Origin of the sequence: Campylobacter sp. BCW_6889 (assembly GCF_001762535.1) — a bacterium.
In the GTDB taxonomy this organism is placed as follows: Bacteria; Campylobacterota; Campylobacteria; order Campylobacterales; family Campylobacteraceae; genus Campylobacter_D; species Campylobacter_D jejuni.
Genome location: NZ_MJWZ01000064.1, coordinates 1 through 107,962, shown reverse-complemented (window position 1 = coordinate 107,962; position 107,962 = coordinate 1). Strand labels below are relative to the sequence as shown.

Sequence of the window (107,962 nt, the reverse complement as noted above, 5' to 3'; positions counted from 1 at the left end):
ATCAAAGCTTAAAGATATTTCTCCACCTCCATTGGTTCCTATATTGCCAATATTGTTTTGATTAACACCTGAGATGATATCATTTATATTATCAAGTTGTCCTAGATCGAGATTACTCTCATCTATAGTAATTTTATCAGCACTTACATTTCCATTTCCACTTCCACCTACAACTATAGTGTCTAATTTACCCGTATCTTTATCTGTAGTAACAAGCCAATCTTCTATGACTATGCTACCAGATCCGCTGTTAGTTAAATGATTGCCACTATTATCTTTATCTATGGTTCCTTGGTTATTAACAAAGATGGTTCCACCACCTTCATTTTTAATACCACTTGTAATAGTCGCATCAGAATCATTTTTTAAACTTAAATTATTATTACTTTTATTGAAAATATTACCATAAATAATTCCATTGTCAGTATTTAAAATACCACTTCCTTTTGCAGAAGCAATAAGACCTTCATTTTCAATAGTGATACCGTGAGTTTGAACTTCTGTATCTTTTTGTCCAATGGTTCCAGTATTTATAATACCCCCATTACCACCTTGGATAGTTCCAGATACATTGATACTAGTATTTACTTGCTTACCACCGCCTATATAAATACCTGCATTACCACCTTCTAATCTACCCCCTTCTTTAACTTCAATACCTTCACCCTCAATACCATTTTTACTTCCATCTATATGGATTGCATCATTGCCTGCTTTAATAACACCACCTTCTTCTATAGTGATTTTACCAATATTAACGGGCTTTTTATTTGTATCAAATGCATAAAAAGTTATACCATTGTTGCCTGCTTCTATAGTTCCTTTATTTGTAAGGGTTTCTATCTTGTTGCCATCACCTATGAAGATAGCATTGCCGTTTTGATTTTTGATTAGGCCTGTGTTTTCAAAATTTTTAATAGTGGAGCTTGAAGTTCCCCAACTTTGAATGAATACTGCTCCTGATAATTGTTTGGCTCCAGATGTTCCTTCTATAGTACCAGTGTTTTTAAAATTATCTATAGTGGTACTTGATATATTTATACCTACTCTTCCTGAAAGAATGCCTGAGTTATCAAAATTTGTTATAGTAGAACCAGAAAGATTTACCCCAGAGCTAGCAAACATAGCCCCATTAGGTCCTCCTGGATCTTTTCTTCCATCACCTTTTAAGATTCCGTTTTTGCTATTGATAAATGTTTGGATTGTAGAATTGCCAATATATATTGCTTGTGTATCCCAGTTTTTTACATCTTGATTGCTGGTTTGAATAGTGCCACTATTATTAAGAGTTTGTACACTTGAATTATTTATGCTTATACCTCTATGTCCTTCGCTTTTAATGTTTCCATTATTGGTAATGGTTTTAACATCGGTATAATTAAACTGGACAGCTTCTTTATTTGTTGAACTTATAACTCCAGTATTGTTAAAATTATTAATCGTAGATTTATTATTAGCACCGCCTTCGAAAAAAACTCCTTTATCGCTTGAAGCTATAGTTCCACTGTTATCAAACTGATCCACAGTGAGAGTTCCCTGACCTCCCCAAACTCCCATATAAATTTGACCATTAACTTGACCTGTATTTTCAAAGGTGTTAACAGTGATGGTTCCTGTAAAACCTCGATCATGTTCTACAGCTACCTTACCGTTAATAGTTCCTTTATTGGTAAGATTAGCAAGAGTAAGAGTGTTGTTACCACTAGCATGGGCATAGATGATTTTATTGTTATTACCTATACTACCTAAAGTTCCACCTGCTTCAATTATTATGGTATGCACACCTGAATCAGAAATGTTGATTTGATTGTTGATTGAACTACTTACAGTCGTATTAATCCTAGCTTGAGGAGCATAAACACTTGCTGAACTAGCTTTAGTATTTTTACTTATTTCATCATAAGTTTTTATTTCAGGAGTAGGTGCAGCATTTGCACAACTAGCTAAGAAAGAAATAGCAGCCAAAGATAAAACTATCTTTTTAGAATTTAAACAGGATTCTTTACCCTCTCCTATAGGTGTTTTAGTTAATGTGATATTTTTCATAAGAATTTCCTCCCTTTATAATTTGTTCTATATATTATATTTTTTAAAAATAATATAAAATACAAAATAAAACGACAGAATATTAAAATAGTTATACTTAAAATATTATTAAATACTTATTATAATAAAACTATATTGTTTGAATTTATGTTTTATTTAAAGTTAGATTAAGAGTAAATTTTTAGACTTTTATTGTTTTCTGTGTTTAGATTATAATTACTTCATTTTCTAAGTTTATGCCAAATTCTTCAAAGACTTTTTTTCTAGCTAATTCGATAAGAAAAAACGCATCTTCAAAACTTGCATTTTTTTTATTGATTAAAAAATTTGCGTGTTTGTCGCTTAACATAGCATCTCCCTTGCTAAATCCTTTAAGTCCTACAGCTTCGATTAAACGTCCTGCAAAGTCGTTTTTTGGATTTTTAAAGATAGAGCCAAAGCTTGCCCCACTAGGTTGGTTGCTCCTTGCATTTTTTAAAGTTTTATCTTTAAGGGTATCAAAGCCAAAATTTAGTTTAAATTCAGCCCAAAAAAAAGGCATATTTAAAGGACAAAAACGATAATCAAAATTTATATTTTCTCTTAAAATTTCGCCTTGAAAAGTAGCAATTTTGATTAAATTTTGACTAATGCACTCTCCTTTAAGTCCTGCATTCATCTTCAAAAGCCCGCCAAGTGTACCAGGAATTTTGCTTAAATACTCAAAACCCTTAAGATTATTTTCTTTGGCAAAACGATACATTTTGCTTGATTTTGTTTTGCAGCCTATGCGAAGATGGGTGAAATCTTTATTTTGATCTAAAATTTGTATAAAATCAAAACTATCTCCTAAAATTCCTATATTTTTAGGTTTTGGGCTAACTAAAAGGTTATTTGCGCCGCCTATTAAAAAACCATCAAAATCACAAATTTGATCCAAAACTAAAACTTCAAATTTATTTCCTATACGCACAGAAGAGTATTTTTTAAAATCAATGATCATTTGATAAAAGTTGGAATTTGATTTAGTATGTTTTCGGTAAAGTCAATCATAGTTGTAGTCATCCAAGGCATTAAAAAGATTAAAATAACTACAACCAGGATGATTTTAGGAACAAAAGAAAGTGTCATTTCGTTAATCTGTGTAGTTGCTTGAAAAATACTGATTACAAGCCCTGCAATAAGCCCTGCTAAAAGCATAGGCAAGGAAAGTAAAAGTGTGATTTTAAAGGTTTGCACTCCAAGAGCAACCAAGGTACTTTCATCCATTTTTATCCTTTTTAAGAATTTCTAGCTTCTTCGTATTCGCTAGGGATAAGATAATCATTTACATGTATGATTTTATCATAAAATTTATAATCATATCCTAGTTTAAAAAGCGTATCTACAGCTAAAAGTTGAGTTTGATTCATGCTAATGGAGTTTTTATTGGCATATAGATTAAGATAAGTATCCAGTTTTTCTTCATCAACACGGATAAGTTTTCTTTCCATAAGCATAGGGGTTAAAATTTTACGATTTGCATCGGCGATTTTTACAGCATTGGTTAAATCCTTTTCGATTTTAATCGCATCGCTTAAAGGCAAAGAGCGACGCAAAGCCATTCCACCTAAAGGCAAAGGTAAATTTTCTTTAGCAAATTCAAGCCATATATCCCAAAGTTCTGCTTCCACGCAAAGACTTTGATCAAATTCTAAAATGCTTTCATGGATCAAAACTCCTGCATCTACTTCACCACTTAAAACTGCATTTTCAATGTCTAAAAAATTCTTATAAATAATTCTAGCTTCAGGGTATTTCATACGAAAAATCAAAGCATTGGTGGTATTTGCTCCACTCAAAGCGATTTTAAAATTTCTTTTTAAATGCGTATCTTTTTTCTTGATGAGTTTTGGCCCATAACCTTCGCCAAAACTCACTGCTGTGCGTAAAAGTGCATACTCAGAAGCGATTAAAGGATAAAGCCCAAAAGAAATAGCCGTAGCATCAAATTCATTTTTCAAGGCAAATTCATTTAGAGTTTGTATATCTAAAGCTGTATTTTCATAAGCAAAATCATTCCCCATCCACCCAAATTTAATAGCCATATACATAAAAATATCATCAGCATCAGGAGAATGTGCAATAGTAATTTTTTTCATCTATGTTTCCTTTAAATCTTTGCTTTAATTCTAGCAAAATAAATCATTATTTAATTTTATTTTGTTAGAATTCTAACTAAAAATTTAGAATTTTTAAGGAAAGTTATGGATGATAATAAAAGAAAATCTCTAGACGCTGCCCTAAAAAGTTTAGATAAAACCTTTGGAAAAGGCACTATCTTAAGACTAGGGGATAAAGAAGTTGAGCAAATCGATAGCATAGGCACAGGTTCAGTTGGACTTGATCTTGCTTTAGGTATAGGCGGTGTTCCAAAAGGAAGAATTATAGAAATTTATGGGCCTGAAAGTTCAGGTAAAACCACTCTAACTCTACACATTATCGCAGAATGCCAAAAAGCAGGTGGAGTTTGTGCTTTTATCGATGCAGAACATGCGCTTGATGTAAAATATGCTAAAAATTTGGGTGTAAATACAGATGATTTGTATGTTTCTCAGCCTGATTTTGGAGAACAAGCCTTAGAAATTGTAGAAACTATAGCAAGAAGTGGCGCAGTAGATCTTATCGTAGTAGATAGCGTTGCAGCACTTACCCCAAAAGCAGAAATTGAAGGCGATATGGGTGATCAACATGTAGGACTTCAAGCAAGACTTATGTCTCAAGCTCTAAGAAAACTTACAGGTATAGTTCATAAAATGAATACCACAGTAATTTTCATCAACCAAATTCGTATGAAAATCGGCGCTATGGGTTATGGTACTCCTGAAACCACAACAGGTGGAAATGCGTTAAAATTTTATGCTTCTGTGCGTTTAGATGTTAGAAAAGTAGCAACCTTAAAACAAAACGAAGAACCTATAGGAAATCGTGTAAAAGTAAAAGTAGTTAAAAATAAAGTTGCTCCTCCATTCAGACAAGCTGAATTTGATGTGATGTTTGGAGAGGGTTTAAGCCGTGAAGGTGAGTTGATTGATTACGGTGTAAAACTTGATATCGTAGATAAAAGTGGTGCGTGGTTCTCTTATAAAGATAAAAAACTTGGACAAGGTAGAGAAAACTCAAAAGCTTTTTTAAAAGAAAACCCTGAAATTGCAGATGAAATCACAAAAGCGATTCAAAATTCTATGGGAATAGAAGGTATGTTCAGCGGTAGCGAAGATGACGAAGGAGAAGAATAATGTTAGTAATTGAAGATGTTAGAGCCTATGAAGTTCTTGATAGCAGAGGAAATCCAACCGTAAAAGCTGAAGTTACGCTAAGCGATGGAAGTGTAGGTGCAGCCATAGTTCCAAGTGGTGCAAGTACAGGTTCAAAAGAGGCTTTAGAATTGCGTGATAATGATGAAAGATTTGGTGGAAAAGGCGTTTTAAAAGCTGTTGCAAATGTCAATGAAACCATTGCAGATGAAATTTTAGGGCTAGATGCTTTTAATCAAACTCAACTTGATGATACTTTGCGTGAGCTTGATGGAACAAATAATTACTCAAATTTAGGCGCAAATGCGACTTTAGGCGTATCTATGGCAACAGCTCGTGCGGCTGCGGCTGCTTTGGGAATGCCTTTGTATCGCTACTTAGGTGGTGCAAATGCAAGCATTTTGCCTGTACCAATGTGTAATATCATAAATGGTGGTGCTCATGCAAACAACAATGTAGATTTTCAAGAATTTATGATCATGCCTTTCGGTTTTACCAGCTTTAAAGAAGCTTTGCGTTCGGTTTGTGAAATTTATGCGATATTAAAAAAAGAACTCGCAAATTCTGGACATTCTACGGCTTTAGGTGATGAAGGCGGTTTTGCTCCAAATTTAGCTAACAACACAGAACCTATCGATCTTTTAATGACTTGTATCAAAAAAGCAGGTTATGAAAATCGTGTAAAAATCGCTCTTGATGTAGCAAGTACAGAATTTTTCAAAGATGGCAAATACAACATGGAAGGCAAGGCTTTTTCAAGCGAGGATTTGATCGAACGCTATGTAGAACTTTGTGCGAAATATCCAATTTGTAGTATCGAAGATGGTTTAGCTGAAAATGACTTTGAAGGTTGGATCAAGCTTACTGAAAAATTAGGCAATAAAATTCAACTTGTGGGTGATGATTTGTTTGTAACTAATGAAGATATTTTAAGAGAAGGCATCATCAAAAAAATGGCAAATGCTGTGCTTATTAAACCAAATCAAATCGGAACTATTACCCAAACTATGAGAACTGTGCGTTTAGCGCAAAGAAATAACTATAAATGCGTGATGAGTCATAGAAGTGGCGAAAGTGAAGATGCTTTTATAGCAGATTTTGCTGTAGCTTTAAATACAGGACAAATCAAAACAGGAGCCCTAGCAAGAGGCGAAAGAACTGCAAAATACAATCGCTTGCTTGAAATTGAACTTGAAAGTGATGAATACTTAGGAGAAAAGCTCTGAGCGATTTACTTAAAGAATACGACGAAAGCACAAGAAAAAAAAGTTTTTATACCCATGTTATAAAAATGATTTTTTGGGCTTTTCTTGTTGTAATTGGAGCGATTTATTTTGGCAATATGTTTTTTGGGCAGTATTCTTTAGACACTTTATTAAGCTTAGAAAATACCAAAGAAGAGCTTAATAAAAAGATTATTTTGCTCAAAGAACAAAATGCTAAAGCACAAAAAGATTATTTTGAATTAAAAGGATTATACCCAAATGAAAACTAGAATTTTGGCAATATTTTTTATTTTTACCTCTCTTTTATATGCTGATGAAAATCCTTTCAAGACAGATCAAAATATAACCTTGGTTGCTCCACCTGAATTTCAAAAAGAGGAAGTTAAATTTAATTCTAGTGCAAGAATTTTAAAAAGCATCACTTTTAATTATATCAATTTAGACGGAAGTGAAGATAAGATCGATTTAGATATCAATAAAAGTATTGATTGGCACGATACTTATACTATATCAAGATTTAAAAGCCCTGATCCTTCAAAAGTACTTGATGTTTCAGTTACTATACCTGAAAAAAATAGCTCTAAACAAGAATCAAACTCAACAGCCAATGTTGAAATACCTTTACAGGTTGCAAAGATTTATGATTTTATTTCTTACGCGGTTTATAAAAACAAAATAAAACTTAACACTAGTGATGAAATGATCACAGATTTTTCAGTAGGAAATCCAAGCAAAATCGTTATAGATTTTAGATCTAACTTGATTAGTCCTACAAAAAACATACGCCTTAGCAATTCTATTTTTAAACGCATAGACTTTGGATCTCACAAAGGATATTATCGACTTGTAATATATCTTGATGGAACTTATAATTATAATATTCAAAAAGATGCAACTGGATATATGATTAATCTGCTTTGATGAGATTTATTTTTTTAATATGTTGTGCTTGTTTAGTTTTTGCTAATGAAATTTTACTTCTTAGCAAATTCGATAAGCAAGATTTTAACTCTAAAGATTTTAATGCTTACTTGATGAGCGAAAAATTTGATGGAGTACGTGGAATTTGGGATGGAAAATATCTAAAAACTCGCCAAAATTATAAAATAAAAACTCCTGACTTTTTTACAAAAAATTTCCCTCCTTTTGCTATTGATGGTGAGCTTTGGATAGCAAGAAATAAATTTGATGAAATTTCAGCTTTAATTCGTAGTGGCGATAGCAATTTGACCTTATGGAAGGAAGTAACTTATAATATTTTTGATGTGCCAAATGCTTGCGAAGAATTTCAAATTTCTACTTGTACTCTTAAAAATCGTTTGGCTGTTTTAGAAGAGTATTTGCAAAAATATCCTAGTGCCTATATAAAAATTATTCCTCAAATTCCAGTTGAAAATCAAAATAATTTAAATCAATTTTACGAAAGCATTATAAAAAATCAAGGTGAAGGTATTGTCATACGCAAAAATTTAAGTCCTTATGAAAAAGGCAGAAGTAAAAATGCTATGAAATTAAAACCCTATGATGATGCAGAATGTGAGTTGGTAGGATTTCGCAAGGGTAAGGGTAAATTTGAAAATCAAGTAGGTGCCTTACTTTGTAAAATGCCTAATGGACAAATCATTAAAATAGGCAGTGGTTTAAAAGATGAAGATAGAAAAAATCCTCCAAAAATTGGTAGTATTGTGACTTATAAATTTAATGGATTGACCAAAAATTCCTTACCTCGCTTTCCGGTTTTTTTAAGAATAAGAGATGAAAATCCTTGACTTTAAAATTATTTTGTGATAAAATATTTCCTTTTATTTATTCGGGGTGTAGCGCAGTCTGGTTAGCGCACTTGGTTTGGGACCAAGGGGCCGAAGGTTCGAATCCTTTCACCCCGACCATTTTTTATAAATTTATACAAAATGGTGAGTGTAGCTCAGTCGGTTAGAGCATCAGATTGTGGTCCTGAGGGTCGTGGGTTCAATTCCCATCACTCACCCCACTAAGCGCTCGTAGCTCAACTGGATAGAGCAACAGACTTCGGATCTGTAGGTTATGGGTTCGATTCCTATCGGGCGCACCACCAAGATTTTATATGCGTTCATAGCTCAGCTGGATAGAGCAACGGCCTTCTAAGCCGTAGGTCAGAGGTTCGAATCCTCTTGGGCGTACCACTTTAGCGGATGTGGTGAAATTGGCAGACACGCCAGACTTAGGATCTGGTGCAGCAATGCGTGAAGGTTCAAGTCCTTTCATCCGCACCACTTACTTTTATCATTTTCAAACAAGAGTTGATTTCTCATAAATTTTTATTTCATTTTAAAATTTCTTATGATTGTTAGATAAAATGTAAATTTAATTTAGATAAATTTAAAAATTATCTTGCAAAAGATTTGAAAAATAATTAAAATATACAAAATTCAATTCAAGGAGATAAAATGAAAAAATTAGGTTTAGCTTTAGCAGCTTTAGTTGCTTTAAATGTGTCAGCATTTGCAGGGGTTATCACTATACATGATTCTAATTTAGTTAAAGTATCAGGAGGAGATGATGCCTATGCAAAAATAGCTTTAGAAGATGCTAAAGAAGAAATGAAAAATCAATTTAACACTGATAACTTAGAGATTTACGCTATAGAAAGTATCAAGAAAGATGATCCAGAACACTATAATGTTATTCAAAGGGGTGTTTTTAAAGTAATGAAACAAAAGATAGCAAAAGGAAAGATTATTTATTATAATGAATTCTTAGTTGTAGATAGAAAAACAAATTGGGCTGCTGAATGGAATATTGAATGTGTTAAAGGGGATAAATATACAAAATCAAACGATAAGGTTTCTTGTGATGGTGGCGCTGCTGATAAGTTCTATAATTTCAAATAATACTTGAAAGCTCTATTATTTTAGAGCTTTCACACCATAAAGGTTTTAACTATAAAAAAACATAGTAAGTATAAAATATATCTAAATTTTAAGCTTTTTAAGTTAAAAATTTCTAGTTTTTTAAATCGTTTTATCTTTTATATCTTTGCTGTAAAGACAAAATCAGTACTCATTAAAAATCTTTTTCTTGATTAAATTTTTGTAAATTCATTTTTAGTGTTAAAAATGTGATGATATTAACTTTATAAAAGTATTATTATATATTTTTTACTTAGGATAGCGATTATGAAAAAAACAATTTTAACCATTCTTTTTTTACTCACTCTTACGCAAGCTAAGGAAATACAAGTTTATGAAAGTCCTACTTGTGGCTGTTGTGATTTTTGGGCTGATTATATGAAAGCTAAGGGTTATGAGGTTAGTGTTCATAAAACCAATGATTTTCTTAAAATCAAAGAAAAAATGGGTATAAAAGATGAGTATCAAAGTTGCCATACAGGTGTGATTGAAGGTTATGCTATTGAAGGGCATGTTCCTGAAAGTGCTGTAAGCTGGTTGCTTGAAAACAAACCTAAAGATGTTATAGGAATTTCAGCTCCTGGCATGCCGCAAGGAAGCCCAGGAATGGAACAAGGTTATAGTGAAAAATATCCTGTAATTTTGATGAAAAAAGATGGAAGCTATGAGCTTTATGGATATTTTATAGGAGATAAAAAGCTTTAAAGTAAATTTTTAGCTTTTTACTTTTTTGATTTCTTTTTCAAGTATGCTATAAGGAGTTAAGCCTATGAATTTTTCATCCATTTTTCCTTCTTTGAAAAAACTAAGCACAGGTACTCCATATATTTCCCCAATGGCACTTGAAAGGTATTTAGCTGCTCTTTTTTCATAAAACATTGCTAAATTAGATAAACCTTTTTCATCAGCCCAAGCTTTTGCATCATTTGCATCATTTGCATCACCTAAAACCACAAAGATACTAAAATCATAATTTTTAGCCAAATTCTGCAAAATAGGAATTTGTTCTTTGCAAACTCCGCAATCTTTTGTGAAAAATACTAAAGCAAAATTTTGTGCTTTATCATTTAGTTTTAGGCTTTTTTCAAAACCATTGTAGGCAAAATTATAGGTTTTATCACTATTTAAAGCTTTAAAATTTTCTCCACTATCACAAGCTACAAAAAATAAAGCTATGATTAAAGCAAAGAAATAAGCTTGGATTCGAAAAATTCCCATGGTTTTTCTCCTAAAATTCTATCTTTTATCATCCCATCTTTAATGATGATGGTAGTAGGGGTTGTAAACACAGCGTAACGATCATTGGTGATTTTAAGATCGTCTTTTAAAACTTTTACATTTTTAAAGTCAAATTGTTCGGCTAAAACCTTAACCACATTGGCATTATCGATGGAATTTATAGCATAAACACTGATTTTATTGGGGTGATTTTGTATGAATTCATCTAAAGAAGGGAGTTCTTTTAAGCAAGAAGGGCAGCCATTTTGAAAAAAGACTAAGACTTTTAAACTTGTATTATCATCAGCAAGTTTTACAGCTTTTCCTAAGGTATCTTTAGCTGAAATTTCAGCGCTTTTTTCTCCAACTTTTCCAGTATCTTTTGAATTTTCAAAAGAACAAGCATTGAGCAAAAACAAAATGCTTAAGATTAAAAGGCTTTTTTTCATTTTAACACCCCATGTTGTAAGATAAGGGTTCGATCTGCGAATTTGGCTAAATCAGGATTGTGTGTGATTAAAACTATGGTTTTACCTTCATTTTTTAATTTTTGCAAGGTTTGAAGAACGATTTGTTCATTGGCTTCATCTAAATTTCCTGTGGGTTCATCTGCAAGTAAAAGCTCTGGGTTGTTGATCAAAGCTCTTGCTATGCAAACTCTTTGTTGCTCCCCGCCACTTAATTGGCTAGGTAAATGAGTGAGTCTATGTGAAAGTCCTACTTTTTCAAGAACCATTTTGGCATCTTCTTCATCTACGCTTGAGTGATAATACTGAGAGAGCATAACATTTTCTAAGGCGTTAAGATAGGGGATAAGATGAAATTGTTGAAAGACAAGTCCTATTTTTTCACGACGCAAGGTGATTTTTTGCTCTTCATCCATTTGCTCTAGGTTTTCATTATCCAAGATATACTCTCCAGAGCTTGGAGTATCCATGAGTGATAGTATGTTTAAAAGCGTTGATTTTCCACTTCCTGATGGACCCATGATGGCAAGCCATTCTCCTTCATAGACGCTTAAGTTGATATTGTTTAAGGCTTTAACTTTGCCAAATTCTTTATTTAAATTGTTTATTTTAATAAGTTCTTTTTTCATCATTCACCTTTCAAATTTTCACACACATTGATTTTTAATGCTCTTTTTATAGGAAAAAATGCAGCCAAAAAGGCAAAAATCAAAGAAATGATTAAGGCTATAAAAACAGCTATAAATCTAAAATCAATACTAGAATTAAAAATCAAATAACCAAAGACATTGGCTAAAAATATCCCACAAAAAGCTCCGATTAAACTAGCAAAAAAACTTACTATAAAGCATTCACTAGCAAAAAGTTTAAAAATTTCACTTTTTTTTGCACCCAAGGCTAAACGCAGTGCGATTTCTTTTTTGCGAGAAAATATAATAGAGCTTAAAGTTGTATTAACGCTAGTAGTGACTATGATCAATACTACAAGTATGATTAAAAACATTAAAGCTTTGATTTTTCCAAGCACTAAACCTTCACTTAAGGATACTGAAGATATAGGTTTTACATCGATGAATTCATTGTTGATTGCTTGTGTTTTGGCTTTAACTTCATCAAAATTTCCATAAACTACAGCATTAGCATAGTTAATACCGGCTCTATCGCTTAAATTTTGCACCACGCTTAAAGGGGCTAAAACAATGCTATCAAATTCATCATTGCTTGAAAGTATGCCTTTTATGGTAAGTTTTATGCTTTTTCCGTTGTTTGGATTGTAAATTTGAAGTTCATTGCCTGTTTTTAGGCCTAGTTGCTTGGCTAAATTAACCCCTAAAAAGGCTGAATTTTCATCAAAATCATTTAGAGAAAAGCTTCCTTCTTTAACTTCTAAAAAAGGTTTAGTGATTTTTAAAGCCCTAAAATCAGTGCCTAAAACCACTCCGCTTGTACTGCCTAAATTTAAAAAATCATACAAAAAAGGAGTTAAAGCTCTAGCCTTTAAATTTTCTTTTATTTTTTCATACTCAGCATTGGAGATAAAATTTTCATCCTGCTTCGGGCTTATCATTACATTTGCTCCATAAGCTTTTAATTCTTTAGAAAGTTTGGTATCAATATCAAAATAAATATTTAAAAAAGCTGAGCAAGTAAGTGCTCCTATAAAAACACTTAAAACTATAATAAAAAGTCTTTGATAAGAAAAGCTAATGCTTTTAAAAAGCTCATTAAGGAAAAACTTATCTACCATAAAGCACTCCTGCAGCTGAAAGTTGTGTGATATTTTTTATAGGAAGCAAGCAACCTAGTAAGGCAATAAGTCCTGCAAAAATAAAGCTTAAAGGTAAAGCTACAAAGGCTATATCAATAAAATATCCAAAAATACCAAGACTGATGATTTGAGAAAGTGCTGTGCCAAAAATAAATCCAAATAAAGCAGCAAATAAAGCTACGATTAAATTTTCACTAGCAAAGATGAGATAAATTTGAAAAGTATTAGCACCAAGCACTTTTAAAAGTCCTATTTCTTTTTTTCTACGATGAATTTCAGAACTCATCAGGCTTGAAATCGCAATACTTGCAACAATAAGACAAATAATGCAAGTAATGCCCATTAAGGATTGGATCTTTTTAACCACCAAGCTTTGAGCATCGCTTATAGCATTTAGAGCTTTTGCATCAGCACCTGGTAAGCCATCACTAATTTGACTAGCGATTGAGCCTACATAAGCTGAGCAATACCATTTGTCATATTCTAACTGATCTAATTTTTCTTCGCCCATGCGACGCACTTTTTCAGAAAGGGCTGATTCAGGTATGGTAAAAGCTCTTACTTCTGCACTTGAGTAAAGCCCTTGTTTGTTGAGTAAATCTTGAGCTAAATTTAAAGGAGTGATGATTTTATTTGACATTTTAGGATTGGCATGAAGTAAAATGCCTACAATTTTTGCTTCTTTGCTTTGATTGTTTTCTCCTATGAGTTTGATAGTATCTCCTAATTTTAATTTATTGTTTTTAGCAAAGTCTTCACCTAGCATGATTTCATTGCTATCATCTTTTGCCCATTCTCCTTGCACTGCTAAATAAGGATAAAGACTTTTTATACCTGTGATAAAATCATCATCATCTTTAATTTTTATGGCTTTTTGAAAATAAGTCCCATAAATAAGTGCTTTTTGCTGGGAGTTTTCAATTGTGATTTTACCTTCTAAAAAAGGAGCAAGTGCGGTGATGTTGTTACGCCAATAAATGTCTTTAATCATATATAAATTTTTTTCTTCTAGATAGTTTTTGTTTTTTAAGGGTTCATAAAGTTCATTACCTATTTCTATACTAAGACTTGAGCCTTTGGGTAAAACAAGGATATTAGAGCCATAGCTTTTGAGTTGTTTGGTTACTTCATCGCCTATACTTAGGGTAATATTTAGCATAGTAGAGAGTAAAAGCGTGGCTAAAAAACAAGTAAGAAAGGCTAAAAATTTTTGAATTTTGTTTTTAAATATAGAGTTAAAAATCATTTTAGCCAACATCATTTCTCCTTTGGATTAAAAATTTCGCTTCGTTTTCTTCTACATATTTTGTAGGATCTTTTTTAAATTCTTCATAGTTGTTTTGATTTGAAAAATAATAAGTAATCCCTTTATAGCTATAAGAAAAAGGAGCTTGGGTGTTTATAACCTTTGTTTTTGATACAGGATCTTGCACTTCAATTTCTTTGATTTGACTAAAATAATTAGATCCTGCTATTACATCTTTAACATCTATGGTAATTTTTTTACCATCGTATTCGTATTTGAGTGGGATAGGATTGCAACCCCCGCTTTTGCCTACACTAGGCAAGAAAATACGCACATTGCAAGAAATGCAAATGAGTTGTCCATCTTTTTTGATATAGCCCATATCTCCACAAATCATACAAGCATCAAAAACAGCTACAGGAGAATCCCTATCTTCTCTTTTGTTGATAAGAAAAAACCTTATCACTTTGCCTTCAGCGCTGATATAAGCAAAGCGGTGGAGTTTGTTGTCCCTTAAAAGAGCTATATCAAAGATAAATTTGCCATTCTTATCGGGTAAAATTTCTTTAGGCTCATCTATGGTTAAAGGCTTAGAGCTTACCATAAAAAAGTATAAAATAATGCAAAAACTTATAACACAAGAGATAAAAACACTGGAAAAATAGCGATTAATAAGACTTGTTTTAGCTTTGTTTTTGCGATAATTTATATCTAAAATTTGTTTTTTGCTTATATTTTTTTTGCGAATTTTTAAGCTTAAGAATGCTAAAAAAGTGATGAAAATTAAATAAACATAAATTCCAAAAACACCAAAATAATTACTTTTTCCTACAAAACTCACTAAAAAAGTATGAGTTTCTATGATGGAATTTCGCATTAAGGTAAGCAAGATATTGGCTAGAGCTTTATCGCTTTCTATAAGGATAAGCAGTAAAAACAGCATAAAGCTTGTTTTTTGATTAAAATTTTTTTGCCATTTTAAAAAGAAGAAAATCAAAATACAAACAAGCAAGGCTAAAGCAATAAAACCTAAAGAACTTATACCTTCGCTATCGATTAAAGAGCTAGTAAAAATAGGGAAATCTTGACTTAAAAAATAATAATGCAAAGCGGTGCAAAAACTTAAAATTCCCAATAAAATAAAATTTAAAATTTCAATTTTTTTCCAAAAATAAAATATAAAGCTTACTAGCAATAAACCTATAAAAACAAAATCAAAATTAAAGATTAAATTTTCGGTTTTTAAAAATTGTGCTGCGATAAAAAAAGCAAAATATCCAAATAAAAAGCCCAAAAAAACTACTAAAAAACTTTTAAAAATATATTTTTTATCAGGAGTGATAAAGGCTATTAAAATACTTAGTGGCAAAACACTGATAAGAAAATGCACAAAATATATACTCATAATTTACTCTTTAAACATTGTTATTTTAATTTTTCAATAAAAATAAAAATATTTAAACACTCGGAAAATCCGAGTGTAAAATCATTTTGGCGTGCCTGTGTATTTGAATTTATAATCTACTTTAAAAGGTTCAAACCACTTACCCACGCCTGTTTCTTCATCAACATGGCGTCCAAAACCTTGTTTTTCTGGATTTGAGATATAAAAAGTAAGTTCATAATTTCCTACGCCAAAGCCACCTTTTTTATCTTTTTCCATAGCGATATTTGCGCCATAGTGAGGACCATCATCAGCCACCATAGGCATCAAAGTTCCGCGTTTAATCGCACCTGTGTCGGTATTTTTAAGTTCATAAGCTATAGTTAAATAAGGCATCCAAAAACCTTCTGGAAAACCATTTGGATTGTTTTTAAGTGCGTGAATGTCAGCTTCTAGGTGAATATCTGCTAAAGATGCAGCTAAATCAATACCTCTTGGCTCCATTTCAATAGGTTGTAAATAAACAGCGGCTATTTCCATACCATTAAGTTCTTTTGGATCACCGATTGGCACTTCGCCTGCAAATAAATTTGTACTAATAACCGCAGCTGCAGCAACTACTGATAAAACTTTTTTTATCATGATTTTACTCCTTTTTTTGAAATTTGTTTTGTTATTAAAATGCCAATAATTAGCATGATCAAAACTATAAATTGAGGGATTAAAGTTTCATAGTAAGGATAAATTCCAAGCCATAAAATCGGTTCAAAATTCATAGGTATAAGACTAGGAATGATGACTTTTCCTTCTATGAGTTCGGCTATGCCTTTGCCTGTAAAAACAAAAACCATGTAAAAAATAATGTAAGAAGTGATATAGAAAAATTGTTTTACAGGTATGCGAATGGCTCCTGCTTTTAAAAGAAAATATAAAACAATAAGTATTAAAATTCCAAGTCCAAGCCCACCAAAAACAGCACTAAAATCAGTGCTTGTTTTAGCATCAAAAAGCAAGGCTTGATAAAAAAGCACAGTTTCTGCACCTTCTCTATAAACAGCTAAAAATACGGTGATCCAAAGGGTTTTTGCACTATTGTTTGATATAGCATCTATAGCACCTTGTTTGATATAGCTTGTCCATTTTTTATTTTGTGCGTTTGAAAGTAGCCAAAAGCCCACATAAAAGAGTAGTAATACGGCTATAAGCATGGTAATACCCTCTATAAGCTCTCTACTTTGTCCTGCATTTTCTTTGAATAGCCAAGAAACTCCAAAAGCGGTAATAAAACTTAAAATCACTCCTGTAAAAAGAGCACTATAGGCGATATTTAGACGATTTTTGTTGCCACTTTGCACAAGATAAGAAACAATGGCTACAACGATAATCAAAGCTTCCAAGCCTTCACGCAAAATAATGCCTAAAGCCCATATAAACAACGAATAAGGGGTGGAATCTTGAATTTTATCTACACTGTTTGCTATGAGTTGTTCTAAGTCATTAAAAGTAGCTTCAAGCTCTTTTTTATCTGCACTTGCTTTAATCAGTGCTACGCCTTTGGAAAATAAACTTTCTATTTTAAGTTTTAAGCCGCTATCTACAGCACCGATTTTATTTTCCATACCGCTTGCTTCAAAAGTATCTAGATAAATTCCTTGCAAATCATCTACTATAGAAGCGCTAAAGCCATCATAATTTTTCAAAATTCCATCTAAGGCAAGTTTGATATCATTAGAAACTTTGGCATAATCTTTGCCTTTTGTTTCATCATTAAAGCCTGAAATTTGCAAACTTGAAAGTTCTGAATTTGGAATTTGTAAGAAAACATCAAAAATTTGTTCTTCTATGTTATCTAAGCCATCTCTTAAGTCTTTTTCATCTATTTTTGCATCGTTGATTTGGCGTATAAGGGTGCGTATGGCTTGTTGAATTTTTTGATCGTTTCCTGCTTTGGTAAATTTATTTACTAAAATTTCTACTTTGGTATTGCGATAATCACTAAATAAGGCATCATTTAAAAAATCTTTACTAGCTTGGTAGTTTTTTTCTTTAAAAGCATTAGCTGCCTGTGAAAATTTGGTAGAGATATTATCTAGTATAAATTGCAATCTTACGTCCATTGCAGCAGCAGCTTGTAAATCAGCGCTTGCATTATCATCTGTAAGTTTGCTCGCATCGTTGTTTGTAGGTGTATTAGGAGTTTGAGTGCCTAAAGAACTTTGTGCTAAATCTTTTTTATCCACGCCCATCATTTGTGCGATTAAAGCTTCTGCATCAGCTTCGCGTTTGGCATTGGCTTCTAGGCTTGATTTTTCAGCTTTAGCCTTATCATAGTTTGTATCGCTTGCTTCTGCTTTTAAACGATATCCATTTTGTAAGATTGGGGCTACTTCATCAAGATCATAATAAAGACTATCAATTAAAGCATTAATTTGTGTTAAAGGAGCTTCATCTTTATACATGCGACGCAAATTTACAAATTTACGCTCCATGGTGATGGCTTTTCTTCCTATGTTTCTTCCTATAGGGCCTTCCATATTTTCAAAATGTTGAAAATACGCATCTTCGCTAAGCTTTTTAGCACCTAGATTATCCCCCTTTTTATAAGTTTCTATGCTTTGTTTTAGCATATCTTTGATAAGATTTGCTTCATTAATATAATCATCTACTCTAGCAAAAGCTGAGCTTGATAAAAAAATACTTATAATTAAAAATATAATTTTAAAAATTTTCATTATCATTACCCTTGGTTTTTGATAAAAATAATATTTATTATCAAAATAAATAATGGCTAGTATAATATTAAAAATCTTAAATAGAACTAAAAAATAAGCTTTTGTATTGATAATATTTTTTATTAATTATATTTAAGATATATTTTAATAAATTTTTAAATATATCTTATTTTTGTGATTTAATATGGGTTGTTTTTAAGTATCGCAAGATTTTCTTCTAAACTATCCACTTTGGGATATTGTTTTTGTATTTTTAATTTTTCCTTTTTTAGTGTTTTAAAAGCTTAATAAAAATCAAAAAATCATTTATTGTGTATTCTTCAAGGAGATGGTTATAGCATATTTTAGATTAAGTAGATATATCCAAAAGTTTATCTTTTTTGTTGGTATCTGTGTTTATAGAATTGCTATTGTCTTTATTTGCTTCTTCTTTCTCAGCTTTAGCTTCTACTTTTTCTTTTTTTTCTTGAAATTTTAAAGTTGAAGTTATATTAATTCTTTTACTTTCAAAATTTGTATCTACTATTCCCCTACAAGGTGTATTAAGTAACATTAGCAAACTCCTATATAATTGCAATAGCTTTTTAAGTTGTAATTTTTGATTATATTATAAATCGTATAAATAAGATAAAACTTAAATTTATTGAAGTAAAATTTTTATCTATTTCATTTGCTTCTAAAAGTATCAACCATCTATATTTTGCTTATTGTTTCATAGTGTAAAAATTTTTAAAATAGGATTTTATCTTAAAAAATTTATGATTTTTAATTTCAGATATTGGTTTCCTTGAAAAATTTTAAAAAGTTTAGTAAAAAATATTAAGTTTTAAAAATATCATCCGATTTAAATAAAGTCTTAAGACTCAATCTAAAAGGAGGATGATATGGTTTCAGATGTTTCTATGGGTAATGCTAATTTAATGACTGCTGTTAATACTTCAGTTTTGAAAAAATCTATGGACACAAACGAGGCATTGATGAATGAACTCATCGAAGGTATGGAAGGTGTCTCTCAAGCCTCCGCTCCACAAGTTTCTAGCTCTAGTGGTTTGGATATTTACGCTTAAATATCTTAAGAACAAGCTTAAGAACTTGTTGGTATCTTGAGCTTGTTTTTTTAAATAATTATTTCTTTAGTATTTTTTCGTTATAATTTTGCCATTTTATTTATCGTATTAAATTTTTATAATATTTATTTAGGAGCAAGGATGCAAATGATAAAGAAGATGGTTTTAAGTGAAACTTTCCCTGGTATTTTGCTTATATTTTTTACATTTTTAGCCTTATTATGTAAAAATTCTTCTTTAAGTGTTATTTATACAGATTTTTTTCATGCTAATTTTACAGTAGGATTTGATCATTTTCAAATTTCAAAGTCGTTGGATTTATGGATAAATGATGGTTTGATAGCTATATTTTTTCTATGTATAGGGCTTGAGTTAAAATATGAAATTTTACGCGGACAGCTTAAAAATATAAGAGCTGTATCTTTACCTATATTTGGAGCTTTGGGGGGTATGATTACTCCTGCTTTAATTTTTGCTGCTATTAATTATTCTCATGATTTTGCTATGAAAGGTTGGGCAATACCTACGGCAACCGATATAGCTTTTGCAGTGGGTATTTTGATGCTTTTAGGAAATAAAATTCCTACAAGTTTAAAGCTTTTTTTACTTTCTTTAGCTATTTTTGATGATTTGGGCGCTATTGTTATTATTGCTTTATTTTATACAGATCAGCTTTCAGCTTTGGCGATTATTATTTGTTTGTTTTGTATATTTGCTCTACTTTTGTTAAATTATTATCACATCACCCATCTTTCTTTGTATGTGTTAGTAGGTGTTGTATTGTGGATAGCTATGCTTAAAAGTGGAGTACATGCGACTTTGGCTGGTGTGATTATTTCTTTATTTATACCACTTGATACAAAAAATAAAAAACCTTATTTACATGAAGTTCTTAAGGATTTAAATCCTTGGGTGGTTTATTTTATCTTGCCTTTATTTGCTTTTGCTAATGCTGGGATTGATATCAGAGATATGCATCTTGGTTCGGTATTTTCGCCTGTAAGCCTTGGAATTATTCTAGGATTATTTTTAGGAAAGCAACTAGGTGTTTTTACTTTTTGTTTTATTGCTATCAAACTTAAGCTTGCAAAACTACCTGAAAATATTAAATATGGAAAATTTTATGGTATATGTATTTTAACAGGCATTGGTTTTACGATGAGTTTGTTTATTGATGGTTTGGCTTATAAAAATAGTGATATTTTTGAACATGCGGATAAACTTGCTATTTTAATAGCTAGTTTTTTAAGTGCCATTGTTGGTTTTATTTATCTTAAGATTGTTAAATGAATAATATAGTACATAAATTAAAAACTTTAGTTTTAAACGAGGCTTTTGGTGGTGTTTTACTTATAGTTTGTACTTTACTTGCTTTGCTTGTGCAAAATGGATCTTTTAGTGAACATTATCGAGAATTTCTAAATTTAAAAGTCGGATTTAGTGTAGGTGAATTTGAGCTTAATAAGCCTTTTTTACTTTGGATAAATGATGGGCTTATATCTATATTTTTCTTTGCTATAGGGCTTGAGCTTAAGAAGGAATTTTTGCACGGGGATTTTAAAAATCCTAAAAATATTGTTTTACCTTTTATGGCTGCTTTAGGGGGTATACTTATACCTGCGATGTTGTTTGCTTTGGTAAATATAGGAGATGCTTATACTTTAAAAGGTTGGGCTATACCTACAGCCACAGATACAGCGTTTGCCTTAGCGATTTTAATGATGTGTGGCAAGCATATTCCATCAAGTTTAAAAATTTTCTTACTTTCTTTGGCTATTTTTGATGATGTGGGTGCTATTTTAATTATAGCTATTTTTTATACGACAAAATTATCAATAGTTGCTTTTGTCGTTGCAGGAATTGCTATTTTGGCAATGCTTGTTTTAAATATTTTAGGAATAACAAGAAAGTCTTTTTATTTTATTTGCTCAGTTATTCTTTGGATTAGTGTTTTAAAAAGTGGTGTGCATGCAACTTTAGCTGGAATCATAACAGCATTTTTTATACCGATGCAAACTAAAAATGGAGAAGCATTTTTAGAAGAAATCTATGAAAGTCTAAAATTTTGGCTCGCTTTCGTTATATTGCCTTTATTTGCTTTTGCTAACGCTGGGGTAAATTTATCCAATATCGATATAGGAGCAATTTTTTCAGGTGTAAGTGTAGGTATTTTCTTGGGGCTTTTTGTGGGTAAACAAGTGGGTGTATTTTTGTTTTCTTATTTGGCAATCCGCTTTAAATTTGCAGCCTTGCCCCAAGGTTCAAATTTGAAACAACTTTATGGGGTTTGTATACTTACAGGAATTGGTTTTACAATGAGTTTGTTTATCGATGGCTTGGCGTATGAAGTCAGTGATATTTTTAATTATGCAGATAATTTAGCTATTCTCATAGCTTCATTTTGTTCTGGGATTTGGGGTTTTATTTATCTTAAATTCTTTGCTACTCGATCTTAAGGGGATTGATGAGGCATATTTTTTTCATCATCGCGATTATATTCTTTATAAGCGGATGTAGTTTTTATCAGAATTTAAACTATACTCGTCCGATTTATAATACAAATAAAGAAACAAAACTTAAGACTATAGCACATGAATGGAAAAAAACTCCTTATGTTTTAGGTGGAACTACTAAAAAAGGTGCTGATTGTTCAGGATTTACACAGAGTGCATTAGCTCAGCTTAATATACGCATACCTCGCACCACAAAAACTCAATTAGGTTCTGGGAGAAAAGTTTCTAAATCAAAATTGCAAACAGGAGATTTGGTATTTTTTAAGACAGGTAGAGGGCCAAATGGTATGCATGTTGGTATTTATATGAGCAAGGGAAAATTTATACATTTATCTACTAAAGGTGGAGTAAAAGAAGTCGAGCTAAATAGTTCTTATTGGAAGGCTCGTTATATAGGAGCAAGAAGGTATTAAAGTGAAAATAGGTGTATTTGATAGCGGGGTAGGGGGGCTTAGCGTTTTAAAATCTCTTTATGAAGCTAGACTTTTTGATGAAATTATCTATTATGGAGATACCGCAAGAGTTCCTTATGGAGTAAAAGATAAAGATACTATTATAAAGTTCTGTCTTGAAGCATTGGAATTTTTTGAACAATTTCAAATTGATATGCTTATCATTGCATGTAATACTGCTAGTGCTTATGCTTTAGATGCTTTAAGGACAAAAGCACATTTTCCAGTATATGGTGTAATTGATGCAGGGGTTGAAGCAACGATAAAAGCTTTGCATGATAAAAATAAAGAAATTTTAGTCATTGCAACAAAAGCAACCATTAAATCAGAAGAATACCAAAAGCGTTTATTATCCCAAGGATATACAAATATAAATGCTTTAGCTACAGGGCTTTTTGTGCCTATGGTTGAAGAAGGTATTTTTGAAGGAGATTTTTTGCAAAGTGCTATGGAGTATTATTTTAAAAATATCACAACTCCAGATGCTTTGATACTCGCTTGCACTCATTTCCCTTTACTAGGTCGTTCTTTAAGTAAGTATTTTGGCGATAAAACAAAATTAATTCATTCAGGAGATGCCATAGTTGAATTTCTTAAAGAAAGAGAAAATATAGATTTGAAAAATCATAAAGCAAGATTACATTTTTATGCTTCAAGCGATGTTGAATCTTTAAAAAATACTGCTAAAATTTGGCTAAATTTATAAGGAAATAAAATGATAGAATTGAAAAAACCAGATGAAATAGAAAAATTAAGAATAGCAAATCAAATTGTAGCAAAAACTTTAAATTTTTTAGAGAATGAAATTAAAATAGGAATGAGCTTAAAACAAATCGATAAAATGGCAGAAGATTATATTTTAAGCCTTGGCGCCAAGCCATCATTTAAGGGACTTTATGGTTTTCCAGGTGCCATTTGCACATCTTTAAATCAAGTTTGTATCCATGGAATTCCAGATGATAAAATTATCAAAGAGGGTGATATTTTAGGTCTTGATGTGGGAAGTTTGATTGATGGGTATTATGGGGATGCAGCAAGAACTATTGCTATAGGAGAAGTTTCACCCACTGATAAAGCTTTAATCTCTTGTGCTAAAGACGCGTTATATCATGCTATAGATATTATTCGTGATGGAATGCGTTTTAAGGAACTTTCAGCTGCTTTAGGCGAATTTATCCATGCAAGAGGTTTTGTCCCGCTTCGTGGATATTGCGGGCATGGTATAGGACGAAAGCCCCATGGAGAGCCTGAAATTTTAAACTATTTAGAAAAAGGTGCGAGTGCAAAAAGTGGCCCTAAAATTAAAAATGGAATGGTGTTTTGCATAGAGCCTATGATATGCCAAAAAGATGGAACACCAAAGCATTATAATGGAAAATGGGATGCTGGAAGTATTGATGGGCTGAATGCGGCTCATTATGAACATTGTGTTGCCGTGATTAATGGGCGTGCTGAAATTCTTTCTATGATATGATATTAAATTATAAAAATAATATTTTTTTCTTAAAATCCTAAAAATTTAAAATTTTTTAAATAATATTGTAGTAATATTCTTTAATAATTTAAGTTACTAAATGATATTTTTATAGCAGATTAAGTGTTTTTAGAATAAAATGTCACATCGTATTAAACTAAAACATAAATATGGTTTAGATAATTTAATAAAAATTGTTAAATTATCTAAATATTTATTTTAGTTTAAAGAGATCTTTTAAGATCTCGTTTGGGTTAGGCTATTTCCCTCCCCCTTTTTATTCGTAGCCTAACTCTCTTTTAAGAGTTTGGAAAATCTCTTTAAGCTAAAATATATTATATTTGCTTAAAGAGAACAAACGATTACTATTCTTATTTAAATAAATTTTTAAAATCCATTGTAGAGTTATAAATTCCAGCATTATCCATAGTTTCGCCCATGGTAATTGCGGTTGCTAATTCTGATAGAATGATTTTTATTTCATCTCTTTTATCTTGTATATAGGCCAATACACCTTCGTAATTACTTGTTTGAAGAATTAAAAGTGGATTGGCAATTTCAAATTCAAAGAGTTTTTTACCAACATAAACATTGAAAATATTTCCAAAAAGAGCTGTTCCCATGAAAGAGCAGTTTTGTATAAGTTGTGATGCTGTAGCATCAAGAGTTCTTTTTTGCATATCATCTGAATTTTCATCTATTCTTTCTAGAATGCTTTTTTCTATTTTTTTTAAAGACATATCAAGCACTTGAAGCGCTCCTATAAAATCATTTGCATCATTGATTTGAGAGCAAATTTGATTTGCTTTAAATTCATTCACGCCCTGAATTTCACCTAAGTGTTTTTTAAATATATCTAAATCACTTTTCATTGTTTACCTTTCAAAAATATTGCTAAATATTTAAAAAGCAAAAAGTGTTCCTAAATTAGGATAAGTTAGAATTTACCCAAAAAACAATCTCATTGCCAATTTTATTTAAGGCTTTTTGAAAAGCATTATAAGTAGAGCGGATATCTTTTTTTTCTATTTTTTCTTTGGTATTGAAAATTTTATGAGCTATTATTTGATTGTTTTCAAGATTTATGAAATTTACGCTTATGGAAATTTGAGCGTAGTTTTCATTGTTGCTAAGAATTTGCTCAAAAGAGTTAATCCTGCTTTCAAGAGCATAATCCGCACTTAAAGAGCTTGTTGAAGAAAGTAGGGTTGTAAAAATATTACTTTGTTCAAATTTTGACAAAATTAAAAAAGAGTAAAGATTGCTTGGTAAATCTCCCCAGAAATAATGTGCGTATTTGTTGCTAAAACCATTATCTATATAAACAATAGCTCGCGAGTTTAAATACAAAGGTACATTTGCATTACGAATTTTAAGAATTTTACCGGTTTTTTTAAAAAAAATATTTGAGTCTATTCCTTCGTCTTTTAATATGATATTTTCATTTTTATTGATGGTTTCGTGTCTTAAAGAGCATCCGCATAACATAAAAATAAAAGTTAAAATATAGAATAATTGCTTTAGCATTATTTTTCTCCTGGTCCTAGTTTAGGTTTGGTTTCTTTAAAAATCAAATCAGCAGGGCTGTTTTGTAAATTTTCTATTAGAATATTGCTTTCAATTAAAACTCGTTTAAAAAGCTCTAAATTTTGCATCAAAGATGCTTTAATATCATCATAAGTGTTTAATTTTTCATCAGCTTTTTTTATGAAATTTTTTAAAATCATCGTACTTTCTTTTATGTCTTTAAGACTGGAGTTGAAATTTTGCGCACTAAGGCTTATATTATCAGCCATTTTTCCTATTTTTAAACTTGCGTTTGAAAGATTAAGGCTTAAATTTTTAGAATTAGCGTTTAAATTTGCACTTAATTCTGCTAGATTTTGCAAAAGGATTTCTAGATTTTTAAGATTTTTTTCGCTTAAAAGTTCTTTTGATTTATCATCGGCCGTTTTAACCAAAGAAAAAATATGTTCACTTTGTCTGTCTATGGTTGCTAAAAAACTTTCTTTAAAAGGAATGACTGGAAGTTTTCCGTGGATGGATACTAAATCTTTGCTATTTTTACTTCCGCCTTGAAGTTGGACAAATTTAAGTCCTGTGATACCTTGAAGTTGCAAAGTAGCAAAGGTGTCTTCTTTTATAGGGGTATTGTTTTTGACCTTGATGCGTATGTTAACGCCGAGTTCATCTTGATTGTAAATGCTGATTTCTTCTACGCTACCTACTTCCACGCCCAAAAGCCTTACGGGTGCTTTTATGCCAAGTCCTGCAACGGATTCTTGTGTGTGAATTTCATAATACTTAAAACTTTCTTCTTTAGAGTATCCCCCAAGCCAAAGTATGAAACCAAGACTTGCAAAAAATACTCCAAAAACAAAAAGTCCTACAAAAAAATAATTTGCTCTATTTTCCACTTTTACTCCATAAATCTTTTAAAAAGTCGTTCATTTTGCAAGCGTAATTCTTCATAAGTACCGCAAAATCCAACTTTTTTATTCTCTAAAATGATAAAGCGATCGAGTAAATTTTTCATACTTTCTTTATCATGTGTAACCAAAATGATATTTAAATCAAAACTTTTTTTTAACTCTAAAACCAAATCGTCAAATTCGCGACTACTATGAGGGTCAAGTCCTGAAGTAGGTTCATCTAAAAAAAGCAATTTACTATCAAGTGCTAAAGCTCTAGCAATTGCCACTCTTTTTTGCATACCACCGCTAAGTTCGCTTGGAAATTGTTTTAAAACATTTTCGTTTAAGCCTACCATTTTTAGCTTCATTAAAACCAGTTCTTGTATGCTATTTTCATCTAAATGAGTGTATTCTTTTAAAGGAATAGCGATATTTTCATAAACATTAAAAAAGCTAAAAAGTGCAGCAAACTGAAAAACCACGCCCCATTTTTTACGCAAAGCAAGTGCATCTTCTTCGTTGATATTTTTAAGTTTATAGCCTAAAATTTCATATTCTCCACCATCAAAATGTTCAAGCATAAGCATTTGTTTTAAAAGGACGGATTTTCCACTTCCGCTACCTCCTAAAATACCAAAAATTTCGTTTTTTTTGATTTCAAAACTTACGCCATCATGGACGATTTTTTCTCCAAATTTTGTAATGATATTTTGTGCTTTAATAATCATTTAAATTCCTGCAGAAGTTAAAACAACAGAGAATAAAGCATCAAAGGCTATCACCCAAAAAATAGCATTTACAACGCTTTTTGTTGTATAAATTCCTATGCTTTGTGTAGTGTTTTTTACCTCAAAACCACGAAAACAAGCAATAAGTCCTATTAAAAATCCAAAAATAGGTGCTTTTGCAAGTCCTATAAAGATATGTTTTATATCTACAGCTTCTCTAAAACGTCTTAAAAATTCAGCAAAAGAAATATCAAGATTTAATTTTGCAACCATCATTCCGCCTATAATACTGATCGCATCGCTAATGGCAACGATTAAAGGCATAGCCACTACCAAAGCCATAACACGCGGAATAATAATAAATTCAAAAGAACGAAAACCCATAGTATTCATAGCTGCAATTTCATCAGTAATTTTCATCACTCCAATTTGTGCGGTATAAGAACTTGCACTTCTTCCTGCGATCACTATGGCAGCGATTAAAGGTGCAAGTTCTCTAGTGGCTGAAATTCCCATCAAATCCACTATGAAAATATTGGCTCCAAATTGTGCGAGTTGATAAGCGGCCTGATAGGCTAAAACCACTCCTACTAAAAGAGCGGTTAAAATAACTATAGGCAAGGCTTTGAAAGCAGAATTTTCTATATGATATAAAAAAGCAATAAAGCGAAAATTTTTAGGATTTTTAAGGCATAAAAAAAGACTTGTGAAAAAAGCTCCTGTGAAATTGATGAATTTTCTTAAAATTTTTAAAAGTTCTAAACTTAATTTTCCAAGATCGATAAAGTATTCACTGAAATTTTTATGCGATTTTTTTGTTTTGCTTAGTCTTTGGTAGTTTTTTTCGCAAAGTTCAAAAAGAGTTTGAAAGCGTGAATTTAAGCCTTCTTTGGTGATTTTAATATTTTTATCTTTAAGATCATTTTCCAAAGCAAGGAAAAATCTCACTCCAGCGGTATCGATTTCTTTTAGATCTTTAAAATCAAAAATCACTTCCTTGCTTTGAATCAAAGCTAAAAAATCTTTTATTTTTAACTTATAAATACTTGTTTTATCCCAAATTCCAAAGATAAAAAGAGTGTTATTTTGAAATTTGAAATTTGCATTCATTTTATTTGCTAAGGATAAAATTTACAAGCTTTGAAACACTAAATCCAAAGTGTTCAAACACATCTTTGTCTTTACCACTTTCTCCAAAACTTTCTATGCCATACACTTTGTGGCAAAATTTATAAAGTTCATTAGAATGCGCTGCTTCAACACCTATAACTTCACCTTTTAACAATCTTTCTTGATAAGCTTTATCTTGTTTTTCAAAAAGTTCAAAACAAGGCATGGAAACAACATTACAAGCAAAACCTTGTTTTTCAAGTTCGTTTGCACTTTCTAGACAAAGCCAAACTTCGCTTCCGCTCGCTAAAAGTGTAAATTTAGCATCTTTGCTTTCTTTGAGTAAATACGCTCCGTTTTTTACATCTCCAAAAATAGGTTCATTTAGAGCTTTGAGTTTTTGGCGTGAAAGCACAAAAGCACTTGGAATATCAGCATTTAGGGCTATTTGCCAAGCTTTCACATTTTCTACCCCATCAGCAGGCCTAAAGGTTAAAAAATTTGGCATAGCTCTAAAAGTGCTAAGTTGTTCTATAGGCTGGTGTGTTGGGCCATCTTCGCCCACGCCTATGCTATCGTGCGTGAAAATGAAAAAATGTTTGATTTTCATTAGGGCTGCTATTCTTGCGGCAGGTTTTAAGTACTCACTAAAGATGAAAAAAGTTGCCGAAAATGGTAAGAAAATTCCATATCTTGCAAAAGCATTGTTAATCGCTGCCATAGCGTGTTCTCTGATGCCAAAATGGATATTTTTACCTTCTACAAAGTCTCCCATGCCGTGAAGTTCTGTTTTGTTTGAAGGGCCTAAATCCGCACTTCCACCTAAAAATCCTTCTAAATTTTTAGCTAAAACATTTAAAATTTCACCATTACTATCTCTTGTAGCAAGATCTTTTCCTTTAAAATCAGGATAAGCTATCTTGCTAAAATCGGGATTTAATAGCCTTTCTAAAAGTTCTTTTTTACCACTTTTTTCAAGTTTATCTTTCCATTTTGCTTCTTCTAAATCCCCAAGTTCTACAGCGCTTTCAAAGCGGATTTTGCTTGCTTGTGGGATATGAAAACTGATATTTGGATCAAAACCTGCTTGTTCTTTGGCTTTTTTAATCACTTCTTCGCCCAAAGGTGCGCCATGGCTTTTATGACTGCCTTCAAGCTCTCCTGCACCCTTTGCTATAGTTGTTTTTGCGATGATAAGACAAGGTTTTGTGGATTTTTTAGCTTGTTCTAAGGCTTTATTAATTTCTTCATAATCGTGTCCATTTATACTTAAAACTTCAAATCCTTGTGCTTCAAAACGCATTTTTACATTTTCGTTAAAGGCTAAACCTACATCGCCTTCTATGGAGATATTGTTGCTATCATAAATGAGTATGAAATTATCAAGTTTGTGAAGTCCTGCTAAAGAACAAGCTTCATAAGAAATGCCTTCTTGTAAATCCCCATCTCCGCAAAGACAATAAATTTTATGATCGATTAAATCACTACCTAGCAAATTTTGCGCTTTTTTTGCTGCCATAGCAAAGCCTACAGCGTTTGCAACGCCTTGTCCTAAAGGGCCTGTAGCGATTTCTACTCCAAGAGTTGAAATTTCAGGGTGTCCTGGGGTTTTAGAATGAAGTTGGCGGAAATTTTTAAGATCTTCTAAGCTTAAATCATAGCCACTTAAATGTAAAAAACTATAAAGCAAAGCACTTGCATGTCCGCCTGAAAATACAAGTCTATCACGGTTTAGCCAAGTGGGATTTTTAGGATTGTGTTTTAAATGATAACTTAAAACACTTAAAATATCTGCTAAACCCAAAGGTGCACCTGGGTGTCCTGAGTTTGCTTTTTGCACCATATCGGCACTTAAAAATCTTAGAGTATTTGCCTGTTCTTGTAAAATTTGAATGTCCATTTTTTGCCTTTATAAGTATTGAATTATTAAATTTTGTATCATTTGTGCGAGTTTTTCATTAAGTTTTTCTAAGTCTTGTTCGCATTCACTAAGAAGATTTTCTTTTGTTTTTATGGCTTGTTCAAGTCCAAGTAAATTGACAAAAGAATTTTTATGAATATCGTTGTTAGTAGGCTTTCCGCTTTGTTCTTGACTTGTGGTTACATCGATAATATCATCATTGATTTGAAAAATCAGTCCTAGTTTTAAACCAAGTTTGTAAATTTGATTGCTTTCTTCGTTGTTAAGTTCGCAAATTTCACAACCCATTTTTAAAGCTGCAGCGATTAATCTTGCGGTTTTGTGTGTATGTAAAAACTCAAGTTCATTTAAACTCAGTCTTTTGTCTTCAAAGAAACAATCAATAGCTTGTCCTATGACCATTCCATTAAGTCCTGCATTAAAGGCAAGGGTTTTGATGAGTTTGATTTTGATTTCATCTTTTAAATGAGCATGACTTAGAACTAAAAAAGCTTCAGTATTTAAAGCATCGCCCACTAAGATGGCTGTAGTTTCATCGTAGCTTTTGTGTAAGGTTGGAATTCCTCGTCTAAAATCCGCATTATCCATAGCGGGTAAATCATCGTGTATGAGTGAATAAGTATGGATAAATTCCAAAGCTAAAGCCACATCTAAAGCTTGATTTAAAAGTTCAGGTTTATTGCTTTGTACCACGCTTAAAAGCAATTGTGCACGAAAATGCTTTCCTCCAGCTTTTAGCATAAGGGCTAAAGCTTCATTAAAAAAAGGATGAAAACTTTCAACTTTAGGTAGATTTTTTTCTAAGTGATGGATAAAAAGTTCTTTTAAATTCACTTAGTAAGCCTTATGAAAAATTGAAATTTACCATCGCCACCTGAGTTGGCATTTCCGCCTAGTTCATTGTTGAAATTTGATAAAGGTAATTTAGTACTTTTGCGTTCAATCAAGATGCTAAAGTCATTACCAGCGCTTAAAATATTTTGTAATTCTTTAAAATTATTTAAAATAATATTATTAACGCGTAAAATTTTATCTCCTACCATAAATCCTGCATTTGATGCTTTTGATTTTGGATCTATTTTAGTTATAACAAGACTAGTATTAACCGTTAAACCAAGATTGCTTGTGAAATTTGTAATTTTTGGTTTTGGTTTAGAATTAGGAAGATTAAATTTGCTCAAATCTTTTGCAAAAACTTCAGTAGAAATATTTAAATCCATATTATCACGCAACACTTGAAAATAAAGAGTGCTTCCGCGATCTGCAAAAAGAATTTTTTCATTGAGTTTTCTTAAATCATTGGCGGGCAAGCCATCAACACTTATAACTTGATCATTGATTAAAAATTGTGGATTTTTTCTTACATTGTTAACATAAATTTTATTTTCTCGAACAACAAAATCAACGCCAATATCCCCCCAATAAACATCGTTATATTTCATAAAATGTTTTAAATAGCGATTGCCTATAAAAGAGCTATTATTTAAAGCAATCCCCATCATTTCACAGCATGGAGTCCCTAAAAGTCCTATTTTAGAATTAAAATCAAGTTGATCTTTTTCATCAATATTTTGAGCTAAATACTTAATATGCCCTATATAAGGTTTATTAGGATCCCAAATTCCAACCCAATCATTACGAGTAAGTTTTTCTTCATCACCCATAGGAGTAGGGATTAGGCTAAAGTCAGTTCTTACAAGATATAAATTTAAAAATGGATCGTATTTTACATATTTGTTAAGCTTAGTATTAGGCTGTTTTAACACAGCAAGTAAATTTTCACTGAGTGCAAAAGCTGGCATTCCTTCATAGTTAAGCATGCTTGCCTTATTTCTTTCATAACCTGCTAAAAAATCTTCAAATTTAGGTCTTTCTATACCAAAAGACAAAGTAAAAAGCATGCAAATAATTAAAATTTTTTTCATAATTTCATACCTCCAAAACCGCCTAAAACATCATTTGCCATACTGGAACGATTTTGCGCAACCATGGCTAAAACATCATTAATTGCAGAAATAAGTAAAATTTGCAAGGACTCTTTATCTTCAAGTAAAGAATCATCAATGCTAACATCGATAATTTCACCCTTTCCATTAGCACTTACTTTAACAAGTCCTGCTCCACTTTTGGCGCTAAATTCACGATTTGCAAGTTCTAGTTCTATATTTTTTGCTTTTTCTTGAACTTGATTTAAAAGTTCGCCCATTTTAGAAAAATCCATATTTTCAAACATTGATTATCCTTGATTTTTTAAAATTTCATTAACAACTACTTTATCACTAAAAGGATATTTTATCCCTTTAATTTCTTGAGTAGTTTCATCACCTTTGCCTAAAATAACGACTAAATCGTCATTTTCTTTTAGTTCTAAAGCTTTTTTTATAGCTTCTTTTCTATCTTCTATCATTAAAACTTTTTCTTTTTTAGCAAAGCCTGATAAAATTTCTTCCATGATGGTTTTTGGTTCTTCGCTACGTGGATTATCACTTGTAATGATAGCAATTTTTGCAAAATGTTCGACGATTTTTCCCATTAAAGGGCGTTTGGTTTTATCTCTATCTCCACCTGCTCCAAAAACAACGATGAGTTTTTTATTTTTAAGAGTGTCAAGTACTTTTTCAATGCCATCAGGTGTATGAGCAAAATCCACAATCACACCTTTTGCTACTTGTTCTACTCTACCACAAACTCCGCCAAATCCACTGATAGCTTTTTCCAAGTCTTTTAAATCAGGCTTTATGAGTTCATTCACACAAGCACTAGCAACTAAAAGATTATAAAGATTAAAAAGTCCTAGTAAGGGCGAGTCTATGTGAAAAGTTTGATTTTTATTTGTTACAATAGCACTAATGCCTTCTTCTAAAGAATAAGCTTTGATTTGATATAAAGCAGGATTTTCTATGCCATAGGTAAAAGCGTTACGCACATTAAATTTAATAGCCAAAGCATCTTTATTGATAAATTTTAAACTCTCATCTGTAAAAAAAAGTTCTTTTGCTTCTTTGTAATTTTCAAAAGTACCGTGAAAATCTAAATGATCTTGAGTGATATTGGTAAAAATTTTAGCAACAAATTTTAAGCCTTCGATACGGTTTTGAACGAGTGCGTGTGAGCTTACTTCCATGATGAAAAAATCACATTTTTTTTGAGTAGCTATTTGTAGGTACTCTAAGGTTTTAAGAATAGGGGAGGTGGTTAAGGATTTTTCATCAATTTGTTCATCGTTGATAAAAGCTCCTCTTGTCCCGCAAAGCCCGCATTTATAACCTAAATCCAATAAGATAGAATAAATCGCTGCTGCGGTTGTGGTTTTGCCATTGGTTCCTGTGATTCCTATGATTTGAATCTTTTCATCGATTTTTAAAAGTTTTTTACACTCATTTACATCAATGATTTTTGCACCTTTTTCTAAGGCTTGAGCGTGAAATTTAGCATTTTGTGTGGTTTGTAAAAAAAAGCATTCTTTTTCACACTCTAAGGTATTATCTGTAATGAATGAATTTTCAAGTTTTAATTTCACTTTTAAATCCTATGAGTTTTTCTTGGAGTTTGATAAATCTATCATTTGCCCAAAAATGAGGCATAACATTTTCTATATAATTTAAAGTCATATCTTTATAGCCATTATCAAGTAATTTTTCCAAAAAATCTAAAAAATCATCACGATTATCAATAACTAATTTAGTGCTATTAATGATATTTTCAAAACTTTTTTGAAAGCCAAGTTCTTCTTCGCTTTTTAAAAAATCTTGATAATTTAGTGCATGCCCATCTTCAAATTCGTTTTCCTGTTTGTTTTCTTGTTTTTTAAATTCAATTGTACTTAAAATTTCTTCTAAGTCTTTATCAATGCTAGAGATTTTGTAATGTTCTATATAAAAATCAAAAAGTAAAGAAGCTTCTTTAGGAGATTTTAAAGCAAGATCGCAAAGACAGATAAAATTTAGCAAGCGTTTATTTTTGCGTTTTTCATAAGCCATAGAAAAATACATTTTTGCAGTTTTAAAATCTTTTTTGTAAAAATGTTCAATTCCAAGTTTTTTATAATTTTGCAAATTCGTCTGCTCCGCCGTTTAAATTAATTATAGTGATTTCTGGATGAATATCAATCTTAAGTTGCCTTTCAAGACCGTATTTTAGCGTCGTTCCACTCGATGCACAGCCTTTACAAGCTCCTATTAAATGGACATAAACAATCCCATTTTTAATTCCTAAAAATTCAAGCCCTCCGCCATCACGTTCAAGCATAGGCAAGCTCTTTTCTAAACTTGCTTTAACAGGATTTATAAGCTCTTCATCACTAAAAGGCATCATAATTTATCCTTAAAAATTTTTATATACTTTAGCGTGATTGTGTTTAAAAAAAGGTAAATTAAGGCTTGAAATTTAAATAAATTAAAAAGGTTCATCATTATCTTGTGTGCTAAATCCTAAATCATAAGCTGTAAAGTTTTTGTTACCAAAAATTCCATTTAAGTTTCTAAATGATTGTTGCAGAATTTCTTCGTTTTTTTCATATTTTAAGAAGTTTAAATATTCTTTTAAAAAATTATTTAATTCTTCGGTATTTAAATTTTTAATTAGAAGATTTAAATTTTTATCAATAAGCGTAAAAAGTTGTTTTTTTAATGCGAGTGTAGAATTTTTAATTTTTACATTGTTTAAAAAAGCTAAATTAACCTTGCAAACACCTAACAAGAATTCGCTATAGTTTAAATTTTTTCGAATATTTTTACTTTCAAATTCTCTAATATCACTATCTTCATAACCTTTTTTTTCTAAAATTTTATCCAATAAAATCTTATGCTTAAAACAAACACTATCACTAATTTGCTTAAAATCGTTACATATATCTGGATGCTGTTTTAAAAAAGCTATAAGTTCTAATTCTGCAATGTGAATTTTTTCTTTAGGAAAATTGTATTTATTTTGAGAAATTAAAGGGGTTTGTATGGTTTTTTTTGAATTTTGCGATAAGACAATAAATTTTTCATCCACTTTTAATAAATTTGAAACTAGACTAGTGTAAGAATTTGCCACTAAAGGTTCAAGATTAAAGGTGAATTTTTGTATAGTTTCTAAAGCTTTTTGTTTATCAAGAGCAGAAATTATGGAATGAGTGGATATTAAGCGTCTGATATAAAATTCACCAAGCTCTATTCCTTCATCGAGTATATCATGAAGTTTTGTGCTTTCATTTTTTGCTACGAGCTCAGCAGGATCTTTTCCACCTTGCAAAATTGCCACTTTACCGTCTATTTTGTTTGTGCTTAATAAAAATGCAGATCGTGTCGCAGCTTTTAATCCTGCTTCATCATTGTCAAAACATAAAATCACTTTTGCATCATAACGGCGGATTAAGGGTAGATGATGTTCGGTTAATGCTGTTCCAAGAACTGCTACAGCATTGTTAAACCCTGCTTTGTGAAAAGCTATTGCATCCATGTAGCCTTCACATACTATTATTTCTTTTTTTTTGGCTATATTTTCTTTAGCGATGTTAAAAGCATAAAAAATTCTGCTTTTATCAAAAAGTATATTTTGGGGTGAATTTACATACTTTGCCGGTACATTGGGATTTAAAGTACGCCCTCCAAACCCTACCAATAAGTCTTTATGATCGTAGATTGGAAAGGTGATACGCCATATAAAACTTGCGTAAAATTCATTATTTTCATCTTTTTTTAAAGCTCCAACACTCATAGCATCTTCTAAAGGAATTTTTTGATTTTGCAATAATCTTATACTATCTTCACTTGCTCCTGCAAAACCTAATTCGAATTTGGCTATATCTTTGTCATTTAAAGCTCTTTGGTAAAGATAGGTTAAGACTTCTTTGTGGTGTTTGAGATTATCTTTAAAATACGCATTTAAGCTTGGTAGTATAGACTTTAGCTCTTTTTTATTTTCTTGTTTTTCTTTTGTATAACTTAAAGTAAAATTACTAAGGCTTGCAACTTTTTCAACTGCATCGGCAAAACTTAATTTTTCATAATCCATTACAAATTTAAAAGCATCTCCACCAGCTTTGCAAGCAAAACAATGATAAAAACCTTTGGTAGGATTGATATGCATAGACGGGTTTTTATCTGCATGAAAAGGACAGATACATACAAAACTAGAGCCTTGTTTTTTTACTTCAATATAATTTTCTATAATATCAACAATATTAAGTCTTTGGGATAAATTTTCTATACTTTCTTTAGTTATCATTTTACAAACCTTGTTAAAATTATACAAAGATTTGGCTATAATTTGGCATAAAATTTTTAGAGCGAGACTATGGATTTTTTCTTTGTAGAATACAGAGACCCTTTAGTAGGGCTTATAATTTTAACCATTTTAGTATTTGTTGTAGCTGTTGCAAATTATATTTGGAAAATATTTGCTAACAAAGATGAAGAACAAAAGCTTGAAAAATTTATAAAAAAATTTGAAATGGATAACGCTCATAAAGAGTTGTTAAGAAATAGTAGCTTGAGTTTTGGAAATTTAAGTTTTTTGGCTGAAATTTTTACTAAAAGCGGGGAATTTGAAAAAGCAACTCAAATTTATTTGATTGCTCTTGAAAAATGTAAAGATAAACAAGAAAGAGAATTTATTTTCCTTTCTTTAGCAAAAGTTTATTTTAAAGCAGGATTTTTAGAGCGTGCAAAAGAAGTTTTATTACAAGCTTTAAAACTGCGTCCAAGAAATATACAAGCCTTAAAACTTTTAAAAATTGTTTATTTAAAACTTCGTTCTTATAAAGAAAATTTAGAACTTTTAGAATGTCTTTTTGAGCTTAATGAAGATGTACAAAAAGAATATGATTTTATCAAAGCTTTAGAACTTTGTACTTTTAATATCACTGATGAAGAAAAAAAGAAAAAACTTTTAGAATTTAAAATAGAAGATAATCCTATGTTAGGGCGTTTAGTTTTTGAAAAATATCATATGTTTTTAGGGCAAAATTTTTTTGATATTTGTGATTTGCTTTATAGAGAAAATGAAGCGTTTAATTTAGAAAATCAAGATTTTTTAGAATTCTTTTATGCTTTGGGTAAAATTTCAAAGCATGATGATACCCATCAGTTTGTTTTTAAAAATTCTAATTTTAAAATGTTAAAAATTTTAAAAGATAATTCTTTTAATGCGGGGTTAGAATTTTCATATCGTTGTTCTGAGTGTAAAAATGTTATGCCTTTGTTTTTTTATCACTGTCCTGTTTGTTATGAGTTTAATACTTGTAAAATTATTTATGAAGTGAAAAACAATGAAACACATTGAAATTTATACAGATGGCTCATGTCTTAATAATCCAGGTTTTGGCGGATGGGCTTATATTTTGCGTTATAAGGAGTATCAAAAGGAAGGTTTTGGAGCTGAGGCTAATACCACTAACAATAGAATGGAGCTAATGGCAATTATTGAATCTTTGAAGGCTTTAAAAGAGCCTTGTGAAATTTCGCTTTTTACAGATTCTAACCTAATGGTTCAAAGTATTAATGAATGGCTAGAAGGATGGATAAAAAAGGATTTTAAAGGTAAAAAAAATATAGATTTATGGAAGGAATATATTAAAGTGGCAAAATCTCATAAGATTAAGGCTTTTTGGGTAAAAGCACATAATGGACATTTGGAAAATGAAAGATGTGATACATTGGCGCGTGAAGCTGCTTTGAAAATTGCAAGGGAAAATGATGAAAAACATTGAAAAACTAGAGCAGAGTTTAACTTATGAATTTAAAGATAAAAATCTTCTTATACATGCTTTAACCCATAAAAGTTTTAAAAAATCTTACAACAACGAACGCTTGGAATTTTTAGGTGATGCTGTGCTTGATTTAGTTGTGGGTGAATACCTTTTTCATAAATTCGCTAAAGATGCCGAAGGAGATTTATCTAAGCTTAGAGCGGCTTTAGTGAATGAAAAGTCTTTTGCAAAAATTGCAAATAGTTTAAATTTGGGCGATTTTATTTTTATGAGTGTTGCTGAGGAAAACAATGGAGGAAAAGAAAAGCCTTCTATACTTTCAGATGCGTTAGAAGCCATTATAGGTGCTATACATTTAGAAGCTGGGTTTGAGTTTGCAAAAACTATTGCTTTAAGGCTTATAGAAAAAAATTTCCCTCAAATTGATGCAAAAATTCTTATAAAAGATTATAAAACAAAATTACAAGAGATTACACAGGGAAAAATCGGACAAACTCCGCAGTATGAAACAGTGCGTGCTTTTGGTCCTGATCATTTAAAGCAATTTGAAATCGCTTTAATGCTTGATGGTAAAGAACTTGCAAGAGCTATTGCGGGAAGCAAAAAAGAAGCACAGCAAATGGCAGCAAAAATTGCACTTGAGAAATTAGGAGCTTTATAGTGAATACCTTTGGTACGAGATTGAAATTTACAAGTTTTGGTGAGTCTCATGGTGTGGCTGTTGGATGTATTATTGATGGAATGCCTGCTGGAGTTAAATTTGATGAAGAATTTTTACAAAATGAGCTTGATAAACGCAAAGGCGGAAGTAAATTTGCAACACCAAGAAAAGAAAGCGATAAAGCTCAGGTTTTAAGTGGGGTTTTTGAAGGATATACAACGGGTCATCCCATAGCTATAGTAGTTTTTAATGAAAATGCTCATTCTAAAGATTATGATAATTTAAAAGATCTATTTCGTCCTGCTCATGCGGATTTTACTTATTTTTATAAATATGGCATAAGAGATCATAGGGGTGGGGGTAGATCAAGCGCTAGGGAAAGTGTTGCTAGAGTGGCTGGTGGTGCAGTTGCAGCGATGCTTTTGCGTGAATTTGATATTTGTGTTCAAAGTGGTGTTTTTGGAGTAGGAACTTTTGTATCAAATTTGAAAGAAGAAGAATTTGATTTTGAATTTGCTAAGAAAAGTGAAATTTTTTGCCTTGATCCAAAACTAGAAAGTGACTTTAAAAATGAAATTTTAAATGCTAGAAATTCAAAAGATAGTGTAGGCGCTGCTGTTTTTACAAAAGTTAGTGGTATGCTTGTGGGACTTGGAGAAGTTCTTTATGATAAGTTAGACTCTAAATTAGCTCATGCTTTAATGGGAATTAATGCTGTTAAAGCAGTTGAAATAGGCGAAGGTATTAATGCAAGCAAAATGCGCGGATCGTGTAATAATGATGCTTTAAAAGATGGTAAGTTTTTAAGCAATCATAGCGGAGGAATTTTAGGAGGAATTTCAAATGGAGAAAATCTTATTTTAAAAACTTATTTTAAACCTACTCCTTCTATTTTTGCCAAGCAAGAAAGTATAGATAAATTTGGCAATAATTTGGAATTTAAACTCAAAGGTAGGCATGATCCTTGTGTAGGTGTTAGAGGAAGTGTTGTAGCTAGTGCTATGGTGCGTTTAGTTTTGGCTGATTGTTTGCTTTTGAATGCGAGTGCGAATTTAAACAATTTAAAAAATGCTTATGGATTAAAATAAAAAAGCCCATTTTCATGGGCTTGATTGCAATATTTTGAAAAGATTCAAATACTATATCGCTTGTTTTGCTAAATACTTTATACTTTAACTAATAAAAAATTTATTAATATCAGCCTTATTTTCAAAAGCTATACTTGTATAAGCTTGATTTTTAAATTTAAGTTCATAGCTTTTTCCTGCTTCGTGTTTAGTATAGGTAAGGGCTATTTTTAAGGCAAGTTCTAAGTCTTTTTCTGAAATTTTTTCATCTACCAAAGAGTAAGCTCCGATTAAATCCCCAAGTTCTATTACTTCATATTTAGAAGTTTTTAAACCTTTTAAAAGAGTATTTTCAAGTTCATTTCTACCTATGATCATTTTAGCTCCATTGGGCAATCTTAAATGACGACCATATTTTAAAAGTTGTGCGTCATTAACCTGCATATCTTTGTCAAATTCTATGAAATCTCGAATTTTTTTAGCAAAACTATCAAGAGTTAGCAAACAACCTCCACCTGGACTTTCAAAGTCTTCTAAGCCAAATTTAGCTGCAAGTTCAAGTTGTCTTTTGCGACTTCTTCCACTAATACCTTCGAGTTTTTCTCTATCTACCCAACCTTCTCTTTCGGGTTTGGTTAGTGGTAGGTTTTTTGCACACATAGGACGCAAGATTAAATCTTCTTCATCAAGGGCAAGTTTTTTAACCTTTGCCATCGCATCACTTCTTTGACTCATAGGGCGTTGTCCTAAAACTTCTCCTGTGATGATAAAACTTGCATTTTCTTCTTTTAACATAGCAAGAGCAGTTTTAAACATAAAAGCATGACAATCTATACAAGGATTAAAATGTTTGCCATAGCCATATTGTGGATTAAAAAGCACTTCTTGAAGATAGGAATTTCTTACATCTATCATTTCAAAATCCGCACCCACCATTGCCGCACGCTTTTTCATGATTTCGCTTTTATCGCTTGTGCTTCCAAAACCTATGTTGATATTTAGGGCTTTAACTTCTATGCCTTGCGCAGTGATGAGTTTCATTGCAAGCATACTATCAAGCCCGCCGCTAAAAAGAGCTAATGCTTTCATTGATTCCTTTCTGAGATTATAAAGTTTTTTAAGATTTTGTCGATTATAAAAGGTATAATTTTAACTAAAAAATCTTTAAAATAAGGATTGGAAAGTGTTAAAAATAATTTTGGTTTTAAGCATTTTGAGTTCTTTTGCTTTTGCAAATTCTTGTGCTAACTACGAGCAAGAACTTAAAAAGTGTAATTCTTTAAAAAATTCACATGAGAGAAAAATGTGTCGTTTAGGTTTATTTGCAAAATGTAAAAAAGGATAAATAATGAAAATCGATACTTCTGCTAGTTTAACCCATTCTTTAACTAATAATGTTGATAAAAAAGAGCTTAGCGTATTAAAAAAAGAAGATCAAGATAAAATTCCCGTGCAAGATCTTTCGAGTTTAAATAGCGATGGTGTTAAGGTTGTTTTTGAAAATAAGCAAGGTGAACTTATAGCTTTAAATTTAAGCGATGAAAATTATAGTAGTTTGCAAAAAAATTTTGGTTCTTATACGAATTATGTTGCTAGAAATGATGGTAGCATAAGGCTTAATGGCGAAGCAAACCAATTTGTTTCAAATTGGTTTGAAAGTGTAAAAGATAATTTTGGTTCTTTAAATTCAAATTTAAATAATAAACAACAAAGTGTAAAATTAAATTTTAATACAAGTACCCTTCAACAAAGTATGCAAAATTTAGGCTTTAAAACAAGCGATGAAAAAATATCTGATGATGCAAATATAGAAGAAAAATTAAATTTTTTTATTGATAAAGATGTAAATAAAGATGGTAAAGTTGATGATAGTGATGTTAAAGAACCTAGCATGAGAGAAATTTTAAGTGACATTAAAGAGGCATCAGGTGGTGGAGCTAGTGCTATGAAAACCATAGATCCGCAAAAAATCAATAAAAAAGATGATAAGGAAAGTAATATCAAAGAAAAAGAAGACGAAGATTTGCTTCAAAAAGCCCAAGAAAAAGGTTTAAGTGCTTTAAGTGCTGATGAGCAGGCAAAGCTTGAGGCTAGTAATCCTGAAGAATTTGAAAAACTGAAGCAAAAATCTTTGCAAGAATTAAGTCAGAATTTAAGTAAAGATTTTCAAAATAAAATTGAAAATCAAGAAACACAAATTGTAGATAAGAGAGTGTAGCAAATTATAATTTTACCCTCTTAAGATTTTAAAATCATATATAATAGGTAGTGTAATTCTTAAATCCCCGTTATAGTGTGGAAAATTTAAAGAAGCTTTTTTTATGCTTTCTAAAGCACTTTTATCTAACAAATCATATCCTGAGCTTTCTATGATTTTTAAATCTGTTAAAGTTTTATTTTCTTTCCATAAAAATTCTACTTTTACAGTTCCTTGCATACGCATTTTTTTTGCTTGCCTTGGATAAAATTGTGCTTGTTGTATAGCTTTTTGGATTTCTTTTAATACAGGGTGATTATCTTTTCCTTGTGTTAATTGGGTGATTTTAGGTTTGACATTTGTATCAGTTGTTTTTGTAAAAGTTTTAACTTCTTGAGTTGGTGCTATTGGGGTTTTATTTGGTATTGGGTGTGGAGGTGTTTTTTTTATCTTTTTTTGAATTTTTTCAGGAGTTTTTTTAATAACTTTTGGCTGAGGTTTTGGTTTGATGGGTTCTATAATGGATTCTGTTGGTTTAGTCTCATTTGTTGGATTAGTTTGGGTAAATTGTTTTATTGCTAAAGAAAAAGAATCTTCATTTTCAATTTCCATTTTAAAAAAGTCATTTGAGTGAAAAATGACAAAAAGTAAAGGTATAAAGACTATAAAAGTTATATAAGAAGCTTGGTATTTATGATTTAAAAATAAAGTTTTCATTTGTTTTTCTCAGTAAGAATTTGAAAATTTTCATGTTCTTTGGCTTTTAAAAAATCTATAATTTTTACAAAACTTTCAAATTTAGCATTTTTATCGCTTTTTAGTTCTACTATGGTTTTTTTATCAAGCGAAAAAATAGCATTTTTAACTTCATTTAAATCAGCTAATTTATCATTTAAATAAAAAGTATTTTTTTCATCTATGGCTATAAGAAGTTTTTTTTCATTATTACTTATATTGGTAGCATTTTCACTTGAAGGAAGTGAGATTTGAATTTTTCCATGCGCAATAAAGGTTGAAATACTAAGTACTATAGCAAGCAAAACAAGCATAATGTCTATAAATGGAACTATATTTAAACCTTCATTTTTTGGTAGTTTAAGCATTTTTATTTGCCTTATAAGCATTGCTTAAGAGGGAAACTTTTCTAAGTAAGGCATTATAAGCCATTAAAGCAGGAATAGCAACCAAAAGTCCCAAGGCTGTAGCTTTAAGAGCTAAAGAAAGTCCTACGACTATAGATTTGACATCTATATTGCCCGCTAAGCCCATTTCGTAAAATGTAACCATGATGCCTATTACAGTGCCTAAAAGTCCTATATAAGGGGCATTGGAATAGATGATATATATAGTGGTTAAATTTTCACTAATCGCATCATCAAATTGCTCTTGATTCTCATAATTTTTAAAGTTAATTTTTCTAAAAAATAGCATTCTTTCTACAACACACCAAAAAGCTATAAATGCCATAATTCCTAGAATTAAAAAGATAATTAAATCGATGTAATCTTTTAGAAATTCCACATTTTTCTCCAAAAATATACTTACTAAATTTTAGAAGATTATACTATATAAAAAATAAATTTATAATTAATATCAATTATCATAATTTTTAAGAAATTCTTGTTTATAGTTTTTATTTTTATTAGGTTATAATTTATAAAAATTTAATAGGGTTTAACATGACTATAGATTTAAATCACAATTTTACCTCTTTTGTTCTTCTTGATGAAGTTGATTTTAATTTTTCGGAATTAAAAAGCATTTTAGAAGATAAATTTAATATAAAAATAGCTGATGAAAATTTTACCAAAGAGGGCGTGATTTTTTTATATGAAAATATGTTGGTTACTCTAAATTTGATTAAAAATCCTATACCTAATCACGAAGCAGAATACTATGCAAATTTTAATTTTATGTGGAAAGATGCCTTAGAGCAAACTAAAAAACATAAAGCTCATCTTCTTATAGCGGTGTTAAGTCAAGATCAAAGCAAATTAGAACAAGCTAAAATGTTTACGAAAATTGCAGCTTTATGTTTGGATAATAAACATGCTTTAGGTTTTTATACAGGTGCAGTTGTTTTAGAGCCCAGTTTTTATATAGAAAATGCAAAAATGTTAGATGATAATCGCTTGCTGGTATATAATTGGATATATGTTAGTGTTTATCCTAGTGAAAATGGAGTCAATGCTTATACTTGTGGGCTTAGAAATTTTGATAAATTAGAACTTGAAGTTTGTGATTTAAACATAGAAGAAAAAGAACTTTTCTTTTGTATTTATGATATTGTTTTACATATTTTAACTTATGATATTAATCTAAAAGATAAAGATATTTTAAAATTTGAAGATGGAAAAGAAATAAAATTTATAAAAAGTCAAGGCATAAGTGTTGAGAACGAAATCTTGAAAATTATTTTTTAAGTTTCACATTCACTTCACAGTTCTGAGTTAAACTTTCGCCAACCAAAACACAAAAGGAGAAATTATGAAAGCAAAATTAACTTTACTTGCTTTGTTGGGCGCTACGGTGCTTTTAGCTAAAGATATGGTTGTTCCTGCTAGCGAACTTCCAAATAATGCCAAAGAATTTATTTCTAAAAATTTTAAAACCGCTCAAATTGGTTTAGTGAAAAAAGATATAGATTCTTATGATGTAATTTTAAATGATGGAACTGAAATTGATTTTACGATCAATGGAGATTGGAAAGAAGTTGATGGAAAATATAAGGCTTTACCGCATACTATTTTACCTAGTGTTATGAAAAAAGTGAGTGCAACTCAACCAAATGCTCAAATTATTGAAATAGATAAAGAAATTAATAGTTATAAATTTAAGTTTAATAATAACATGAAAGTTTATACGGATATGCAAGGAAATGTCCTAGGTCAAAAATTAGATTAATTTTTGAAAATTTAACCTTCTTAATTTGGAAGCATAGTCTTCCAAATTTTTATTTTTTGATTGTAAAACCCAAAATATATTTAGTTTTAAAATAATACTTTATTGATACAAGTGATTGTTTTTTTATAAAATTAAATTTACAAAATGTTACATAAAATTTAAAATATTTTTTAAAAAAAATAATTATTTATAAATATTTTGCTAAAATAAAAGAGATATAATCTTACAATTTTAAGGAAGAATAATGAATACTCCTAAATGGACTAGTCACGATACAAGGTGGGTTTTATCTCTTTTTGGAACAGCTATTGGAGCCGGTGTACTTTTGTTACCTATTAGTGCTGGGCTTGGTGGATTGATACCTTTGTTAGTTATACTTGTTTTAGCTTTTCCTATGACTTACTTAGCTCATAGAAATTTATGTCGCTTTGTGCTTTCAAGTTCTAATCCAAAAGATGATATTACTTTTGTTGCAGAAGGTTATTTTGGCAAGGGTGGTGGATTTTTAATTACGCTTTTGTATTTTTTTGCTATTTTGCCCATTTTATTGGTTTATAGTGCTAATCTTACAACAACTTTACTTGAATTTTTAGTCAATCAGTTTAATTTCAATGCAGATCTTACTCATGCTGCTCGTTGGTGGGTGAGTTTTTTGATTGTTGGAGTTTTGGTTTTGATTTCTATTCTTGGTGAAAATGTTGTGACAAAAGCAATGAGTTTTCTTGTTTTTCCTTTTATTATATTTTTATTTATTTTTTCATTGCTTTTAATTCCACAATGGAATTCATCATTATTTACAAATGCCGATTTTTCTGTAATTTCAACAAGTAATTTTTGGGTTACTTTATGGCTTGTTATTCCTGTGATGGTATTTAGTTTTAATCACTCTCCTATTATTTCTTCGCTTGCTTGTTATTGTAAAAAAGAATATGGTGATTATGCTGAACCTCGCGCTAGAAAAATTATTTCTTTGGCAGTTATTCTTATGGTTTTTGTTGTAATGTTTTTTGTTTTTTCTTGTGCTTTAACTTTTACACCAGAAGATTTTGCATCAGCAAAAGATCAAAATATCAATATTCTTACCTTTATAGCAAATAAATTTCCTGAAGTTTCTTTGCTGACTTATGTTGGGCCTATTGTTGCACTTGTGGCCATTAGTAAAAGTTTCTTAGGACATTATCTTGGTTCTCAAGAAGGCTTAAATGGCATTTTATATAAAGCAAGTAATGGTAAAATTCAAGGTAAATTCGCTCAAACTTTAACAGCGATCATTACCTTTGCTATCGCTTGGCTTGTTGCGTATAAAAATCCAAGTGTTATAGGAATTATTGAGGCTATTGGTGGTCCTGTTTTGGCTATTTTGCTTTTCTTGATGCCACTTTATTGTATTTATCGTTTTGATATTTTGGCAAGATTTCGTAATAAATTTTTAGATCTTTTTATTTTGGTAATGGGAATAGTTGCAATTTCTGCTGCAATTCACAATCTTTTATAAATTAAGGATAAAAAATGAGTAATTTAAGCATTTTTAAAATAGGTGTCGGTCCTTCTTCTTCTCATACTTTAGGGCCTATGCTTGCTGGAAATTTATTTTGTAAAAAAGTTGCTAAAAAGCTTGATGAAATTGATAGAGTTGAAGTCATTCTTTATGGTTCTTTGTCATTAACAGGTAAAGGACACTTGAGTGATAAGGCTGTAATTTGGGGGTTAAATGGTCTAGAAGCTAAAAATTTAAGCGCGGCAATACAAGATGAAGTAAATAAAAATGCTATTGAAAATGCTCAAATTGATTTTTGTGGAGAGAAAAAACTTTGTTTTAATTATGAAAAAGATTTGATATTTTCCAAAGATTTTTTACCTTTACATGAGAATGGTATGAAGATTAAAGCTTATGATTGTAAAGGCGGGTTAGTTGATGAAGAAACTTATTATTCTGTAGGTGGAGGCTTTGTTTTAACAGCTGCACAATTAGAAAAAAAAGGTAAAAATTCCAACCAAAATAAAAAGAAAAAACTAGATATAGAGCTTAACAATGCAAAAGAAGCTTTAGAGCTTTGCGATAAAAGAGATTGGGATTTAGCAGAGCTTTCTTATCGTTATGAATTGCAATTTCACACTAAAGAGGAAATTCGTGCTTATTGTCTTGAAATTTGGGAAATAATGCAAGAAGTGTATTATAATGGTACACATCCAAATGAAGATTATTTGCCTGGAAAACTTCATTTAAAGCGTAGAGCTAAAGGACTTAAAGAAAGAGTGGCGATGACAGCTGATCCTATGGGCATTATCGATTTTATTTCTTTATATGCTATTGCGATTGCTGAAGAAAATGCTAGCGGAGCAAAAGTTGTAACCGCGCCAACAAATGGAGCATGTGCTGTTATCCCTGCTGTTATGCTTTATCTTAAAAATCATACTATAGGTTTTAGTGATGAAAAGGCTATAGAGTTTTTATTAACAGCAATGCTTATAGGTTCTTTTTATAAGAAAAATGCAAGTATTAGCGGAGCAGAAGCAGGTTGTCAAGCAGAAATTGGTAGTGCTAGTTCGATGGCAGCTGCGGCTATGGCAACAGTTTTAGGGGCTAATGCTTTTAAAGCATGCAACGCTGCTGAAATGGCAATGGAGCATCATCTAGGTTTAACTTGCGATCCAGTTGCAGGGCTTGTGCAAATTCCTTGTATAGAAAGAAATGCCTTTGGAGCTATTAAGGCCATAAGTGCTGCTAGAATGGCAATGACACGTAAATCTACTCCTATGGTAAGCCTTGATGAGGTTATAGAAACCATGTATGAAACAGGAAAAGATATGAATTATAAGTACAAAGAAACTTCTTTAGGTGGTCTTGCTACAAATTTAAAAACAGTATGCTAAAGTGTTTTTTACACTTTAGTGTATTTTTTCATTCTTTGATTTAAAAATTCTTTCATTTCTTCTTTGGAAAAACTTTTAAGAATACGAATTTGCTTAAAAAGCAAGCCAAGATTGATTGCTCCCATCACTAAAAGCAATAAGCAAATCATTAAAAAAACAAGATCTATGGCTCCAAATTCATTAATCATAGCCAAACTTGCAAAAAATATGCTCGCTAATAATAAAAAAAATAAAAGCAATATTTGTTTTAATTTTGCTTCATTAAAATTATCGCAATTTTGAGTGAAATTTCTAAAAAGTATGATCTTTTTACCCAAATTTGAAATTAAAATTTCATCATTTTCTTTAAATAAGCCTTCTTTTAAACTTTGATAAAAAAAGATTTCATTGTTTAAATTTAAATTATCTTTGTAGCTTGATAAGGTGTAGTCTTTGTAAAAAAAGGATTTTAATTCATTTTTCTTTTCTATTTTAAATAATCTTAAATCATTTCTCGCATAAAAAAACCCACTAAAGTTCATAAATGCCATAAGTATCACTCCCTAAAAAATTTCTATAAAGTGGCTTGAAATTTAAAGGTATTGTAACATTTTTTTCATCATTTAAACTTGAACTTTGGAAAATCAAAAACATATCTATTTCATCTTTAAAGATTTTGAGAAAATTTTCTCCACCCTCATACATTAAAAATTTAGCTTCACTTGGAATTTGGGTATAAATTTGGCGGTTTGGAACTTTAAATAAAGGGATATTTTTATCAAAATTATCTATATTTTGACGGCTTAAGATACAAAGATTAGGCGCTTTTGCTTTGCAAAGCCTAGCATCTAGTATAGGATGATCTTTTCTTATGGTTTCTCCGCCGACTACAAGCAAATCAATCACCGCTCTAATTTTATGTGCATAAGTGCGACTTAGCTCATTGCTTACGATTTTGCCAAAAGGCGAGCCATTCATAGAAAGGGCTAATTTAAAAAGTTTAAATTGCCCTTTTTGCCATTTTAAAAAAGGTTTTAAAAGTTTTTTTCCTTCTTCTTTAAGTATGTCAAATTCAACCTCTATGCCTTGTTTTTTTAAAAATTCAGCCCCACCACTTGCGATTTTATTTTCATCTTTAACGCTGATGAAAATTTTTTTAAAACCTAGCTCGCTAAAGAGTTTTGCGCAAGGAGGCGTTTTTCCTTGATGAGAGCAAGGCTCAAGTGTGACAAAAGCTATGCTATCTTTAAATACACCTTGATGGTTTTTGCAAATAAACTCATGTAAAGCGTTTGCTTCTTTAGGCAATGAAATTTCAGGTCTTAAACTTTTAAAAGCATGAGTTATGGCATTAAGTTCTGCATGAGCTAATCCAGCTTTTTCATGAGCTTTTATGGCTAAAATTTTTCCATTTTTATCTAAGATTACACAGCCTACAGCCGGATTCGGATAGGTTAAAAACTGATATTTCCAAGCCTCATTTAAAGCTAAATTCATATAAAATTCTTTCATTTGCCTGCCTTGTATTTTAAAATTTGACATATTTTTAAAATTTTATATTTTTGTTTTAAGATAATAAATTCTAAATTTTCCATTTTATTTCTTATTTTTAGTTATATTAGTCATAGTTTTTCTAAGTTTTTTAGGATATAACAAAAATAGTAAGACCGAAGTATTATTTTTCATTTGTAGCATCCTTTATAATTTCAGGAATGATATAAGCTTGATAAACTAGAAAGTCTTGGTGGCCGGGAGAAAGGGATTCGAACCCCTGGAGGTGTGACCCTCAACGGTTTTCAAGACCGCCGCTTTCGACCACTCAGCCATCTCCCGATAAAGTAAAGTTTTGCCTTTTGGAGGCGACATCCGGATTCGAACCGGAGATCAAGGCTTTGCAGGCCCATGCCTTACCGCTTGGCTATGTCGCCCTGATAATGTTGAAAAAGTGGTGCCCGAGGCCGGACTTGAACCGGCACGGAAGAAAAATTCCGAGGGATTTTAAGTCCCTTGTGTCTACCAATTCCACCACCCGGGCGGGTGATTATGGAGCGGGAAACGAGATTCGAACTCGCGACCCCAACCTTGGCAAGGTTGTGCTCTACCCCTGAGCTATTCCCGCATAAATTTCTGAAAGAATTGAAGATAAAAGTATAGCAAAATAAACTTAAAAGGAGTTTATTTTGCCTTAAGTTATTTGCAAATAAATAAAGCTTTCGCGCTTAAAATTTGTTCTTTTTCGCTGATAATTGGAGATGAAAGTTCTATATTGTCAGATTTTGCATTTAACATTCTAGGTGCGATATTGGCATTTGTATTTACTTGTAAATTTTTCAATACACAAGTTTTATTAAGATCTAAAGAGTAAGTTTTTTCATATTTGTATGATGTTTTTAAAAGCTCTTTGTAGAGATTTTCTTTGTTGTTGTTTAGTGTATCTTTTGAAAATCTTGTTTGTATGGCTGGTGTTGAAACGCTGATGAAATTATTTTTAGCTATGATAGAATTGATGTCATTTAAAAGCTTGTTAAAATCTGCAAGTCGGTTTTCTTTAAATTCACATTCTAAATTCGCATCAAATCTTTGACCTTTTGGAGTTTGTATACCATCTTTATAGGAAAAATTAGGCTCTAAAGAAAAACTTCCTCCGCTACAAAAATTTTCTTTTTTTGAGCGTTCTAAAATTTGATTGAAAGTATTTGTGATTTCGGCTTTTTCACTATTATCTAATGTGATTTTTGAGCTTAAATTTTCATTTGCCCAAAAATTAATATTTGCATATAAAATATCGGGTTTTAGCGTATTGCTTACTTCTATATTTCTTGAAAAATATAAATCATGATTAGAGTCTTTTTTGCCTAAAAATTCTACATTAAAAACTACTCCTGCAACAAAAAGTAATAAACATAAAAAACCTATACCTAAACCTTTAAAAAAAGCTAACATGGATATCCTTAATAATTTAATTTGAGCTAATTTTAGCAAAAAATTTTAAAATTTTTTGTTATACTCTCATTTATGCAAAAAAAAGAGCTTGAAAAACTACAAGAAAATTTACTTCTTTGGTATGAAAAAAATGGACGCAAAACTTTGCCTTGGCGTAATTTACAAAGTCAAAATTGTGATGAAAATTTAAAGCATATTGATAGAGCTTATGGGGTTTATATCAGCGAAATTATGCTTCAACAAACTCAAGTTAAATCAGTTTTAGAAAGGTTTTATTTTCCCTTTTTGCAAAAATTTCCTACTTTGCAAAGTTTAGCTAAAGCCAATGAAAATGAGCTTTTAAAGGCTTGGCAAGGGCTTGGTTACTATACTCGTGCTAGAAATTTAAAAAAGGTAGCCTTAGAATGCGTGGATAAGTTTGAAGCTAAATTACCCAAAGAAGTTGAGGATCTAAAAAAATTAAGCGGTATAGGAGCTTATACAGCAGGCGCTATAGCTTGTTTTGGCTATGATCAAAAAGTTTCTTTTGTTGATGGTAATATACGCCGTGTGTTTTCTCGTCTTTTTGCTTTGGAAAATCCTAGTATGAAAGAACTTGAAAAAAGAGCTAAAGAGCTTTTAAATTTAAATCATGCCTTTGATCATAACCAAGCTTTGCTTGATATAGGGGCTTTGGTTTGTGTGAGTAAAAATGCAAAGTGTGGAATTTGTCCTTTGTATGATTTTTGTCAAGGTAAATTTAATACAGAGTTTTATCCAAGAGTTAAAAAAATACTTTATGAGAGTTTAAATTTAAATCTTTTTTTGTTTGAATTTAATAAAAAATTTGCGATACAGAAAAGCCAAGATAAGCTTTATAAGGGTATGTATAATTTTCCTTTTTTTAAAGAAGGAGAGTATAAACTTTCTAAAGATATGAGTTTTATAGGGGAGTTTAAGCACGGCTATACTAAGTATAAACTTCATATCAAGGTTTATCATCAAATTTTAAACAATGAAAATAAAAATTATGAATTTAAAACCTTAAAAGAGTTAGAAAGTACCGCGCTTTCGGCACTTTCTTTAAAAGCGTTAAAATTAATTAAGCTCTGATTTTTTAGGCAAGCATAAAGTAGCTATAAGCATGATGATTGTAAAAATAGCTATATAGATAAAAAAGCCATTTTCTATACCTGCATTTTTAAATTGTAAAGCAACCCAAGGAGCAGATCCTCCAAAAACAGCATTTGAAATAGCATAACCTAAACCTGTCCCTAAAGCTCTTACATGTTCAGGAAAAAGTTTTGCTTTAAAAATCCCAGCAACTGAAGTATAAAAACTTAAAATAACAAACAATAATACCACCAACATAAATGTCAAAGAAGGATTATTTTGTGCGTTATTGGCTATAAGTGAAAAAATAGGATAAATTCCTACCAATGCCAAAATACAAAATACAATTAAAGATCGTTTGTGACCTATTTTATCTCCTATATATCCAAAAAGAGGTTGAATGATCATTAGTATAAATAAAGCACCTAAGAAAAGATTATTAACAAGCATTTTATCCATACCCGTATTTTCCATAAAAGTTTTAGTATAAGTTGTAATAGTATAAAAAGCTAAAGAACCTCCAGAAGTAACCCCAAGTACCATTAAAAAAGGTTTCCAAGATTTGCATAATGCCTTTAAAGTACCACGATCTTCATGCTGGTGAAGTTTTGTAGCACTTTCATTCATCATTTTTCTTACAAAAAGCGAGCCTAGTGCTAAAATTCCGCCTATTACAAAAAGTATTCTCCAAGCATAATCTTTCATATCATCAATGCTAAAAAATAAAAACATTATACTAATGCTTGCAACGGCCAAAAGTTGACCACCTATTAGGGTTACATACTGAAAAGATGAGTAAAAACCGCGTTTTCCTTCCGTAGCAAGTTCTGAAAGATAAGTAGCTGCTATGCCATACTCCCCGCCTACACTAAGACCTTGAATAAGTCTTGCTATTAAAAGCAAGATAATAGCAAGATCGCCCACTGTATCTTTGCTTGGTAAGGCTGCTATCATAAAAGAGCCTAAAGCCATTAAAACCACTGATATAACCATAGATTTTTTACGACCTACTTTATCAGCTAAAGAGCCAAAAAGCCAAGAGCCTATAGGACGCATAAAAAATCCTGCTGCAAAAACCCCAAAGGCATTGATTTGCTGGATAACAGGATTATCTGAAGTTGAAAAAGTATGAGCAAAATAAGTTGCTGTAAAAGCATAGATATAAAAATCAAACCACTCTACTAAATTTCCGCTACTTGCAGCAATAATAGAGCGAATTTTTTTCGTGCGAGTAAGCTCTTGCATAAACCCTTCCTTAATTTTAGATTTTTATTTAAGTATAGTGTGATTTTTGTTTAATATATTTAAAAATAAAGAAGAGAAATAAAAAAGATAAAAATATCGATAAAAATGTTACATATTTTAATAAATTTCATAAATTTTGGTAAAATGTTTACTCTAGGAAATATAATGAAATTTAAAAAAATATATATAGAATTAAGCGATATTTGTGGTTTAAAATGTGATTTTTGTCCTTCTCAAAAAGGAATTCGCGGGGTAATGAGTGAAGAAAAATTTCAAAACTTAGCTTATGAAATTTCTAATAAAGCTGAGCTTTTTACCTTTCATCTTTTGGGTGATCCTTTGCTTTTACCTAATTTGGAAAATTATCTAAAAATCGCAAAAGGTGAAGCTATGAAACTTGAAATCACTACAAGTGGCTTTTATCTAAATTCTAAAAATCAAGCTTTATTGTTAGGGTATGAGAATATCCATCAAATCAATATTTCTTTAATGTCTTTTTTAAGTCAAAGCAAAATTTCTTTAGAACAGTATTTTAAGCCTATTTTAGAACTTTGCAAAAAGCATTTAGAGCAAAAAAGCCTTTCTTTTATCAATCTAAGACTTTGGAATTTAGATGCTAATTTTAAAGCACCTAAGTCAAATTTAAAAATTTATGAGTTTTTAGCTAAAGAATTTGAAGTTAAGATCGATACAAACTTAAGTAAAAATCGCTTGCAAAGACATATTTTGCTTCATCAAAATAAACTTTTTAAATGGCCAAATTTAAAAGACAAACCCCTTTATAAAAAAGGAAAATGTCATGCTTTAAAAGAGCAAATTGGGATTTTAAGTGATGGAAGTTTAGTGCCTTGCTGTTTGGATGCTAAAGCAGATATTAACTTGGGAAATGTTTTTGAAAATAACTTTGATAAGCTTTTTAAATCACCGCGTATAAAGATGATGAAAAAAGCTTTTGAAGAAGATAAACGCATAGAAAAACTTTGTCAAACTTGTGAATTTTTTAAAGCAAGATTGGGTGATTAAAAATTGTTATTTTCTAGCTTTGTTTTAAATTCTTGAATTCTATCTATTATCTTAGGACTAAGACGTAATAATATATGTGTATCTTTGTTAAAATAAATACTTCCTGTTTTAACTGCTTTGGTATTTTTCAATAAAGCATTTGTATCTAAAAGGTTGTTTTTAGCATTAATTCCAAGAATGAGTATGTCTGGATTTTGTTTCAGTATATATTCTGCTGATATAACAGGTCTTGAAATTTGACTTTGCGGGCTTAAATTTTTAATCCCTATAAGTCTTAAAATATCAGCTATTAAAGAATTATCATTAAAGGCCATTAAAGGGTTACTAGAATAAAGATAAATCGCACTTTTATTTAGGGGTTTATCGCTTAATTTTTTTAAATTTTGGGTAAATTCTTGTTTTAAAAGCTCTGCTTCTTTTTCTTTTTTGGTGATTTGGCCTAAGGTTGTGATATTTTTTGTTATATCTTCTAAACGCTCGGCTTTTAAATTGATACTTTTGATACCAAAATTTTTAAGTCCTTCTTCTAAATTTAAAGAATAAGAGCTTAAAATCACCAAACTTGGTTTTAATGCTACTATTTTTTCAAGCGAAGGATTTGAAAAAGTGCCTACACTTGTAAGTTTTGAGGTTTGATCTTTAGGATAGATATTTGAGTGTTGTAAAGTGGCAATGCCTACGATTTGATCTTCAGCCTTAAGCATAAAAAGGGTTTCTATGCTTGCAGGATCAAGCACTACAAGGCGTTCTTTTGCATTTAGTGTGATTAAAAACAAACTCATAATAATTAAAATTTTTTTCATTTTTTCTCCTTTAAAGCTAAAATATAAGGTTTAGAATTTTTATAAATAATCTCGCAGTTTAAATCATAAATTTCTTTTAAAATTTCTTGAGTAAAAAGCTCTTTGCTCGTTCCAAAATACTTTATCTCCCCTTCTTTTAAAAAAAGGATTTTATCGCAGAACATAGAAGCTAAATTTAAATCATGCAAGATAGAAACAACGGCTATATTTTTTTCTTTAACTAGTTTTTCGCAAAGAGTTAAAAGCTCTATAGCATAGTTTAAATCAAGGGCTGAAGTGGGTTCATCTAAAAAAAGAATTTTTGGCTTTTTAAGCAAAGCTCTTGCCAAAAGCATTCTTTGAAATTCACCCCCACTTAAAGAAAGTATGCTTCTTTCTAGAAAATTTTCAAGTCTTAAATCCTTAGCAAATTCTTTAATTTCTAAAATATCTTCTTTAGAATAAGAACTAAAAGCGTGTTTTAAATTTGCATATTTGCTCATTAAAAGCACATCGATGACTTTTAAAGGGGTGTTTAATTCTGATTTTTGAGGCACAAAGCCGCAAATTTTGGCAAATTCTTTAAGAGAAAAATCTTTGATATTTGTATTAAAAAGACTTATCTCTCCTTTATTTGGACTTAAATTTTTAAGTATAAGTTTTAAAAGAGTGCTTTTGCCCGAGCCATTTGGCCCTAAAATTCCTATAAAAGCCTGATTTTTAAGTTCTAAATGAATGTTTTTTAGTAAATCTTTTTGGTGATAAGCAAAGCTTAAATCTTGTATTTTTAGCATTATAAAAATCTCCTAGCGCTTAAAGCCAAGTATAAAAAAATAGGAGCTCCAAAAAATGCAGTTAGGATTCCAATCGGAATTTGCACAGGGGCTAAAAGAGTTCTTGCTAAAGTATCACAAATAAGTAAAAATAATCCTCCAAATGCTGTACATAAAGGGATAACTAAGGCATTATCATAATTTTTAAGCAAAAGTCTTATGGTATGAGGAATGATGAGCCCAACAAAGCCTATAAGTCCGCTAAAAGCAACCGCAAAAGATACAGCCAAGGATGAAACAATGAGTAAATTTATCTTTAATTTTTGAGCATTTACCCCTAGATTTCTAGCTTCATCATCTCCGCTTAAAAGTATGTTTAATTCGTTTTTATGAGCGTAAAAATAAAACAAACAAAAAATTAAAGGCAAGATTAAAATTCCCACACGAAACCAAGAAGCATTGCCTATATTTCCCATAAGCCAAGCGACTATTTTAAAAGAATCCTCGCCTATAAGATAGGTGAAAAAAGAAGTAAAAGCTCCTAAAAAAGATGAAGCTGCTATGCCGATAATGAGTAAAGTTGCTATAGAAGCTTTAGAAGAAATTTTAAAAACTCCTAGGGCAAAAAAGGCAGAGCAAACAAAACCTAAAATTCCATAATAATAATCATTCAATTTTAACAAATACGCCAAAACCGCTCCAAAGGTTGCTGCAGAAGCTATACCTATAATATAAGGATCGGCTATAGGATTTGAAAATACATTTTGAGTGATAGCCCCACTACTAGCTAAAAGCATACCGATTAAAATCGCCATTATAATGCGTGGCAAGCGTCCATCTATGATGATTTGTCTTAAAATTTCATCTTGGCTAAAGATATATGAAAAAAGTTCTTTTGGGTTTAAATTCTCATCTCCTAAGCAAAGTGCTGTAAAAGAAGCGATTATATAAGCTACAAAAAGCCCTATAATCACTAAAATTTTAGAATGCGTATTTAAATTCAACATAGTAGTTTCTGCCATTCCCAACTAGGTATTGATCATTTATACTGTCTTGGTATGTGTAGTATCTTTTATCGAAAAGATTGCGAATTCCTGCTAAAATTTGTAATTTTTTATAATTATATTTCATACCAATATCTGTTAAAAAATAATCCCTTATCCAAGAATTTTTAGACATTTTTCCTGTATTTTCATCTATAGTTCCACCATCTTTTGCTCTAGAAAAATAGGTTAAATCAATAAAATTTGAGAAATTTTTATTCCAAGCGTATTCGAGCCCAGCTGTGGCTTTGATTTTTGAAACATAAGGAATTCTCATGCCGTCATTAACACCTTTAGAAATTTTAGCATCAAGATAAGTTAGACTTTCTCTAAGGATTAAATCATCATCTAAAAAATTTTGACTCAGACTTAATTCTACTCCTAAACGGCGAGTTTGATCTATATTATAATATTGCCAAAATCCTCCACCTGTTGCGTGAGGGTTTCCAAGATAAGAAATTTCATCTTTGCTTAGGGTGTAAAATAAAGTTAGATTAAAGCCGTAAAAATCCCACCAAAAATCATCAATTCCTAGTTCAAAAGTATCAAAGATCTCAGGATTTAAATTTGCAGAATAATACTTTTGAGTTTTTTGATCCTTATTGACAAATTGTGCTGGACTTGGAGAGACAAAACCTCTTTCGTATTTGATATAAAGCTTTCCTGTGTCTGAGTATTTAAAATTTGGAGTGATTTCAAAGGCGAAGTTATGACTTGTATCATCGGTTGAAAAAAGCTCTGGAGTGCTTGGTCTAGGAACGCTTGATATAATCATATTGCTAGTGTAATTTCTATTTGTGTCATAAAGACTATATTCATATCTTGCTCCACCTGAAATACTAAAAATATCATTAAATTCATGAGAATCAAGAGCGAAAATAGAATGGCTTTGTTTATCCATATCCATAAGCGTTGTCATGGTGTGACTCATTTGAAAACTAGGACTATTTACATCATAATGAATAATACTTGTTCTTTTTGCATCATGGTTTGCAAATTCATAACCAAAAATAAAATAAGAATTATTTGCATAATTTAGTTTGTTTTTTAAACTTATCCCTGTAAGCGTGTCTTCAAAACCACTTCCATTTTGATATACAGGGACGCTTAGCCCCATAGAGCTCATTTCAGAAACATCTTTTAGATAGTTGATCTTTTGATTTTGCCAAAAAGCTTCTAGGTTAAATTCCCATATATCATCAAAATAGTAATGATAATCCAAAGAAATTTCAGGGCGATTGATTTGTGTGATATTGTCACTATTGCCTTTTTGAGTTGGATCGCTTTGAGCTTGTGCTTTTGTTAGATAGCCACTGCTGGTATTTTTGCTTTTAAAATAATTATACCCCAAAGTTAAATCGCTATTATCATTGATATCAATATAGGTTTTTGTGTTGATAAAATAACCTTTTTCATTATAACCTTCTTGATATCCATCAAGGTTAAAACTTTGTATATCAAAGCTAAAAGCTAAATTTTCATTTATTTGTTTGGCGCCATTGATACCTAAATTTCCACCTATTCCACCATGATCATAAGCACTGCTTTTTAAATTTATAGCAAAAGCATCTGATTTTTGTTTTTTTGTAATGATATTAATCACGCCCCCTCTAGTACCACTTCCATAAAGCACAGATCCACCCCCAGGTATGATTTCTATGCGTTCTACATTATCTAAATTGATACTATCTAGCGGGGTTACACCATGGGAATTATCAAGAACATTAATAGCACGTCCATCGATCATAACTTTTACAGCTATATTGGATTTATCTCCTTGTCCACGCATATCTATATTGCGTCCAAGTCCAAAATTTACAAAGCTAATACCCGAAATTCTTTCTAAGGCTTGTTCTAAGGAAACATAACCTTTATTTTGCAGATCTTTGCCTTCTATGCTGATTACATTGCGTAAATTTGAGTCCGCATCTTGCTCAAAACCTGTTGCACTAACAACAACTTTTTGTAGATTGATGGCTTCATTTGATTCTTGTGCATTTAAATTAGTTATTAGTAATAATGCAAATAAAGATAATTTAAAAGCTTTTTTATTTGGGTGCAAATTTTACTCCTTAAATAAAATAAATAATGATAATTTATATCATAATAATTTAGAACGAAATTTATCCTTTATTAACTTAATTTAGTATAAATTTTTGTTAAAATAGATAATTTTTATATTTTAAGTTATTTTTAATTTGATAATTGATACCATTTTTTTTAATATTTTATTTTAAAATCAAGAAAGGATAAAAATGAATTTTGAAAGCATTATTTCTCATATGAATGATCATCATAAATCAAATTTAGTTGATCTTTGTAAAAAATTTGGTGGTATTGAGCAAGTGCAAGATGTTTTTCTAAAAAGTGTTGATTTTAATGGCTTAGATCTTGTTTACAATGATAAAGAAAATTTACGAGTGGAATTTCCTAAAAAAGCCGATGAAAACACGATTAAAGATACTATAATATCCCTTTGCATGAGTGCAAAGAGCGAGCAAAATTTTAGTAGCGTAGAAAAAGAATTAAATGAATTTATGCTAAGTTTTAATTCTGTAGCTTTGGCAACTTTAAATGCAAATGGAGAAGTTGTTTGCTCGTATGCACCTTTTGTAAGTACACAATGGGGAAATTATATTTATATAAGTGAAGTAAGCGAACATTTTAACAACATCAAAGTAAATCCAAACAATATAGAAATAATGTTTTTAGAGGATGAGAGTAAAGCTGCTTCTGTGATACTTCGCAAAAGATTGCGCTATAGAGTAAATGCAAGCTTTTTAGAGAGAGGTGAAAGATTTGATCAAATTTATGATGAGTTTGAAAAACAAACCGGAGGAGAAGGAGGCATTAAAACTATACGCAAGATGCTTGATTTTCATCTAGTAAAGCTTGAATTTAAAAAAGGACGCTTTGTAAAAGGTTTTGGTCAAGCTTATGATATAGAAAATGGAAATGTTTCACATGTAGGTGCTAGTGGAAATCCACATAAATTCCCACATAAGCATTAATTTATATAAAATCTTATAAATTTTGTTCTTGTAAAGCTTGGGCTTGATGATGAGTGATTAAAGGTTCTATGATTTCATCAAAAAGCCCATCTTGCATAATGGCATCTAAGCGATATAAAGTAAGATTTATTCTATGATCACTGATACGATTTTGTGGAAAATTGTAAGTGCGAATGCGTTCGCTTCTATCTCCGCTTCCTACTTGTGATTTTCTTGCTTCACTTTCTTTTGCTAGTCTTTCACTTTCTTGCATTTCATAAAGCCTTGCTTTTAGGACTTTCATCGCACTTTCTTTATTTTTGTGTTGGCTTTTTCCATCTTGATTGACTACAACTATACCTGTAGGGATATGAGTGATACGAACAGCCGAATCAGTAGTATTTACACTTTGTCCACCATGTCCTGAAGATCGCATAACATCAACTTTAAGATCGTTTGGATTGATTTCAATTTCTATATCATCAACTTCTGGCATTACTGCCACGGTGATAGCAGAAGTATGCACGCGTCCTTGGGATTCTGTTTGAGGAACTCTTTGAACACGGTGCGTTCCACCTTCATATTTAAGTCTTGAATAAGCCCCTGTTCCTTTAACAAGCATGATGATTTCTTTAAATCCACCTACACTTCCTTCACTAGAGCTTACAATCTCAAGTTTATAGCCGCGATTTTCAGCATATCTTGCATAAGCTTTTACAAGATCTCCTACAAATAAAGATGCCTCATCGCCACCTGTACCTGCACGAATTTCAAGAAAAATATTTCTTTCATCATTTGGATCTTTAGGAAGAAGTAAAATTTTAATCTCTTCTTCAAGTTTTGGTTTTAATTCTTCTAAAGTTTTTAGTTCTTCTTTTGCAAGTTCCCCAAGTTCTGGATCGTTTAGCAAAGCTTTATTTTCTTCTATATTGTCTAAAGTTTTTAAATACTCTTTAGCTTTTAAAACGATAGGTTCTAAATTTTTTTGTTCTTTAGAGAGTGTAGTCATTTTACTGATATCGTTGAGTATATCAGAACTGCTAAGAAGAGAATTTAACTCTTCAAAGCGTTTTAAAAAAGGATCTAGTTTGCTAGCTAACATTAAAAACTATATAGAAAATTATGCGATTTTATTTACTAAAAGGGCTAAGCGGCTTACACGGCGAGAAGCAGTTTGTTTTTTAATGAAACCGCGACTTACCATAGCATGAATGCTTTTATTAGCTACTTTTAAAGCTTCATTAGCAGCATTTTTATCTCCATTTGCTGCAGCTTCTCTTACGGCTTTAGTTATATTTTTAAGTCTTGTTCTATAGAATCTATTTCTTTCTGTTTTTTTAATAGTTTGTCTTGCTCTTTTTTCAGCAGATTTATGGTTTGCCATTTATATTTTCCTTTTTTGAAATTAAAGACTAAATTATATAAGAATAAAATTTAAAATTTAATTAATTTAAGCAAAATTTCAAAATAAATCCTTTAAATTTATATCCCAAAAAACTAAATTAAATTTAAGTAAAAATCCATAAATTACCGCACTTAAAAGTCCAGCAAACAATCCTGCTAGCATATCATCAAGCATTACACCTAGTCCGCCTTTGACTTTTTTATCTATCTTGCCAATAATAGAAGGTTTTGTAATGTCAAAGAGTCTAAATAAAACAAAAGCCAAAATAAAATTGACTATCGAGTTTTCAACACTTGCTGCAATAGCACAAGCAAGAAAAACCCCAGCAACTTCATCGATAACTATGTGTTTGTCATCGTGAATTCCTGTTTTTTTTTCATAATCATCTATAACACGAATACTTGCAACAAAAATTAAAATACTTAGTAAAAACAAAGTATTAATCCCAAGATATTTAAGTATAAAAAAAGCAGGTATTAAAGCAGCGATAGTACCAAAAGTCCCACTTGCCTTTTTTATAGAACCTGAATAAAAAAAAGTTAAAAATAATTTTTGCATTTTGTTACACCATATAAGACATTTGATGAATTTCTAAAAGTTTTTGATAAAATTCTTCATCATTTTTGTATTCTAAAATTCCATCAGTTGGAAAAAGCTCATTATAAATTTTTTGCATATTTTTTAATCTATTTGGAAAAAGAGAAGTTAAAATAACACTAGATACTTCCTTACGCATGAAAATTGCTGGAGGAATGATGCCCGCTCTTAACAAATCTTTTAAAGACTGAGAATTATAGTGCAAATGGTGATGACAACCATGAGGGCAAGATCTTGTGCTAACAATCATGCGACATTGATCGCAAAATACAAATTCAGGCAAAACAATCACTTCTATGCCATAGTCCTTGGAAAAATCATCAAGTATGGTTTTTGGTTGATTATCATCATAAAACATTCCAAGTCCTGTATGATTTTGTCCTACTACTAGTTTGGTACAACCTAGACTTTTTGCGATAATGCTTTCTAGGCCAGGATTTAAATGAGCGTGAAAAATATTAATATTTTTTAATGGAAAAATGAAAATTCTATCCGGTGGAAGATAGTTTTGAATAAATTTTTTCAAATAAGCTTCTTTAAGTTCGAATTCAAACCCATTTGTATCAAAAGATTCTACAAGAAAAATTACAACTAAATCTGCTTTATCAATAGTCCAACGAAACATTCTTTCATGGGCACGATGCAAAGGATCAAAACTTGAAACTATAGCGGTAATTTTTTGTGCATTAAGATTGTTTTTGATTTGTTGAAAATTTTCTTTTATTTTTTTAATTTGAGAATTGTAAATTTCTATTTTTCCACTTATGCAAGTTGTTCCTATGTCTTTTAGAGAGCAAGTGTTGGGATTGAAAATATCAGAAAATTTTTTATTATTTTTAAATTGGCTTTTAAAATCTATATGTCCTACTACTTTTTCATCTAGTATGAGATCGATTCTATCGCCAGATTTTATATCATTTAGTGCTTCTTCAGCATTTTTTGGTGCAAAGCTTAAGGGATAGGGAAAACTTTCTCCTTTAAATTTTCCTGATTTAATGATTTCATTGACTTCTTTTTCATTCATTAAATGAGTGCAAGTGCCTAGCAAACCTTCTTTAATAAGTGATAAGATGCCAAATTCATTTTGATCTATGGTAATGTTTTTATTTTTTCTTGCTGATTTCATATTTCTTCCTTTTTTCCCATAAAGATTTACGTGAAATGCCTAATTTTTTTGAAAGATCAGTATCAGGAAATATATTTTGGTAGTTTATAATAACATATTTTACATACTCATCTATGGTTAAAATTTCATTGCTATCGATATTTTTTTCATTATCATTTAAATTAATGCAGTTTATTTTTAAATCATCTGTATTTGAATTGGTATGCAAAATAACATTTTTGTTTTGTATAAAATCTAGGAGTTTTTCCTTTTCTGCTGCTTTTAATGCTTGAAAATTACTCAAAAATAAGAGATTGTTTTCTGTGGGAAGTTTCATAACTTTTTCAACTGAATTTGTAGATGTTAAATCAATAAAAGAAAGAGTAATGTCACATTCATTTGCATAATTAAAAACAAAAGCATCAGCACTGCTTTGCTTGTTGGATTTTAATATCAATGGAAGTTTTAATTTTTTATAATTATACTCTGGAATTTTGATTGTTTCTAATCTTGATTTGATATAGCTTTGATAAGCTTTATTAAGGATTGAAAGTTTTCTAAAATCTTGATAATGCTTTATTTTTCTAATCAGCTCTTCTATCATAAAGGGTTTTTGAATATAATCACTAGCACCTAATTTCAAAGGATTTGAAACTGTATCTGTGCTTATATAAGAAATAAGCAAAATAATAATACTATGCTTAAACTGACCTACGGCTTTTAGAAAATTATTAGTATTTGTAGAAAGCAGTACAATATCATAGTATTTTGCACCATTGTATTCATCAAACGAGTTTATAATTTCACAGCTATATCCAGCATCACTTAGTTTAATGCTAATGCTTTGCGCTAGATAAATTTCATTTTCAATAATTAAAACTTTCATAATCTTGTCCAATCAAAATATTTTAAATTTACACTACTAAGCACCGCCATACCTTCTTTTCTTCCAATAAAACCCAATTTTTCCGTTGTTGTGGCTTTAACATTGATTCTAAATTCATCTAAATCTAAAGTATGAGCTATATTGCTTTGCATAGCTTGTTTAAAGTCTTTAAGTTTAGGGCTTTGTGCCATGACGCAAATGTCTATATTAATGAGTTCAAAACCTATTTCTCTGACTCTATCATAAGCCTGTTTTAAAAGCTCCATGGAGTTGGCATTTTTAAATTTCATATCAGTATCAGGATAAAGCTCTCCTATATCTCCAAGTCCTGCAGCACCTAAAATCGCATCGGTTAAAGAGTGAGCTAAAACATCTCCATCGCTGTGTGCTTTAAGCCCCATAATAGGATGAATTTGCACTCCTGCTAAAAGCAAAGGGCGATTCTCTCCAAATTCATGCACATCAAAACCATTGCCAGTAAAAATTTCAAAGCTAGGTTTAGGTAAATCAAGCTTTTTAAGATCTTCTTTAAAGGTTAGTTTTCTTGCATTTTCTTCACCTTCAACAAACCAAATTTTTCCACCCATTGCAGCTATAGCTGTACTATCATCTGTAAATTCTAGGTTTTGATCCAAAGCTTTTTTAAGCAATTTGGTTTTAGAAATTTGAGGGGTTTGAATGAGTTTGATTTTTTCTCTTTGTAAGGCTTCATTGTTAAAAAGTGTTGTATCTGCAACTTTTAAAGCAGGGGTAATACAATCTGCTTTATCTAAATTTTCAATCAAACGATCAAACAAATTTTTACTCACCAATACCCTTGCTACATCACTTACCATAACAAATTCACTATCTATGAGCGCTAAGGCTTTTTTTAAGGATTCTGCTCTGGTATCACCACCTTCTATAAATTCATAGTTTTTAGCAAATTTTTTCATATAAGCGATATTACTAGAGGTAACAACTATTTTTTTAAAAGGATAAAAAGAGCTTAAATTTTTTGTTGCATAAAGCCAAAGAGGGTCATTTCCAAGTCGTAAAAATTGTTTTTTTACCTTTGTGTTAAAACGAGTAGAATTTCCAGCTGCTAACATAATGAGGCTCATTTCACTCATTTTTTCATTCCTCTTTTTAATATTGTTGGTTTTTATAATGTTACCATATTATACACTTATAAAAAGCTAAATTTTATCATTTTATTAGTAAAATTGATTTTTTTAAAAGATAAGGAAAAAACATGAAAGAACAAATTTTAGAGAAATTAAAAACTGTAAAATATCCTGGTTTTGAAAAGGATATAGTGAGTTTTAACTTTGTAAAAGATATTAAAATTCAAGATGATGGTGTATTCATTGATATAGAAATCGTTTCAGCAAATCCTGAAGTAGTTAATGAAATTCGTAAAAATGCTACTGAAGCTTTATCGAGTTTGGCTTTAAAAAATATCGAACTTAATATCATCGCTCCAAAATTTCCTGAAGAAAAAAGTAATTCAAGAAGTGGAAAAAATATCGCTCCACAAGTAAAAAATTTCATCATGGTTTCAAGTGGAAAAGGTGGTGTGGGTAAATCTACAACTACGGTAAATTTAGCAATTTCCATGGCTAAAATGGGAAAAAGAGTGGGGATTTTAGACGCGGATATTTATGGGCCAAATATTCCAAGAATGCTAGGTGAAACCAAAACTCAGCCTGAAGTAGTAGGGCAGAGATTAAAGCCTATTTTAACTCATGGTGTTTATATGATGAGTATGGGGGTTTTGATCGAAGAGGGTCAAGGTCTTATGTGGCGTGGAGCTATGATTATGAAAGCAATCGAGCAACTTTTAGCTGATGTGATTTGGCCTGAACTTGATGTATTGTTTTTAGATATGCCTCCAGGAACAGGCGATGCGCAAATTACTTCTGCACAAAGTATTCCTATTACTGCAGGAGTTTGTGTAAGCACGCCTCAAACCGTATCTTTAGACGATAGTAAAAGAGCTTTAGATATGTTTAATAAACTTCACATTCCTATAGCGGGTGTGATTGAAAATATGAGTGGATTTTTATGTCCTGATAATGGTAAAGAGTATGATATTTTTGGTAAAGGAACAGCTGAGGATATGGCAAAAGCTTATAAAAGTGAAGTTTTAGCACAAATTCCTATAGAAATGATAGTAAGAGAAGGTGGAGATGAAGGCAAGCCTGTGAGTTTTTATCACCCTGAAAGTGTGAGTTCAAAGCGTTATTTAATGGCGACTGAAAAAATTTGGAGCTTTATAGAAAAGATTAACAATGAAGGTGGTGCGGATAATTCTGCTATACAACCTGTGATGAATGGAAAAAGTGCGTGTTCGCATTAAAAATTAAGTGGATAAGGAAAAGAAAATGATTAATACTAAAGAAGATTTTTTACTTTTAATCAAACAAATCGAGCAAAAAAGTGGCTATAAAAAACCTAAAGCTTTTGGTATAGCAAGGCTTGATAGAGGACAGCTAAATAAAAATAAAATCTTGCAAGCAAGTTTTGCTTTGATTAATTACGAGCAAAATTTTGGCTCAGCAGCAATCATGCTTGAAGCTTTTATGCAAAGGGGTGTGGAGATTGATTTTAATGCGAGCGAGTTTGTGCAAACTTTAAAATTAGAAGATATTGATTTTGCACTTTCTTGTTTTAAACCTTTTTTAGAAGAAGAGGGGCATCAAAATATCGATTTATTAAAGATTATCAAAGATAAATTTAAAGATGATGAATTTGCTTTTGTTTGTCTTTTTGAAGATAAAGAACCTTTAAGTGTAGAAAGTGTTTATCTAAAACTTTATTTGCTTTCTACTAAAAAAGTACCTTTAAGAAGTATCAATCTAAATGGAGCTTTTGGACTTTTAAGCAATGTAGCTTGGAGTGATGATAAGCCTATCGAGCTTGAGTATTTAAGAGCAAATGAAATGCGTTTAAAAATGAGCAATCAATATCCAAAAATTGATTTTGTTGATAAATTCCCAAGATTTTTAGCGCATATTATCCCTGAGGATAATACAAGAATTTTAGAAAGTTCTAAAGTAAGAATGGGTGCATCTTTAGCAGCAGGAACAACCATCATGCCAGGGGCAAGTTATGTGAATTTTAATGCAGGCACAACAGGAGCTTGTATGGTTGAAGGGCGTATTAGCTCGAGTGCTATAGTAGGAGAAGGTTCTGATGTAGGTGGAGGAGCTTCGATTTTAGGTGTTTTAAGTGGAACAAGTGGCAATGCTATAAGCGTAGGTAAGGCTTGTCTTTTAGGGGCTAATTCAGTGACAGGAATTCCTTTAGGGGATAATTGTATAGTTGATGCAGGTATTGCGGTGCTAGAAGGAACGAAATTTTTACTCAAAGATGCTGAGGAACTTGCTAAACTTAATCCTTATTTTAATTTTGATAAAGAAATTTACAAAGGCTTAGAGCTTAAAGGTTTAAATGGGCTACATTTCCGTCAAGATTCTATAAGTGGTGCTATGATAGTAGCTTTAAATAAAAAAGCAGTCAAACTTAATGAAGCCTTGCATTGATACAAATTTATTTACATAAAGCTTTAAGCTTTATGTCTTTCTTTCAACTTTGAAATCACATCTGAGAAACTAAGATTTGCATCTGCAAGTAAAACACTTAAATGATACATTAAATCCGCTGCTTCACAAATAAGCTCTTCTTTATCTTTTACTGTTGCTGCCAAAGCTGTTTCTACGCCTTCTTCACCAACTTTTTGTGCTATGCGTTTTGTACCACTTTTGAAAAGTTTTGCTGTATAAGAAGTATTTTCATCGGCATTTTTTCGTGAATTGATAAGCTTTTCAAGTCTGGCTAGAAAAACAAAATCCGCATTTTTAGAAATTTTTTCAAAACAAGAAATATCGCCCGTATGACAAGTAGGTCCTACAGGATTTGCTAAAATTAAAAGCGTGTCATTATCACAATCTAAGCTTAAATCTATGATATTTAAGAAATTTCCACTTTCTTCACCCTTCATCCAAAGACGCTGTTTTTTGCGTGAAAAAAAGACTACTTTGCCACTTTCTAAGCTTTTTTCTAAGGCTTCATTATTCATAAAGCCTAGCATTAAAACTTCGCAAGTTTTTGCATCTTGGACGATGACAGGTAAAAGATGATCCACTTTTTGCCAAGCGATTTTTTCATTAAGTTCTTTGAAATTTTGCATATTATATCCTTATACTTAAGCCTTGATTTTTAAGATAAATTTTTAATTCTTTAATGTCTATAAGTTTTTGATGAAAAACGGAAGCAGCTAAAGCCCCATCTATACCTAGTTTAAAAGCTTCTAAAAAATGCTCCATTTTTCCCGCTCCCCCGCTTGCGATCAAAGGTACTTTACAAATTTTATATACAGCTTCTAATTGTTCTAAATCATAGCCATTTTTAACGCCATCTTGATTCATCATATTTAAAACAATTTCGCCTGCACCTAGATCTTGCACTTTTTCAACCCATTCTAAAGTGCTTTTTCCACTATGCTTGCTTGTTTTTTCATCGCCTGTGTATTGAAATACTTTTAAATTTCCATTTTCATCTTTGAAACTATCAATCCCTACTACTACGCATTGCACACCAAAGCTTTTAGCAAGGCGTGTGATTAAACTTGGATCATTTAAAGCAGGAGAATTGATAGAAATTTTATCTGCCCCATTAGCTAAAAGTTCAGCTGCATCTTCTTCGCTTTTAATACCCCCTGCAACACAAAAAGGAATGTTGATATTTTTTGCTACTTCACTTACCCATTCTCTTGATATGCGTTCTTTTCTAGCACTTGCAGCAATATCATAAAAAACAAGCTCATCAATACCATTTTGAGAATAATACCTAGCAAGCTCTATGATATCTCCCATATCTTTATGGTTTTTAAATTGTGTTCCTTTTACTACTCTGCCATCTTTGGCATCTAAACATGCAATTATGCGTTTTGTAAGCATCTTATCCCTTCTTCTACGTTAAAAACTCCGTCTAATAAAGCTTTTCCTACGATAACCCCGCTACAAATTCCTTTTAAGTTTTCAAGGTCTTTTAAGCTCGCTACTCCACCACTTGCCTGAATGCAAATATTAGGAAAAATTTCATGGATAAGTTTGTAAAGTCTTACATTTACTCCTTGCATGGTGCCATCTTTTGAAATATCTGTGCAAAGTATGTGTTTTAAGCCTTTATTGCTATAAAAATCTAAAACTTCCATAAGCTTTTTATCGCTTGCTTCTTGCCAAGCATTTACAGCCACAACATAATCTTCTTTTAAAATCGTATCTAAGGCTAAAACTATAGCTTCGCTACCAAATTCTTTTAAAATTTCAAGACATAAAGTCGCATCTTTAATCGCCATAGATCCTATAACTACTCTTTTTACTCCACAATCAAGCAAAGCTTTAACTTCTTCTTTAGAGCGTATGCCTCCACCTACTTGCAAATTGACACTGACTTCTTTGGCTAATTTTTCTATCAAAGCAAGTTGTCTTTTGCTAGGATCTTTTGCGCCTGTAAGATCTACAAGATGAAGTTCTTTCGCTCCTGCTTTTTCGTATTCTTTGAATTTCTTTAAGGGATTGTATTTATATACTTTTTTTTGTTCGTAATCCCCTTTTACAAGACGCACCACTTCACCATCTATAAGATCGAGTGCGGGTATGATTTGAGTCATCCTATATCCTTAATAAAATTTGAAATTAAAATTTCCCCCACTTCGCTACTTCTTTCAGGGTGAAATTGCACCCCGTAAAAATTATCTTTCATTACACTTGCGCTAAATTTTTGCGAATACTCACAATCTGCTATAGTATATTCCCCAAGTTCTACACAATAACTATGTACAAAATAAAAATAAGCCCCTTCTAAGCCTTTAAACAAAGCATGAGAGCTATGAACTTGATTCCATCCCATATGTGGAAAAGTAAAGCCTTCTTTAGCTTTAAATTTTTGGGTTGTAAAATCTATAAGTTTTAAGGTTTCTTGATTTAATTCTTCGGAAAAATTTCCTAAAATTTGCATACCTAAACAAATACCAAGCAAAGGTTTTTTGGTATTTTTAATAAAATCAATAAGATTAAATTGTTCTAAATTTTTCATCGCTTCTTTTGCGGTACCCACTCCAGGTAAAAAAAGCTTATCCGCACTTTCAAGTTCTTTTAAATCCCTGCTGATAGTTGCATTAAAACCTAATCTATCTAGGCAAAATTTCAAAGATGCCAAATTCGCACAGGCTGTATCAATGATGATGATTTTCATATCACTCCTTCAGGATTTATAAAATTTTTATACTCATATCTTAAAGAATCGATACTTATAAAATTTTCATTCTTAAAAATATAAAAATAACTCCAGCCATTATGATTTTCTTTGTTTAAATATTTTGCTGCCATTTTATGTATGCTTAAAATTTCGTTCTCATCGCTTACTTTATTATCATTGACTAAATAACAAATATAATTTTTATTTTTATCATAGAATTTTTCATTTTCACTTAAAAATCCAGCATTCAAAAGCTCTTCTAAACTTACTTTTGGGGGTTTTGTTTCGAGTTCGTTTCTAGTAATTTCATTGTCAATTATATTTATTTGTCTAATTCGAGATTCTGCTATTTTAACATAAAATTTCTCTTGCTCTATACCTATATAATATCTCCCTAATTTTTTAGCAATAGCTCCTGTAGTTCCTGTGCCAAAAAAAGGATCTAAAATTAAATCCCCTTTTTTTGTACTCGATAAGATTATTTTTTCAAGCAAAATTTCAGGTTTTTGAGTAGAGTGAATTTTTTTACCATCTATTCCTTTTAATCTTTCATTTCCTATACAGATTCCTATATTCCAAACTGACTTTTCTTGTTTATTGTTATTTAAAAATTTCATAGTTTTATAATTAAAAGTATATTTTGAATTTTTATGTTTAGAACACCAAATAAGAGTTTCATGGGAATTGCAAAATCTCGTCCCTTTAAAATTTGGAACAGGATTTGGTTTGTTCCAAATAATATCATTTAGAATCCAAAAGCCCAAATCTTGCATTATATATCCTAGTCTAAAAATATTTTGAAAAGATCCTATAACCCAAATACTTGCATCGTCTTTTAAAATTCGTCTACATTCGCTAAGCCAAATTTTACAAAAATCATCATAGGCTTTTAAAGATTCAAATTTATCCCAATCATCATTTACACCACTAAAAACTTTACCATTGGTTCTTAAAAGTTCACCTTGTGTTTGCATAAAATAAGGTGGATCTGCAAAAATCAAATCAATGCTTTTATCCGGAATGGTTTTTAAAATTTCTAAACAATTACCTTGAAAAATAATATCCTTTTGCATTATTATAAACCTTTTAAGTTTTTACCTGTTGGAAAAAGTTCTTTTCTAAGTTCTACAAATTCTTCTTTGTTGGAAAGTAGCTTTTGTATTAATTTTGGATAATTTTTCTTAGTTTTTAAAAGTGCATTTTTTATTTCTTCACTTATATCAAAATCTGGAACATTTAAAATATCCTTACTTCTTTCTTGTTTGTTTTTCTTAAGATGTGAAATAAGTTCATTGTAAATATCTATTCTTTGAAAAAGATTTTCAAACAATTCTTTTCCATAGAAAATAAAAATGTCAACTTTTTCATCTGTATTGTTGTTAATTTGTTCTTCATAAAATTTTTTATTTTTCTTTAAACTATCATCACTAAACCACATACAAGCAATAATGCGATAATTTGAGAATTTTTGTTTTAAAGCTTTGATTTTTTTAATTAAATTTGCATATTGTCCTCGTTTTTTTGTACTATCATGATCATCTCTAATTTTTTGTTCAATAAGGTAAATATTATATTCATCATTGAAAACTTGATCGGCATTAAGTTTATTATTTTCTTCATCAAATCCTATATTTTTATCTAATGCTTTATATCCCATTTCAATAATATATTCACTTAAAATCTCTTCTATAAAATCACCAAATTTAATTTCACAACTTTGAGTTATATTTTGTATCAGTTTTGTTTTAGCATTTGTAATCCTAAATAATCCTATATAGCGTTTAGGGTTATTTAGTACTGTAAGTAGAATTTCATAATTTAAATCTTCACCAAAAATTTTTGCATCAAGTTTATTTTTAAAATTTTGATAAGTCATATCACTCCTTTAGAGCTGGCTAAATTTTCACTTTCTATTTTTACTGCCATTTTCAAAGCTTTTGCAAAGGCTTTAAAAAGCCCTTCAGCTTTATGATGATCGTTTTTGCCTTTAACTTTTAAATGCAAACTTATACCCATAGCATAGCTTAAAGAATAAAAAAAGTGCTCGATCATTTCTGTGCTTAAAGCCCCTAAATAAGATTTTTTAAATTTGGCTTTATAGACTAAATGAGGGCGATTGCAAAAATCCATCGCACAACTTGCCAAACACTCATCCATAGGTAAAGCAAAACCATATCTTGCAATGCCGATTTTATCCCCTAAGGCTTTTTTGATGCAAGCTCCAAGTGCTAAGGCTACATCTTCAACGCTATGATGCTCATCGATTTCTAAATCCCCTTTGCAAGAAATTTCAAGCCCTATACCTCCATGTACAGCGATTTGCTCTAACATGTGATCAAAAAAATCAATACCTGTTTTAATGCTAACCTTGCCCCCATTTAAGCACACTTTTACTTTTATATCTGTTTCTTTAGTAGTTCTTTGATAACTCGCACTTCTAAAAGAACTTAAAATTTCATTTTCTATTTCTTTCCAAGAAAGTTTGCCGTATCTTAAACCATGCACGCCTAAATTTGAAGCTAAGATCATATCACTTTCGCGATCTCCTATAACAAAACTTTGCTCTTTATTATAAAGTTCGTGTTTGATATACTCTTCTAACATAACGGTTTTAGGTTTTCTACAAGCACAATTTTCATTTTCAAAATGCGGACAAATAAAAATATCTTGAAATTCTATACCGCAACTTTTTAAAATATCAAGCATTTTTTCATGAGCGATTTCAAAATGTTCCTTTCGAAAACTTGGCGTTCCAAGACCATCTTGATTGCTTACCATGACAAATTTAAATCCAAAATTTTTTAGTTTTAAAAGAGTAGGTATAGCATCTTTTTCAAAACGCAATTTTTCAAGAGTATCGATTTGAAAATCGCTTTTTGGCTCCTCTATTAAAGTGCCATCTCTATCTATAAAAAGGATTTTTTGACTCATTTTAAGCTCTCTAAACGAAAAGTTACTGCATTTTTGTGTGCGTCTAAATGCTCATTTTGCGCTAAAATTTCAACACTTTTACCCAAAGCTAAAAAGCCTTCTTTACTTAATTCTTGAACGGTCATTCTTTTACTAAAATCTGCCAAACCTAAACTAGAATGCGTTTTAGTAAGCCCATAAGTAGGTAAAACATGATTTGTTCCACTTGCATAATCACCCATAGACTCTGGGGAATAAGCTCCTAAAAATACCGATCCTGCGTGTTTTACACCTTTTAAAAGTTCACGTGGATTTTGAGTTTGTATGATCAAATGTTCAGGGGCATAAAGATTTGAAATTTCCAAGGCTTGTTTTAAATCTTTAGCTATGATAATGCGTGAATTAGCAATGCTTTTGCTTGCAAGTTCTTTACGAGGTAAAAGTTCTAATTGACTTTGGACTTCATCGCTTGTTTTTTTAGCAAAATCTTGACTTAAACACACTAAAATCACTTGAGAATCTGCACCATGTTCAGCTTGTGAAAGCAAATCACTAGCTACAAATTTTTCATTAGCTAAATCATCAGCTATTACTAAAACTTCACTAGGTCCTGCTTGCATATCAATAGCTGCTCCATTTATATCGCTACTTACTTGACGTTTTGCTTCGGTTACAAAGGCATTTCCTGGGCCAAAAATTTTATCCACCTTTAAAACACTTTGCGTACCGTAGGCCAAAGCTGCTATAGCTCCTGCACCGCCCATTTGATAAATTTCATCCACGCCACAAAGCTTAGCACAAAAAAGCACAGCATCATTGATTTTTGCAGGACTTGCTAAAACGATTTTTTCACAACCTGCAATTTTTGCAGGGATAGCTAACATTAAAACCGTTGAAAACAAAGGTGCTAAACCCCCTGGTATGTAAAGTCCTACTTTTTCTATAGAGCGTGTTAAAACCTCACATTTAACGCCTTTTGTAGTTTCAAGAGCGATTTCATGTGGGATTTGGGCTTCGTGGAATTTTTTGATATTTTCATAAGCTACTAAAATAGCGTCTTGTAAATCTTTATCCAAACGATTACTTGCTTGAGTAATTTCTTCTTGAGTGATTTTAATATTAGAAATTTCAGCCTTATCAAATTTTAAAGCTTGTTCTATCAAAGTTTCATCGCCTTTTTCTTGCACTTCTTTAATGATAGAACTTACTATTTTTGAAATTTCATCTTTCGCACTTATAGCAGGGCGTTTTAATGCTTCTTCTTTTTGTTTTTCATCTAAATTATCATATACTAAAATTTGCATTTTTTACTCACTTTAACATTTTTTCTATAGGCAGAACTAAAATCGAACTCGCACCTTCTTCTTTTAAAGCCTCCATAGTTTCCCAAAAAAGATTTTCTTTACTTACCATATGTAAAGCTACATTTTTTTCATCGTGTGCTAAAGGTAAGATAGTTGGTCTTTCAACTCCTGGAAGTAGGGCTTGAATTTTATCAAGCTTTTGTTTTGGAGCATGAAGCATAATGTATTTGGATTCTCTTGCTTGCATTACTCCTGCTACACGCAACATAATTTTATCCACTAAAGCTTGTTTTTCTTTATTTAAAGCATTTTCTTTTTGAATCAAACAAGCACGAGATTCATAAATGACTTTCACTTCTTTAAGATTATTTGCTTGTAAAGTTGCCCCGCTTGAAACAAGATCGCAAATCGCATCGGCTAAATTTGCCCTAGGGGCTACTTCAACAGAACCTGTAAGCATACAATTTTTATAATTAATCCCATTTTCTTTCATAAAACGCTTTAAAAGTTGTGGATAAGAAGTAGCTATCCTTAAGCCTTCAAAATCTTTCAAATTTTGAAATTTATTTTCTTGAGGCAAGGCAAGAGAAAGACGGCAATATCCAAAATCTAGCTTTTTTAAAAGCTTATAGCTTGGATTTTCTCCTAAAGACTGGCGTTCAAGTTCATTTTCTTCTAAAACATTTTCCCCTATAATGCCTAAATCTACAACTCCATCAAAAATAAGCCCTGGAATATCATCATCTCTAACGCGTAAAATATCTATGGGTAAATTTGTAGAAAAAGCGATCAAACTTTGTTCATGGATATGCATTTTAACACCACATTCTGAAAGAAGCTCTATGGATTCTTTTGAAAGTCTACCTGATTTTTGTATCGCAATGCGTAAACGAGTGTTTTCTTGCATAACATATCCTTGAAATTAAAAATTAAAAACTTATATTAGCATAAGTAGTTGAATTTTTAGCAAGGGTTTTAGAAAATAAATGAATTTAATTTTATTTAAAATAATTATTTAAAACTTTTTATTTTTAGGATATTTAATTGAAGTATTAATCCTAGCAAAAGCTAGGATTTGATTAAGCTACAAATTCGATGAAAGCCATTTCAGCAGCATCACCACGGCGAATTCTTGTTTTGATGATTCTTGTATATCCACCATTGCGATCTTTGAATTTCGGAGCAATTTCAGTTACTAATTTATTAGTAGCGTTTTTATCTTGTAATGAAGCAAAAACTGCTCTATGAGCGTTAAAATCTCCAAGTCTTGCTCTAGTAATCAATCTTTCTACATAACCTCTTAATTCTTTAGCTTTTGGTAGAGTAGTTTCGATTTTTCCGCTATTTACTAAAGCTATGGTTAAATTTTTTAATAAGGCAGCACGATGAGATGAAGTTCTGCCAAGTTTTCTATATCCATGTTTATGTCTCATTCTTTATCCTTCGTTTTGTGCTTTTAATTCTGCGATTTTATTTTTAAGTATTTCTTTATTATCGCTAAGCTTAGAAGTTCCCACAGGAAAACCTATGCTTTCCATGATGTTTTTAATTTCATCAAGAGATTTTTTACCTAAATTTTTAAGCCCTGCAAGTTCACTTACACTCATCAAAGCAAGCTCGCCTATGTAAACTACTCCTGCTTTTTCAAGACAATTATAACTTCTAGCACTTAAATTTAAATCTGTAATGTTTTGCAATAATTTAGTATTTTCTAGTTCATTGCTTGTTGCTTGATTTTTAATTACGCTTCTAACATTGGTAATTTTATCAAATACTGATAATTGTTTATACATAGCTTCTAGAGCATTTTGAAAAGCCTCATTTGGAGTGATTTGTCCATCAGTTGTTACGGTTAAAACCACTTTTTCATAATCAGGATTATCTTCAAATAAAACTTTTTCAATATCATAGGTTGCTTCTCTTACAGGTGTAAAGAAAGCATCTAAAGCTATAAATTTAGGATCATTTATAAGCTCTTTAATTTCTTCGCTTGGTACATAGCCAATACCTTTTTCAACAATCAATGTGAATTTGAGTTCAGCATCTTCGTTGATTGTTGCTAGATAGGCGTCTTTATTTACTACTTCTACTTGATCATTATTTAGATCTTTGCCGTAAATTTCTTTTGAGCCTTTAAAGCTAAATTCTACTATTTCTTTATTTGATTCGCCTTTAATTTTAAAGCGTAGTTTTTTTAGATTAATGATAAAAAGTGCTACATCTTCAAGCATACCACGCATGCTATCAAATTCATGAGCTACGCCATCAATATGAATTGCAGTTGGAGCATATCCTATGGTGCTAGTGTAAAGCAAACGGCGTAAAGGATGGGCTAGGGTGATTCCATAGCCGATCTCAAAAGGCCAAGCACTGATTTTAGCCACAGTATCACTAATGTTTTCTATTGTAAATTCTGTTGGCGTATAAGCAGATGTTGTAATGTTTCTCATATTTAGCCCCTATTACTTAGAGTAAAGCTCAACGATAAATCTTTCCTCAACCGGAATGACAACTTCTTCTCTCTCAGGTTTTCTTGTGAAAATTCCAAATCTCTTATCTTTTTCAACATCAACCCAAGCAACGATTCCAGTTTGTGCTGTAAGTTCGATAGCTCTTGTAATTTGAGGATTGTTTTTGCTTTTTTCGATGATTTCGATTTTAGCACCTGCTTCTACTCTAAAGCTAGGAATATCCACTCTTTTACCATTTACTAAAACATGTCCATGTGTTACAAGTTGTCTTGCAAAACGACGTGTTGTAGCAAAACCCATTCTATATACTACATTGTCTAATCTTTGTTCTAAAAGTTGGATAAGTAATACCCCTGTATTTCCTTCTCTTCTTGCTGCTTCAGCAAATAAACGACGGAATTGCTTTTCACTTACTCCATACATAAATTTAGCTTTTTGTTTTTCTCTTAATTGAAGTCCATACTCACTAATTTTACCTTTTCTTGCTCCGTGTTGTCCTGGTGCATAAGGGCGTTTATCTAGTGCACTTTTGCCAGCTAGTCTTCTTTCCCCTTTTAATGCTAAGCTAACACCAAAGCGTCTTTCTAATTTTTCTACTGGTCCTCTATATCTTGCCATAATATTCTCCTAAATTTTTCTTAATATCTTAGACACGACGACGCTTAGGCGGTCTGCAACCATTGTGAGCTAATGGAGTGATATCTTTTAAGAAAGTTACTTTAATTCCTTCCATAGCACCTACACTCTTAACAGCAGTTTCTCTACCGCTTCCTGGTCCTTGTACTTTAATGCCTACTTCTTTAATTCCGTGTTCTTTTGCTTTATTTAAAGCGTCTTCTACTGCTTGTTGTGCTGCATAAGGAGTTGATTTTTTAGAACCTTTAAATCCTAAACCACCTGCACTACTCCAAGCGATAGCATTTCCCATTTCATCAGTTACTGTAACCATAGTATTGTTAAAAGTCGCACTGATATAAACAATACCTTTTGCTATATTTTTTTTAACTACTTTTTTCTTTACGATTTTTCTTTTTGCCATGATTTATCCTTATGATTTTGCACCAACAGTTTTTCTCTTACCTTTTCTAGTTCTTGCGTTTGTTTTTGTTTTTTGTCCGCGAACTGGTAAGCCTTTTCTGTGTCTTAAGCCTCTAAAGCTTCCTAAATCCATAAGTGCTTTAATATCCATAGCAACTTGTTTTCTCAAGTCCCCTTCAACCATATAGTTTTCTTGAATTTCTTTACGGATAGCTGCTGCTTCATCTTCACTTAACTCATGAACTCTTTTATCATAAGAAATTCCTACTTTATCTAGAATTTTTCTTGAAGTGAAAAGCCCTATACCATAAATATAGGTTAGTCCATACTCAATTCTTTTTTTCTTTGGTAAATCCACACCTGCAATACGAGCCATGTTTATCCTTGTCTTTGTTTATGTTTTGGATTTTCGCAAATAATGCGAACCACGCCTTTACGGCGAACTACTTTGCACTTGTCGCACATCTTTTTAACCGATGGTCTCACTTTCATGAGCGTCTCCTTGAATGAATTCCACTTGATTTACGACTACATCAGGTTTTATGAATAACCAACTATTTTCAAAATAAGTGGTGGATTTTAAAAATACTTCTTCATATAGTTCGATGTAATTTGTCGCAAAAACTCTAATTTTATCTAAAATTAGCTTTTAAATAACTTAGATTATTTATATCTAAAAGTTATACGCCCTTTATCAAGGCTATAAGGTGTAAGTTCTACTTTTACTTTATCACCTGGCATTATTCTTATATAATGCATACGCATTTTTCCTGCAATATGACATAAAATTACATGTTTGTTGTCAAGTTCAACCTTGAAATTTGCATTAGGCAATGCTTCAAGTACGGTGCCATCAATTTCAATTACATCATCTTTTGCCAAAATTTTCTCCTTTCATGAAATAAAAAGGCTATAATTTTAGCAAAAATTATTAAAATTTTTACTTAATTTTTAGTAATTTTTAAGTAATTAATCTAAAAATTTAGGCTCAATAAAAGGCATATGAGTCCCTATAACTTTGAGTTTTCTTTCTTTAAATTCTTTAAGTAGTTTTTCCCTTGTTTGTATAGCCTCATTTTGATCTATATCAAATTTTATAGCGATTTTAGGTTTTGGGATTTGTATATCATAAAGGTGAAGTAAATCTCCCCAAAAGACTATTTTATCATCAATTATTATAGCATTTTGACCTGGGGTATGTCCATAAGCAGGTATGGCTTTAATGCCTGAATTTTGAAAGATTAAATCTTTAGAGTGGTTAATAAATTCTATATTTTTAAGTTTAAGTAAGGTGTTTTTAATTTCTTGTCTATCGCTTTTGATCCAAAAATCATATTCTTTTTTATCGATTAAAATTTGAGCTTTTGGAAAAAGATTTTCTTCGCTCATTAAAGCTCCTATATGATCAGGATGTGCATGTGTTAAGATAATATGAGTGATATCTTTAAAATCGGTTTTTTGGATATGTAATTTTTCTTTTAATGTATCAATAGTATCTAAAAACCCTGTGTCTATTAAAGCATTAAAATTTGGATTTTTTATCAGAGCAATATTATGCTCATTTCTTTTGATTTTTGTGCGAGTTTTTTCTATAAAATTCTTATCTTCATCGCTTTGTGGCACTAAAAAAGAAAATAATAAATTTAAAAATTCATCATCAGATTGTTTAAGTGGGATTATATGGGTTTGATTTGAACTTTTGCTTGTGGTTTTTTCTTCTAAAAAATAAAGATTGGTTTTTAAAAGAGTGGTTATAAAATTAAACATATTTATCCTTAAATTTTTTAGATAATATTTTGGAAATGATTATAGTATAATAAAAACAATGTTTTTAAAATTTAAGGTAATTAATCAATGAGAAAATCAAAATTTGAAACAAAGGAAATTAAGATCTTAGGACTTTCTTCACTAGGAGGAACTTTAGAATTTTATGATTTTATTATTTTTGTCTTTTTTGCTGAATATATAGCTAATGTATTTTTCCCTAAAGATATGAGTGAATTTTGGGCTTTATTAAATACTTATGGAGCATTTGCAGCTGGATATTTAGCACGTCCTTTAGGTGGTATAGTTATGGCACATTTTGGAGATAAATTTGGGCGTAAAAATATGTTTATGCTAAGTATTTTACTAATGGTTCTTCCTACCTTTGTCTTAGCTTTTATTCCAGGTTATGAAACTCTTGGGTTTTTAGCTCCTGTTTTATTGATACTTATAAGAATTTTTCAAGGCATAGCTATAGGTGGAGAATTGCCTGGAGCTTGGGTTTTTGTAAGAGAACATTGTCAAGAAAAACAAAAAGCTTTCTTTTTAAGCTGTTTAAATTCAGCTATGGCTTTAGGAATTTTGTTAGGAAGTATAGTATTTTTAATCATTAATGCTTTTTTTAGTATAGAAGAAATTGCTGCTTATGCATGGCGTATTGCTTTTTTTGTAGGTGGAATTTTTGGGATTATTTCTATTTATTTGTGTAGATTTTTGTAAGAAGCTCCTGTTTTTAAACAAATGAAAAAAGAATCATCGCTTAGTTCTTTTCCTCTTAAAGATTTATTTAAAGAAAAGGATATTGTAAAAAATTTATTTTCATCAATGATGATGACTTGGGTTTTAACAGGTTGTGTTATTGTGCTTGTTTTATTAATGCCTAAATTTATGCCCAGTATTTTAAATTTAAGTGAGATTGAAAGAAGTTATTTGCAGATATTAGGAATTTTGGGAATAGTTTTAGGCGGGGCTTTTATGGGTTATCTTGTAGATAAATTTGGTTTATTTAAAATTTACATTTTATTTTCTTTAACTTTTGTATTTTTTCTTTTTTATATTTTTATGTTTTATATGAGCTTAAAAATTTGGTTTTGGTGTGTATTTTGTATTCGATTGTTTGTTTTTTAGGTGGAATTAATGTGTTTGCACCTATTTTAATGAGTGAAGTTTTTAGAGCTAAAATAAGATTTTCAGGAATTTCTTTTTCTTATAATATTGCTTATGCAATTTCAGGCGGTATTACTCCGCAACTCGTTTTTTGGCTTAATACACTCGCGAGTAAAAATGAAAATCCATATTTTATATGGTATGAGTATATATATGATTTTTTTAGCGTTATTGGCTATTCGTGCTGTTTTTATAGTAAAAGATAAAATAAAATTTTAATAATCACTCTTAAAATGTTATAATTAAAATTATATTTTGGAGTTTATAAATGCCTTTTATTATGGAATTACTTAAGCAAAATAAATTAAAGTTGGTTTCTTTTTTGCTTTTTTCTTTTATTACAAGTGCTGTTGGAGTTTTAACTCTTGTTTTTATCAATGATTATTTGCTTAAAAATGCACAAAACATTCCTATTTTTTATTTTATTGTTTTGCTTTTGATATTTTTTATAAGTTCTACCATAGTTGAACTTGGACTTAGTATTTTTGGACAAAATTTTATTTTTAAAATGCAAAGGCGTGTAGTAAAGCAGATCTTAGATACCCCTTTGTTAAGAGTGGCTAAAGTAGGTAAGGCTAGAATTTTAGCTTCTTTGGGAAGTGATGTGAGAAATATATCTTTTGGGCTTTTAAGATTGCCTGATTTTTTACAATCAAGTATATTGATTTTATGCACTAGTGTTTATTTATGTTATCTTTCACCACAAATTTTTGCTTTGTGTGTGGTATGGATTATGGTTATTTTTATTACTAATAATTTTTTGATGATGAAAGTATATCAGTATTTTCGAAAGGCAAGGGAAAATGACGATGCTTTGCAAAATAATTACCAAAATATACTAGATGGACATAAAGAACTTTTGATCAATCGTGATAGAGCCAAGCTTTATTATGAAGATGAATTTGAAAATAATGCAAGATTGAAAAAGAAAAATAGTACTTTAGGCAATCTTTTTAACAATCTCTCAAACAACTGGACAAATGTAACTCTTTTGGCTTTAGTGGGCGTAGAGTTTTACTTAGCTTTAAAATTTGAATGGGCAAGTGTTGCAGATGCTACAACTATAGCTCTTTCTATTTTGTTTTTACGAACCCCTTTAGTATCTATGATAGGATCTTTTCCTACTTTGCTTTTGGCAAAAATCGCTTTGGATAAGATCGCAAAATTGGAATTAGATGATTATATAGAAGGTTTTAAAAAAACACATTATATTAGCGAATGGAAAAAAATTTCTTTTAGAAATACTCAATTTGCTTATGAAGAAAATTTTCACTTAAATCCTGTAAATATAGAACTTAAAAAAGGTGAATTGGTATTTTTAATAGGTAAAAATGGAAGTGGTAAATCCACTTTTTGTATGCTTTTGACAGGACTTTTTAAGCCAAGCAAAGGCGGAATTTATGTTGATGATACGCTTATAGATGATAAAAAGTTAGATGAGTATAGATCTCTTATTTCTGCTGTTTTTAGCGATTTTCATCTTTTTACTAAAACCTTAAATAAAGAAAATTTTGCAAGCGAAGAAAAAATTGCTTTTTGGTTGGAGTTTTTAGAACTTAAAGATAAAACAAGTGTCAAAGATAATGAACTGACCTTAACCAAACTTTCTACAGGGCAAAAAAAGCGTTTAGCTATGCTTATAGCCTTGCTTGAAGAAAGGGATATTTTAGTGCTTGATGAATGGGCGGCTGATCAAGATCCTGTTTTTAGAAGATTTTTTTATAAAAAACTTTTACCTTTGTTAAAAGAGCAAGGTAAAACAATCTTTGCTATCACACATGATGATGCATATTTTGATAGTGCTGATAGAATTTTCTTGGCTCAAAATGGTGAAATCAGCGAATTAAAGGGTGAGAATATAAAGGAATTAGCTAAAAATTTAGTAGAAAAATTTGATTAAAGCCCAAAATGGGCTTATATTATTTATCATAGAGCTTTTTTTCTATATCGATATAAAATTCAGCAATTTTTCCATAAGCAACTTCCCAAGCTTTAAGAGTGGCTTCATCAGGATTTAAAAGATTTTTAATAGCCTTTAAAAGGCAAGCTCCAACTATAGGATAATGCTCTTCTTTAACCCCTAAATTAACATGAGTTATGGCAACTTTATCAACAAAGCTTCTCATATTTTCCAAATTTTCTATATTTTTGGCTGCCATTAAAATCGCCATCGCTAAAGCTTTTGGTTGTTCTCCTGAAATTTGTTTTTCCATATTAAACATAGGTTTTACCTCAGGATAATCATTAAACATTATTTTATAAAACTCCTTGGTTAAATCCTCTCCATTTTTTTGCAAAATAGGCACACAATCTTTGATAATTTGAATTTGTTCTTTTGTCATAATTTCTCCTTTTTATTGTAAAAGAGATATTTTATATCTTAAAAAGGAGAAAAAAATTGACTTGTGTTAAAATTTTGTATTTAGTTGATTGAAAAAGTCTTGCATTAACATTGCTAATGCTTTATAAAAATGTGTTTTAGCTTTATTGATAACATCAAAACTCCACATGTTAAACCAAGTAAAAAATTCTTCTTTTAAGAATTTTTGCAAAGTTATATCATCTTGTTTTTTGATTAAAAAACTAATAAATAATAATTCATTTATCAAGCTATCTGCAGGTTCTTCATTAAAAAAAGAAAAAAAGTTATTTTGCATAAAAATTTGCTTAATTTTATCAGAATTATCTGAATAAATTTCTTTATTTTCATCAAGATAAAAAGAAGCAAAAGGCGGTGCTTTTACATAATCAACATCGCTTAAAAACAAAGATGTAAAATCACTTGCTATTAATTTATCATCTTCGTTTGAAGATGATAAAAGCTTTAAAGCGGTGCATTGTAATTTGCTATTATTTTTTAAAAACCAATTTTGCCAGAATTTTTATTTTTTAAGTTTTTCTAGCAAAAAATGATTAGGTGGATTTTGCAAAAAATTGATAAATATGTCTATTGCCAATTTTTGCATTAAGAATGTCCTAGTATTTATAAGTCCATAAAATAGCATTCTGGTGGTAAATACCCCTAAAAATGTGCAAAGTAGGGAAAAATAAGCAAAAAATTTACTTTTAAATTTTTCATGTAAATAATTATGCAAATACCAAGTAAAAATCCCAAGTCCTAAGAATGCAAAAGAAAGCGGTATAAACCAATCATAGGCTCCACCTAAAAGTTCAAAAGGGTTTACAAGCCCCATAATCCAAGTTTGTCCTACATGTAGGGTTTGCAAAACTATAGCAGTGCTTAAAGCCCTATGCCCATAAGTCCTGTAAAAAACGACATTTTTTTCATGTTCGCTATTTTCAAAAAAAACAATAATAAACAATAGCACCTAAAAATATAGTACTAGCGAAAAAATAAAGCAAAGTGATCTTAAAATCCCAAGTAGGCACACTTTCTTGCATGGAGTCATAAGCTCCACTCATAAAGAAAAGTCCTAAAATTCCACATATTAGCGTAAGATACTCCGCCCCAATTTGAAGTTTATTAGATAAAGCAAAAAGCCCAAAGCACATACAAGAGATATAAATAAAATTTCATTATTCATCCAGCCTATATGCCACTCATTGTTTGCATAAAAAACACCCATTCTATTTAATACATTAACAATGTGTATAATATCATTTAAATGAAAAAATGAAGGGATAAAAGCAACCACCATTGCAAATTCCTTTGGATTTTTACCTTCTTTTAATCTCTCATAACACCCATCGCATTTGCTCATATGACCACTTTCATGGTTAAATTGAGGTGCGCCATAATGAAATGCTATAGCACAAGCTTTGCAGCCTATACACATACTATCATCGATTGCTACTATGCCCCATTTATTTTCGTTGTTGCACCGGTTGGACAAGCTTTAAGACAAGATGGATTAGAGCAATGATTACAAGAAATAGAAGTGTAGTAAGCAAAAACATTTTGCTCAAAACTTCCATCTTTTTTAGCTGTCCAATTTCCCGCTTCAGTCTCAAATACACGGCGAAAATTAACCCACAGGCATATTTTTATAATCCTTGCAAGAAAGTGAGCAAGTCCTACAGCCTACGCATTTGCTTTGATCTAGTATAAAACCAAATTGTGAATTTTCTTCTAATTTTATCTTTTTCTCCTTAAACTTTTGCAATTTCAACTAAAATAGAATGTTGTCCATTTCCTTTAGAAATAGCAGTTGGCACTATACTTGCCAAAGAATTCACACAAGTTCCCACATCGATGCCATTTTCATATTTTACCCATGCATCTTGCGGGGTTACTGCACAACCTGGTATGATTCCTAAGTCATTTCTTACTTGCACCACATCGCCTGTTTTGATACTTCTTTACTCTGCATCTATAGTATTTATCCAAATTTCTTGTGGATTAGCTTCTCTAATTTGTGGAATTTCCCAAAAGCTAGAATGCGTTCTGCCTTTGTAGTGATAGCCAAAAAATTGCAAAGGATACTTTTGTTTTAATGGATCCAAAATCCCTTCTCTTTGGCTTTCAAAAACAGGAATAGGCATTATTTGTTGTCCTTCTTTTAATTTCCAAGTTTTTTGCATTTGTGCGAGTTTTGTGCTATAAATTTCTATCTTTCCGCTAGGAGTTTTTAAAGGATTATTGATGGGATCTTTTATAAAACTTTGTAATGCCACTACAGGTTTTACAGGCTCAAATTTTACAAGTCCTTTTTTGCACATTTCTTCAAAACTAGGCAAAAGTGGATTTTTTTCATACTTTCTTCATAAAGGTATTTTAGCCAATCTTTTTGCGTTCTTCCTTCGCTAAATTCTTTTTCTATGCCAAGTCTTTAGCAAGTTCAAGACACATTTCATAAATAGGTTTTACTTCACCAACTGGCTCGATAGCTTTTTGACAATAAATAATATAAGGCTTATTGCTATAATATCCTGCACTAGGTCTTATAAAATCTTCTTGCTCTAGCATAGTTGCATCAGGTAAGATATAATCTGCGCAGTTATTTGACGGAGTTCTAGTTGCATTAATATCTCTACTATACACTCACACAAATTCTCATCGTTTAAAATATCATGCACTTATTTAATGGTGCTGTGCTGATTTGTAAGGCAATTTCCTGCTGTATTAAAATAAATTTGATATTTTGTTTAATTGTGTTTTACCACGTACTCCATCGCTAATATCTGCCATTTCTTTTCCGCGATAAATGGCATCTGTGAATAAAAAACAAGGCTTTATGGTGGTAATTTCTCTTGCAAGTTGAACTATGTGGTTTATAATCTTGCTAGCCCAATCAGGAGTTTTTTCTACTCCATCGTTTAGTCCTAAAACATAGCTTTCATAGCTTGAGTTTTGGTTGTATCTTGTGGCAGAGTATTTTCGCTAAAGCTTATGGTGTATTTATCAAGAAAAGTTCTATCAAGTAAATCTTTTTATCATCACATAATCAAAGCTGCATCGGTTCCTGGTGTTAAAGGCTTTTTGATAAGCATAGCCTACTCCACCACCTCCCATTCTAGTTTCAACATGATTTGCTCCAAAAAATATAGCTAATTTTGCAGAGCGTAAAGTGTATATATCGCTAGCAGGAGATCCTCCATAGAAAAAATTCATAGCATTTGAAATTTGAGCCGTAGAATAAGAATTATGATAATTTAAATAATCACCATAAAGATTTAAAAGTCTAGCCCATGGACCTTGTGTACAGCGATTGATTATTGTTCTTGTTGCATAATTTATATAAAAGGCTTCATTGCCGTATTTTTCTTTAATTTCTTGCATTTTGGCAGAAATTTCATCAAAAGCTTGTTTCCAAGAAATAGGCATAAAAATTTACCTTCACCCCTTTTTCCCACTCTTTTTAAAGATCTTTTTAGGCGATTTGCGTTGTAAACTTTATATCTTGAACTACGCCCTCTAATACAGGCTCTTGCTTGACGATTATCAAAGCTATCATCACCTTCATTATCAGTACTGATTATTTAATAATTCCATCTTGAGTATGCACTTTTACAGGACATTTTGTTCCGCAATTTACATTACATTCAGCCCATTTGCTGATCAATGGTGGAGTTTTTAATAAATTTGCACTTAGACTTATAGGACTTAAGGTTAAGCCACCAAACAAGGAACTCCATTTTAAAAATCTCTACGATTTTGTTTCATGTTATCTCCTTGCATTTATGTGACAAAAGTAATTGCAATTATAATACAAATAATAATTTTATTCAATTAAAATTAAGACTTTAAAACTCCTAAATATAAGCTTTATAATGGATTTTTCGTTTATGAATTTAACTTCAAAAAATAAAAATTTGAATAATATAATGATAAAAATTTATTAAATATAGTATTTAAATAGAAATTTATAACTAAAATATAACTTTATCCCCCGTATAGGCTTGCGAGTTGAGTTTTTTTGTTTTATAATTTTGTGCGTTATTAAAATAAAAAGGTTTTTTATGTTGAGATTTTTAATTTTTGTATTGTTACTTTTTGTAAATTTAGAAGCAAAAATCCCAAAAGATACACTTATTGTAGCGGTTGAAAATGAAATCACAAGGATAAATCCTGCTTATAGTGAGGATCATGATGCAGTGATTAATCTTGTATTTTCAGGGCTTACGCGTTTTGATGAATATATGAGTTTAAAACCTGATTTGGCTAAGTCTTGGGATGTTAGTAAAGATGGGCTTGTTTATGATATTTTTTTAAGAGATGATGTTTTATGGCATGATGGAGTCAAATTTGGTGCTGATGATGTGAAATTTAGTATAGAAGCCTTTAAAAATCCTAAAAACAATTCTTCTGTTTATGTCAATTTTGAAGACATTAAAAGTGTGGAAATTTTAAATCCTTCTCATGTAAAAATCACACTTTTTAAACCTTATCCCGCATTTTTAGATGCTTTAAGCATAGGAATGCTTCCTAAACATTTGCTTGAAAATGAGAATTTAAACATAAGCTCTTTTAATCAAAATCCTATAGGCACAGGTCCTTATAAATTTGTAAAATGGAAAAAAGGTGAATATGTTGAATTTAAAGCCAATGAACATTTTTATCTTGATAAGGTAAAAACTCCAAGACTTATTATAAAACACATTTTTGATCCTTCTATAGCTAGTGCCCAGCTTAAAAATGGCAAGATAGACGCAGCTTTAATCGATGTTTCTTTGCTAAATATTTTTAAAAATGATGAAAATTTTGGAATTTTACGTGAAAAATCGGCTGATTATCGGGCTTTAATGTTTAATTTTGATAATGAATTTTTAAAAGATTTAAAAGTAAGACAAGCTTTAAATTACGCAGTTGATAAAGAAAGTATAGTAAAAAATCTTTTACATGATTATGCTTTTGTGGCCAATCACCCTTTAGAGCGTTCTTGGGCAAATTCTAAGAATTTTAAAATTTACAAATATGATTCTAAAAAAGCCGAGGACTTGCTTGTAAGTGCAGGTTTTAAGAAAAATGAAGATGGAAATTTTGAAAAAGATGGGAAAATTTTAGAATTTGAAATTTGGGCGATGAGTAATGATCCTTTAAGGGTAAGTTTAGCTGGAATTTTGCAAAGCGAATTTAGAAAAATAGGAGTTGTAAGCAAGGTGGTGGCTAAACTTGCTGGAAGTTTTGATTATTCTAAAGTGGATAGTTTTTTAATAGGCTGGGGAAGTCCTTTAGATCCTGATTTTCACACTTTTAGGGTATTTGAAAGTTCGCAAGATAGTGCTTTAAATGATGAGGGTTGGAATTTTGGACATTATCATGATAAAAAAGTGGATATAGCCTTGCAAAAAGCAAGAAATACTTCAAATTTAGAAGAGAGAAAAAAATATTATAAAGATTTTATAGATGCTTTGTATGAAAATCCTCCTTTTATTTTTTTAGCTTATCTTGATTTTGCTTTAGTTTATAATAAAGATTTAAAAGGTATCAAAGCAAGGACTTTAGGTCATCATGGAGTGGGTTTTACTTGGAATGTTTATGAGTGGAGTAAATAGTGCTAAAACGCTTAGTTTTTAGTATCTTTATAGCATTTTTTAGCACTTTTTTATGTTTTATTTTGCTTTATTTTAGTAAAGGCAGTATAGCTTATGCTAATGGAGTTAATTCACAAAGTAAAGAATTTGTTCAAAGAATAGAACAAAATTTAGGGCTTGATAAGCCTTTGTTAGAGCAGTATAAAATTTGGCTTTTTAAGGCTTTAAAAGGAGATTTAGGGGTTTCTTTTTTAAGTGGAGAAAGTGTTTTAAAGCTTATAAAAGAAAGAATTTTTAATACTTTTATTTTGGGTTTTAGTGCCTTAATGCTTTTATTTTTACTCAGTGTTTTTTTGGCACTTTTGGGATATTATTATAAAGAAAGTTTTATAGATAAAATCATCACTTTTTTAGCTTTTAATTTTTTTGCTTTACCTCCTTTTGTTTTGGCTTTATTGTTTGTTTTGATTTTTGGAATTTTTTGGAAAATTTTGCCTGTTATGGGAAGTAGTGATATAGGCTTTGAAGATGATTTTTTAAATCGTTTAGAGCATTTGATTTTGCCTGTTTTGGTGCTTGTTTTATCACATTTGGCGTTATTTTTAAGGATTGCTAGAAATTTTATCAATGAAAGTTTTTCTCAAATTTTTATTCAAAATTTATACGCTAGAGCTTTGAGAGAAAAAGATATTTATTTTTTAGTTTTGAAATATTCTTTAAGTCCTATTGTGGCTTATTTTGGGGGAAGTGCTTTAAGTTTTATGATGGGAACTTATGTGGTAGAAAGTGTCTTTGCTTACGAGGGGCTTGGATCTTTACTTTTTAAAAGTATTATTTTTAAAGATTATCCTATTGTGCTTGCGCTTATATTTTTTAGTGTTTTGCTTGCAGCATTTTTTACATTTTTAAGTGATATTGTAGCTAGGATTTTAAATCCTAGATTAAGAAGGCTTGATTTTGTTTAAATTTCTTATCATACTTGCGCCTTTAATTTTTTTGTTTTTATGCGCCTTGTTTGCACCTTTTTTGACTCCTTTTGATATTTTAAGTACTCATTTAGAAAATTTGCATCAAGCTCCTAATTTTACTTATATTTTAGGGACTGATTTTTTAGGCAGAGATTTGTTTTCTCGTTTGCTTTTTGCTTTGAGAAATTCTTTGATTATAGGTGTTGGTGGATCTTTATTGTCTATTATCTTTGCTTTGTGTTATTTGTTTTTAGCACGATGTTTTTTTTATATTTTTTGGATGCGTATTTTAGAGTTTTTTTTAGCCTTGCCTGCTTTTTTACTTATGATGTTTTTTCAAAGTATGATAACTTCTGATGTGTTTTTGATGATTTTTTTAATCGCTTTAATTCATTGGTGTTTTATAGCAAGAATTATAGAAAGTGAATTAAAAAGACTTGAAAATTTAGATTTTTACAAAGCAAATATAGTGCTTGGAAGAACTAAATTTAGAGCTTTTTTTAAAGATTTAATACCTGCTTTAAAAACACTGATTTTTACACTTTTTATATTTAATATCGTTCATGCTATAGCCACAGAAGCTACTTTGAGTTTTTTTGGACTGGGTTTAGGATTTGAAATTCCAACTTTAGGTACTCTTTTGAGTGAGTCTTCAAAAGCAGTTTTTATAGGTGCTTGGTGGATGATACTTTTTCCACTTTTAAGCTTGCTTTTGTTGTTTTTACCTCTTTTATGGTTGGGTAATTTTTTACAAAAAATTTGGGGTATAAGATCTTGAAGGTAAGAAATTTAAATATCAGTTTGAAGAATAATTTGTTGCTTAAGGATATTAATTTAGATATAAAAATAGGCAAAACTTTAATGATACTAGGACAAAGTGGAGTAGGCAAAAGTTTGTTAGGAAAAGCTTTGGTAAGACTTTTAGATTCTAACTTCACAATAAGTTTTGATGAATTAAGTTTTCATAATTCTTGTATTTTTAATTTTAACAAAGAAGAACTTAGAGATTTTCGTTCTAAGGTGGCACTTGTTTTGCAAGATGCAGAGCTTAGTCTTTATCCTTATTTGGATATTGGAAATTTATGTCATCTTGTTTTAAAAACTCATACAAAATTAAAACAAAAAGAAAGAAAAGATTACGCTTTTTCTTATTTTAAAAAATTAGGATTTGAAAATCTTGATCGTTTGTGGCATTCTTATGCTAATGAATTAAGTTTGGGTATGGCAAGAAGGGTGAGCCTAGCTTTGGCATTATTAAATCAACCCCAAATTTTAATTTGTGATGAAATCACAGCTTCTTTGGATAAAGAAAACGCTTCTAAGATTATATCGATTTTAGAAGAATTAAAAAATAACACAGCCTTAGTTTGCATCACTCATGATTTAAATTTGGTAAATTCTTTAGCAGATGAAATTCTTATGCTAGAAAAAAATAGTTCAAATTTATATAGCTTAGATGAGTTTTTAAGGTATTATAATGCTTAAAGTTTGTAATTTAAGTAAGTTTTATGAGCTTAAAAAGCATTGGTATTTAAAAAAAGAAAGACATATTATTTTTGATAATATCAATTTTTCTTTAAATAAAAATGACAATTTAATAATTTTAGGTAAAAGTGGTGCAGGTAAAAGTACATTAGCTAGAATTCTTTGTTTTTTAGAAGATCCAAGCGAGGGTGAGGTATGGTATGAAAATCTTAACTTACACAAGCTTGATAAAAACAAACAGAGACTTTTAAGAAAGCAAATTCAGTATTGCTTTCAAGATCAAAAAATGGCTTTAAACCCTTATAAAAAAATCAAAAATCTTATACAAGATGGTTTGGAAAATTTTAATTTACAAAAGAATGATGACTTGATTTTAGAATTTTTTGATTTTTTTAGTCTAAAAAAGCAAATTTTAGAACAAAAACCCTATGAGTTAAGCGGAGGAGAAGCCACGCGTGTAGGTCTTATCCGTGCTTTGATTTTAAATCCTAAATTGTTGATTTTAGATGAAATTACTTCAGCACTTGATATTAAAACTTCTAAAGAAATTTTAACTTTTTTATATGACTATCAGCAAAAAAATAATATTTCTTATATATTTATAACCCATCAAAGTGATCTTTTTTATAAATTTAATCATAAAAAATTAAAACTTTAAAAAATATTTTTTAATATAAGTTTCAATATAGAAAGTTTAGAGTAAAATAAAGAAAAGTGTAAATTTAATTTTTGTTGTGGAGTGATTAAAGTGCTTTAAAAAAGGAGAATAAATGTCTCATATAGATGCTTCGCATCCTTATTTTGGTATTTTTTTAATGCTAGTACTTGCTAGTGTTATTTTTTTTGGACTGGTTTTTTTAGCTTCAAAAATTGGTAATAATTTTGCCGCAAAAAATCGCAAAAAATTAGGACTTGGAATTTATGAATGTGGTCCTATTCCTGTTAAACAAGCTAACAAGATTAACTCTCAATTTTTCATCATCGCCTTAATCTTCATACTTTTGGATATAGAAGTTGTGTTTTTATTTCCTTGGGCTTTGATTTTTAAAGATTTAGGTTGGTTTGGGCTTTTAGAAGTTTTTGTTTTTATCGTACTTTTAGGAGTTGGATTTTTATATGCTTATAAAAAAGGAGCGTTTGCATGGCAGAGCATCAAGTAAATTATGCAAGTGGTTTGCCCGTCGTTTTAACTAGCGTTGATAAACTAGTTCAATGGGGTAGGAGTAATTCTTTATGGGCTTTATCTTATGGACTTGCCTGTTGTGCGATTGAGATGATGGCGGCTGGGGGTTCAAGATATGATTTTGATAGATTTGGAACGATTTTTAGAGCTTCGCCACGTCATAGTGAGGTGATGATTATCGCAGGAACTTTATGTAAAAAACACGCTGAATTTACAAGAAGACTTTATGATCAAATGCCTGATCCTAAATGGGTGATTTCTATGGGAAGTTGTGCCAATACAGGTGGTATGTTTAATACTTATTCTACTGTTCAAGGAGTGGATAGAATTATACCTGTAGATATTTATGTACCAGGCTGTGCTCCACGCCCCGAAAGTTTTCAGTTTGCTTTGATGATTTTGCAAAAAAAGATTCGCAAAGAAAAAGCAAGTCGCAAGATCGCACCTAAAAGGTTGGTATGATGAGAAAGTATAGCGATAAAAAAAATGCTCAAACTCAAAATTACTATAAAGATAGATTTTATCACGCACCACACACTGTAAAATCTGATGTTAATGAAAGTGTTTTTAAAGATGATTTTGAAGTTTTAAAAACTCAAGTAGAAATTTTAAATTCCTTTGTAGAGCTTGATTTTTGGGTAATAGAAATTAAAAAAGAAGACAATGTTAAAACCTTGCAAATGCTTAAAACTTTAGGGTATTTAAGTTTTACAGAGGCAAGTGCTATTGATTTTGTAGCAGATAAAAATGGTTTTGAAGTGTTTTATCAGCTTTTAAATTTAGAAAAAAAATTAAGAGTGAGAATAAAAACTTTTGTAGGCGTAAAAGAGCGTTTGCAAAGCGTGGCTCATGTTTTTAAAGGGGCAAATTGGAGTGAGAGAGAAATTTATGATATGTTTGGAATTTTCATCATAAATCATCCCAATTTAAAACGCATTTTAATGCCTGATGATTGGTTTGGACATCCGCTTTTAAAAACTTATCCTTTAAAGGGTGATGAGTTTGCAAGATGGTATGAGATTGATAAAATTTTTGGTAAAGAATATCGTGAAGTAGTGGGTGAAGAACAAAGAGATTCTGGTTTTGTTGATGATAAAGATACGCTAAATTTTGCAAGACTTTATCATGAAGTGCCAAAAGGTGGTCAAAAGAAGGAAGTTTCCTTTAAACAAGAATATCAAGAAGATGAAGGCGTAGCTTTTGTAAAAAAAGTAAAACGTGATGAAGCAAAAATTTTAGAGAAAAGGCGTTAAAATGCAAATTCCTAGCAAGTTAAAACCTTATTATGAAAATATAGCTTTTGAGCAAGAAGACTCAAAAATGATTATCAATTTAGGCCCTCAACACCCTTCAGCACATGGAAATTTACGTCTTATTTTAGAACTTGATGGAGAGCAAGTTGTAAAAGCGCGTCCTTGTATAGGTTATATGCATCGTGGTATGGAAAAAATGGCTGAAAATATGATTTATCAAGAATTTATTCCTACTACTGATAGAATGGATTATATCGCCGCTTCAGCGAATAATTATGCTTATTGTGCAGCGGTTGAAAAGCTTTGTGGTTTAGAGATTCCACGCCGTGCAGCAGTCATACGCATGATACTTTTAGAATTAAACCGTATTGCATCGCATTTACTTTGGCTTGCCACTCATGCGCTTGATATTGGTGCGATGAGTGTGTTTTTATACTGCTTTAGAGAACGTGAGTATGTTTTGGATTTGATAGAAAAGTATTGCGGTGCAAGGCTTACGCATTCTTCTATGAGAATAGGCGGGGTTATGCTTGATTTACCTGAGAATTATTTAGAAGAAATGCTTGCATTTTGTGACAAATTTCCAAATGATCTAAAAGATTATGAAGATCTTTTAGATGATAATAGAATTTGGCGTTTAAGAACTGAAAATGTAGGTGTGGTTACCAAAGAACAAGCCTTAAATTGGGGTTGTACGGGTGTGATGTTAAGAGGAAGTGGTATAAAATACGATATACGCAAAGAAGAGCCTTATTTGCTTTATAATGAAGTCGAATTTGGTGTGCCTTATGCTACACAAGGGGATTCTTATGCAAGATATAAAGTTTATATGCAAGAATTTCGTGAAAGTTTGAAAATCCTTAGACAATGTGCCACGCTTTATAAAGATACTCCGCCTGAAATTTTAGCTACGCATCCTGAGTATGTAAGTGCTTCAAAGGAACAAATTTTAACACAGAATTATTCTTTAATGCAACATTTTGTTTTAATCACTCAAGGTTTAAAACCTCATAAAGGCGAAGTTTATGTGCCTACTGAAAGTCCAAAAGGTGAGCTTGGCTTTTTTATCCATAGTGATGGTACAGGAAGACCTTATCGTTTAAAGGCTAGAACGCCTAGTTATTGGCATTGTGCGTTTTTTGAAGAAATGCTTGTAGGTACTTATTTGGCTGATGTTGTAGCCATTATGGGTAATGTAAATATAGTTTTAGGTGAGATAGATCGATGAGAAGAGTAGATTTAAGAAAAAGCAAAGAGCTTTTTGAAGATTTAGCACAAATCATAAAAGAAGCAAAACAAGGCGAGGTTTTAGTGGTGCTTTTTGAAATCGGCGATTTTTCTCCTGTTGAAAAAAGTTTTTCTTTTGTAAAAGAACAAGGCTGTGAGCTTTTAAATTCTTTGAAATTTAATCAAGTGGATTGGACTATTGTTATAAAAAAGGAGAGGGTATGATTTATGATAATGCTCTTTGTTTTTTAGATATGCCAAGCCTTAAAAACAAAAATTTATGTGAAAAAATAGGTGTAAATAGCATTAATATTTCTTGTTTGGAAGATAAAAACTTAAAAGCTAAATTTTACAAATGCGAAATTGCAAGTTTGAGTTTTGTTTTAGCTTTGCTTTGTAAATTAAGCGATGAAGGGCATTTTTGCGATTTAGATGAGGGATATTTAAGTGCTGAATCTTGTTTTGGAGAGGAAGAAGCAGGTGAAGTGCTTGCTTTTTTAAAAGAGGCTAAGTATTTAATTATAGATAAAAATATCCATTCTTACAAAGATAGCGAAAATATCAAATATTTTTTGAATTTCTTAAGCGTAAAATATGAATTAAAGATTTTAGATAGCGATGAAGAAGAATGCGATTTTAAAAAGGCAAAATTAAACACCTTAAAAGAACTAGATAATTATGATGGTTTAGTGCTTTTTAGAGTAAATTTGCAAGATAAAAATTTACATTGTTCAAAGCAATTTTTACAAATTGCAAAATGCAAAGATCAAAGTGAAGTTAAAATTTTGGCTAAAGATTTTAGTTTTAAAACCAAGCTTTGTTTAGATGAAAATTTACAAGGCACCATAGCTTTTTTAAATTATGAAAACAATGGTTTTGATTTTACTCCAATTCGCATAAAGGAAGCAAAATGACAGTTAAGATTAATGGTATAAATTGCGCCTTTGAAGAAGGCGAATATATTTTAAATATAGCAAGAAGAAATGATATTTTTATCCCAGCGATTTGCTATCTTTCAGGCTGTAGTCCTACTTTGGCTTGTCGTATGTGTATGGTTGAAGCTGATGGTAAAAAGGTATATTCTTGCAATACTAAAGCAAAAGAGGGTATGGTTGTAGAAAGTGATTTAAAAAATCTTTGGGATGAAAGAAATGAGATCATGCAAGCTTATTGTATCAATCATCCTTTAGAATGTGGAGTTTGCGATAAATCAGGCGAGTGTGAATTGCAAAATTTCACTCATAAAAGTCGTGTAAATGTTCAAAAACATTGGATTAAAGACACGCATAAACCGCATAAACATTGGGGAATGATTAATTACGATCCCGCACTTTGCATAGTATGTGAGCGTTGTATTACAGTTTGTAAGGATAAAATCGGCGAAAGTGCTTTAAAAACCGTTCCTCGTGGCGGAGATAGTGTGGATAATAGCTTTAAAGAGAGCATGGGAAAAGATGCTTATGCGATTTGGACTAAATTTCAAAAAAGTTTGATAGGTCCTGCAAATGGCGACACGCTTGATTGTTCATTTTGTGGGGAATGTACAAGCGTATGCCCAACAGGAGCTTTGATAGGTTCGAAATTTCAATACACTTCAAATATTTGGGAACTTAAAAGAATCCCTGCTTCAAATCCGCATTCAAGCGATTGTGAGTTGATGTATTATGATATTAAGCAAAGTGGTATTAGCAATCAAAAAGAAAAAATTTATCGTGTGAGTAATGATTTTGCTTTTGCGAGTTTAAATAAGGCTGCAAGATTTGCTTTTGATACGCAAAATGAGGCAGATAAAGATGAAAAAGCCTTTAAAGAACTTGTGGAGCTTTTTGAGAAAAATGAAATTAAAAACATTAAATTTAATAGTTTTATTACCAATGAAGAAGCTTTGATTTTACAAAATTTAAAAAAGAAATTTAATCTTTCTTTGATCAATGAAGAAGCTTTGAAATTTAAAGAATTTTTACAAGAATTTATCGCTAATTCTGGCGAGTTTTATAGTGCTAATACTCAAGATATAACAAAAAGTGATTTTTTGGTTGTGGCTGGAATGCTTTTAAGATATGATGCTCCAACACTTAGCTATAAAATCAATAATGCTTTAGTGATGAATAAAGGCTCAGGGCTTTATTTTCATCCTATGGAAGATATGGGTATAGCAAAATATTCTAAAAATTTTATTTCACACATTCATAAAAGTGGCGATGAAGAGCAAATTTTATATTTTTTACTTCAAAAATTTAGCCAAGATGAAGGTATTAAAACTCATTTAGCAGAGTTTTTTGTTAGTGAAAATAAAGAAATAGAAGAAAGTATCAACGAAGAAGTTGTAGAGCAAGTCATAGAAAAAGATGAAGAAGGCAATGAAATCCAAAAAGAAGTAAAAAAAGTCGTGCCTAAGAAAGTGAAAAAAATCATAGAAGTGCAACGCTCTATTTTTGCTAAAAATTTAGGCATAGATGAAGATAAATTAGAAGATTTATTGCTTAAAAAAGCAAATTTTACTCTTGTTATAGGGAGTGATTTTTATTTTCATAAAAATGCGAAAAAACTTGCTAAATTACTTGCTTTGATCCAAAATACCACTCCTTTTAAAGTCTTTTTAAATCCTACGCATACCAATACCTTAGGTGTGGCCATGATTTGCGATTTGGATAAAAACACACAAGAAGGCAAGACTTTAGGTTATAATGAAAAAGGTGATTTTAGTTTTTCTTATGAAGAGCATGCAAATTTAGCTAGTGCGAGTTTAAATCAGCAAGAAGGAACTTTTTTAAATTACGATAAAAGAGTGGTGCCAACTAACGCTGCTTTAGAATTTAAGGGATATTTTTTAAATGATTTAGCTAATGCTTTAGGTTTTGATGAGGAATATACCATAAATTATACTAAGAGACTCCCTATAAATAAAGGTTTTTCTCCGATTGATTTTGATCATTTAGACAATTTTTATACCAATGCAGGCGATTGTAAAAGGGGATATGAGCTTAATTTAGAATGTTTTAAACAAGTTGCTAAAAAAGAATTCATCTCTCCAAATTTTGAAAATTTAAACCCAAAAGAAGATGAAATTTTGCTTTATAGTGCTAATCCTAGCTATCAATTTGGTAGATTTTCAAATCGTGCTAGTGCGATTAATGAGGTGATTTTTTTAGGTGTAAGTGAAAATTTAGCTAAAGAGAAAAATTTAAAAGATAAAGATCTTGTAAAACTTAAAATAAAAGATAAAGAATTAAGCCTTAGTGTGCGTGTGGATAAGGATATAAAAAATGGAGCTTTCTTACCGTATTTTGATGAAAAACTTGACACGCTAAGCTTTTTTGATGAAAGATTTGTTGTGGCGAATTTAGAAAAATTAGGAACAAACCATGAGTGATTTTGCTTTTTTTGCTTTAGAGGCTTTGATTAAATGTATTATTGTCATTGCAATATTTGCGAGTTTAGCAGGTCTTGCAACTTATGCTGAAAGAAAAGTTTTAGCTTATTTTCAAAGACGCATAGGGCCTGATATGGTAGGGCCTTTTGGGCTTATTCAACTTGTAGCTGATATGATAAAACTTTTTACTAAAGAAGATATAATCCCTTCAAATTCGCAAAAATTTATTTTTGCTATAGCACCTTTGATTTCTGCTATTTGTGCTTTTGTTTCTTTAGCGGCTATTCCTATGCTACCTGAATTTACTTTATTTGGAAGGGTGATTCAGCCTATAGTGGCAGATATCAATGTAGCTTTGCTTTTTGTCATCGGCACTTCAGGACTTTGCTTTTATGCGGTGTTTTTGGGTGGACTTGCAAGTAATAATAAATGGTCGATTTTAGGGGCTGCAAGAGGGCTTGTAGCGATTATTTCCTATGAAAGCGTAGGAGCTTTGGCTTTGATTGCTATTGTAATGCTTGTAGGTTCTTTTTCTTTGGTGGATATTAACAATTATCAAAGTGATGGATTTTTTTCTTGGCTTATTTTTAAACAGCCCTTGGCTTTTGTGCTTTTTATAATTGCTTTATTTATAGAGACCAATAGAACTCCGCTTTGTTTGACGGAAAATGATGCTGAAATTGTAGCGGGTTATGGAACGGAGTATTCGGGTTTAAGATGGGGTATGTTTTTTATAGGTGAATATGCTTCTATGATAGCTGGAGCTATTTTGGTAACTCTTTTGTTTTTAGGGGGTTTTAATAGCTTTTGGATTATTCCTGGTTGGATTATGATGATAGTAAAATCAAGTTTTATTTTCTTTTGGTATTTTTGGGCAAGAGCTGCTTTTCCGCAATTGCGTCCAGATCAAGTGATGAAAATGTGCTATTTGATCTTAATCCCTTTAGCGGTTTTAAACCTTTTAATCACTGCTTTGGCAGTTCTTTTATAGGAGTTTGATATGAAAAATTATTATTTAGTGGATGAGAAAAGAAAAACTCCTGTTAGCACTTGGGAGAAAATTTCACAAGCTTTGCGTAGAAGCGTTAAACTAGAGCTTTTTGTAGGGCTTTTTGTGATGATGAGAGAATTACTTAAGAGAAATAATAGCGCTACGATTAAATATCCTTTTGAAAAGGTAAAGCTTGACAATCGTTACCGTGCTGTTCATCGTTTGATGCGTTTTATAGAAAGCGAAAATGAAAGATGTATAGGTTGTGGGCTTTGCGAAAAAATTTGCATTAGCAATTGTATTAGAATGGAAACTTCTTTAGATGAAAATGGGCGTAAAAAAGTAGGAAATTATAGTATTAATTTAGGGCGTTGTATTTATTGTGGTTTTTGCGCTGAGGTTTGCCCAGAACTTGCTATAGTACATGGGACAGAGTATGAAAATGCAGCCGAGCAAAGGTCTTATTTTGGCTATAAGCAAGATTTTTTAACTCCTATTGATAAGCTTAAAAATCAAGTTGAATTTGAAGGAGCAGGAAGCCTTAGAAAAGATGCTGATTTATTGGTGGTAAAAACACCAAGTTATTACGATGTGATGATTGAAAGAGCCTTAGAAAATCAAAATACACAAGAGCAAGGAGAAAATAAATGATAGAAAATTTAGCCTTTGTATTTTTTAGTGTAGTGGTTTTAGGCTTTTTTGGCATTGCGGTTTTAAGTAAAAATATGCTTTATTCTCTTTCGGCTTTAGCGGGTGGAATGGTGTTTTTATCGGGATTTTATTTTTTACTTGATGCAGAGTTTTTAGGCGTGATACAAATTATTGTTTATAGTGGAGCTGTGCTTGGACTTTATAGTTTCGCGATGATGTTTTTTGATACTTCTAAAGAATTTAAAGAACAACTTAAAGCTAAAAAAAGTTTTTTTACTTTGGTAGTTTTAAGTGCGATTTTACTTTTGGCCATGCTTATAGGTTTTAAATACCAAAATATCAGCACGGATTTGCCTTTAAATGATCCTGCTTTGTTTGATTTTAATAAACAACTGGCTTTAGCGATTTTTTCAAAATATCTTTTGGCTTTTGAATTCATAGCCATTTTACTTTTGATTGCTTTAGTTTGTGCTATAGTACTTACTCATAAAGAGCTGGCAAAGGAAAAACAATGATAGAAAAGTATTTTTTTATAGCTATTTTAATGTTTGTCATAGGGCTTGTAGGGATTTTAAAAAGACAAAATCTCATTATGCTTTTTATTTCGAGTGAAATTTTATTAAATAGTGCTAATTTAGCTTTGGTAGCAGCTTCTAAAATGCACAATGATTTAAATGGACAGGTTTTTGCACTTTTTATCATGGGTGTAGCGGCTTGTGAAGTAGCTGTTGGTGTAGCTTTGTGTGTGCTTTGGTATAGAAGAAAAGGCACTTTGGAATTAAAAAGCTTAAAAGAAGTGGAGGCTTAGTATGCAAAATTTGGCTTTGATTTCTCTTTTTAGTCCTTTTATAGCTTTTTTGTTTGCAAGTTGTTTTGCTTTGAGTGAGAAAAAACAATTTGTAGGGATAATTTGCTCACTTCTAATAGCTTTGAGTGCTTTTTGTTCTTTGTATTTGCTTTTTTGCAATGAAGCTTTTAATGTGAGTTTGTTTGAATGGTTTGCTGGAGTAAATTTTGGCTTTGATATAGATGCCATTTCGCTTACTATGATGAGTGTTGTAGGTATTGTAGCTACTTGTGTGCATTTTTATAGTATTTTTTATATGGCTCATGATGAAGGTTTTAATAAATTTTTTGCTTATTTAGGACTTTTTGTCTTTTCTATGCTTTTTTTAGTTATGAGCGATAATTTCTTAGGACTTTTTGTAGGTTGGGAAGGCGTTGGGCTTTGCTCTTGGTTGCTTATAGGTTTTTGGTATAAAAATGATACTTATTCTTTTGCGGCTAATGAAGCCTTTATTATGAATCGTATTGCGGATTTGGGTATGCTTTTAGGAATTTTTTGGCTTTATTTACAAGCAGGAACTTTAAAATATGATGAAGTTTTTTCCATGGCACAAAGCCTAGATCGCAACGCTTTGATCCTAATCGCAACTTGTTTATTTATAGGGGCTATGGGAAAATCTGCACAATTTCCTTTTCACACTTGGCTTGCTGATGCTATGGCAGGGCCAACTCCTGTTTCTGCATTAATCCATGCAGCAACCATGGTAACAGCGGGGGTTTATTTGGTAATTCGTGCGAGCACGCTTTATGATTTAGTTCCTGAGGTTTCTTATATTATTGCCTTACTTGGAGCTTTTGTAGCGATTTTTGCAGCCTCTATGGCTTTGGTGGCTAGGGATTTAAAACGCATTATTGCTTATTCTACCTTATCGCAACTTGGATATATGTTTGTAGCTGCAGGACTTGGGGCTTATGGTATAGCTTTATTTCACTTAGCTACACATGCTTTTTTTAAATCTTTACTTTTTTTAGGTGCTGGAAATGTAATGCATGCTATGAATGATAAATTAGACATTAAAAAAATGGGTGGACTTTTTAAACCTTTAAAATTTACAGCTATTTTGATGTGTATAGGATCTTTAGCTTTAGCAGGAATTTATCCTTTTGCAGGATTTTTCTCTAAAGATTTGATTTTAGGATATTCTTTCATTTCTTTTCACCATGGTATTTTTTTGGTGCTTTTAATCGCAGCTTTTTTAACAGCATTTTATAGCTTTAGACTTTTAATGTTGGTATTTTTTACCCCTGCAAGACATGATGAACATCCACATGAAGCAAGTAAAATCGCACTTTTAGCTATGAGTCCTTTGATGGTTTTAGCTATTATTGCAGGATTTTTTGAATATAGTTTTTTTGAATATTTAAGCACAAAATTAGTTTTTATTGATGCACAAAATCAAATTGTAATGATTTGTGCGAGTGTAGCAGCTATTTTGGGTGTAATTTTGGCTATTTTTGCTTATAAAAATTCTTGGTTTAAAGAAAGTATTGAAGAAAATAAAATTCACAAACTTTTAAGTAATGATTATTTTATTCCTAAATTCTATCATCAATTTATTGTTTCAAAATATGAAAGTTTATGTGCGATTTTAAAGCATTGTGATCTTTATATTTTTGATAGAATAGTTGAAAAAATTGCTTTGTATTCTCAAATTATTTCACAAAAAATGATTATGCCAAACAGCTTAAACTTAATGCTTAGATTTTTGGTGGCAGCTTTTGTGATTTTGTTGATTTTGGTATGGATGGTGTAAAATGCTAAATTATTTGATATTTTTTCCTTTAATTTCTGCTTTTGTGGTTTTGCTTTTAAATCGCGGAGGCGTTAAGGTTTTTAGCGTTGTTGTAAGTTTTATAATTTTGGCTTTAAATTTGGATATTTTTGCGGATTTTTTACAAGGGGCAAGCTTTGATTATAATCTCTCTTTTAAAATTTTGAAATTTTTTAGCTTTCATGTAGGAGTAGACAGTATTGCACTTGTGTTGATGCTTTTAAGTTCTTTGATGATATTTTTAAGCTTTTTATTTTTAAAGCTGGAACAAAAAGCACTTGTATCTTGTATATTCTTTTTAGAATTTTCCATTATGGGACTTTTTAGCGCAAAAGATGGTTTGTTATTTTATGTTTTTTGGGAATTTTCTCTTTTGCCTTTGCTTTATATTATGGGAGTTTATAGTAAAGATTTTAGAGCAGGGGTGAAATTTTTTATCTATGCTTTTGTGGGTTCAATTTTAATGCTTGTGGCATTGATTTATCAAGCTTATTTAAATTATCAACTTTTAAACATCTTCACTTTTGACTTAGAAATTTGGAAAAATAATGCCTCGGCAGTAAATTTCACAGAGCAACTTTTACTTTTTGGAGCATTTTTTATCGCTTTTGCTATCAAAGCTCCTTTATTTCCACTTCATACTTGGGCACCTAAGGTTTATGCAAATTCGCCTGTGCTTGTTTCTGTAATGCTTGTAGTTTTTAAAATGGCTCCTTTTGGATTTTTACTTTTTTGTTTACCACTTTTTCCAGATGCGAGTGTGTATTTTATGCCTTTAATTGTAGCTTTATGCATAGTGAGTATCGTTTATAATGCTTTAATTGCTTATAGAGCAGAAAATATTAAAGAATTGATCGCTTATAGTTCTATTTCACATCTTGGTGTGATGATTTTGGGAATTTTTTCTTTAAATGCTTTGGGTATTAGTGGTGCAGTTTTTTATATGTTTGCACACGGTATTGTAACAGGAACTTTATTTTTAATGGTTGAACTTTTATACCAAAGATATCATACTTATGATATTTCTTTTTACCATTCTTTGGCCAAAAAAGCACCTTTATTTTCAATTTTCTTTATGTTAATTTTACTCGCAAGCGTTTCTTTGCCTTTAACTGTTTCTTTTGTGGGAGAGTTTTTAATTCTTTTAGGTATAGCAAAGATTAATTTATTTTACGCTTTATTGGCAGGTTTGGTGATTATTTTAGGAGCGATTTATATGTTTGCAGTATTTAGAAAAATATTTTTCATGCAAAAACAAAGCTTTATAGAGAGTTTTTCTTTACGCTTTAGAGAAATAGTAGCGCTTGTGTGTATTGTAGTAATGATTTTTGGACTAGGGCTTATGCCAAATATACTTTTAAAGCCGATACAAAAAGATGTGGATAATCTTATAAAAACAATGAATATTAGAGCTGTGGAGCAAAATACTTTAGATTTTTTATCTAAAATAGGAGAGGCAAATGTTAAATAATTTTTTAAATTTAGAACTTTTAAATATAAGCTTATCTTATCCATTTTTATTTTTAATTACAACTGCAATAGTTCTTTTGCTTTGCTCTGGTTTTTGGAAATTTCATCGATCGTTTTATATTGGCATAAGTTCTTTATCTTTAATTGTAAGTGCTTTTTTGATTTTAAATAATGCAAATGCTCAAGGTTTAGAAGCAAAAGCTTTTTTGGCTACTTTAAATAATGATATTGTTTCATTTTATGCTTCTTTGGTGATTTTGTGTTTTTCATTTTTATATCTTTTAATGCAAAAAGAAGAAAATCAGGGTGAATTTTATGCTTTATTTTTATTTGTGATTGCATCTTTGCTTTTGATGGTTTCAAGCTCAAATTTAGTACTTATTTTTATAGGACTTGAAAGTTCTTCTTTAGCACTTTATACTTTAATAGCAATGCGTGGAAGTGATAATGCTATTTCAAGTGCGATAAAATACTTTAGTGTAGCGGCTGTAGGAGCTGGGTTTTTTGTTATGGCTGTAGCTTTTATTTATTTAAAAACAGGAACTTTAGATTTATCTGCTAATTTAGCGTTAAAAAATGAGTTTCAAAAAGATCCCATGCTTTTGGGTGCTGGAGTGATGATTTTTGTTCTTTGTGCAATCAAGCTTTCTTTGGCACCTTTTCATTTTTGGCTCAAAGATGTGTATTATGCAGCACATACAAATTTGGTTGCTTTTATTTCAGTTGTGCCAAAAGTTGCCATGTTGGTTGTGGTTATTCGTTTGTTTGATTTTTTAAATAATACAGGTTTTGAATATATCATAATAGTTCTAGCGATTTTTTCTATGCTTATAGGTGCTTTTGCGGCTCTAAGTCAAAACAATATCAAAAAAATGTTTGCTTATAGTTCTGTAGTGCATTCTTCTTTGGTTTTGGTAGCTTGCATTCCTTTATTAAAAGAACAAAATTTTGATGGAATTTTGCTTGCTATTTTTGGATATTGGACTTTATTTGCTTTTGCAAATTATGCTGTATTTATGATTTTAAGCAATTATGAGAATAATTCTTATGAGAGTTTAAATGGGCTTTTGGTTAAAAAACCTTTAATTGCTTTTTGTTTAAGCATTAGTGTGCTTTCTTTAGCAGGTGTCCCGCCTTTTGGAGTATTTTGGGGTAAATTTATGATTTTAAATACAGTAATTTTAAATGGATATTGGTATTTGGCACTTTTTGTGGCTTTATCTTCTGTTATTATGCTTTATGCGTATTTAAAGATTTTAATTCATGCTTTATTTATGAAAAATGATAGGGTTCATAATATTAAGTTTAGTTTTATACAAAATTTTATTTTAGCTTTTTGTGTTTGTGTAAGCACTTTTGCTATATTGTTAATGTTATAAGAGTTTTGCTATAATTATTTTATGAGAATATTATTTTTAATTTTATTAAGTTTTTTAAATGCTTTTGCTTTTGAGCTTGTTTTAAACACGGGTCGCGAAAATAATCAAGCTTTTGCAGTTTTACATGTAAGTAATGATTTAGAATTTACATGTCAAAAATTTATTACCGAAGTAAAAGTTCATTTTGAATGTGATATTGCAGGTATGGTTGATAATAAATTAAAAGATCAGAGTTTTTCTGCTTTTGATTTAAAATTTATACAAGAAGCTCAAAAAATTAAAATGATCATTTTGCCAAAAATGCAAGCAAGAATGTTTGACACTTCTCAAAATATTTATATAGATAAAGAACTTAGTTCATCAAGCTCGCATAAAAGTAAAGCTTTTACTTTTATTTTTGCACCAGAGTTAGTACCTATTAAAGACTATGATGGACTTGATTTTAATATCAATTTTCCACACGAGAGCTTGCCTTATGTTGGAGCTTTGGATTTAAATTCTGATCCTGTTGTCATCCCTCAAAGTGCAGATATCAATACTTATTTACGTATCAAAAAAGAATACGATGAGGCTAATTATAATCAAGTAGTGATTGATGCACAAAATGCTATCAATAGATATCGCGGTAGTATTTTTACTAGTGAATTTATACTATATAAATTAAGAGCTCAAAATAAACTTTACACCCAAGATCCAAGTATGCGTGATCAACAAATTTTAGAAAAGATGATTGATGATGCTAAAAATTGGACGCGTACTTTTACAAGTGATAAAAATTTTTCAGAAGTTTTACATATAATGTTAAGAACTTATATCGCTTTAGCCCAGCGTGCTGATGTAGAATATACAATGTCGATTTTGGATAATGAACAACCTAATAATTATTTTACTCAGTTATCAAAACTTGATTATGCAGACTATATTTATAATTTAAATGAAAAAGAAAAAGCTGTAAATATTTATGAAAATACTTATTTTAATACAAAAAATTTAGATTTAGCTGCAAGAGCAGCTATGAGTTTGGCAAAGAATTTGCTTTCAAATGGGCAAGTAAATAAAGCTATAGAGTATATTAACACTATTTTAAAAGCCAATCCTGAATATTTTGGAAAAGATATTCCAAGATCTTTAGAACTTGCTAAATTATTTAATCAAAAAGGACAATTTGATATAAGTGCAAGTATTTATGAAGACGCCTTTGCTAAAATGTCCAAACTTGATCCAAGTTATGAAGAAACTTTAAAAGATTTAGCCTTAGTTTTATCACATACTAATAGATCTAGTGATGCTAAAAAATACCTTGATTTGTATATGGATGATTATTTAGATGGTAGGTATTTAGATGAAATCAAAAAAGCAAGTGATGAGGTATTCTTTGCTTTAGGTGATAATAATGCAAGCTTTTTGCATCAGCGTTATACAGATTTAATGAAGCAATATGCAAATAAAGATGAGAATATTGCAAATAAAGCTTTAGATGAAGATGTTGCACTTTATTATAAAGAGGGAAATTTTAGTGCGATTTTAGCTTATAAAGATCTTATAGAAAGTAAAAAAATTCCAAATGCTATTCAATTTTTAGAGAAAGCAGCTGTTAATGATTTAAAAAATGCGATAAAAGCTGATAATTGTATCAATGCTGCAAATATTTTTATGCGTTTTAGCGCTTATGATATAGGTCAGAAAATTGAGAATAAAAAACAAATGTTAGCTTGTCTTATCAGAACTTCTAATGTTGAACAAGCACTTGATTATATAGATAAAAATTATAGCGAAGATTCTATATTTTATGGTCTTCAAAAAGCATCTATTCTTTTTGATAATAAACAATATCCTCAGGTGATTAAAATTTCTAAAGATATAGCTAATTCTAGAATTTTAAAAAGCGATGATGAGAATTTTAAGGCTTATTATTTGCAATTTTTGTCTTTGTTGCGTTTAAATGACTACAATCAAGCCATTAAAATTTTGCAAATTTTAGAAAGTTTTCCAATGAATTTTAGTATGGTAGAAGCTTATGATGCTTTACTTTCTTATGCTAATGATCATAATATGCAAACAACTATTTTAACTTACGCACCTAAGGCCATTGACTATCAAAATTTTAAAGGTATAAATCTTTTTAGTCCTAATTTAGAATTTATGTATCTTGATGCTTTGGCTAAAATCAATAAAAATGAAGAAAGTTTAGCTGTTTTAGCAGATTTGCTTAAATTAAAACTTTCAGATGAAGATAGAGCAAGAGCTTTATATATCCAAGCTTTAACTTATGAAAGAATGCAAAATATACAAGCTGAAAAAGAAAGTTTAAAACAATGTCTTGAAATCAAAAGTGTTTCAAATTGGCAGAATTTATGTAAGAGTAAAAATCAAATTTTAAATCAATAAGTAAATTTATTTTATAGATAACTAGCTTTTTAGCTAGTCATCTAAGATTAAAACCTCTTCTTCTTAACATCTTCTAAGATATTATTAGCTATATCACTTACTGTACTAGAAATAATAGCTGATTCATTAGCAATTTCAACATTATCTTTAGTAGTTTGATCAATTTGTGCTACGCTATCATTGATTTGAGTAATACCTGCAGTTTGTTCTTTAATACTTTCTGCCATATCATTGATAGATTGAACAAGTAAATTAGTATTAGCTTCTATTTCAGATAAAGATTTTTGTGTTCTTTCAGCTAGTTTTCTAACTTCATCAGCTACAACAGCAAAGCCTCTACCATGTTCTCCAGCACGTGCAGCTTCAATAGCTGCATTTAAAGCTAAAAGATTGATTTGATCTGCAATATCTCCTATAATACCTGTAACATTTTTAATCTCTTCAGATTGAGTGATAACATCACTAGTCTTAACTGAAACATTTTGCATAGAAGAAGTGATCTCTTCTAAAGCTGCTGCAGTTTCTTCTAAAGATTGAGCTTGAGAATTTGAAGAAGTGGTTAAGCTTTGAACAGCAGTTTGTAATTTTCCACTTTCATTAGCTAAAGCATTAGCAAAGTCTGAACTTTGTTTTAGCATTTTAACTATTTCATCGCCTAAAGCATTAGTAGTTAATTCAACACTTCCTGAAGCATTAGAGATTTTATTTCTAAAATCTAAGCTTTTGTATTCTTCAAATATTTTATGAATAACATTCATATCAGAACCTACTCTAGCTTGTAAAACATCAAGAAGTTTATTTAGAACATTTTTAAGTTCAATAAGTTGCGGGTTTCTTGGATTAGCAGTAATTCTTGCTGTTAGATTACCACCTTCTACAACTGATACGGTTTGAACTGATTCTTTAACGGCTTGATTGTCTTGTTCTAAACCTTTTTTAGTAGCAAGGAT

119 protein-coding genes, 9 tRNA genes and 3 pseudogenes are annotated in these 107,962 nt (G+C 30.7%); 55 read left to right on the top strand and 76 right to left on the bottom strand.

All coding sequences use genetic code 11. From position 1 onward, the window contains the following. From AJ939_RS10760 to AJ939_RS06755, 4 genes are all read right to left on the bottom strand, one after another. Positions 1 to 2,046: beta strand repeat-containing protein (locus AJ939_RS10760; RefSeq protein ID WP_410002386.1), on the bottom strand; the 2,046-nt coding region annotated here is incomplete at its 3' end. Between the two features lie 205 nt (positions 2,047 to 2,251). Then, on the bottom strand, positions 2,252 to 3,028 hold the full coding sequence (locus AJ939_RS06765) for a UDP-N-acetylmuramate dehydrogenase (protein ID WP_070275910.1): 777 nt from the start codon (positions 3,026 to 3,028) through the stop codon (positions 2,252 to 2,254). After that, entirely contained in the window at positions 3,025 to 3,294 is a 270-nt protein-coding gene (fliQ, locus tag AJ939_RS06760; RefSeq protein ID WP_002851290.1) for a flagellar biosynthesis protein FliQ, read from the bottom strand. Before fliQ ends, AJ939_RS06765 begins: the two co-directional genes overlap by 4 nt. Before the next feature lie 11 nt (positions 3,295 to 3,305). After that, positions 3,306 to 4,166 carry a menaquinone biosynthesis family protein gene (locus AJ939_RS06755; RefSeq protein WP_070275911.1) on the bottom strand — a complete coding sequence of 287 codons (861 nt, stop codon included), beginning with the start codon at positions 4,164 to 4,166 and terminating at the stop codon, positions 3,306 to 3,308. A gap of 105 nt (positions 4,167 to 4,271) precedes the next feature. On the opposite strand from AJ939_RS06755, the gene recA reads away from it, so the two are divergent. The 12 genes from recA to AJ939_RS06690 all read left to right on the top strand — a co-directional run bounded on the left by recA (position 4,272) and on the right by AJ939_RS06690 (position 10,140). Further along, positions 4,272 to 5,303 carry a recombinase RecA gene (gene recA / locus AJ939_RS06750; RefSeq protein WP_002862302.1) on the top strand — a complete coding sequence of 344 codons (1,032 nt, stop codon included), beginning with the start codon at positions 4,272 to 4,274 and terminating at the stop codon, positions 5,301 to 5,303. Continuing rightward, positions 5,303 to 6,547 (top strand): phosphopyruvate hydratase, encoded by a 1,245-nt coding sequence (gene eno / locus AJ939_RS06745; protein WP_044779909.1) that lies wholly within the window; start codon positions 5,303 to 5,305, stop codon positions 6,545 to 6,547. The genes recA and eno overlap by 1 nt, the downstream gene beginning before the upstream one ends. Before the next feature lie 65 nt (positions 6,548 to 6,612). Next, positions 6,613 to 6,816: a hypothetical protein gene (locus AJ939_RS06740; protein ID WP_002839177.1), complete on the top strand. Its 204-nt coding sequence runs from the start codon at positions 6,613 to 6,615 to the stop codon at positions 6,814 to 6,816. After that, entirely contained in the window at positions 6,806 to 7,468 is a 663-nt protein-coding gene (gene cgpA / locus AJ939_RS06735; RefSeq protein ID WP_044778615.1) for a glycoprotein CgpA, read from the top strand. The genes AJ939_RS06740 and cgpA overlap by 11 nt, the downstream gene beginning before the upstream one ends. After that, the gene (locus tag AJ939_RS06730) at positions 7,468 to 8,316 is read left to right on the top strand and encodes a DNA ligase (protein ID WP_044794075.1); all 849 of its coding nucleotides are present in this window, start codon (positions 7,468 to 7,470) and stop codon (positions 8,314 to 8,316) included. The genes cgpA and AJ939_RS06730 overlap by 1 nt, the downstream gene beginning before the upstream one ends. 42 nt (positions 8,317 to 8,358) lie before the next feature. Then, positions 8,359 to 8,436: transfer RNA gene (locus tag AJ939_RS06725), tRNA-Pro, on the top strand. Positions 8,437 to 8,460: 24 nt separating this feature from the next. After that, positions 8,461 to 8,537 (top strand) — tRNA-His (locus AJ939_RS06720). Positions 8,538 to 8,541: 4 nt separating this feature from the next. Beyond that, positions 8,542 to 8,618, top strand: a tRNA-Arg gene (locus AJ939_RS06715). A 14-nt stretch (positions 8,619 to 8,632) separates the two neighbouring features. Continuing rightward, positions 8,633 to 8,709, top strand: a tRNA-Arg gene (locus AJ939_RS06710). A gap of 5 nt (positions 8,710 to 8,714) precedes the next feature. Then, positions 8,715 to 8,799, top strand: a tRNA-Leu gene (locus AJ939_RS06705). A gap of 174 nt (positions 8,800 to 8,973) precedes the next feature. Next, positions 8,974 to 9,417, top strand: a complete 444-nt coding sequence (locus AJ939_RS06700) for a hypothetical protein (protein ID WP_052797896.1) — start codon at positions 8,974 to 8,976, stop codon at positions 9,415 to 9,417. Positions 9,418 to 9,702: 285 nt separating this feature from the next. Further along, positions 9,703 to 10,140 carry a DUF411 domain-containing protein gene (locus tag AJ939_RS06690; protein WP_070275912.1) on the top strand — a complete coding sequence of 146 codons (438 nt, stop codon included), beginning with the start codon at positions 9,703 to 9,705 and terminating at the stop codon, positions 10,138 to 10,140. 9 nt (positions 10,141 to 10,149) lie between these two features. Here AJ939_RS06690 and AJ939_RS06685 read toward each other — a convergent pair whose 3' ends face one another. The 9 genes from AJ939_RS06685 to AJ939_RS06645 all read right to left on the bottom strand — a co-directional run bounded on the left by AJ939_RS06685 (position 10,150) and on the right by AJ939_RS06645 (position 18,803). Continuing rightward, the gene (locus tag AJ939_RS06685) at positions 10,150 to 10,653 is read right to left on the bottom strand and encodes a TlpA family protein disulfide reductase (protein WP_038814768.1); all 504 of its coding nucleotides are present in this window, start codon (positions 10,651 to 10,653) and stop codon (positions 10,150 to 10,152) included. Beyond that, positions 10,614 to 11,102 (bottom strand): TlpA family protein disulfide reductase, encoded by a 489-nt coding sequence (locus AJ939_RS06680; RefSeq protein ID WP_070275913.1) that lies wholly within the window; start codon positions 11,100 to 11,102, stop codon positions 10,614 to 10,616. The genes AJ939_RS06685 and AJ939_RS06680 overlap by 40 nt, the downstream gene beginning before the upstream one ends. Next, positions 11,099 to 11,752, bottom strand: coding sequence for an ABC transporter ATP-binding protein (locus tag AJ939_RS06675; protein WP_002860103.1), 654 nt, complete (start codon positions 11,750 to 11,752; stop codon positions 11,099 to 11,101). Before AJ939_RS06675 ends, AJ939_RS06680 begins: the two co-directional genes overlap by 4 nt. Beyond that, complete coding sequence (locus AJ939_RS06670) at positions 11,749 to 12,867, bottom strand: ABC transporter permease (RefSeq protein WP_053872189.1); 1,119 nt, start codon at positions 12,865 to 12,867, stop codon at positions 11,749 to 11,751. Before AJ939_RS06670 ends, AJ939_RS06675 begins: the two co-directional genes overlap by 4 nt. Then, entirely contained in the window at positions 12,857 to 14,149 is a 1,293-nt protein-coding gene (locus tag AJ939_RS06665; RefSeq protein WP_079860488.1) for an ABC transporter permease, read from the bottom strand. Before AJ939_RS06665 ends, AJ939_RS06670 begins: the two co-directional genes overlap by 11 nt. Next, a complete protein-coding gene (locus AJ939_RS06660; RefSeq protein ID WP_070275914.1) occupies positions 14,136 to 15,539 on the bottom strand; it encodes a Fe-S-containing protein in 1,404 nt (467 codons plus the stop codon). Before AJ939_RS06660 ends, AJ939_RS06665 begins: the two co-directional genes overlap by 14 nt. A gap of 81 nt (positions 15,540 to 15,620) precedes the next feature. Next, a complete protein-coding gene (locus AJ939_RS06655; RefSeq protein ID WP_002778842.1) occupies positions 15,621 to 16,160 on the bottom strand; it encodes an iron transporter in 540 nt (179 codons plus the stop codon). Then, positions 16,157 to 18,250: an FTR1 family protein gene (locus tag AJ939_RS06650; RefSeq protein ID WP_070275915.1), complete on the bottom strand. Its 2,094-nt coding sequence runs from the start codon at positions 18,248 to 18,250 to the stop codon at positions 16,157 to 16,159. Before AJ939_RS06650 ends, AJ939_RS06655 begins: the two co-directional genes overlap by 4 nt. 349 nt (positions 18,251 to 18,599) lie before the next feature. Next, positions 18,600 to 18,803 (bottom strand): hypothetical protein, encoded by a 204-nt coding sequence (locus AJ939_RS06645; protein ID WP_070239903.1) that lies wholly within the window; start codon positions 18,801 to 18,803, stop codon positions 18,600 to 18,602. A 331-nt stretch (positions 18,804 to 19,134) separates the two neighbouring features. Here AJ939_RS06645 and AJ939_RS06640 point away from each other — a divergent pair, with 331 nt between their 5' ends. The 6 genes from AJ939_RS06640 to map all read left to right on the top strand — a co-directional run bounded on the left by AJ939_RS06640 (position 19,135) and on the right by map (position 23,756). Then, positions 19,135 to 19,317 carry a YjfB family protein gene (locus AJ939_RS06640; RefSeq protein WP_002856010.1) on the top strand — a complete coding sequence of 61 codons (183 nt, stop codon included), beginning with the start codon at positions 19,135 to 19,137 and terminating at the stop codon, positions 19,315 to 19,317. A 141-nt stretch (positions 19,318 to 19,458) separates the two neighbouring features. Beyond that, positions 19,459 to 20,607, top strand: a complete 1,149-nt coding sequence (gene nhaA, locus AJ939_RS06635) for a Na+/H+ antiporter NhaA (protein WP_002855944.1) — start codon at positions 19,459 to 19,461, stop codon at positions 20,605 to 20,607. Next, a complete protein-coding gene (nhaA, locus tag AJ939_RS06630) occupies positions 20,604 to 21,773 on the top strand; it encodes a Na+/H+ antiporter NhaA (RefSeq protein WP_070275916.1) in 1,170 nt (389 codons plus the stop codon). Before nhaA (AJ939_RS06635) ends, nhaA (AJ939_RS06630) begins: the two co-directional genes overlap by 4 nt. An 8-nt stretch (positions 21,774 to 21,781) precedes the next feature. Further along, entirely contained in the window at positions 21,782 to 22,243 is a 462-nt protein-coding gene (locus AJ939_RS06625) for a C40 family peptidase (protein WP_004305803.1), read from the top strand. 1 nt (position 22,244) lies between these two features. Further along, complete coding sequence (gene murI / locus AJ939_RS06620; RefSeq protein ID WP_004298135.1) at positions 22,245 to 22,988, top strand: glutamate racemase; 744 nt, start codon at positions 22,245 to 22,247, stop codon at positions 22,986 to 22,988. 9 nt (positions 22,989 to 22,997) lie between these two features. After that, a complete protein-coding gene (gene map, locus AJ939_RS06615; RefSeq protein ID WP_002868878.1) occupies positions 22,998 to 23,756 on the top strand; it encodes a type I methionyl aminopeptidase in 759 nt (252 codons plus the stop codon). Positions 23,757 to 24,127: 371 nt separating this feature from the next. Here the strand turns inward: map and AJ939_RS06610 are convergent, their stop codons facing one another. From AJ939_RS06610 to dnaG, 13 genes are all read right to left on the bottom strand, one after another. Next, positions 24,128 to 24,628: a flagellar FLiS export co-chaperone gene (locus AJ939_RS06610; RefSeq protein WP_002868879.1), complete on the bottom strand. Its 501-nt coding sequence runs from the start codon at positions 24,626 to 24,628 to the stop codon at positions 24,128 to 24,130. Between the two features lie 55 nt (positions 24,629 to 24,683). Continuing rightward, positions 24,684 to 25,283: an ABC-type transport auxiliary lipoprotein family protein gene (locus AJ939_RS06605; protein ID WP_070275917.1), complete on the bottom strand. Its 600-nt coding sequence runs from the start codon at positions 25,281 to 25,283 to the stop codon at positions 24,684 to 24,686. Further along, positions 25,283 to 26,173 carry an MlaD family protein gene (locus AJ939_RS06600; RefSeq protein ID WP_052834316.1) on the bottom strand — a complete coding sequence of 297 codons (891 nt, stop codon included), beginning with the start codon at positions 26,171 to 26,173 and terminating at the stop codon, positions 25,283 to 25,285. Before AJ939_RS06600 ends, AJ939_RS06605 begins: the two co-directional genes overlap by 1 nt. Positions 26,174 to 26,175: 2 nt before the next feature. Continuing rightward, positions 26,176 to 26,898: an ABC transporter ATP-binding protein gene (locus AJ939_RS06595; protein WP_052834317.1), complete on the bottom strand. Its 723-nt coding sequence runs from the start codon at positions 26,896 to 26,898 to the stop codon at positions 26,176 to 26,178. After that, the gene (locus tag AJ939_RS06590; RefSeq protein WP_070275918.1) at positions 26,899 to 28,008 is read right to left on the bottom strand and encodes an ABC transporter permease; all 1,110 of its coding nucleotides are present in this window, start codon (positions 28,006 to 28,008) and stop codon (positions 26,899 to 26,901) included. 1 nt (position 28,009) lies between these two features. After that, entirely contained in the window at positions 28,010 to 29,908 is a 1,899-nt protein-coding gene (gene tkt / locus AJ939_RS06585; RefSeq protein WP_070275919.1) for a transketolase, read from the bottom strand. A 9-nt stretch (positions 29,909 to 29,917) separates the two neighbouring features. Further along, on the bottom strand, positions 29,918 to 30,763 hold the full coding sequence (locus AJ939_RS06580) for a polyprenyl synthetase family protein (protein ID WP_002851379.1): 846 nt from the start codon (positions 30,761 to 30,763) through the stop codon (positions 29,918 to 29,920). Next, positions 30,760 to 31,854: a PDZ domain-containing protein gene (locus tag AJ939_RS06575; RefSeq protein ID WP_070275920.1), complete on the bottom strand. Its 1,095-nt coding sequence runs from the start codon at positions 31,852 to 31,854 to the stop codon at positions 30,760 to 30,762. The genes AJ939_RS06580 and AJ939_RS06575 overlap by 4 nt, the downstream gene beginning before the upstream one ends. Further along, positions 31,851 to 32,162 carry a YbaB/EbfC family nucleoid-associated protein gene (locus tag AJ939_RS06570; protein WP_002851172.1) on the bottom strand — a complete coding sequence of 104 codons (312 nt, stop codon included), beginning with the start codon at positions 32,160 to 32,162 and terminating at the stop codon, positions 31,851 to 31,853. Before AJ939_RS06570 ends, AJ939_RS06575 begins: the two co-directional genes overlap by 4 nt. Before the next feature lie 3 nt (positions 32,163 to 32,165). Beyond that, positions 32,166 to 33,449: a UDP-N-acetylmuramoyl-L-alanyl-D-glutamate--2,6-diaminopimelate ligase gene (locus AJ939_RS06565; RefSeq protein WP_070275921.1), complete on the bottom strand. Its 1,284-nt coding sequence runs from the start codon at positions 33,447 to 33,449 to the stop codon at positions 32,166 to 32,168. Then, positions 33,433 to 33,984 carry a hypothetical protein gene (locus AJ939_RS06560; RefSeq protein WP_002855727.1) on the bottom strand — a complete coding sequence of 184 codons (552 nt, stop codon included), beginning with the start codon at positions 33,982 to 33,984 and terminating at the stop codon, positions 33,433 to 33,435. The genes AJ939_RS06565 and AJ939_RS06560 overlap by 17 nt, the downstream gene beginning before the upstream one ends. Further along, positions 33,971 to 34,243 (bottom strand): NifU family protein, encoded by a 273-nt coding sequence (locus AJ939_RS06555; RefSeq protein ID WP_002858971.1) that lies wholly within the window; start codon positions 34,241 to 34,243, stop codon positions 33,971 to 33,973. Before AJ939_RS06555 ends, AJ939_RS06560 begins: the two co-directional genes overlap by 14 nt. Before the next feature lie 81 nt (positions 34,244 to 34,324). Next, positions 34,325 to 36,142, bottom strand: a complete 1,818-nt coding sequence (gene dnaG, locus AJ939_RS06550) for a DNA primase (RefSeq protein WP_070275922.1) — start codon at positions 36,140 to 36,142, stop codon at positions 34,325 to 34,327. Positions 36,143 to 36,211: 69 nt separating this feature from the next. On the opposite strand from dnaG, the gene AJ939_RS06545 reads away from it, so the two are divergent. From AJ939_RS06545 to aroC, 4 genes are read left to right on the top strand one after another with little or no spacing between them, the layout of a single operon-like run. Further along, the gene (locus AJ939_RS06545) at positions 36,212 to 37,198 is read left to right on the top strand and encodes a CDC27 family protein (RefSeq protein ID WP_002872271.1); all 987 of its coding nucleotides are present in this window, start codon (positions 36,212 to 36,214) and stop codon (positions 37,196 to 37,198) included. Then, positions 37,185 to 37,625 (top strand): ribonuclease HI, encoded by a 441-nt coding sequence (gene rnhA, locus AJ939_RS06540; protein WP_002851277.1) that lies wholly within the window; start codon positions 37,185 to 37,187, stop codon positions 37,623 to 37,625. Before AJ939_RS06545 ends, rnhA begins: the two co-directional genes overlap by 14 nt. Then, positions 37,612 to 38,286: a ribonuclease III gene (rnc, locus tag AJ939_RS06535; protein WP_002862275.1), complete on the top strand. Its 675-nt coding sequence runs from the start codon at positions 37,612 to 37,614 to the stop codon at positions 38,284 to 38,286. The genes rnhA and rnc overlap by 14 nt, the downstream gene beginning before the upstream one ends. Then, positions 38,286 to 39,374: a chorismate synthase gene (gene aroC / locus AJ939_RS06530; RefSeq protein ID WP_070275923.1), complete on the top strand. Its 1,089-nt coding sequence runs from the start codon at positions 38,286 to 38,288 to the stop codon at positions 39,372 to 39,374. The genes rnc and aroC overlap by 1 nt, the downstream gene beginning before the upstream one ends. Positions 39,375 to 39,458: 84 nt before the next feature. Here aroC and AJ939_RS06525 read toward each other — a convergent pair whose 3' ends face one another. Beyond that, positions 39,459 to 40,442, bottom strand: a complete 984-nt coding sequence (locus AJ939_RS06525) for an MnmA/TRMU family protein (RefSeq protein ID WP_070275924.1) — start codon at positions 40,440 to 40,442, stop codon at positions 39,459 to 39,461. A 94-nt stretch (positions 40,443 to 40,536) separates the two neighbouring features. On the opposite strand from AJ939_RS06525, the gene AJ939_RS06520 reads away from it, so the two are divergent. Both AJ939_RS06520 and AJ939_RS06515 read left to right on the top strand, forming a co-directional pair. Further along, positions 40,537 to 40,698, top strand: a complete 162-nt coding sequence (locus AJ939_RS06520; RefSeq protein ID WP_002778908.1) for a hypothetical protein — start codon at positions 40,537 to 40,539, stop codon at positions 40,696 to 40,698. A gap of 3 nt (positions 40,699 to 40,701) precedes the next feature. Further along, positions 40,702 to 41,571, top strand: a complete 870-nt coding sequence (locus AJ939_RS06515) for a hypothetical protein (RefSeq protein ID WP_070275925.1) — start codon at positions 40,702 to 40,704, stop codon at positions 41,569 to 41,571. A gap of 12 nt (positions 41,572 to 41,583) precedes the next feature. Here the strand turns inward: AJ939_RS06515 and AJ939_RS06510 are convergent, their stop codons facing one another. Genes AJ939_RS06510 through exbB form a run of 3 tightly spaced genes read right to left on the bottom strand, consistent with a single transcriptional unit; the run spans position 41,584 to position 43,071 of the window. After that, positions 41,584 to 42,267, bottom strand: a complete 684-nt coding sequence (locus AJ939_RS06510; RefSeq protein WP_070275926.1) for an energy transducer TonB — start codon at positions 42,265 to 42,267, stop codon at positions 41,584 to 41,586. Further along, positions 42,264 to 42,653, bottom strand: a complete 390-nt coding sequence (gene exbD, locus AJ939_RS06505) for a TonB system transport protein ExbD (RefSeq protein WP_053872417.1) — start codon at positions 42,651 to 42,653, stop codon at positions 42,264 to 42,266. Before exbD ends, AJ939_RS06510 begins: the two co-directional genes overlap by 4 nt. After that, the gene (gene exbB / locus AJ939_RS06500; protein WP_002851166.1) at positions 42,646 to 43,071 is read right to left on the bottom strand and encodes a TonB-system energizer ExbB; all 426 of its coding nucleotides are present in this window, start codon (positions 43,069 to 43,071) and stop codon (positions 42,646 to 42,648) included. The genes exbD and exbB overlap by 8 nt, the downstream gene beginning before the upstream one ends. Before the next feature lie 158 nt (positions 43,072 to 43,229). Between exbB and AJ939_RS06495 the strand changes: the two genes are divergently transcribed. The 4 genes from AJ939_RS06495 to AJ939_RS06480 all read left to right on the top strand — a co-directional run bounded on the left by AJ939_RS06495 (position 43,230) and on the right by AJ939_RS06480 (position 47,328). Further along, entirely contained in the window at positions 43,230 to 43,973 is a 744-nt protein-coding gene (locus AJ939_RS06495; protein ID WP_070275927.1) for a DUF4261 domain-containing protein, read from the top strand. A 64-nt stretch (positions 43,974 to 44,037) separates the two neighbouring features. Then, the gene (locus AJ939_RS06490; RefSeq protein WP_070248903.1) at positions 44,038 to 44,454 is read left to right on the top strand and encodes a PepSY-like domain-containing protein; all 417 of its coding nucleotides are present in this window, start codon (positions 44,038 to 44,040) and stop codon (positions 44,452 to 44,454) included. Positions 44,455 to 44,698: 244 nt separating this feature from the next. After that, on the top strand, positions 44,699 to 45,949 hold the full coding sequence (locus AJ939_RS06485) for a serine/threonine protein kinase (protein WP_070248905.1): 1,251 nt from the start codon (positions 44,699 to 44,701) through the stop codon (positions 45,947 to 45,949). A 14-nt stretch (positions 45,950 to 45,963) separates the two neighbouring features. Beyond that, on the top strand, positions 45,964 to 47,328 hold the full coding sequence (locus AJ939_RS06480) for an L-serine ammonia-lyase (protein WP_070209909.1): 1,365 nt from the start codon (positions 45,964 to 45,966) through the stop codon (positions 47,326 to 47,328). Positions 47,329 to 47,336: 8 nt separating this feature from the next. Here AJ939_RS06480 and AJ939_RS06475 read toward each other — a convergent pair whose 3' ends face one another. From AJ939_RS06475 to AJ939_RS06445, 7 genes are all read right to left on the bottom strand, one after another. After that, positions 47,337 to 47,858, bottom strand: a complete 522-nt coding sequence (locus tag AJ939_RS06475) for a hypothetical protein (protein WP_070248907.1) — start codon at positions 47,856 to 47,858, stop codon at positions 47,337 to 47,339. After that, positions 47,839 to 48,849: a bifunctional diaminohydroxyphosphoribosylaminopyrimidine deaminase/5-amino-6-(5-phosphoribosylamino)uracil reductase RibD gene (gene ribD / locus AJ939_RS06470; protein ID WP_079463153.1), complete on the bottom strand. Its 1,011-nt coding sequence runs from the start codon at positions 48,847 to 48,849 to the stop codon at positions 47,839 to 47,841. The genes AJ939_RS06475 and ribD overlap by 20 nt, the downstream gene beginning before the upstream one ends. Positions 48,850 to 49,052: 203 nt before the next feature. Then, positions 49,053 to 49,140: transfer RNA gene (locus AJ939_RS06465), tRNA-Ser, on the bottom strand. Between the two features lie 21 nt (positions 49,141 to 49,161). Then, positions 49,162 to 49,235, bottom strand: a tRNA-Cys gene (locus tag AJ939_RS06460). A gap of 18 nt (positions 49,236 to 49,253) precedes the next feature. After that, positions 49,254 to 49,342 (bottom strand) — tRNA-Leu (locus AJ939_RS06455). 9 nt (positions 49,343 to 49,351) lie between these two features. Beyond that, a tRNA-Gly gene (locus tag AJ939_RS06450) sits at positions 49,352 to 49,426 on the bottom strand. 71 nt (positions 49,427 to 49,497) lie between these two features. Continuing rightward, positions 49,498 to 50,250 (bottom strand): hypothetical protein, encoded by a 753-nt coding sequence (locus tag AJ939_RS06445; RefSeq protein ID WP_070275928.1) that lies wholly within the window; start codon positions 50,248 to 50,250, stop codon positions 49,498 to 49,500. A 72-nt stretch (positions 50,251 to 50,322) separates the two neighbouring features. Between AJ939_RS06445 and mutY the strand changes: the two genes are divergently transcribed. Continuing rightward, positions 50,323 to 51,342, top strand: a complete 1,020-nt coding sequence (mutY, locus tag AJ939_RS06440; RefSeq protein ID WP_070275929.1) for an A/G-specific adenine glycosylase — start codon at positions 50,323 to 50,325, stop codon at positions 51,340 to 51,342. On the opposite strand, the gene AJ939_RS06435 is transcribed toward mutY, so the two are convergent. Then, the gene (locus AJ939_RS06435) at positions 51,328 to 52,587 is read right to left on the bottom strand and encodes an MFS transporter (protein WP_002851199.1); all 1,260 of its coding nucleotides are present in this window, start codon (positions 52,585 to 52,587) and stop codon (positions 51,328 to 51,330) included. The genes mutY and AJ939_RS06435 overlap by 15 nt on opposite strands. 165 nt (positions 52,588 to 52,752) lie before the next feature. Between AJ939_RS06435 and AJ939_RS06430 the strand changes: the two genes are divergently transcribed. Then, complete coding sequence (locus AJ939_RS06430) at positions 52,753 to 53,610, top strand: radical SAM/SPASM domain-containing protein (RefSeq protein ID WP_070275930.1); 858 nt, start codon at positions 52,753 to 52,755, stop codon at positions 53,608 to 53,610. Here AJ939_RS06430 and AJ939_RS06425 read toward each other — a convergent pair. Genes AJ939_RS06425 through AJ939_RS06410 form a run of 4 tightly spaced genes read right to left on the bottom strand, consistent with a single transcriptional unit; the run spans position 53,607 to position 58,270 of the window. Then, a complete protein-coding gene (locus AJ939_RS06425) occupies positions 53,607 to 54,413 on the bottom strand; it encodes an ABC transporter substrate-binding protein (protein WP_002881816.1) in 807 nt (268 codons plus the stop codon). The genes AJ939_RS06430 and AJ939_RS06425 overlap by 4 nt on opposite strands. Further along, positions 54,410 to 55,186, bottom strand: a complete 777-nt coding sequence (locus AJ939_RS06420; protein WP_002871290.1) for an ABC transporter ATP-binding protein — start codon at positions 55,184 to 55,186, stop codon at positions 54,410 to 54,412. Before AJ939_RS06420 ends, AJ939_RS06425 begins: the two co-directional genes overlap by 4 nt. After that, complete coding sequence (locus AJ939_RS06415; protein WP_052858799.1) at positions 55,186 to 56,172, bottom strand: FecCD family ABC transporter permease; 987 nt, start codon at positions 56,170 to 56,172, stop codon at positions 55,186 to 55,188. The genes AJ939_RS06420 and AJ939_RS06415 overlap by 1 nt, the downstream gene beginning before the upstream one ends. Beyond that, positions 56,147 to 58,270, bottom strand: coding sequence for a TonB-dependent receptor (locus AJ939_RS06410; RefSeq protein ID WP_070275931.1), 2,124 nt, complete (start codon positions 58,268 to 58,270; stop codon positions 56,147 to 56,149). The genes AJ939_RS06415 and AJ939_RS06410 overlap by 26 nt, the downstream gene beginning before the upstream one ends. Positions 58,271 to 58,463: 193 nt before the next feature. Between AJ939_RS06410 and AJ939_RS06405 the strand changes: the two genes are divergently transcribed. Beyond that, the gene (locus tag AJ939_RS06405; protein WP_002871287.1) at positions 58,464 to 59,219 is read left to right on the top strand and encodes a HugZ family heme oxygenase; all 756 of its coding nucleotides are present in this window, start codon (positions 58,464 to 58,466) and stop codon (positions 59,217 to 59,219) included. A 13-nt stretch (positions 59,220 to 59,232) separates the two neighbouring features. Here the strand turns inward: AJ939_RS06405 and prfA are convergent, their stop codons facing one another. From prfA to AJ939_RS06375, 6 genes are all read right to left on the bottom strand, one after another. Then, positions 59,233 to 60,300 carry a peptide chain release factor 1 gene (gene prfA / locus AJ939_RS06400; RefSeq protein ID WP_002858952.1) on the bottom strand — a complete coding sequence of 356 codons (1,068 nt, stop codon included), beginning with the start codon at positions 60,298 to 60,300 and terminating at the stop codon, positions 59,233 to 59,235. Positions 60,301 to 60,318: 18 nt separating this feature from the next. Continuing rightward, positions 60,319 to 60,582 (bottom strand): 30S ribosomal protein S20, encoded by a 264-nt coding sequence (gene rpsT, locus AJ939_RS06395; RefSeq protein ID WP_002856547.1) that lies wholly within the window; start codon positions 60,580 to 60,582, stop codon positions 60,319 to 60,321. Positions 60,583 to 60,660: 78 nt separating this feature from the next. Continuing rightward, positions 60,661 to 61,161 (bottom strand): phosphatidylglycerophosphatase A, encoded by a 501-nt coding sequence (locus AJ939_RS06390; RefSeq protein WP_002858951.1) that lies wholly within the window; start codon positions 61,159 to 61,161, stop codon positions 60,661 to 60,663. A 4-nt stretch (positions 61,162 to 61,165) separates the two neighbouring features. After that, on the bottom strand, positions 61,166 to 62,326 hold the full coding sequence (locus tag AJ939_RS06385) for a sulfate adenylyltransferase (protein ID WP_002862252.1): 1,161 nt from the start codon (positions 62,324 to 62,326) through the stop codon (positions 61,166 to 61,168). Further along, the gene (locus AJ939_RS06380) at positions 62,304 to 63,191 is read right to left on the bottom strand and encodes a response regulator (RefSeq protein WP_044778657.1); all 888 of its coding nucleotides are present in this window, start codon (positions 63,189 to 63,191) and stop codon (positions 62,304 to 62,306) included. The genes AJ939_RS06385 and AJ939_RS06380 overlap by 23 nt, the downstream gene beginning before the upstream one ends. Next, positions 63,188 to 64,303, bottom strand: a complete 1,116-nt coding sequence (locus AJ939_RS06375) for a bifunctional 2-C-methyl-D-erythritol 4-phosphate cytidylyltransferase/2-C-methyl-D-erythritol 2,4-cyclodiphosphate synthase (RefSeq protein ID WP_044778659.1) — start codon at positions 64,301 to 64,303, stop codon at positions 63,188 to 63,190. Before AJ939_RS06375 ends, AJ939_RS06380 begins: the two co-directional genes overlap by 4 nt. Before the next feature lie 122 nt (positions 64,304 to 64,425). On the opposite strand from AJ939_RS06375, the gene AJ939_RS06370 reads away from it, so the two are divergent. Both AJ939_RS06370 and AJ939_RS06365 read left to right on the top strand, forming a co-directional pair. Beyond that, on the top strand, positions 64,426 to 65,532 hold the full coding sequence (locus AJ939_RS06370) for an Mrp/NBP35 family ATP-binding protein (protein WP_070275932.1): 1,107 nt from the start codon (positions 64,426 to 64,428) through the stop codon (positions 65,530 to 65,532). A 25-nt stretch (positions 65,533 to 65,557) separates the two neighbouring features. Next, on the top strand, positions 65,558 to 66,718 hold the full coding sequence (locus tag AJ939_RS06365; protein WP_002866583.1) for a tetrahydrodipicolinate N-succinyltransferase N-terminal domain-containing protein: 1,161 nt from the start codon (positions 65,558 to 65,560) through the stop codon (positions 66,716 to 66,718). A 23-nt stretch (positions 66,719 to 66,741) separates the two neighbouring features. Here AJ939_RS06365 and hisIE read toward each other — a convergent pair whose 3' ends face one another. The 17 genes from hisIE to AJ939_RS06280 all read right to left on the bottom strand — a co-directional run bounded on the left by hisIE (position 66,742) and on the right by AJ939_RS06280 (position 78,927). Further along, on the bottom strand, positions 66,742 to 67,365 hold the full coding sequence (gene hisIE / locus AJ939_RS06360; protein WP_070261479.1) for a bifunctional phosphoribosyl-AMP cyclohydrolase/phosphoribosyl-ATP diphosphatase HisIE: 624 nt from the start codon (positions 67,363 to 67,365) through the stop codon (positions 66,742 to 66,744). 1 nt (position 67,366) lies between these two features. Continuing rightward, the gene (gene hisF, locus AJ939_RS06355) at positions 67,367 to 68,134 is read right to left on the bottom strand and encodes an imidazole glycerol phosphate synthase subunit HisF (protein ID WP_070275933.1); all 768 of its coding nucleotides are present in this window, start codon (positions 68,132 to 68,134) and stop codon (positions 67,367 to 67,369) included. After that, the gene (gene hisA / locus AJ939_RS06350) at positions 68,116 to 68,850 is read right to left on the bottom strand and encodes a 1-(5-phosphoribosyl)-5-[(5-phosphoribosylamino)methylideneamino]imidazole-4-carboxamide isomerase (RefSeq protein WP_044779879.1); all 735 of its coding nucleotides are present in this window, start codon (positions 68,848 to 68,850) and stop codon (positions 68,116 to 68,118) included. Before hisA ends, hisF begins: the two co-directional genes overlap by 19 nt. After that, on the bottom strand, positions 68,847 to 69,434 hold the full coding sequence (gene hisH, locus AJ939_RS06345; RefSeq protein ID WP_044779878.1) for an imidazole glycerol phosphate synthase subunit HisH: 588 nt from the start codon (positions 69,432 to 69,434) through the stop codon (positions 68,847 to 68,849). The genes hisA and hisH overlap by 4 nt, the downstream gene beginning before the upstream one ends. Continuing rightward, entirely contained in the window at positions 69,431 to 70,510 is a 1,080-nt protein-coding gene (locus AJ939_RS06340) for a DNA-methyltransferase (protein WP_044779877.1), read from the bottom strand. Before AJ939_RS06340 ends, hisH begins: the two co-directional genes overlap by 4 nt. Positions 70,511 to 70,512: 2 nt before the next feature. Next, positions 70,513 to 71,313, bottom strand: coding sequence for an HpyAIV family type II restriction enzyme (locus AJ939_RS06335; protein WP_002871275.1), 801 nt, complete (start codon positions 71,311 to 71,313; stop codon positions 70,513 to 70,515). Beyond that, a complete protein-coding gene (hisB, locus tag AJ939_RS06330) occupies positions 71,310 to 72,368 on the bottom strand; it encodes a bifunctional histidinol-phosphatase/imidazoleglycerol-phosphate dehydratase HisB (RefSeq protein WP_044779875.1) in 1,059 nt (352 codons plus the stop codon). The genes AJ939_RS06335 and hisB overlap by 4 nt, the downstream gene beginning before the upstream one ends. After that, complete coding sequence (gene hisD, locus AJ939_RS06325; protein WP_044779874.1) at positions 72,365 to 73,651, bottom strand: histidinol dehydrogenase; 1,287 nt, start codon at positions 73,649 to 73,651, stop codon at positions 72,365 to 72,367. The genes hisB and hisD overlap by 4 nt, the downstream gene beginning before the upstream one ends. Positions 73,652 to 73,658: 7 nt before the next feature. Continuing rightward, positions 73,659 to 74,558 (bottom strand): ATP phosphoribosyltransferase, encoded by a 900-nt coding sequence (gene hisG / locus AJ939_RS06320; protein ID WP_044779873.1) that lies wholly within the window; start codon positions 74,556 to 74,558, stop codon positions 73,659 to 73,661. Positions 74,559 to 74,730: 172 nt separating this feature from the next. Next, positions 74,731 to 75,084, bottom strand: a complete 354-nt coding sequence (rplQ, locus tag AJ939_RS06315) for a 50S ribosomal protein L17 (RefSeq protein ID WP_002851332.1) — start codon at positions 75,082 to 75,084, stop codon at positions 74,731 to 74,733. A 3-nt stretch (positions 75,085 to 75,087) separates the two neighbouring features. Beyond that, positions 75,088 to 76,101, bottom strand: a complete 1,014-nt coding sequence (locus AJ939_RS06310; protein ID WP_002855748.1) for a DNA-directed RNA polymerase subunit alpha — start codon at positions 76,099 to 76,101, stop codon at positions 75,088 to 75,090. A gap of 12 nt (positions 76,102 to 76,113) precedes the next feature. After that, the gene (gene rpsD, locus AJ939_RS06305) at positions 76,114 to 76,740 is read right to left on the bottom strand and encodes a 30S ribosomal protein S4 (RefSeq protein ID WP_002856574.1); all 627 of its coding nucleotides are present in this window, start codon (positions 76,738 to 76,740) and stop codon (positions 76,114 to 76,116) included. Positions 76,741 to 76,768: 28 nt separating this feature from the next. Further along, positions 76,769 to 77,161, bottom strand: a complete 393-nt coding sequence (gene rpsK, locus AJ939_RS06300; protein ID WP_002779544.1) for a 30S ribosomal protein S11 — start codon at positions 77,159 to 77,161, stop codon at positions 76,769 to 76,771. Between the two features lie 9 nt (positions 77,162 to 77,170). Further along, positions 77,171 to 77,536: a 30S ribosomal protein S13 gene (rpsM, locus tag AJ939_RS06295; protein WP_002800121.1), complete on the bottom strand. Its 366-nt coding sequence runs from the start codon at positions 77,534 to 77,536 to the stop codon at positions 77,171 to 77,173. A 2-nt stretch (positions 77,537 to 77,538) separates the two neighbouring features. Beyond that, positions 77,539 to 77,652: a 50S ribosomal protein L36 gene (gene rpmJ / locus AJ939_RS06290; protein WP_002781429.1), complete on the bottom strand. Its 114-nt coding sequence runs from the start codon at positions 77,650 to 77,652 to the stop codon at positions 77,539 to 77,541. Between the two features lie 171 nt (positions 77,653 to 77,823). After that, the gene (gene infA, locus AJ939_RS06285; protein ID WP_002781436.1) at positions 77,824 to 78,042 is read right to left on the bottom strand and encodes a translation initiation factor IF-1; all 219 of its coding nucleotides are present in this window, start codon (positions 78,040 to 78,042) and stop codon (positions 77,824 to 77,826) included. 87 nt (positions 78,043 to 78,129) lie between these two features. Then, positions 78,130 to 78,927 (bottom strand): MBL fold metallo-hydrolase, encoded by a 798-nt coding sequence (locus AJ939_RS06280; RefSeq protein ID WP_044779872.1) that lies wholly within the window; start codon positions 78,925 to 78,927, stop codon positions 78,130 to 78,132. An 87-nt stretch (positions 78,928 to 79,014) separates the two neighbouring features. Between AJ939_RS06280 and AJ939_RS06275 the strand changes: the two are divergent. Beyond that, positions 79,015 to 80,310: pseudogene (locus AJ939_RS06275) on the top strand (MFS transporter). Between the two features lie 49 nt (positions 80,311 to 80,359). Then, on the top strand, positions 80,360 to 81,991 hold the full coding sequence (locus AJ939_RS06270) for a multidrug ABC transporter permease/ATP-binding protein (RefSeq protein WP_044779871.1): 1,632 nt from the start codon (positions 80,360 to 80,362) through the stop codon (positions 81,989 to 81,991). Positions 81,992 to 82,010: 19 nt separating this feature from the next. Here AJ939_RS06270 and cgb read toward each other — a convergent pair whose 3' ends face one another. The 10 genes and pseudogenes from cgb to AJ939_RS11165 all read right to left on the bottom strand — a co-directional run bounded on the left by cgb (position 82,011) and on the right by AJ939_RS11165 (position 86,177). After that, the gene (cgb, locus tag AJ939_RS06265; RefSeq protein ID WP_002871269.1) at positions 82,011 to 82,433 is read right to left on the bottom strand and encodes a single-domain globin Cgb; all 423 of its coding nucleotides are present in this window, start codon (positions 82,431 to 82,433) and stop codon (positions 82,011 to 82,013) included. 66 nt (positions 82,434 to 82,499) lie between these two features. Beyond that, positions 82,500 to 82,898, bottom strand: a pseudogene (locus AJ939_RS06260) (molecular chaperone); the annotation flags it as partial. Between the two features lie 75 nt (positions 82,899 to 82,973). After that, positions 82,974 to 83,414, bottom strand: coding sequence for a hypothetical protein (locus tag AJ939_RS10930; RefSeq protein ID WP_002862235.1), 441 nt, complete (start codon positions 83,412 to 83,414; stop codon positions 82,974 to 82,976). Then, positions 83,392 to 83,604, bottom strand: coding sequence for a DmsC/YnfH family molybdoenzyme membrane anchor subunit (locus AJ939_RS10925; RefSeq protein WP_002862234.1), 213 nt, complete (start codon positions 83,602 to 83,604; stop codon positions 83,392 to 83,394). Before AJ939_RS10925 ends, AJ939_RS10930 begins: the two co-directional genes overlap by 23 nt. Beyond that, positions 83,541 to 84,191 (bottom strand): annotated as a pseudogene (locus AJ939_RS11315) (4Fe-4S dicluster domain-containing protein). The gene AJ939_RS10925 and the pseudogene AJ939_RS11315 overlap by 64 nt, the downstream one beginning before the upstream one ends. A 10-nt stretch (positions 84,192 to 84,201) precedes the next feature. Beyond that, complete coding sequence (locus AJ939_RS11185) at positions 84,202 to 84,387, bottom strand: hypothetical protein (protein ID WP_002862230.1); 186 nt, start codon at positions 84,385 to 84,387, stop codon at positions 84,202 to 84,204. Between the two features lie 24 nt (positions 84,388 to 84,411). Then, positions 84,412 to 84,771 carry a hypothetical protein gene (locus AJ939_RS11180; protein ID WP_251822837.1) on the bottom strand — a complete coding sequence of 120 codons (360 nt, stop codon included), beginning with the start codon at positions 84,769 to 84,771 and terminating at the stop codon, positions 84,412 to 84,414. Positions 84,772 to 84,868: 97 nt separating this feature from the next. Next, entirely contained in the window at positions 84,869 to 85,093 is a 225-nt protein-coding gene (locus AJ939_RS11175) for a molybdopterin-dependent oxidoreductase (protein ID WP_052521807.1), read from the bottom strand. A gap of 375 nt (positions 85,094 to 85,468) precedes the next feature. Further along, complete coding sequence (locus tag AJ939_RS11170; protein ID WP_044779870.1) at positions 85,469 to 85,876, bottom strand: molybdopterin-dependent oxidoreductase; 408 nt, start codon at positions 85,874 to 85,876, stop codon at positions 85,469 to 85,471. A 151-nt stretch (positions 85,877 to 86,027) separates the two neighbouring features. After that, entirely contained in the window at positions 86,028 to 86,177 is a 150-nt protein-coding gene (locus AJ939_RS11165) for a hypothetical protein (protein WP_002862223.1), read from the bottom strand. Positions 86,178 to 86,511: 334 nt separating this feature from the next. On the opposite strand from AJ939_RS11165, the gene AJ939_RS06240 reads away from it, so the two are divergent. From AJ939_RS06240 to AJ939_RS06145, 20 genes are all read left to right on the top strand, one after another. Beyond that, a complete protein-coding gene (locus AJ939_RS06240) occupies positions 86,512 to 88,047 on the top strand; it encodes an ABC transporter substrate-binding protein (RefSeq protein WP_044779869.1) in 1,536 nt (511 codons plus the stop codon). After that, positions 88,047 to 88,991, top strand: a complete 945-nt coding sequence (locus AJ939_RS06235) for an ABC transporter permease (protein WP_002862221.1) — start codon at positions 88,047 to 88,049, stop codon at positions 88,989 to 88,991. Before AJ939_RS06240 ends, AJ939_RS06235 begins: the two co-directional genes overlap by 1 nt. Next, a complete protein-coding gene (locus AJ939_RS06230; RefSeq protein WP_074487149.1) occupies positions 88,978 to 89,772 on the top strand; it encodes an ABC transporter permease in 795 nt (264 codons plus the stop codon). Before AJ939_RS06235 ends, AJ939_RS06230 begins: the two co-directional genes overlap by 14 nt. After that, a complete protein-coding gene (locus tag AJ939_RS06225; RefSeq protein WP_032603387.1) occupies positions 89,769 to 90,479 on the top strand; it encodes an ATP-binding cassette domain-containing protein in 711 nt (236 codons plus the stop codon). Before AJ939_RS06230 ends, AJ939_RS06225 begins: the two co-directional genes overlap by 4 nt. Next, positions 90,472 to 91,137 carry an ATP-binding cassette domain-containing protein gene (locus tag AJ939_RS06220; protein ID WP_002862218.1) on the top strand — a complete coding sequence of 222 codons (666 nt, stop codon included), beginning with the start codon at positions 90,472 to 90,474 and terminating at the stop codon, positions 91,135 to 91,137. Before AJ939_RS06225 ends, AJ939_RS06220 begins: the two co-directional genes overlap by 8 nt. Positions 91,138 to 91,249: 112 nt before the next feature. Further along, positions 91,250 to 91,639 (top strand): NAD(P)H-quinone oxidoreductase subunit 3, encoded by a 390-nt coding sequence (locus AJ939_RS06215; RefSeq protein ID WP_002824972.1) that lies wholly within the window; start codon positions 91,250 to 91,252, stop codon positions 91,637 to 91,639. Further along, the gene (locus AJ939_RS06210; RefSeq protein ID WP_002777888.1) at positions 91,621 to 92,124 is read left to right on the top strand and encodes a NuoB/complex I 20 kDa subunit family protein; all 504 of its coding nucleotides are present in this window, start codon (positions 91,621 to 91,623) and stop codon (positions 92,122 to 92,124) included. Before AJ939_RS06215 ends, AJ939_RS06210 begins: the two co-directional genes overlap by 19 nt. Continuing rightward, a complete protein-coding gene (locus tag AJ939_RS06205; protein WP_079396806.1) occupies positions 92,121 to 92,915 on the top strand; it encodes an NADH-quinone oxidoreductase subunit C in 795 nt (264 codons plus the stop codon). The genes AJ939_RS06210 and AJ939_RS06205 overlap by 4 nt, the downstream gene beginning before the upstream one ends. Position 92,916: 1 nt before the next feature. Then, a complete protein-coding gene (nuoD, locus tag AJ939_RS06200) occupies positions 92,917 to 94,143 on the top strand; it encodes an NADH dehydrogenase (quinone) subunit D (RefSeq protein ID WP_070275934.1) in 1,227 nt (408 codons plus the stop codon). Further along, positions 94,140 to 94,367, top strand: coding sequence for an NADH-ubiquinone oxidoreductase subunit E family protein (locus AJ939_RS06195; RefSeq protein ID WP_002824979.1), 228 nt, complete (start codon positions 94,140 to 94,142; stop codon positions 94,365 to 94,367). Before nuoD ends, AJ939_RS06195 begins: the two co-directional genes overlap by 4 nt. Continuing rightward, entirely contained in the window at positions 94,364 to 95,056 is a 693-nt protein-coding gene (locus AJ939_RS06190; protein ID WP_044779867.1) for a hypothetical protein, read from the top strand. Before AJ939_RS06195 ends, AJ939_RS06190 begins: the two co-directional genes overlap by 4 nt. After that, a complete protein-coding gene (locus tag AJ939_RS06185) occupies positions 95,053 to 97,515 on the top strand; it encodes an NADH-quinone oxidoreductase subunit G (RefSeq protein ID WP_002862214.1) in 2,463 nt (820 codons plus the stop codon). Before AJ939_RS06190 ends, AJ939_RS06185 begins: the two co-directional genes overlap by 4 nt. Further along, a complete protein-coding gene (gene nuoH / locus AJ939_RS06180) occupies positions 97,508 to 98,506 on the top strand; it encodes an NADH-quinone oxidoreductase subunit NuoH (RefSeq protein ID WP_002856570.1) in 999 nt (332 codons plus the stop codon). The genes AJ939_RS06185 and nuoH overlap by 8 nt, the downstream gene beginning before the upstream one ends. Positions 98,507 to 98,515: 9 nt before the next feature. Then, entirely contained in the window at positions 98,516 to 99,157 is a 642-nt protein-coding gene (gene nuoI, locus AJ939_RS06175) for an NADH-quinone oxidoreductase subunit NuoI (protein WP_002862213.1), read from the top strand. After that, positions 99,154 to 99,672, top strand: a complete 519-nt coding sequence (locus AJ939_RS06170; protein ID WP_070275935.1) for an NADH-quinone oxidoreductase subunit J — start codon at positions 99,154 to 99,156, stop codon at positions 99,670 to 99,672. The genes nuoI and AJ939_RS06170 overlap by 4 nt, the downstream gene beginning before the upstream one ends. Next, positions 99,669 to 99,965: an NADH-quinone oxidoreductase subunit NuoK gene (gene nuoK, locus AJ939_RS06165; RefSeq protein ID WP_002858466.1), complete on the top strand. Its 297-nt coding sequence runs from the start codon at positions 99,669 to 99,671 to the stop codon at positions 99,963 to 99,965. Before AJ939_RS06170 ends, nuoK begins: the two co-directional genes overlap by 4 nt. A 1-nt stretch (position 99,966) precedes the next feature. Then, entirely contained in the window at positions 99,967 to 101,757 is a 1,791-nt protein-coding gene (nuoL, locus tag AJ939_RS06160) for an NADH-quinone oxidoreductase subunit L (protein WP_070275936.1), read from the top strand. A gap of 1 nt (position 101,758) precedes the next feature. Next, positions 101,759 to 103,246: an NADH-quinone oxidoreductase subunit M gene (locus AJ939_RS06155; RefSeq protein WP_070275937.1), complete on the top strand. Its 1,488-nt coding sequence runs from the start codon at positions 101,759 to 101,761 to the stop codon at positions 103,244 to 103,246. After that, complete coding sequence (locus AJ939_RS06150; RefSeq protein ID WP_070275938.1) at positions 103,236 to 104,624, top strand: NADH-quinone oxidoreductase subunit N; 1,389 nt, start codon at positions 103,236 to 103,238, stop codon at positions 104,622 to 104,624. Before AJ939_RS06155 ends, AJ939_RS06150 begins: the two co-directional genes overlap by 11 nt. A 21-nt stretch (positions 104,625 to 104,645) precedes the next feature. Then, entirely contained in the window at positions 104,646 to 107,012 is a 2,367-nt protein-coding gene (locus AJ939_RS06145) for a tetratricopeptide repeat protein (protein WP_070275939.1), read from the top strand. Positions 107,013 to 107,059: 47 nt separating this feature from the next. Here AJ939_RS06145 and AJ939_RS06140 read toward each other — a convergent pair. Further along, a partial coding sequence (locus AJ939_RS06140) for a methyl-accepting chemotaxis protein (RefSeq protein ID WP_250540826.1) occupies positions 107,060 to 107,962 on the bottom strand: 903 nt, incomplete at its 5' end.

What these genes read in the sequence shown, in the direction of transcription:
- AJ939_RS06765 (WP_070275910.1), bottom strand. Translation starts at nt 3,028, where the DNA reads ATGATCATTGATTTTAAAAAATACTCTTCTGTGCGTATAGGAAATAAA.
- fliQ (WP_002851290.1), bottom strand. Translation starts at nt 3,294, where the DNA reads ATGGATGAAAGTACCTTGGTTGCTCTTGGAGTGCAAACCTTTAAAATC.
- AJ939_RS06755 (WP_070275911.1), bottom strand. Translation starts at nt 4,166, where the DNA reads ATGAAAAAAATTACTATTGCACATTCTCCTGATGCTGATGATATTTTT.
- recA (WP_002862302.1), top strand. Translation starts at nt 4,272, where the DNA reads ATGGATGATAATAAAAGAAAATCTCTAGACGCTGCCCTAAAAAGTTTA.
- eno (WP_044779909.1), top strand. Translation starts at nt 5,303, where the DNA reads ATGTTAGTAATTGAAGATGTTAGAGCCTATGAAGTTCTTGATAGCAGA.
- AJ939_RS06740 (WP_002839177.1), top strand. Translation starts at nt 6,613, where the DNA reads ATGATTTTTTGGGCTTTTCTTGTTGTAATTGGAGCGATTTATTTTGGC.
- cgpA (WP_044778615.1), top strand. Translation starts at nt 6,806, where the DNA reads ATGAAAACTAGAATTTTGGCAATATTTTTTATTTTTACCTCTCTTTTA.
- AJ939_RS06730 (WP_044794075.1), top strand. Translation starts at nt 7,468, where the DNA reads ATGAGATTTATTTTTTTAATATGTTGTGCTTGTTTAGTTTTTGCTAAT.
- AJ939_RS06700 (WP_052797896.1), top strand. Translation starts at nt 8,974, where the DNA reads ATGAAAAAATTAGGTTTAGCTTTAGCAGCTTTAGTTGCTTTAAATGTG.
- AJ939_RS06690 (WP_070275912.1), top strand. Translation starts at nt 9,703, where the DNA reads ATGAAAAAAACAATTTTAACCATTCTTTTTTTACTCACTCTTACGCAA.
- AJ939_RS06685 (WP_038814768.1), bottom strand. Translation starts at nt 10,653, where the DNA reads ATGGGAATTTTTCGAATCCAAGCTTATTTCTTTGCTTTAATCATAGCT.
- AJ939_RS06680 (WP_070275913.1), bottom strand. Translation starts at nt 11,102, where the DNA reads ATGAAAAAAAGCCTTTTAATCTTAAGCATTTTGTTTTTGCTCAATGCT.
- AJ939_RS06675 (WP_002860103.1), bottom strand. Translation starts at nt 11,752, where the DNA reads ATGATGAAAAAAGAACTTATTAAAATAAACAATTTAAATAAAGAATTT.
- AJ939_RS06670 (WP_053872189.1), bottom strand. Translation starts at nt 12,867, where the DNA reads ATGGTAGATAAGTTTTTCCTTAATGAGCTTTTTAAAAGCATTAGCTTT.
- AJ939_RS06665 (WP_079860488.1), bottom strand. Translation starts at nt 14,149, where the DNA reads ATGATGTTGGCTAAAATGATTTTTAACTCTATATTTAAAAACAAAATT.
- AJ939_RS06660 (WP_070275914.1), bottom strand. Translation starts at nt 15,539, where the DNA reads ATGAGTATATATTTTGTGCATTTTCTTATCAGTGTTTTGCCACTAAGT.
- AJ939_RS06655 (WP_002778842.1), bottom strand. Translation starts at nt 16,160, where the DNA reads ATGATAAAAAAAGTTTTATCAGTAGTTGCTGCAGCTGCGGTTATTAGT.
- AJ939_RS06650 (WP_070275915.1), bottom strand. Translation starts at nt 18,250, where the DNA reads ATGAAAATTTTTAAAATTATATTTTTAATTATAAGTATTTTTTTATCA.
- AJ939_RS06645 (WP_070239903.1), bottom strand. Translation starts at nt 18,803, where the DNA reads ATGTTACTTAATACACCTTGTAGGGGAATAGTAGATACAAATTTTGAA.
- AJ939_RS06640 (WP_002856010.1), top strand. Translation starts at nt 19,135, where the DNA reads ATGGTTTCAGATGTTTCTATGGGTAATGCTAATTTAATGACTGCTGTT.
- nhaA (WP_002855944.1), top strand. Translation starts at nt 19,459, where the DNA reads ATGCAAATGATAAAGAAGATGGTTTTAAGTGAAACTTTCCCTGGTATT.
- nhaA (WP_070275916.1), top strand. Translation starts at nt 20,604, where the DNA reads ATGAATAATATAGTACATAAATTAAAAACTTTAGTTTTAAACGAGGCT.
- AJ939_RS06625 (WP_004305803.1), top strand. Translation starts at nt 21,782, where the DNA reads ATGAGGCATATTTTTTTCATCATCGCGATTATATTCTTTATAAGCGGA.
- map (WP_002868878.1), top strand. Translation starts at nt 22,998, where the DNA reads ATGATAGAATTGAAAAAACCAGATGAAATAGAAAAATTAAGAATAGCA.
- AJ939_RS06610 (WP_002868879.1), bottom strand. Translation starts at nt 24,628, where the DNA reads ATGAAAAGTGATTTAGATATATTTAAAAAACACTTAGGTGAAATTCAG.
- AJ939_RS06605 (WP_070275917.1), bottom strand. Translation starts at nt 25,283, where the DNA reads ATGCTAAAGCAATTATTCTATATTTTAACTTTTATTTTTATGTTATGC.
- AJ939_RS06595 (WP_052834317.1), bottom strand. Translation starts at nt 26,898, where the DNA reads ATGATTATTAAAGCACAAAATATCATTACAAAATTTGGAGAAAAAATC.
- AJ939_RS06590 (WP_070275918.1), bottom strand. Translation starts at nt 28,008, where the DNA reads ATGAATGCAAATTTCAAATTTCAAAATAACACTCTTTTTATCTTTGGA.
- tkt (WP_070275919.1), bottom strand. Translation starts at nt 29,908, where the DNA reads ATGGACATTCAAATTTTACAAGAACAGGCAAATACTCTAAGATTTTTA.
- AJ939_RS06575 (WP_070275920.1), bottom strand. Translation starts at nt 31,854, where the DNA reads ATGAAAAAAATTTTAATTATTTGCATGCTTTTTACTTTGTCTTTTGGT.
- AJ939_RS06570 (WP_002851172.1), bottom strand. Translation starts at nt 32,162, where the DNA reads ATGTTTGAAAATATGGATTTTTCTAAAATGGGCGAACTTTTAAATCAA.
- AJ939_RS06555 (WP_002858971.1), bottom strand. Translation starts at nt 34,243, where the DNA reads ATGATGCCTTTTAGTGATGAAGAGCTTATAAATCCTGTTAAAGCAAGT.
- dnaG (WP_070275922.1), bottom strand. Translation starts at nt 36,142, where the DNA reads ATGATAACTAAAGAAAGTATAGAAAATTTATCCCAAAGACTTAATATT.
- AJ939_RS06545 (WP_002872271.1), top strand. Translation starts at nt 36,212, where the DNA reads ATGGATTTTTTCTTTGTAGAATACAGAGACCCTTTAGTAGGGCTTATA.
- rnhA (WP_002851277.1), top strand. Translation starts at nt 37,185, where the DNA reads ATGAAACACATTGAAATTTATACAGATGGCTCATGTCTTAATAATCCA.
- rnc (WP_002862275.1), top strand. Translation starts at nt 37,612, where the DNA reads ATGAAAAACATTGAAAAACTAGAGCAGAGTTTAACTTATGAATTTAAA.
- AJ939_RS06525 (WP_070275924.1), bottom strand. Translation starts at nt 40,442, where the DNA reads ATGAAAGCATTAGCTCTTTTTAGCGGCGGGCTTGATAGTATGCTTGCA.
- AJ939_RS06515 (WP_070275925.1), top strand. Translation starts at nt 40,702, where the DNA reads ATGAAAATCGATACTTCTGCTAGTTTAACCCATTCTTTAACTAATAAT.
- AJ939_RS06510 (WP_070275926.1), bottom strand. Translation starts at nt 42,267, where the DNA reads ATGAAAACTTTATTTTTAAATCATAAATACCAAGCTTCTTATATAACT.
- exbD (WP_053872417.1), bottom strand. Translation starts at nt 42,653, where the DNA reads ATGCTTAAACTACCAAAAAATGAAGGTTTAAATATAGTTCCATTTATA.
- AJ939_RS06495 (WP_070275927.1), top strand. Translation starts at nt 43,230, where the DNA reads ATGACTATAGATTTAAATCACAATTTTACCTCTTTTGTTCTTCTTGAT.
- AJ939_RS06490 (WP_070248903.1), top strand. Translation starts at nt 44,038, where the DNA reads ATGAAAGCAAAATTAACTTTACTTGCTTTGTTGGGCGCTACGGTGCTT.
- AJ939_RS06485 (WP_070248905.1), top strand. Translation starts at nt 44,699, where the DNA reads ATGAATACTCCTAAATGGACTAGTCACGATACAAGGTGGGTTTTATCT.
- AJ939_RS06480 (WP_070209909.1), top strand. Translation starts at nt 45,964, where the DNA reads ATGAGTAATTTAAGCATTTTTAAAATAGGTGTCGGTCCTTCTTCTTCT.
- AJ939_RS06475 (WP_070248907.1), bottom strand. Translation starts at nt 47,858, where the DNA reads ATGGCATTTATGAACTTTAGTGGGTTTTTTTATGCGAGAAATGATTTA.
- ribD (WP_079463153.1), bottom strand. Translation starts at nt 48,849, where the DNA reads ATGTCAAATTTTAAAATACAAGGCAGGCAAATGAAAGAATTTTATATG.
- AJ939_RS06445 (WP_070275928.1), bottom strand. Translation starts at nt 50,250, where the DNA reads ATGTTAGCTTTTTTTAAAGGTTTAGGTATAGGTTTTTTATGTTTATTA.
- mutY (WP_070275929.1), top strand. Translation starts at nt 50,323, where the DNA reads ATGCAAAAAAAAGAGCTTGAAAAACTACAAGAAAATTTACTTCTTTGG.
- AJ939_RS06435 (WP_002851199.1), bottom strand. Translation starts at nt 52,587, where the DNA reads ATGCAAGAGCTTACTCGCACGAAAAAAATTCGCTCTATTATTGCTGCA.
- AJ939_RS06430 (WP_070275930.1), top strand. Translation starts at nt 52,753, where the DNA reads ATGAAATTTAAAAAAATATATATAGAATTAAGCGATATTTGTGGTTTA.
- AJ939_RS06425 (WP_002881816.1), bottom strand. Translation starts at nt 54,413, where the DNA reads ATGAAAAAAATTTTAATTATTATGAGTTTGTTTTTAATCACACTAAAT.
- AJ939_RS06420 (WP_002871290.1), bottom strand. Translation starts at nt 55,186, where the DNA reads ATGCTAAAAATACAAGATTTAAGCTTTGCTTATCACCAAAAAGATTTA.
- AJ939_RS06415 (WP_052858799.1), bottom strand. Translation starts at nt 56,172, where the DNA reads ATGTTGAATTTAAATACGCATTCTAAAATTTTAGTGATTATAGGGCTT.
- AJ939_RS06405 (WP_002871287.1), top strand. Translation starts at nt 58,464, where the DNA reads ATGAATTTTGAAAGCATTATTTCTCATATGAATGATCATCATAAATCA.
- prfA (WP_002858952.1), bottom strand. Translation starts at nt 60,300, where the DNA reads ATGTTAGCTAGCAAACTAGATCCTTTTTTAAAACGCTTTGAAGAGTTA.
- rpsT (WP_002856547.1), bottom strand. Translation starts at nt 60,582, where the DNA reads ATGGCAAACCATAAATCTGCTGAAAAAAGAGCAAGACAAACTATTAAA.
- AJ939_RS06390 (WP_002858951.1), bottom strand. Translation starts at nt 61,161, where the DNA reads ATGCAAAAATTATTTTTAACTTTTTTTTATTCAGGTTCTATAAAAAAG.
- AJ939_RS06385 (WP_002862252.1), bottom strand. Translation starts at nt 62,326, where the DNA reads ATGAAATCAGCAAGAAAAAATAAAAACATTACCATAGATCAAAATGAA.
- AJ939_RS06380 (WP_044778657.1), bottom strand. Translation starts at nt 63,191, where the DNA reads ATGAAAGTTTTAATTATTGAAAATGAAATTTATCTAGCGCAAAGCATT.
- AJ939_RS06375 (WP_044778659.1), bottom strand. Translation starts at nt 64,303, where the DNA reads ATGAGTGAAATGAGCCTCATTATGTTAGCAGCTGGAAATTCTACTCGT.
- AJ939_RS06370 (WP_070275932.1), top strand. Translation starts at nt 64,426, where the DNA reads ATGAAAGAACAAATTTTAGAGAAATTAAAAACTGTAAAATATCCTGGT.
- AJ939_RS06365 (WP_002866583.1), top strand. Translation starts at nt 65,558, where the DNA reads ATGATTAATACTAAAGAAGATTTTTTACTTTTAATCAAACAAATCGAG.
- hisIE (WP_070261479.1), bottom strand. Translation starts at nt 67,365, where the DNA reads ATGCAAAATTTCAAAGAACTTAATGAAAAAATCGCTTGGCAAAAAGTG.
- hisF (WP_070275933.1), bottom strand. Translation starts at nt 68,134, where the DNA reads ATGCTTACAAAACGCATAATTGCATGTTTAGATGCCAAAGATGGCAGA.
- hisA (WP_044779879.1), bottom strand. Translation starts at nt 68,850, where the DNA reads ATGACTCAAATCATACCCGCACTCGATCTTATAGATGGTGAAGTGGTG.
- hisH (WP_044779878.1), bottom strand. Translation starts at nt 69,434, where the DNA reads ATGAAAATCATCATCATTGATACAGCCTGTGCGAATTTGGCATCTTTG.
- AJ939_RS06340 (WP_044779877.1), bottom strand. Translation starts at nt 70,510, where the DNA reads ATGCAAAAGGATATTATTTTTCAAGGTAATTGTTTAGAAATTTTAAAA.
- AJ939_RS06335 (WP_002871275.1), bottom strand. Translation starts at nt 71,313, where the DNA reads ATGACTTATCAAAATTTTAAAAATAAACTTGATGCAAAAATTTTTGGT.
- hisB (WP_044779875.1), bottom strand. Translation starts at nt 72,368, where the DNA reads ATGAGTCAAAAAATCCTTTTTATAGATAGAGATGGCACTTTAATAGAG.
- hisD (WP_044779874.1), bottom strand. Translation starts at nt 73,651, where the DNA reads ATGCAAATTTTAGTATATGATAATTTAGATGAAAAACAAAAAGAAGAA.
- hisG (WP_044779873.1), bottom strand. Translation starts at nt 74,558, where the DNA reads ATGCAAGAAAACACTCGTTTACGCATTGCGATACAAAAATCAGGTAGA.
- rplQ (WP_002851332.1), bottom strand. Translation starts at nt 75,084, where the DNA reads ATGAGACATAAACATGGATATAGAAAACTTGGCAGAACTTCATCTCAT.
- AJ939_RS06310 (WP_002855748.1), bottom strand. Translation starts at nt 76,101, where the DNA reads ATGAGAAACATTACAACATCTGCTTATACGCCAACAGAATTTACAATA.
- rpsD (WP_002856574.1), bottom strand. Translation starts at nt 76,740, where the DNA reads ATGGCAAGATATAGAGGACCAGTAGAAAAATTAGAAAGACGCTTTGGT.
- rpsK (WP_002779544.1), bottom strand. Translation starts at nt 77,161, where the DNA reads ATGGCAAAAAGAAAAATCGTAAAGAAAAAAGTAGTTAAAAAAAATATA.
- rpsM (WP_002800121.1), bottom strand. Translation starts at nt 77,536, where the DNA reads ATGGCTCGTATTGCAGGTGTGGATTTACCAAAGAAAAAAAGAATTGAG.
- rpmJ (WP_002781429.1), bottom strand. Translation starts at nt 77,652, where the DNA reads ATGAAAGTGAGACCATCGGTTAAAAAGATGTGCGACAAGTGCAAAGTA.
- AJ939_RS06280 (WP_044779872.1), bottom strand. Translation starts at nt 78,927, where the DNA reads ATGTTTAATTTTATAACCACTCTTTTAAAAACCAATCTTTATTTTTTA.
- AJ939_RS06270 (WP_044779871.1), top strand. Translation starts at nt 80,360, where the DNA reads ATGCCTTTTATTATGGAATTACTTAAGCAAAATAAATTAAAGTTGGTT.
- cgb (WP_002871269.1), bottom strand. Translation starts at nt 82,433, where the DNA reads ATGACAAAAGAACAAATTCAAATTATCAAAGATTGTGTGCCTATTTTG.
- AJ939_RS10925 (WP_002862234.1), bottom strand. Translation starts at nt 83,604, where the DNA reads ATGTGCTTTGGGCTTTTTGCTTTATCTAATAAACTTCAAATTGGGGCG.
- AJ939_RS11180 (WP_251822837.1), bottom strand. Translation starts at nt 84,771, where the DNA reads ATGTGCAAAAAAGGACTTGTAAAATTTGAGCCTGTAAAACCTGTAGTG.
- AJ939_RS11170 (WP_044779870.1), bottom strand. Translation starts at nt 85,876, where the DNA reads ATGCCTATTTCTTGGAAACAAGCTTTTGATGAAATTTCTGCCAAAATG.
- AJ939_RS06240 (WP_044779869.1), top strand. Translation starts at nt 86,512, where the DNA reads ATGTTGAGATTTTTAATTTTTGTATTGTTACTTTTTGTAAATTTAGAA.
- AJ939_RS06220 (WP_002862218.1), top strand. Translation starts at nt 90,472, where the DNA reads ATGCTTAAAGTTTGTAATTTAAGTAAGTTTTATGAGCTTAAAAAGCAT.
- AJ939_RS06215 (WP_002824972.1), top strand. Translation starts at nt 91,250, where the DNA reads ATGTCTCATATAGATGCTTCGCATCCTTATTTTGGTATTTTTTTAATG.
- AJ939_RS06210 (WP_002777888.1), top strand. Translation starts at nt 91,621, where the DNA reads ATGGCAGAGCATCAAGTAAATTATGCAAGTGGTTTGCCCGTCGTTTTA.
- AJ939_RS06205 (WP_079396806.1), top strand. Translation starts at nt 92,121, where the DNA reads ATGATGAGAAAGTATAGCGATAAAAAAAATGCTCAAACTCAAAATTAC.
- nuoD (WP_070275934.1), top strand. Translation starts at nt 92,917, where the DNA reads ATGCAAATTCCTAGCAAGTTAAAACCTTATTATGAAAATATAGCTTTT.
- AJ939_RS06195 (WP_002824979.1), top strand. Translation starts at nt 94,140, where the DNA reads ATGAGAAGAGTAGATTTAAGAAAAAGCAAAGAGCTTTTTGAAGATTTA.
- AJ939_RS06190 (WP_044779867.1), top strand. Translation starts at nt 94,364, where the DNA reads ATGATTTATGATAATGCTCTTTGTTTTTTAGATATGCCAAGCCTTAAA.
- AJ939_RS06185 (WP_002862214.1), top strand. Translation starts at nt 95,053, where the DNA reads ATGACAGTTAAGATTAATGGTATAAATTGCGCCTTTGAAGAAGGCGAA.
- nuoH (WP_002856570.1), top strand. Translation starts at nt 97,508, where the DNA reads ATGAGTGATTTTGCTTTTTTTGCTTTAGAGGCTTTGATTAAATGTATT.
- nuoI (WP_002862213.1), top strand. Translation starts at nt 98,516, where the DNA reads ATGAAAAATTATTATTTAGTGGATGAGAAAAGAAAAACTCCTGTTAGC.
- AJ939_RS06170 (WP_070275935.1), top strand. Translation starts at nt 99,154, where the DNA reads ATGATAGAAAATTTAGCCTTTGTATTTTTTAGTGTAGTGGTTTTAGGC.
- nuoK (WP_002858466.1), top strand. Translation starts at nt 99,669, where the DNA reads ATGATAGAAAAGTATTTTTTTATAGCTATTTTAATGTTTGTCATAGGG.
- nuoL (WP_070275936.1), top strand. Translation starts at nt 99,967, where the DNA reads ATGCAAAATTTGGCTTTGATTTCTCTTTTTAGTCCTTTTATAGCTTTT.
- AJ939_RS06155 (WP_070275937.1), top strand. Translation starts at nt 101,759, where the DNA reads ATGCTAAATTATTTGATATTTTTTCCTTTAATTTCTGCTTTTGTGGTT.
- AJ939_RS06150 (WP_070275938.1), top strand. Translation starts at nt 103,236, where the DNA reads ATGTTAAATAATTTTTTAAATTTAGAACTTTTAAATATAAGCTTATCT.
- AJ939_RS06145 (WP_070275939.1), top strand. Translation starts at nt 104,646, where the DNA reads ATGAGAATATTATTTTTAATTTTATTAAGTTTTTTAAATGCTTTTGCT.